Source organism: Paenibacillus piscarius, from assembly GCF_022234545.1.
In the GTDB taxonomy this organism is placed as follows: domain Bacteria; phylum Bacillota; class Bacilli; order Paenibacillales; family Paenibacillaceae; genus Paenibacillus_AQ; species Paenibacillus_AQ piscarius.
In genome coordinates, this window is record NZ_JAIEUI010000014.1 from 1 (window position 1) to 115,343 (window position 115,343).

At 52.1% G+C, this 115,343-nt stretch carries 103 protein-coding genes, 1 pseudogene and 1 riboswitch (1 of these 105 running past the window's edge); of the genes and pseudogenes, 34 read left to right on the forward strand and 70 right to left on the reverse strand.

From position 1 onward, the window contains the following. Nucleotides 1–229: 229 nt before the first annotated feature. From uvrC to K1558_RS20470, 3 genes are all read right to left on the reverse strand, one after another. Entirely contained in the window at nucleotides 230–2,227 is a 1,998-nt protein-coding gene (gene uvrC, locus K1558_RS20460) for an excinuclease ABC subunit UvrC (RefSeq protein WP_238653518.1), read from the reverse strand. A 179-nt stretch (nucleotides 2,228–2,406) separates the two neighbouring features. Continuing rightward, entirely contained in the window at nucleotides 2,407–2,724 is a 318-nt protein-coding gene (trxA, locus tag K1558_RS20465) for a thioredoxin (protein ID WP_036701616.1), read from the reverse strand. Between the two features lie 209 nt (nucleotides 2,725–2,933). Beyond that, complete coding sequence (locus tag K1558_RS20470) at nucleotides 2,934–3,419, reverse strand: GNAT family N-acetyltransferase (protein WP_238653519.1); 486 nt, start codon at nucleotides 3,417–3,419, stop codon at nucleotides 2,934–2,936. Between the two features lie 171 nt (nucleotides 3,420–3,590). Between K1558_RS20470 and K1558_RS20475 the strand changes: the two genes are divergently transcribed. The 3 genes from K1558_RS20475 to K1558_RS20485 all read left to right on the forward strand — a co-directional run bounded on the left by K1558_RS20475 (nucleotide 3,591) and on the right by K1558_RS20485 (nucleotide 5,619). After that, complete coding sequence (locus K1558_RS20475) at nucleotides 3,591–3,746, forward strand: YqzM family protein (RefSeq protein ID WP_238653520.1); 156 nt, start codon at nucleotides 3,591–3,593, stop codon at nucleotides 3,744–3,746. Between the two features lie 54 nt (nucleotides 3,747–3,800). Beyond that, entirely contained in the window at nucleotides 3,801–4,160 is a 360-nt protein-coding gene (locus K1558_RS20480) for a hypothetical protein (protein ID WP_238653521.1), read from the forward strand. Nucleotides 4,161–4,242: 82 nt separating this feature from the next. Then, nucleotides 4,243–5,619 carry a glycoside hydrolase family 43 protein gene (locus tag K1558_RS20485; RefSeq protein WP_238653522.1) on the forward strand — a complete coding sequence of 459 codons (1,377 nt, stop codon included), beginning with the start codon at nucleotides 4,243–4,245 and terminating at the stop codon, nucleotides 5,617–5,619. A 78-nt stretch (nucleotides 5,620–5,697) separates the two neighbouring features. Here the strand turns inward: K1558_RS20485 and dnaI are convergent, their stop codons facing one another. From dnaI to K1558_RS20500, 3 genes are all read right to left on the reverse strand, one after another. After that, entirely contained in the window at nucleotides 5,698–6,657 is a 960-nt protein-coding gene (dnaI, locus tag K1558_RS20490) for a primosomal protein DnaI (protein WP_238653523.1), read from the reverse strand. 18 nt (nucleotides 6,658–6,675) lie between these two features. Further along, nucleotides 6,676–8,223, reverse strand: a complete 1,548-nt coding sequence (locus K1558_RS20495) for a replication initiation and membrane attachment family protein (RefSeq protein ID WP_238653524.1) — start codon at nucleotides 8,221–8,223, stop codon at nucleotides 6,676–6,678. 177 nt (nucleotides 8,224–8,400) lie between these two features. Continuing rightward, a complete protein-coding gene (locus K1558_RS20500) occupies nucleotides 8,401–8,697 on the reverse strand; it encodes a YuiB family protein (RefSeq protein WP_238653525.1) in 297 nt (98 codons plus the stop codon). Between the two features lie 268 nt (nucleotides 8,698–8,965). On the opposite strand from K1558_RS20500, the gene hemQ reads away from it, so the two are divergent. After that, nucleotides 8,966–9,724, forward strand: coding sequence for a hydrogen peroxide-dependent heme synthase (gene hemQ / locus K1558_RS20505; RefSeq protein ID WP_238653526.1), 759 nt, complete (start codon nucleotides 8,966–8,968; stop codon nucleotides 9,722–9,724). Nucleotides 9,725–9,949: 225 nt separating this feature from the next. Here hemQ and K1558_RS20510 read toward each other — a convergent pair whose 3' ends face one another. The 3 genes from K1558_RS20510 to K1558_RS20520 all read right to left on the reverse strand — a co-directional run bounded on the left by K1558_RS20510 (nucleotide 9,950) and on the right by K1558_RS20520 (nucleotide 17,908). Continuing rightward, complete coding sequence (locus tag K1558_RS20510) at nucleotides 9,950–16,168, reverse strand: phosphodiester glycosidase family protein (protein WP_238653527.1); 6,219 nt, start codon at nucleotides 16,166–16,168, stop codon at nucleotides 9,950–9,952. A 296-nt stretch (nucleotides 16,169–16,464) separates the two neighbouring features. Continuing rightward, complete coding sequence (locus K1558_RS20515) at nucleotides 16,465–16,713, reverse strand: hypothetical protein (protein ID WP_238653528.1); 249 nt, start codon at nucleotides 16,711–16,713, stop codon at nucleotides 16,465–16,467. Between the two features lies 1 nt (nucleotide 16,714). Further along, on the reverse strand, nucleotides 16,715–17,908 hold the full coding sequence (locus tag K1558_RS20520) for an NAD(P)/FAD-dependent oxidoreductase (RefSeq protein WP_238653529.1): 1,194 nt from the start codon (nucleotides 17,906–17,908) through the stop codon (nucleotides 16,715–16,717). Nucleotides 17,909–18,232: 324 nt separating this feature from the next. On the opposite strand from K1558_RS20520, the gene K1558_RS20525 reads away from it, so the two are divergent. Beyond that, nucleotides 18,233–19,207 (forward strand): NAD(P)/FAD-dependent oxidoreductase, encoded by a 975-nt coding sequence (locus K1558_RS20525; RefSeq protein ID WP_238653682.1) that lies wholly within the window; start codon nucleotides 18,233–18,235, stop codon nucleotides 19,205–19,207. 231 nt (nucleotides 19,208–19,438) lie between these two features. Here the strand turns inward: K1558_RS20525 and sda are convergent, their stop codons facing one another. Then, complete coding sequence (gene sda / locus K1558_RS20530; RefSeq protein ID WP_238653530.1) at nucleotides 19,439–19,582, reverse strand: sporulation histidine kinase inhibitor Sda; 144 nt, start codon at nucleotides 19,580–19,582, stop codon at nucleotides 19,439–19,441. Nucleotides 19,583–19,908: 326 nt separating this feature from the next. After that, the gene (locus K1558_RS20535; RefSeq protein ID WP_238653531.1) at nucleotides 19,909–20,571 is read right to left on the reverse strand and encodes a YheC/YheD family protein; all 663 of its coding nucleotides are present in this window, start codon (nucleotides 20,569–20,571) and stop codon (nucleotides 19,909–19,911) included. Between the two features lie 210 nt (nucleotides 20,572–20,781). Here K1558_RS20535 and K1558_RS20540 point away from each other — a divergent pair, with 210 nt between their 5' ends. From K1558_RS20540 to K1558_RS20550, 3 genes are all read left to right on the forward strand, one after another. Then, nucleotides 20,782–20,991 carry a hypothetical protein gene (locus K1558_RS20540; RefSeq protein ID WP_238653532.1) on the forward strand — a complete coding sequence of 70 codons (210 nt, stop codon included), beginning with the start codon at nucleotides 20,782–20,784 and terminating at the stop codon, nucleotides 20,989–20,991. Between the two features lie 344 nt (nucleotides 20,992–21,335). After that, a complete protein-coding gene (locus K1558_RS20545; RefSeq protein ID WP_238653533.1) occupies nucleotides 21,336–24,131 on the forward strand; it encodes an O-antigen ligase family protein in 2,796 nt (931 codons plus the stop codon). 255 nt (nucleotides 24,132–24,386) lie between these two features. Further along, entirely contained in the window at nucleotides 24,387–29,573 is a 5,187-nt protein-coding gene (locus tag K1558_RS20550) for a bacterial Ig-like domain-containing protein (RefSeq protein WP_238653534.1), read from the forward strand. A 106-nt stretch (nucleotides 29,574–29,679) separates the two neighbouring features. Here K1558_RS20550 and K1558_RS20555 read toward each other — a convergent pair whose 3' ends face one another. The 14 genes and pseudogenes from K1558_RS20555 to K1558_RS20615 form a co-directional block, all read right to left on the reverse strand. After that, entirely contained in the window at nucleotides 29,680–30,219 is a 540-nt protein-coding gene (locus K1558_RS20555) for a GNAT family N-acetyltransferase (protein ID WP_238653535.1), read from the reverse strand. Nucleotides 30,220–30,251: 32 nt separating this feature from the next. After that, the gene (locus K1558_RS20560) at nucleotides 30,252–30,731 is read right to left on the reverse strand and encodes a DinB family protein (protein WP_238653536.1); all 480 of its coding nucleotides are present in this window, start codon (nucleotides 30,729–30,731) and stop codon (nucleotides 30,252–30,254) included. A 122-nt stretch (nucleotides 30,732–30,853) separates the two neighbouring features. After that, nucleotides 30,854–31,627, reverse strand: coding sequence for a VOC family protein (locus tag K1558_RS20565; protein WP_238653537.1), 774 nt, complete (start codon nucleotides 31,625–31,627; stop codon nucleotides 30,854–30,856). Next, complete coding sequence (proC, locus tag K1558_RS20570; RefSeq protein WP_238653538.1) at nucleotides 31,627–32,436, reverse strand: pyrroline-5-carboxylate reductase; 810 nt, start codon at nucleotides 32,434–32,436, stop codon at nucleotides 31,627–31,629. Before proC ends, K1558_RS20565 begins: the two co-directional genes overlap by 1 nt. Before the next feature lie 21 nt (nucleotides 32,437–32,457). After that, nucleotides 32,458–33,291, reverse strand: a complete 834-nt coding sequence (locus K1558_RS20575; RefSeq protein WP_238653539.1) for a MetQ/NlpA family ABC transporter substrate-binding protein — start codon at nucleotides 33,289–33,291, stop codon at nucleotides 32,458–32,460. Between the two features lie 12 nt (nucleotides 33,292–33,303). Then, a complete protein-coding gene (locus tag K1558_RS20580) occupies nucleotides 33,304–34,323 on the reverse strand; it encodes a uroporphyrinogen decarboxylase family protein (RefSeq protein WP_238653540.1) in 1,020 nt (339 codons plus the stop codon). Between the two features lie 27 nt (nucleotides 34,324–34,350). Next, nucleotides 34,351–35,010 (reverse strand): methionine ABC transporter permease, encoded by a 660-nt coding sequence (locus K1558_RS20585; protein WP_076081622.1) that lies wholly within the window; start codon nucleotides 35,008–35,010, stop codon nucleotides 34,351–34,353. Next, on the reverse strand, nucleotides 34,985–36,028 hold the full coding sequence (locus K1558_RS20590; protein ID WP_238653541.1) for a methionine ABC transporter ATP-binding protein: 1,044 nt from the start codon (nucleotides 36,026–36,028) through the stop codon (nucleotides 34,985–34,987). The genes K1558_RS20585 and K1558_RS20590 overlap by 26 nt, the downstream gene beginning before the upstream one ends. Nucleotides 36,029–36,070: 42 nt before the next feature. Next, entirely contained in the window at nucleotides 36,071–37,231 is a 1,161-nt protein-coding gene (locus K1558_RS20595; protein WP_238653542.1) for an amidohydrolase, read from the reverse strand. A 19-nt stretch (nucleotides 37,232–37,250) separates the two neighbouring features. Further along, nucleotides 37,251–37,913 carry a GntR family transcriptional regulator gene (locus K1558_RS20600; RefSeq protein ID WP_238653543.1) on the reverse strand — a complete coding sequence of 221 codons (663 nt, stop codon included), beginning with the start codon at nucleotides 37,911–37,913 and terminating at the stop codon, nucleotides 37,251–37,253. Between the two features lie 268 nt (nucleotides 37,914–38,181). Further along, complete coding sequence (locus K1558_RS20605) at nucleotides 38,182–38,775, reverse strand: GNAT family N-acetyltransferase (protein WP_238653544.1); 594 nt, start codon at nucleotides 38,773–38,775, stop codon at nucleotides 38,182–38,184. A gap of 4 nt (nucleotides 38,776–38,779) precedes the next feature. Continuing rightward, a complete protein-coding gene (locus K1558_RS20610; protein WP_238653545.1) occupies nucleotides 38,780–38,929 on the reverse strand; it encodes a hypothetical protein in 150 nt (49 codons plus the stop codon). 559 nt (nucleotides 38,930–39,488) lie between these two features. Further along, nucleotides 39,489–39,593 (reverse strand): annotated as a pseudogene (locus K1558_RS33190) (iron-sulfur cluster assembly accessory protein); the annotation flags it as partial. 297 nt (nucleotides 39,594–39,890) lie between these two features. Further along, a complete protein-coding gene (locus K1558_RS20615; RefSeq protein ID WP_238653546.1) occupies nucleotides 39,891–40,634 on the reverse strand; it encodes a zinc-ribbon domain-containing protein in 744 nt (247 codons plus the stop codon). A 202-nt stretch (nucleotides 40,635–40,836) separates the two neighbouring features. Here K1558_RS20615 and K1558_RS20620 point away from each other — a divergent pair, with 202 nt between their 5' ends. From K1558_RS20620 to K1558_RS20630, 3 genes are all read left to right on the forward strand, one after another. Next, nucleotides 40,837–41,175, forward strand: coding sequence for a helix-turn-helix domain-containing protein (locus K1558_RS20620; RefSeq protein WP_238653547.1), 339 nt, complete (start codon nucleotides 40,837–40,839; stop codon nucleotides 41,173–41,175). Between the two features lie 337 nt (nucleotides 41,176–41,512). Continuing rightward, nucleotides 41,513–42,496 (forward strand): MvdC/MvdD family ATP grasp protein, encoded by a 984-nt coding sequence (locus tag K1558_RS20625; RefSeq protein WP_238653548.1) that lies wholly within the window; start codon nucleotides 41,513–41,515, stop codon nucleotides 42,494–42,496. Then, entirely contained in the window at nucleotides 42,493–42,702 is a 210-nt protein-coding gene (locus K1558_RS20630) for a hypothetical protein (protein WP_238653549.1), read from the forward strand. Before K1558_RS20625 ends, K1558_RS20630 begins: the two co-directional genes overlap by 4 nt. A gap of 264 nt (nucleotides 42,703–42,966) precedes the next feature. Here K1558_RS20630 and K1558_RS20635 read toward each other — a convergent pair whose 3' ends face one another. The 3 genes from K1558_RS20635 to K1558_RS20645 form a co-directional block, all read right to left on the reverse strand. Next, complete coding sequence (locus K1558_RS20635; RefSeq protein ID WP_238653550.1) at nucleotides 42,967–43,578, reverse strand: recombinase family protein; 612 nt, start codon at nucleotides 43,576–43,578, stop codon at nucleotides 42,967–42,969. Between the two features lie 146 nt (nucleotides 43,579–43,724). After that, entirely contained in the window at nucleotides 43,725–44,882 is a 1,158-nt protein-coding gene (locus K1558_RS20640) for a hypothetical protein (protein WP_238653551.1), read from the reverse strand. 766 nt (nucleotides 44,883–45,648) lie between these two features. Further along, nucleotides 45,649–45,879 carry a helix-turn-helix domain-containing protein gene (locus tag K1558_RS20645; RefSeq protein ID WP_238653552.1) on the reverse strand — a complete coding sequence of 77 codons (231 nt, stop codon included), beginning with the start codon at nucleotides 45,877–45,879 and terminating at the stop codon, nucleotides 45,649–45,651. Nucleotides 45,880–46,032: 153 nt separating this feature from the next. Between K1558_RS20645 and K1558_RS20650 the strand changes: the two genes are divergently transcribed. Further along, nucleotides 46,033–46,344: a hypothetical protein gene (locus K1558_RS20650; RefSeq protein ID WP_238653553.1), complete on the forward strand. Its 312-nt coding sequence runs from the start codon at nucleotides 46,033–46,035 to the stop codon at nucleotides 46,342–46,344. A 59-nt stretch (nucleotides 46,345–46,403) separates the two neighbouring features. Here K1558_RS20650 and K1558_RS20655 read toward each other — a convergent pair whose 3' ends face one another. Beyond that, nucleotides 46,404–46,940, reverse strand: coding sequence for a type II toxin-antitoxin system PemK/MazF family toxin (locus K1558_RS20655; RefSeq protein WP_238653554.1), 537 nt, complete (start codon nucleotides 46,938–46,940; stop codon nucleotides 46,404–46,406). 50 nt (nucleotides 46,941–46,990) lie between these two features. Further along, on the reverse strand, nucleotides 46,991–47,158 hold the full coding sequence (locus tag K1558_RS20660; RefSeq protein WP_238653555.1) for a Rha family transcriptional regulator: 168 nt from the start codon (nucleotides 47,156–47,158) through the stop codon (nucleotides 46,991–46,993). Between the two features lie 210 nt (nucleotides 47,159–47,368). Between K1558_RS20660 and K1558_RS20665 the strand changes: the two genes are divergently transcribed. Next, on the forward strand, nucleotides 47,369–48,433 hold the full coding sequence (locus K1558_RS20665) for a hypothetical protein (protein ID WP_238653556.1): 1,065 nt from the start codon (nucleotides 47,369–47,371) through the stop codon (nucleotides 48,431–48,433). 177 nt (nucleotides 48,434–48,610) lie between these two features. Here the strand turns inward: K1558_RS20665 and K1558_RS20670 are convergent, their stop codons facing one another. From K1558_RS20670 to K1558_RS20705, 8 genes are all read right to left on the reverse strand, one after another. After that, complete coding sequence (locus tag K1558_RS20670; RefSeq protein WP_238653557.1) at nucleotides 48,611–49,204, reverse strand: hypothetical protein; 594 nt, start codon at nucleotides 49,202–49,204, stop codon at nucleotides 48,611–48,613. A 400-nt stretch (nucleotides 49,205–49,604) separates the two neighbouring features. Next, on the reverse strand, nucleotides 49,605–49,742 hold the full coding sequence (locus K1558_RS20675; RefSeq protein WP_238653558.1) for a hypothetical protein: 138 nt from the start codon (nucleotides 49,740–49,742) through the stop codon (nucleotides 49,605–49,607). Nucleotides 49,743–49,916: 174 nt separating this feature from the next. After that, the gene (locus tag K1558_RS20680; protein WP_238653559.1) at nucleotides 49,917–50,354 is read right to left on the reverse strand and encodes a Rha family transcriptional regulator; all 438 of its coding nucleotides are present in this window, start codon (nucleotides 50,352–50,354) and stop codon (nucleotides 49,917–49,919) included. A 241-nt stretch (nucleotides 50,355–50,595) separates the two neighbouring features. Beyond that, the gene (locus K1558_RS20685; protein ID WP_238653560.1) at nucleotides 50,596–51,102 is read right to left on the reverse strand and encodes a BRO-N domain-containing protein; all 507 of its coding nucleotides are present in this window, start codon (nucleotides 51,100–51,102) and stop codon (nucleotides 50,596–50,598) included. Between the two features lie 120 nt (nucleotides 51,103–51,222). Further along, nucleotides 51,223–52,125, reverse strand: coding sequence for a DUF3991 domain-containing protein (locus K1558_RS20690; RefSeq protein WP_238653561.1), 903 nt, complete (start codon nucleotides 52,123–52,125; stop codon nucleotides 51,223–51,225). 87 nt (nucleotides 52,126–52,212) lie between these two features. After that, a complete protein-coding gene (locus K1558_RS20695; protein ID WP_238653562.1) occupies nucleotides 52,213–54,060 on the reverse strand; it encodes a DEAD/DEAH box helicase family protein in 1,848 nt (615 codons plus the stop codon). Nucleotides 54,061–54,733: 673 nt separating this feature from the next. Further along, a complete protein-coding gene (locus K1558_RS20700) occupies nucleotides 54,734–55,774 on the reverse strand; it encodes a tyrosine-type recombinase/integrase (protein WP_238653563.1) in 1,041 nt (346 codons plus the stop codon). A gap of 211 nt (nucleotides 55,775–55,985) precedes the next feature. Beyond that, nucleotides 55,986–56,345, reverse strand: a complete 360-nt coding sequence (locus K1558_RS20705) for a HesB/IscA family protein (RefSeq protein ID WP_238653564.1) — start codon at nucleotides 56,343–56,345, stop codon at nucleotides 55,986–55,988. Between the two features lie 340 nt (nucleotides 56,346–56,685). Between K1558_RS20705 and mqnE the strand changes: the two genes are divergently transcribed. Together mqnE and K1558_RS20715 are read left to right on the forward strand one after the other, a co-directional pair. Continuing rightward, nucleotides 56,686–57,792 (forward strand): aminofutalosine synthase MqnE, encoded by a 1,107-nt coding sequence (mqnE, locus tag K1558_RS20710; RefSeq protein ID WP_238653565.1) that lies wholly within the window; start codon nucleotides 56,686–56,688, stop codon nucleotides 57,790–57,792. 79 nt (nucleotides 57,793–57,871) lie between these two features. After that, nucleotides 57,872–58,933: an NAD(P)/FAD-dependent oxidoreductase gene (locus K1558_RS20715; RefSeq protein ID WP_238653566.1), complete on the forward strand. Its 1,062-nt coding sequence runs from the start codon at nucleotides 57,872–57,874 to the stop codon at nucleotides 58,931–58,933. A 38-nt stretch (nucleotides 58,934–58,971) separates the two neighbouring features. On the opposite strand, the gene K1558_RS20720 is transcribed toward K1558_RS20715, so the two are convergent. Continuing rightward, a complete protein-coding gene (locus K1558_RS20720; protein ID WP_238653567.1) occupies nucleotides 58,972–59,226 on the reverse strand; it encodes a YuzB family protein in 255 nt (84 codons plus the stop codon). Nucleotides 59,227–59,308: 82 nt separating this feature from the next. On the opposite strand from K1558_RS20720, the gene K1558_RS20725 reads away from it, so the two are divergent. After that, on the forward strand, nucleotides 59,309–59,557 hold the full coding sequence (locus K1558_RS20725) for a NifU family protein (protein WP_238653568.1): 249 nt from the start codon (nucleotides 59,309–59,311) through the stop codon (nucleotides 59,555–59,557). A 168-nt stretch (nucleotides 59,558–59,725) separates the two neighbouring features. On the opposite strand, the gene K1558_RS20730 is transcribed toward K1558_RS20725, so the two are convergent. From K1558_RS20730 to K1558_RS20795, 14 genes are all read right to left on the reverse strand, one after another. After that, nucleotides 59,726–60,604, reverse strand: a complete 879-nt coding sequence (locus K1558_RS20730; RefSeq protein WP_238653569.1) for a MetQ/NlpA family ABC transporter substrate-binding protein — start codon at nucleotides 60,602–60,604, stop codon at nucleotides 59,726–59,728. Nucleotides 60,605–60,662: 58 nt separating this feature from the next. Then, the gene (locus tag K1558_RS20735) at nucleotides 60,663–61,331 is read right to left on the reverse strand and encodes a methionine ABC transporter permease (protein ID WP_238653570.1); all 669 of its coding nucleotides are present in this window, start codon (nucleotides 61,329–61,331) and stop codon (nucleotides 60,663–60,665) included. After that, entirely contained in the window at nucleotides 61,331–62,347 is a 1,017-nt protein-coding gene (locus tag K1558_RS20740; protein ID WP_238653571.1) for a methionine ABC transporter ATP-binding protein, read from the reverse strand. The genes K1558_RS20735 and K1558_RS20740 overlap by 1 nt, the downstream gene beginning before the upstream one ends. 97 nt (nucleotides 62,348–62,444) lie before the next feature. Beyond that, nucleotides 62,445–62,581: riboswitch (SAM riboswitch) on the reverse strand. Nucleotides 62,582–62,673: 92 nt separating this feature from the next. Further along, a complete protein-coding gene (locus K1558_RS20745; protein ID WP_238653572.1) occupies nucleotides 62,674–63,420 on the reverse strand; it encodes a Cthe_2314 family HEPN domain-containing protein in 747 nt (248 codons plus the stop codon). Nucleotides 63,421–63,456: 36 nt separating this feature from the next. Continuing rightward, nucleotides 63,457–65,229, reverse strand: coding sequence for a UbiD family decarboxylase (locus tag K1558_RS20750; protein ID WP_238653573.1), 1,773 nt, complete (start codon nucleotides 65,227–65,229; stop codon nucleotides 63,457–63,459). A 57-nt stretch (nucleotides 65,230–65,286) separates the two neighbouring features. After that, nucleotides 65,287–66,225, reverse strand: a complete 939-nt coding sequence (locus K1558_RS20755) for a COX15/CtaA family protein (RefSeq protein ID WP_238653574.1) — start codon at nucleotides 66,223–66,225, stop codon at nucleotides 65,287–65,289. A 122-nt stretch (nucleotides 66,226–66,347) separates the two neighbouring features. Further along, nucleotides 66,348–66,692: a thioredoxin family protein gene (locus tag K1558_RS20760; protein ID WP_238653575.1), complete on the reverse strand. Its 345-nt coding sequence runs from the start codon at nucleotides 66,690–66,692 to the stop codon at nucleotides 66,348–66,350. A gap of 114 nt (nucleotides 66,693–66,806) precedes the next feature. Beyond that, the gene (locus K1558_RS20765) at nucleotides 66,807–68,435 is read right to left on the reverse strand and encodes a putative polysaccharide biosynthesis protein (RefSeq protein WP_238653576.1); all 1,629 of its coding nucleotides are present in this window, start codon (nucleotides 68,433–68,435) and stop codon (nucleotides 66,807–66,809) included. 26 nt (nucleotides 68,436–68,461) lie between these two features. Continuing rightward, nucleotides 68,462–68,947, reverse strand: coding sequence for a DUF456 domain-containing protein (locus K1558_RS20770; RefSeq protein ID WP_238653577.1), 486 nt, complete (start codon nucleotides 68,945–68,947; stop codon nucleotides 68,462–68,464). A gap of 44 nt (nucleotides 68,948–68,991) precedes the next feature. After that, nucleotides 68,992–69,771 carry a Cof-type HAD-IIB family hydrolase gene (locus tag K1558_RS20775; RefSeq protein WP_238653683.1) on the reverse strand — a complete coding sequence of 260 codons (780 nt, stop codon included), beginning with the start codon at nucleotides 69,769–69,771 and terminating at the stop codon, nucleotides 68,992–68,994. A gap of 93 nt (nucleotides 69,772–69,864) precedes the next feature. After that, nucleotides 69,865–71,979 (reverse strand): peptidoglycan D,D-transpeptidase FtsI family protein, encoded by a 2,115-nt coding sequence (locus tag K1558_RS20780; protein WP_238653578.1) that lies wholly within the window; start codon nucleotides 71,977–71,979, stop codon nucleotides 69,865–69,867. A gap of 14 nt (nucleotides 71,980–71,993) precedes the next feature. Beyond that, nucleotides 71,994–74,030 (reverse strand): peptidoglycan D,D-transpeptidase FtsI family protein, encoded by a 2,037-nt coding sequence (locus K1558_RS20785; RefSeq protein ID WP_238653579.1) that lies wholly within the window; start codon nucleotides 74,028–74,030, stop codon nucleotides 71,994–71,996. Nucleotides 74,031–74,141: 111 nt separating this feature from the next. Next, the gene (locus K1558_RS20790) at nucleotides 74,142–75,284 is read right to left on the reverse strand and encodes a transglutaminase domain-containing protein (RefSeq protein WP_238653580.1); all 1,143 of its coding nucleotides are present in this window, start codon (nucleotides 75,282–75,284) and stop codon (nucleotides 74,142–74,144) included. Between the two features lie 54 nt (nucleotides 75,285–75,338). Then, entirely contained in the window at nucleotides 75,339–75,785 is a 447-nt protein-coding gene (locus K1558_RS20795) for a hypothetical protein (protein ID WP_238653581.1), read from the reverse strand. Between the two features lie 237 nt (nucleotides 75,786–76,022). Between K1558_RS20795 and K1558_RS20800 the strand changes: the two genes are divergently transcribed. Together K1558_RS20800 and K1558_RS20805 are read left to right on the forward strand one after the other, a co-directional pair. Continuing rightward, entirely contained in the window at nucleotides 76,023–77,204 is a 1,182-nt protein-coding gene (locus tag K1558_RS20800; protein WP_238653582.1) for an MFS transporter, read from the forward strand. Nucleotides 77,205–77,388: 184 nt separating this feature from the next. Further along, nucleotides 77,389–77,748 (forward strand): DNA primase, encoded by a 360-nt coding sequence (locus K1558_RS20805; RefSeq protein ID WP_238653583.1) that lies wholly within the window; start codon nucleotides 77,389–77,391, stop codon nucleotides 77,746–77,748. Between the two features lie 698 nt (nucleotides 77,749–78,446). Here the strand turns inward: K1558_RS20805 and K1558_RS20810 are convergent. Both K1558_RS20810 and cyoE read right to left on the reverse strand, forming a co-directional pair. Further along, nucleotides 78,447–79,064, reverse strand: coding sequence for an SCO family protein (locus K1558_RS20810; RefSeq protein ID WP_238653584.1), 618 nt, complete (start codon nucleotides 79,062–79,064; stop codon nucleotides 78,447–78,449). 64 nt (nucleotides 79,065–79,128) lie between these two features. Continuing rightward, a complete protein-coding gene (gene cyoE, locus K1558_RS20815) occupies nucleotides 79,129–80,058 on the reverse strand; it encodes a heme o synthase (RefSeq protein WP_238653585.1) in 930 nt (309 codons plus the stop codon). 256 nt (nucleotides 80,059–80,314) lie between these two features. Here cyoE and K1558_RS20820 point away from each other — a divergent pair, with 256 nt between their 5' ends. Continuing rightward, a complete protein-coding gene (locus K1558_RS20820; protein WP_238653586.1) occupies nucleotides 80,315–81,319 on the forward strand; it encodes a metal-dependent hydrolase in 1,005 nt (334 codons plus the stop codon). A gap of 265 nt (nucleotides 81,320–81,584) precedes the next feature. Beyond that, nucleotides 81,585–81,776 (forward strand): hypothetical protein, encoded by a 192-nt coding sequence (locus K1558_RS20825; RefSeq protein WP_238653587.1) that lies wholly within the window; start codon nucleotides 81,585–81,587, stop codon nucleotides 81,774–81,776. On the opposite strand, the gene trpS is transcribed toward K1558_RS20825, so the two are convergent. Continuing rightward, entirely contained in the window at nucleotides 81,773–82,759 is a 987-nt protein-coding gene (trpS, locus tag K1558_RS20830; RefSeq protein ID WP_238653588.1) for a tryptophan--tRNA ligase, read from the reverse strand. The two genes, K1558_RS20825 and trpS, sit on opposite strands and share 4 nt — an antisense overlap. Nucleotides 82,760–83,201: 442 nt before the next feature. On the opposite strand from trpS, the gene K1558_RS20835 reads away from it, so the two are divergent. After that, nucleotides 83,202–84,170, forward strand: coding sequence for an aldose 1-epimerase (locus tag K1558_RS20835; protein ID WP_238653589.1), 969 nt, complete (start codon nucleotides 83,202–83,204; stop codon nucleotides 84,168–84,170). 111 nt (nucleotides 84,171–84,281) lie between these two features. Continuing rightward, a complete protein-coding gene (locus K1558_RS20840; RefSeq protein WP_238653684.1) occupies nucleotides 84,282–84,512 on the forward strand; it encodes an alpha/beta-type small acid-soluble spore protein in 231 nt (76 codons plus the stop codon). A 123-nt stretch (nucleotides 84,513–84,635) separates the two neighbouring features. On the opposite strand, the gene K1558_RS20845 is transcribed toward K1558_RS20840, so the two are convergent. Continuing rightward, the gene (locus K1558_RS20845; protein ID WP_238653590.1) at nucleotides 84,636–85,046 is read right to left on the reverse strand and encodes an O-methyltransferase; all 411 of its coding nucleotides are present in this window, start codon (nucleotides 85,044–85,046) and stop codon (nucleotides 84,636–84,638) included. 369 nt (nucleotides 85,047–85,415) lie between these two features. Continuing rightward, a complete protein-coding gene (locus K1558_RS20850) occupies nucleotides 85,416–87,215 on the reverse strand; it encodes a M3 family oligoendopeptidase (protein WP_238653591.1) in 1,800 nt (599 codons plus the stop codon). 105 nt (nucleotides 87,216–87,320) lie between these two features. Between K1558_RS20850 and K1558_RS20855 the strand changes: the two genes are divergently transcribed. Together K1558_RS20855 and K1558_RS20860 are read left to right on the forward strand one after the other, a co-directional pair. Then, nucleotides 87,321–87,506, forward strand: coding sequence for a YycC family protein (locus K1558_RS20855; protein WP_238653592.1), 186 nt, complete (start codon nucleotides 87,321–87,323; stop codon nucleotides 87,504–87,506). Then, the gene (locus tag K1558_RS20860; RefSeq protein ID WP_238653594.1) at nucleotides 87,503–87,733 is read left to right on the forward strand and encodes a hypothetical protein; all 231 of its coding nucleotides are present in this window, start codon (nucleotides 87,503–87,505) and stop codon (nucleotides 87,731–87,733) included. Before K1558_RS20855 ends, K1558_RS20860 begins: the two co-directional genes overlap by 4 nt. 72 nt (nucleotides 87,734–87,805) lie before the next feature. Here K1558_RS20860 and K1558_RS20865 read toward each other — a convergent pair whose 3' ends face one another. Then, nucleotides 87,806–88,510 (reverse strand): DUF2225 domain-containing protein, encoded by a 705-nt coding sequence (locus K1558_RS20865; protein ID WP_238653595.1) that lies wholly within the window; start codon nucleotides 88,508–88,510, stop codon nucleotides 87,806–87,808. Between the two features lie 28 nt (nucleotides 88,511–88,538). Beyond that, nucleotides 88,539–88,922 carry a globin domain-containing protein gene (locus K1558_RS20870; RefSeq protein WP_238653597.1) on the reverse strand — a complete coding sequence of 128 codons (384 nt, stop codon included), beginning with the start codon at nucleotides 88,920–88,922 and terminating at the stop codon, nucleotides 88,539–88,541. 415 nt (nucleotides 88,923–89,337) lie between these two features. On the opposite strand from K1558_RS20870, the gene ylbJ reads away from it, so the two are divergent. From ylbJ to K1558_RS20890, 4 genes are all read left to right on the forward strand, one after another. Further along, a complete protein-coding gene (gene ylbJ, locus K1558_RS20875; protein ID WP_238653598.1) occupies nucleotides 89,338–90,600 on the forward strand; it encodes a sporulation integral membrane protein YlbJ in 1,263 nt (420 codons plus the stop codon). 100 nt (nucleotides 90,601–90,700) lie between these two features. Further along, nucleotides 90,701–91,498, forward strand: coding sequence for an NAD kinase (locus tag K1558_RS20880; protein WP_238653599.1), 798 nt, complete (start codon nucleotides 90,701–90,703; stop codon nucleotides 91,496–91,498). A 209-nt stretch (nucleotides 91,499–91,707) separates the two neighbouring features. Then, nucleotides 91,708–92,886, forward strand: coding sequence for a copper amine oxidase N-terminal domain-containing protein (locus tag K1558_RS20885; RefSeq protein WP_238653601.1), 1,179 nt, complete (start codon nucleotides 91,708–91,710; stop codon nucleotides 92,884–92,886). Between the two features lie 31 nt (nucleotides 92,887–92,917). Then, complete coding sequence (locus K1558_RS20890; protein ID WP_238653602.1) at nucleotides 92,918–94,366, forward strand: S41 family peptidase; 1,449 nt, start codon at nucleotides 92,918–92,920, stop codon at nucleotides 94,364–94,366. Nucleotides 94,367–94,833: 467 nt separating this feature from the next. Here the strand turns inward: K1558_RS20890 and K1558_RS20895 are convergent, their stop codons facing one another. Together K1558_RS20895 and lipA are read right to left on the reverse strand one after the other, a co-directional pair. Then, nucleotides 94,834–95,517, reverse strand: coding sequence for a YutD family protein (locus K1558_RS20895; RefSeq protein ID WP_238653603.1), 684 nt, complete (start codon nucleotides 95,515–95,517; stop codon nucleotides 94,834–94,836). A gap of 39 nt (nucleotides 95,518–95,556) precedes the next feature. Then, nucleotides 95,557–96,465, reverse strand: coding sequence for a lipoyl synthase (gene lipA / locus K1558_RS20900; protein ID WP_238653605.1), 909 nt, complete (start codon nucleotides 96,463–96,465; stop codon nucleotides 95,557–95,559). Between the two features lie 229 nt (nucleotides 96,466–96,694). Here lipA and K1558_RS20905 point away from each other — a divergent pair, with 229 nt between their 5' ends. Continuing rightward, the gene (locus K1558_RS20905; RefSeq protein WP_238653607.1) at nucleotides 96,695–97,798 is read left to right on the forward strand and encodes a M23 family metallopeptidase; all 1,104 of its coding nucleotides are present in this window, start codon (nucleotides 96,695–96,697) and stop codon (nucleotides 97,796–97,798) included. Nucleotides 97,799–97,828: 30 nt separating this feature from the next. On the opposite strand, the gene K1558_RS20910 is transcribed toward K1558_RS20905, so the two are convergent. Continuing rightward, nucleotides 97,829–99,529 carry an alpha amylase N-terminal ig-like domain-containing protein gene (locus tag K1558_RS20910; protein ID WP_238653609.1) on the reverse strand — a complete coding sequence of 567 codons (1,701 nt, stop codon included), beginning with the start codon at nucleotides 99,527–99,529 and terminating at the stop codon, nucleotides 97,829–97,831. A gap of 116 nt (nucleotides 99,530–99,645) precedes the next feature. Here K1558_RS20910 and K1558_RS20915 point away from each other — a divergent pair, with 116 nt between their 5' ends. Then, nucleotides 99,646–100,671, forward strand: a complete 1,026-nt coding sequence (locus K1558_RS20915) for a LacI family DNA-binding transcriptional regulator (protein ID WP_238653610.1) — start codon at nucleotides 99,646–99,648, stop codon at nucleotides 100,669–100,671. Nucleotides 100,672–100,811: 140 nt separating this feature from the next. On the opposite strand, the gene K1558_RS20920 is transcribed toward K1558_RS20915, so the two are convergent. The 3 genes from K1558_RS20920 to K1558_RS20930 all read right to left on the reverse strand — a co-directional run bounded on the left by K1558_RS20920 (nucleotide 100,812) and on the right by K1558_RS20930 (nucleotide 102,701). Further along, on the reverse strand, nucleotides 100,812–101,483 hold the full coding sequence (locus K1558_RS20920; RefSeq protein ID WP_238653611.1) for an alpha/beta hydrolase: 672 nt from the start codon (nucleotides 101,481–101,483) through the stop codon (nucleotides 100,812–100,814). Nucleotides 101,484–101,568: 85 nt separating this feature from the next. Beyond that, a complete protein-coding gene (locus K1558_RS20925; RefSeq protein WP_238653612.1) occupies nucleotides 101,569–102,147 on the reverse strand; it encodes a hypothetical protein in 579 nt (192 codons plus the stop codon). A gap of 17 nt (nucleotides 102,148–102,164) precedes the next feature. After that, entirely contained in the window at nucleotides 102,165–102,701 is a 537-nt protein-coding gene (locus tag K1558_RS20930; RefSeq protein ID WP_238653613.1) for a hypothetical protein, read from the reverse strand. Nucleotides 102,702–102,981: 280 nt separating this feature from the next. On the opposite strand from K1558_RS20930, the gene K1558_RS20935 reads away from it, so the two are divergent. From K1558_RS20935 to K1558_RS20950, 4 genes are all read left to right on the forward strand, one after another. After that, entirely contained in the window at nucleotides 102,982–104,160 is a 1,179-nt protein-coding gene (locus tag K1558_RS20935) for a DUF6385 domain-containing protein (RefSeq protein WP_238653614.1), read from the forward strand. Nucleotides 104,161–104,278: 118 nt separating this feature from the next. Further along, nucleotides 104,279–106,360 (forward strand): glycosyltransferase, encoded by a 2,082-nt coding sequence (locus tag K1558_RS20940; protein ID WP_238653615.1) that lies wholly within the window; start codon nucleotides 104,279–104,281, stop codon nucleotides 106,358–106,360. Next, on the forward strand, nucleotides 106,357–108,117 hold the full coding sequence (locus K1558_RS20945) for a tetratricopeptide repeat-containing glycosyltransferase family 2 protein (RefSeq protein WP_238653616.1): 1,761 nt from the start codon (nucleotides 106,357–106,359) through the stop codon (nucleotides 108,115–108,117). The genes K1558_RS20940 and K1558_RS20945 overlap by 4 nt, the downstream gene beginning before the upstream one ends. A 17-nt stretch (nucleotides 108,118–108,134) precedes the next feature. Further along, a complete protein-coding gene (locus K1558_RS20950) occupies nucleotides 108,135–110,201 on the forward strand; it encodes a glycosyltransferase (protein WP_238653617.1) in 2,067 nt (688 codons plus the stop codon). A gap of 610 nt (nucleotides 110,202–110,811) precedes the next feature. Here the strand turns inward: K1558_RS20950 and K1558_RS20955 are convergent. From K1558_RS20955 to K1558_RS20970, 4 genes are all read right to left on the reverse strand, one after another. After that, nucleotides 110,812–111,351: a hypothetical protein gene (locus K1558_RS20955; protein WP_238653618.1), complete on the reverse strand. Its 540-nt coding sequence runs from the start codon at nucleotides 111,349–111,351 to the stop codon at nucleotides 110,812–110,814. A 27-nt stretch (nucleotides 111,352–111,378) separates the two neighbouring features. Then, nucleotides 111,379–112,269, reverse strand: a complete 891-nt coding sequence (locus tag K1558_RS20960; protein WP_238653619.1) for a glycoside hydrolase family 43 protein — start codon at nucleotides 112,267–112,269, stop codon at nucleotides 111,379–111,381. A 621-nt stretch (nucleotides 112,270–112,890) separates the two neighbouring features. Further along, the gene (locus K1558_RS20965; protein WP_238653620.1) at nucleotides 112,891–114,738 is read right to left on the reverse strand and encodes a glycoside hydrolase family 127 protein; all 1,848 of its coding nucleotides are present in this window, start codon (nucleotides 114,736–114,738) and stop codon (nucleotides 112,891–112,893) included. 18 nt (nucleotides 114,739–114,756) lie between these two features. Next, a protein-coding gene (locus K1558_RS20970; protein ID WP_420800457.1) for a carbohydrate ABC transporter permease crosses the window boundary here: on the reverse strand, nucleotides 114,757–115,343 show its 3' portion. Its footprint extends 184 nt past the window's final position; the window shows 587 of its 771 coding nt (coding positions 185–771); its start codon lies beyond the right edge, outside the window — the gene reads right to left on this strand; it ends in the stop codon at nucleotides 114,757–114,759.

A 115,343-nucleotide genomic window follows, 5' to 3' on the forward strand; every position in this document is an offset into this window, starting at 1 on the left:
TTTTTCGATTACATTTGGTCCGCGTGCCTCCGTCATGGCCAATGTAGTCGGTTTTTCGATTACATTTTGGTCCACGCGCCCCCGCAACTCCCATTGTGTTCGGTTTAATACGCATACATTCCTCCACGGCCCCCCTTGGCCTGCCTTCCTGACGTTACCATCCATTCCTAACCAAACCCCAAAAAAGCCGGCCCACACAGGACCGGCTTCCGCTACCGTTCAAGCCTATTTATAATGACGGCTCCTCGTCCTTCAGCGCCTCCAGAATCTGACCGGCCAGCTTCTCGCCGATGGACAGCACCTTGAAATCCTCAATCGAGGCTTCCTTGATCTTCTTCAGCGACCCGAAATGCTTCAGCAGCAGCTTCCGGCGCTTGTCTCCGATACCCGGAATCGAATCCAGCTTCGAGGTGACCATCGACTTGCCGCGCTGCTCCCGGTGGAAGGTGATCGCGAAGCGGTGCACCTCATCCTGAATCCGCTGCAGAAGGTAGAACTCCTGGCTGTCCCGGGCGAGCGGAACCGGCTCGGCGGAGTCACCCACCAGCAGGTGGGCCGTTCTGTGCTTGTCATCCTTCACCAGACCGCAGACGGGGATGTACAGCCCCAGCTCATTCTGCAAAATATCGATCGCAGACGAAATCTGCCCCTTGCCTCCGTCCACAACGATCAAGTCCGGCTGCGGCAGATTCTCCTTCAGCACCCGTTCATACCGCCGGCGGATGACCTCGCGCATCGTCTCATAATCATCCGGGCCCTGAACGGTACGTACCTTGTATTTGCGGTATTCCTTGCGGGCCGGCTTGCCGTCGATGAAAACAACCATCGCCGAGACCGGATTCGCCCCCTGAATGTTCGAGTTATCGAACGCTTCGATCCGGTTCAGCGATTCCAGCCCGAGGCTCTGCCCCAGGCTGCTGGCCGCCCCGGAGGTCCGCTCCTCATCCCGCTCAATCAGGCGGAACTTCTCATCCAGCGCCACCCGGCTGTTCTGGCAGGCCATCCCGACCATCTGCTTCTTCAGCCCGCGCTGCGGCACATGGACCTTGATGCCCAGCCATTCCTGCAGGGCCGCTGCCCCTCCGGCCGCATCCACGGTTCCCTCAGCCGCCGCCTCCTGCTCCTGCTGAGCCTCTGCTGCTCCGCCTTCCGGCTCGGCGGCCTCGGACTCATCCTCCGCACCCAAGGCCGCCATCAGCGCCTGGCCGCTCGGCATGACACCGGTGGCAGGCACACTGCTTCCCTGGCCGGAAGAGCTGCCTGCTTCCGGCGGAAGCATTCCGGCGCTTGCCATATCCGGCAGCAGGATCTCCTGCGGCAAGGCCGGATTATCGCTGTAATACTGAGTGACATAAGACATGAAGTCACTGTACGCCTCTCCGTAGAACGGAAAAGCCGATGAGTGGCGTTGAATCATTTTCCCCTGCCGCATGTACAGAATCTGCACACACATCCAGCCCTTGTCCACCGCATAGCCGAAGACATCGCGGTCCTTGGTATCCGCAGTATTGATCTTCTGCTTCTCCATCACGGCATCAATATGCTGAATCTGGTCGCGCAGCTCCTTGGCCCGCTCGAAATACAGCTCCTCCGCGGCCTCCTGCATCTTCTTCTGCAGATCCTTTTTCACCGCATCATGCCCTCCGCCGAGGAACGAGGAGATGTTCTGGATAATCTCTTCGTAAGCAGACTTCGGAACTTCCTTCTCGCACGGCGCGAGGCACTGGCCCATATGGTAGTATAGGCAGACTTCCTTCGGCATCACCCCGCATTTGCGCAGCGGATACATCCGGTCGAGCAGCTTCTTGGTCTGCTGGGCGGCGTAGCTGTTCGGGTACGGACCGAAATACTTCGCTTTATCCTTCAGCACCCTGCGGGTGACTTCGAGGCGCGGATGGGCTTCATTGGTGATTTTGAGATACGGGAAGGTCTTGTCATCCTTCAGCAGGACGTTGTAACGCGGCATATGCTTCTTGATCAGGTTGCACTCCAGAATGAGCGCCTCCATGTTGCTTGAAGTGACGATATATTCGAAATCCACAATGCTCGCGACGAGCCGCTGCGTCTTCCCGTTATGGCTGCCTGTAAAATAAGAGCGGACACGGTTCTTCAGCACCTTAGCCTTACCGACATAGATGATCGTCCCCTCCTGATTCTTCATCAGATAGCAGCCGGGCAGATCGGGCAGCAGCGCAAGCTTGTTGCGGATATTATCCATATAATCCATAAGTTCTCCCCCACCTGTTACTACAGTGTTATAAGGTAAGTTTAGAATAGAATGCACTAAGGATTCAAGCTTAAATATAGAACATCCGTTTCCATTGGACACACAAAGCGCCTCCGGACATCCGAAGGCGCTTTGTGTGAGGGGGCCGCAAGGCCCCGGCAACAGCAGATTATAATCAATTATTGATGCTTAGCAACGATATTCTTAAGGGAATCCTTGGAATTCAGACCGACAACCTTATCAACCGGCTGGCCGTCCTTGAAGAAGATCAATGTAGGAATACTCATCACACCGAAACGGGAAGCCGTCTCAGGGTTCTCATCGACATTCAGCTTCGCAATCTTCACATCGTCACCCAGCTCGGTGGACAGTTCCTCCAGAATAGGGGCAAGCATCTTGCAAGGGCCACACCAAGGTGCCCAGAAATCTACAACAACAGTACCTTGACCTTCCACTTCATTCACGAAGGACTGGTCCGACACATTCACGATAGCCATGATATTGTTCCTCCTTAAAAGTTGTGAGCATCCGCTTAAGTTGTACGAAATCACTTCTGCTCCTATAGCCTGAGCCAAGCCTGCAGAAATTACTCCGAGAAGTATAGCAGGGTAAAATGCTTCATGTAATATGATAACCAGTTACAGGAACAGTATAACACAATTACTATACATTTGTAATGTGTTTCGGTAAATTATATTGTATAAAATTAATTTGAAATATCTAGTTTCATTGTCCAGGAGGTTCCAGCAATCCCGTAAAACTGAAACCCAAGCTTCTCGTATAACTTGACGGCCCCCTGATTATCCGGATCTACGCTTAAAGAGAGAGCAGAGTGACCATCCGATCTTGCTTGGTCGATAATTTCCTTCATCAGCCTAACGCCTACACCCTGATGTCTGAAGTCTGGCCGGATCGCGATCCCTAGCTCGGGCGTCTGCGCATCCACGAAACCGTATCCCTGGTTTGTCTCATCGAATAACCGGTACCAGGCAGCACCTGCGGGGATATTGCCGATGAGCGCGATTAGCGCACGGTCGCCGGGCCGTCCCCAATTCTCATTATACTTCCGGATCGCAGGGGAATTCAGCAGCTCATCTCTGGGCGGCTTTCCTTCAGCGATATGAATAGACTCATAATGCATCTCCAGCAAAAAATCATAATCCTGCGGCTCCGCAGGTTTTATGTGCAGCATAGAATCACCCTTTGTGTTTGCTGACATACGGTTAAAACGCGGATCTTATCTTTACATCTTCCAGCCATCTTCGTATACTTGAGGAAAGCGCATTAATTGTCAATGACTTCTCTCACATGTATAACTGTAACCCACATTATGCAGTCATGCAACAGCAAGGAGGAAGAAGCGATGGATGTCAACGCGCAGGTCCGTGACCCGCGGGAGCATGTCAATGAGGAACCCCGCAACGATCTTGGTGATCTGATGGCCGGATTCTTCGGAATGGCCGGATTTATGACCGTCGTCTTTTTTGGTATGGTGATTATCAAGTTCTTGTCCGAATAGCCGGGCAGAACATCCGTCAGCACCGCCTCTCCGGGCGGGTTGGCGGTTTTTTGTGTGTACAGAATCCCGACGCCCCGCCCAATTGTGATCGGTTTTCCGATTACATTTGGCCCGCACGCCTTCACGCGGCGCATTGTGGTCGGTTTTCCGATTACATTTGGCACGCACGCCTTTACGCGGCGCATTGTGATCGGTTTTCCGATTACATTTGGCCCGCTCGCCTTCACGCGGCGCATTGTAATCGGTTTTCCGATTACATTTGGCCCGCATGCCTTTACGCGGCGCATTGTGATCGGTTTTCCGATTACATCCCGCCCACGCGCCGATGCACCACCCAATGTGTTCGCTTTTTCGCATACATTCCACCCGCGTCCGGTGAAATCAGCTGTCAAACAAAATATCATACTTTTATAATAAAATATTCCATTTTTGAGCCTCCACATCCATGATAACCTTGATTTGAAAACGTTATCAATCATTCAATAAGGAGGCAAAAATGATGAAAAAGCTTCTAGGCATCGCCCTGGCAGGCTTATTGGCATCGGCACTGTATTCTCCGGTGTCGTTCGCCGATAACCCGGTTGTCCAGACCATCTATACGGCGGACCCCGCTCCGCTGGTGTACAACGACACGGTGTACCTGTACACCGGACATGACGAGGACAATTCGACCTACTACACGATGAATGAATGGAGGGTCTACTCCTCCAAGGACATGGTGAACTGGACGGATCACGGATCGCCGCTGTCTTACAAGGCGTTCAAATGGTCGAGCGGCGAGGCCTGGGCCAGCCAGGTAATCGAGCGCAACGGCAAATTCTACTTCTATGTGACCGCCAAAAGCACCTCGCTCGGCCGTCCCGCCATCGGCGTCGCCGTCTCTGACAGCCCTACCGGACCGTTCGTGGACGCCATCGGCAAGCCGCTGGTCTCCAGCAGCTGGGGCGACATCGACCCCACGGTCTATATAGACAGTGACGGCCAGGCTTACCTCTACTGGGGCAATCCGACGCTGAAATATGTGAAGCTGAATTCCGATATGATCTCCTACAACCAGAGTACCGGGATCATCCAGGTTCCGATGACCACGGAGAGCTTCGGCGTACGTAACGGCAACGCTGACCGGCCGACTCTCTATGAGGAAGGCCCCTGGTTCTACAAGCGCGGCAGCTTGTACTATATGGTCTATGCGGCAAGCGGCATTCCCGAGAATATCGCTTACTCTACCAGTTCTTCGCCGACCGGCCCGTGGAAATACCGGGGAATTATTATGCCTACGCAGGGCGGCAGCTTCACGAATCACCCGGGTATCATTGATTTCAAGGGGCGCTCTTATTTCTTTTATCACAATGGCGCACTTCCCGGAGGCGGCGGCTTCACCCGCTCGGTCGCCGTCGAACAATTCACCTACAACGCAGACGGCACCTTCCCGGTCATCAACATGACCACCGCCGGTCCGCAGGCTGTTGCGACGCTTAATCCCTATGTCAGAACACAGGCCGAGACGAGCGCATGGGCAGCGGGGGTGGAGACTGAGACCACCACAGATACGGATGGCGGATTGAATGTGGGCTATATCGAGAACGGCGATTATCTCAAAATCAAAAACGTCAACTTCGGAGCCGGAGCCTCCGCCTTTGAGGCAAGGGTGGCTTCAGCAGGCAGCGGCGGTAATATTGAGCTGCGGCTGGACAGCCCCACCGGAGCCTTGATCGGCACCTGCGCGGTCCAGAATACCGGGGGCTGGCAGACCTGGGCAACCAAGACCTGCCCGGTCAGCGGAGCAAGCGGCACTCACGACCTCTACCTGAAATTCACGGGCGGCAGCGGGTATCTGTTCAATCTCAACTGGTGGAAATTCAGCGCCAGCTAATCCCAGCTCACTGTAACTAGCAGCTCAGCACAAAGGGGCCCCAGCCATCACATGGACTGGGACCCCTTTTTATATTTTTTACCCTCTGGCCTTCCCGCGCTGGTTCTCCCCATGCAGAGGAATCACCTCTACAAACGGGGCAATCCGGTCCATCAGCCGCTGGCCCTTGTAGACCTCCTCGCCGTCCTTGCTGGTGATGCTGAGATGCTTCTCCAGCCCGTCCAGCGGATAATTCGAGGTATAGAAGGTGGGCTTGCGGTTCATCCGGTAGTTCAGGATCGCTCCCAGCACATGGTCCCGGGCCCAGGGATTCAGGTTCTCGGCACCAATGTCGTCAAAGATCAGCAGATCGCAGTTCTTCAGCGTATCGACCATCTCTTTGAGCTTCTGGTTGTCCATCATGATCAGCTTCAATTCCTCGATGAAATCCGGCATATACACAATCACACCGCTGTATCCCGAGATCGCCAGCTCATGGAGCAGGTAGCACATCAGGAAGGTTTTGCCGGTCCCGAAGCTGCCCTGCAGATAGATCCCCTGGGAAGTAAGCCCCTCTGCCCGTACAGCCGCAATATAGTCAAAAATCTTATTCACGGCCGAGGCCCGCCGGGGGTCCTTGCCCATAATATCCATCTCATCATAACCGCCGTTCAGCACCCGCTCGTCTACATAGAAGCTGCGGATCCGCTTGCGGATATTGTCCTGGTTATCCTGGGCGATCTTCAGCTCGCACGGCGTCTTACGCTCATACAGATCCGGCACACCGTTCACCGTCTCGACCGTAAGCTTGCTGTAATGCCCCTGGAAGTCATTCGGACAATTCGCCAGGCCGGGGCAGTTCTTACAATGCTTGTCCTCCTCGACATACTGGTACAGACGGCTTAAGTGCAGCCGCAGCCGGGACTCGTCCAGCTCGGGGTGCTCCGCCTGAAGCTGCTTGACCAGCGGATGGTTCAGCAGCTTCTGCTCCAGGTCGCGGGAGCGCTGGCGCAGAGCGGGATTATTCATGGAACGCAGCACGTCGCCCGTTGACTCCATCGCTGCACCTCACTTTCTTCAGGGCGTTCTTAGAGCACCCTTCTTCTTGCTGGCCTTAATCTCGGCCGCTTTCTTCATCATCGCCGCGAACTCCTCCTCCGATACCGTTCCGGCGCTGCCGTCATCGAGCACAATCGGAATCTCCGCCTTGCCGGAACGCCCGCCGCTCTTATTATACGAACGCTGGCGGTTCCCTGCTGATCCTGTGCCGGAGGCTGCGGGAGCTGCTCCCTTGCCCTTCACCTTGGACTGGTCGCGGATATAGCGAACGGCCTTCTCGTAGGTATTCACCTGCTTCACCAGCATGTTGGAGGCAATCGCCTCCACGAAGTTGCGGTTCATCCGCTGCTCGCCGCCGGAAGCCACCATCGTCATCAGGTAGTGAATCAGCACGTTGATTACTTCGCCGTTCAGCTTGTAATTCAAATCGATCTTCTCGAAGATATCGATCAGCTGGCCCGGAACTGCCCCGGGAAAAAAGGTCTGCAGCAGCCGGGTATAAGGCTCATTGCGCAGCATCATATTATATTGATGAATGTCGCATTTGGACAGGAATTGCGGCGGAACCTCGACATAATATTCCATCTCGACCGCCTGCTCCACCGGTGCGGCAGAGAGATCATGGCCTTCGGCAGCAGCGCGCAGCGAGACCACCTTGGCAGCGGCGATGTCCCGCTTCTCCTGGCGCTTCAGATCCTGACGGTAATGCTGGCTCGCCTTGTACTGAAGCGTATCCAGAATAACCTCCCCGTCCGCGGTGAAGACGTCGTCCTCATCCAGCAGGCGGCAGACATCCTGAGGTCCCAGCTCATATTTGCGGGCTACATAATTGATAACACCCATCTGATTATGGTCGTAACGCAGCTTCTCCACATGGGCACGGTTCACCGATTCACGCGGAAAGCGCAGAATAATATCACTGTAGTCAATCCCTGGTTCAGCGGCCGGGACCAGGCCCGGTTGGCGCACAGAAGCCACCTCGGCCAGCGCCTGCTCCAGCTCATAGTCAATGACATGGGTATTCAGCTCGAAGATATCATAGAAGGGCAGTGAGATATTCTCCTTGCCGACGGAGCGGCTGCTCCATTCCTCCGGCTCCCGGCTCCAGAACTGCTCGCGCAGCGACAATACGGCGAACTTGCCGATCTTATCCCGGAGAAGCAGGGTCAAATGCTGGGTGGCAAAAAAATCAGCCGGCGACAGCGGCGGCATCAGTTCATACTCATACATATAATCATCGTTCTCCGGGGCATAGATCCGGCTGGTCTGAAGCAGACCGACCGCTTCCAGCCTGGAGGCCTGGTCAACTAAATATTTGCGCCCCTTCTCGTTAGGCTCCACGCCCAGGGTCATGAAGAGCCGGCGCTGCTGCTCCACACCGGAGTAACCGATGGATTCCGCCGGAATATGCGCGGACAGCAGCCGGTACAGGCTGACGGCGAACGCGCCGACCATCGGCTGATAGACCGAGCTGAGCATACGTTCATCCACATGGCTTAGACCGAATTCGCGGGATACGCAGTACCGATGATGTTCAGTGAAATGATGCAGGTTGCTCATACGCATCTGCGGATACCTCCCCCTTTGCTATACCATATACGAATTCATATAGATTTCTATTCTATCACAAAACACCCGGCCGGAAATGTAAAAAAAAGTCCAAAAATGAAGAAAAAACGGCCCCGCCCCAAACATTGCAGGCAGTCAGCCGTTTCTTGACCCTTGCGGTCCGCAGGATATCATTCAGAACATCTTGTATCCGCCAAGCCGCAGCTTCTGAATGGTCCAGCCGCTCAGCACCGCTCCGGCCAGGCCCGCTACGCCGGTCAGATAATCGACGATGTGGAAGGTCGAGAGATGCTCCCACAGCGACATGGCGCTGCGGTCCCAGATGGAGTAGACCACCACCGGAAGAATAACAAGCACGAACAGATAGGCGGGAAACCAGGTAGTCTTCATTAACATATTCAGGATGAAGCCAATGCCGAACATCATGACAAAGAATAACACGGCCAGCACAAATACCGGAATGAATCCCATCGTACCGCTATCCCCTCTCTCTATAAAGAACCGCACACGAAAGATTATTTAATATTAAGTTTACTAGAAAAAATGTAACGAAGCAATGAACATTATCATGCAGCAGGCCGGGAATAGCGTAATCAGCGGCAGCAGCGTTTGCTCTCTGCGGCCGGCTGCGCTACAATGCAAATAGCACCCGACCTATGTTGATACATATTTAAGGTATGCGGACTGGGAAGATTTTACGCGAAGGAAGACCACCGATAATCTATAAGGAGTGAACAACTTGAACGAAGCCGCTTTGACCCTGGAGGGCTGGTACGCCCTGCATGATTTCCGCTCGCTGGACTGGACAGCCTGGACCGCAGCCGATGACGAGGAACGCGCAGTAGCCCTGGAAGAGCTTCATGCGTTCATGCAGGAATGGGGACCTGTCGAGGAAGCGAAGGAAGGCAGCACCGCCGTCTATTCCATCGTCGGCCAGAAGGCTGATTTCGTAATGATGTTTCTGCGCGAGAGCCTGGAGGCGCTGAATGCGCTGGAGACCGCTTTTAACAAGATAGCCTTTGCCCAATATACTACGAAGGCTTATTCCTATGTAAGCATTGTGGAGCTCAGCAACTATGCGGCAGGAGGAAGCGGCGGAGACGGCAGCGATCCGATGCAGAACCCGCATGTGGCTGCCCGGCTGAAGCCTGTGCTGCCGCAGTCGAAGCATATCTGCTTCTATCCGATGAACAAGAAGCGCGAGCTTGCCGACAACTGGTACATGCTCGATATGGAGAAGCGCCGGGAGCTGATGTATTCGCACGGCCTGATCGGCCGCAGCTACACCGGCAAGGTGAAGCAGATCATTACCGGCTCCGTCGGGTTCGATGACTGGGAGTGGGGCGTGACCCTGTTCGCCGAGGATGCGCTGCAGTTCAAGAAGCTCGTCTATGAGATGCGCTTCGATGAAGTCAGTGCCCGCTACGGCGAATTCGGCCCCTTCTATGTCGGCAACCTGCTGACTGAGGAATCGTTCGAGGAGATGCTGAAGCTGTAACAGCTTGTAATCACGGGGACATGGCTCCGACTATCCAAAGAGACCGCAGCGTGAGCGCTGCGGTCTCTTCATGTCTCAGAAGCCATGAAACGGCTGCCTGGGATAGCTCGTTATCGTTGTTCCCATCGATGATATTACCTGCGCATCAGCAAATGTATGCTGTTTTTCGTCCCCACAATAAGGGGCTGTCACTTTTGGGACAGCCCCTTATTGTCTCAAGTCATTCTATTCTGTAAGACGGAGCAGGTTCAGCAGCATCTGTGCACTCTCCGCACGCGTACCGCTCTGCTCCGGCGCAAAGCGTCCGGACGCCTGGCCTTGCAGGAGCTTAAGCTGCACGGCCTGTCCGATGGCTGTCTTCGCCCACTCAGGGGCGTCCTGCGTGTCGGGGAAGCCTGCTGTAGCAGCAGCGTTGCTTGGCGTTCCCGCTGCATAGGCATAGGCACGCACCAGCATGGCTGCCATCTCCTGGCGGGTCACCGCCTGATCCGGGCCGAAGTTACCCGCTGCCAGCCCGTTCACAAGGCCTGCCTGCTTAGCCGCAGACACTGCCCCGGCGTACCATTTGTCCGCTTGGACATCGGCAAAGGCCGTACCGCCTTGCTCTGTAATGCCAAGAGCACGGACCAGCATGGCAGTGAATTCTGCCCGGGTCACCGCCCGCTTCGGTTCAAAGCGGTCCAGGGAGACGCCTTCGACCAGCTGTCTGGCTGCAAGCTGCTTCACAGCGTTGCCTGCCCAGTGTCCTTCCGGCAGGTCGCTGAAGCTCTTGTCATACCGGAGTACTGCGTAAGCGCTGAAATGAGTGATTTCGGCACGGTATGTGCCGTCAGCCTTGGCCTCCCCAGCATACTCTAAGATACCGTTGTCGCCGATATAGTAGACTCCCGTCAAAGTCTTAGGGTCCTGCGGAATTCCGCTGTAGATCAGTGTGATTGGCTGCTTGAATTGCGGCAGGCTGAACACTTCGCCCTGTCTGGTCGTGATCTTCAGCTGCCAGTCCCTGACCCCGCTGGCGGCTTCAAGCTGCACTCCGTACTTTCGTGCGGCCGTTGCAAGCAAGGCTGAAGACCGCCCGCTGCTGACTGTCTCTGCGGACAGCGAGATCAGGCTATCTGAGGCAGCTCCGGCAGGTACCCGGCTGGCCAGCTCAGCCAGCACACCCGCCGGCAGCAGCACCGACAAGCCATTTGACTGAATCCGAACCGGGGCGCCGCCAAGCAGTTCAGCAGCATTCCCCGGCAGCAACAGCTCCTTCCATGCCTGTCCGGCTTCAATCTCTGCCTCACCCTGCGCATTCCGCCCGCCCGATAGCTGGCTGGCAGTAACAGTTACAGTACCTGTTCCCGGTGCAGCCGATGCCGCCGGTGTCTTCGAAGGCACTGGTGACGGTGCTGATCCGGTTCCCGGACCCGGTATGGTTGTCGGAGCCGGTGTTGGAACCGGCGTAGGAGCTGGAGTCGGAACTGGTGACGGCTCTGGTTGCGGCTCTGGTTGCGGCTCCTCCTCTGCCCCGTTCACGGTCAGCTTATGATCAGCTGTCCAGCCGGAATACGCTGCCCGGAGAATAGCCTCCCCGCGTCCGACCGCGCGGATCTCTCCGCCCGCAGTGATGTCAGCAACCTTAGTATTGGAGGTGCTGAACGCTACTCCTTCGTTCAGCCTCACAACACTGCCATCGCTGTATACAGCCTGGACGACAGCCGTCCCTGTCTCCCCTTGCTCCAGTGTGTCCGGGGCGTCGAGCTGGATGGCGGTAATCAGCGGCACCTCCGTTTCCATTACGGTCAGGTTATACGTAGAGGATAAATCCCCATACGTGACCGATATGACGGTCGATCCTTGCGCAAGGGCGTCCACCTGTCCCTGAGCATCCACCGTTGCCACCGCGTGATTACTGCTGGCGTATTCTAACCCCTCGGTTAAAATCACCTGCGCACCCGAAGCATATACGGCCCTTGTAACCGTCTGGTCGCTGGCTCCAACCTGCAATTGAGGCTGGCCTTGAAGCATAATGGAGGTGATAACATCCTCCACCTCTTCTGCTTTGCCGATCACCAGCCGGTCAATCTCCTGCCCGTCCACGGTTCTGGCCGTAACGGTAATCCCATCGTTTCCGATGACAACGCCAGTATAGATCTGCTCATCCTCGTCAAATATTTTTTCCTGCCAGGCCCGCTCCGTGAGGGCATAGAACTTCGGTCCCGAGGAACCGCCGATCACATAACGTGTCCCTTGGCCGTCAGCAGCCTGCTTACCTCCGTTCATCGCATAGGAGCGCATGTAGATGTGGTCATGCCCGTTCATCACCAGATCCACCTTATGCTTGTCGAATACCGGTACCCAGAGCTTCTGCGCCCGTTCATTCGCATAGATGCTGCCATATGGCCCCTGATGGAAGAACAGCACCTTCCATTTCTTGTCTGTGGCCGCCAGATCCTCATCCAGCCACTTCGCCTGCTCCATATAGCCTGCCTCTCCCTGCTCTGAATCCAGCACCACGAAGTGGGTATCCTTAATGTCGAACGAGAAGCTGGTCCCGCGGGCCCCGGCGGCTCCGTTCTGCGGATTATTGAACTGGGCCAGATAGTCCCCTGCTCCATTCGTGCCCATCACCTCATGGTTGCCGATGATTGGAACCAGCGAGGTATTCATGAGCTGCTCCTGCGCCGCCTCAAACCACCAGTTCCACTGCTCCTGCTCAAAGCCTTTGTCGACCATATCTCCGGCATGCACGAGCATTTCCGCGTCCGGCATGAATTCGAAGGCCCTCTGCACGGTATTCTTCCACAACTCAAATCCCTTCTGGGAATCCGCCTGGGAATCCCCGATGAACAGCAGCTTGGTCGCCTCACGGTCACCGCCGCTGGTTACAAAAGTCCCCTGCTCACTTACATTCCCCGCACCATCACCAACGCGGTACACATAAGCGGTTCCCGGCACAAGGCCTGCCGCCTCCGCTTTGTGGACGCGCATTGTTCCATCGTTATTGGTGTTGTAGATTTCACTTGTCCCTGTAAAACGCTGCACCTCACCGCTGCCGAAGCCATCGAAGCCGGTGAAATCCGCCTGCTTCACTACCTCTACCACCGAACCGGTAGTTAGCGGCTCCGTCTGCCACGTGAAGCGGCGGCTGGTATCGGCAGCTTCTCCCATCGTCACATTGACATTGCGCGGCACCGCCGTGCCGTTGTAAGGCGCGACCTTGAAGAGCATGACCGGGCTGTAAGCACCGTCCTTTACCGCCTGCAGTGTGAAGCTTCCTTCCGCTGCCGTTGCGGACATCGTGGACAGCACGCCATCTGCACCTGACACCTCTTGCGCCTCCACGCCGCCGATCAGCAGCTTCGCTCCAGCCAGCGCTGTCCCGTTCTGTATCTCCGTTATGGAGAAGGAGGCCTCCAGCCCTTTGGCAATGCGGTAATGATCCCAGGTCAGCTTCAGCTGCGGCTCCACCTTACTCTCCAGCGGTGCACCGATGAAGCTGACAGCCTGGCCGCTGCCCTCTGTTGAAATGACGCTTCCGGCTGTATTCTCAATCATCAGAGGCTTCGAAATCTGCCCTTCAAGCTGTTCCAGGGTATACGGTCCAAGATAATCATTGCGGACAGTGTATGCGATCCGGGCAATTAAATCACTGTCTGCCAGCTCTGCTTCATTCATATTTCTCAGCGTCAGCTGCACCGTTCCCTTGTCTTGGTCAACCGAGGATTCCAGCTGCCCCTCTGTCAGCTTCCCGCCTGGTGTTACCTTCAGATCACGGACGGCTGCCGGGTCAAAAGCAAAGGCAACTGCCCCCTCCTTCAGCTTAGCCGCCTTCTCTGCCGACAAGTCCACGGTGTACGTGTTCCCCGGGTAGACAACCTCAGACGTAGCATATTTATAGAACGGGGAGCCCAGGTTTACAGTGAAATACCATTCCTTAATGGTCTGGTTGCCGCTAAGGTCACGAATTGCCAGCTTCACCTTATGGCGGCCCTCCGCCAGAGGAAGCTTGGGTTTATACGTAATTTGTCCCTTCGGCGGATAGAAGCCATGCTCCACAAGCTGGTCATCTACATACAGCCGCACCTTATCCGCATCAATCAGCGTCGTTCCCGGATGGGTTACCGGGTCGTATCCGGCATCCTCGCCGGTTGCGGATAGTGTAGGCGTGGCTGTCGTAACCATTTCATTAGCAGCGGGATATTCCTTCATGATTACCGGCGGCGTATGATCTTCCTCCAGCGGGCCGTACAAAGCACGGATATCATCGACATAGATTGCTCCGCTGGTCTTGTTCAGATTGCTCGTCTCCATATACCGGACAGGCATATCCAGACTGAGCGGAGCCGCTTTGCCTTTGGGTACATCCACCTCAACATACTTCCAGCCCGTCCAGTTCACCCCGACTCCCTGCTCTGTGTAATTCAAGGGAACCGCCGCATTGTTGCCGTCGCGCATCTGCCCGCGCAGCCAGTGCTTCTGGCCGTCTCCGTAGATCCACATGCTGAGCTTCTCCGGGTACCCCGGAATCTGGATGCGGGTCGCGGTTGAGGAGGCGGCTACATAAGCGCCTGAAGTTCCTGTTCGGCCGATAAAATCATACTCCAGCTTCAGCGCCCGCTCACCGCTGCGGATATAATCCTGATCCGTAATCTCCTTCAGCGATACGCTATTGGCCGCTGCGCTGGAGGCGATATAGTTGCCGATGCCCGATTCGAAATCCTCCAGCATCACCGGCGGCAGTCCCACATTGACTTCAAAAGAGGCTTCTACGCTGCCGTATTTCACGTAAATCTTGCCGCTCTTGCCATTGTCACTGCTGGCCTGAAACCAGCCATTCTCATCCACCGTACCAATCTCACCCTCCACACGCCACTCGAAGCTGTGGTTATCCGCCTGAATCACCTGCCCGCCGCGAAGCGCCTTCACTGACAACAGGGCCTTCTGACCGGAGGTATAGGTCTTGATCGTATCCGGGAATCTCAGCTCTGTCAGGGTATCAACCACCTCAATTTCCCCAACACCCTGCACACTTCCCGCTATAGCGGTAACTGTACCTTTTCCTGCGGTGGCCCCTGCTGTAAACAGCCCTTGATCATTAACCGTACCAAGAGCGGAATCAACCTGCCATTGCAGTGCACCCGGATACGCGGCCGGATGGCCATTTCCGTCTACCCCCGCAGCGGTAAAAGCAAAGCTTGAGCCCTGAAGAATCCGCTCTGCATTAGGCATTACGGCCAGCTTGGCAGGCTCGGCAAGCTCTGGAGCGGTATTCACGAGCAGCAGTCCGTTGCCGGTCTGCCGTTCAAAGCCGTCTGAGCCGTGATTCATCATCTTGACTCCAGAAGTTCCCGGCATTCTGGCTACGAAGGTGGAGGAACCGCCGCCGTCCAGGTTCATGGCAGTTACGACACCAAGATCCTTGAGCAGCCGGGCCAGCTCATCCGTCTCCACTCCCTCGCTGATCCCCGGTGAACGTCCGTCAATCTCAAACAGCACAATGCTGCCATCCGCTTTGGTCCCGATGGCGGTACGGGGGTGCACTCCTGCCGGTCCGACATTGGTCTGAACTACTCCGTCTTTAATTAACGGCCCCTGACCGCCAATCGCCAGGGTTACGTCCCTCCATTCCCCCTGCAGGGCGATATCAGCCGTAAGCTCATCTCCGGGAGCCAGCCCCTTCAGCACCTGGCGGGCCGCACCGTTGGCCGACAGGACAACCTTGCCAGCGGCAAGCGCAGCGTCGCCCTGGCTGCTGCGGACCTCAGCAACCTTCAGCTTGAGGGTCTGTCCACTCTTCACCTCTCCGCCTACGATATCCAGCACCACCTCATCGCCGTCAGGCGTTGTTTTGGTAGAGGTATTGTAATCCTTCGTATATAGTACAAGCTGATCCGCATTGCGGTAGCGGTTAATACTGTTAAGCGGGGTAACGGTTCCGTTAATCGTCACGGACATGGACAGCTTCGGAGTTCCGTATACTGTGGTGCCGTCTGCCTTCAAGCCGAAGGCATAAGAGCTCCCGCTGTTCAGGATAACGCCTTCATCCATGAACAGGCCATTCGGAATTCCGGTTGCATACCCGGAGATATCGTAGAAGTCACCGTTAATCCCGGCAATGACCCGGTTTCCGGGAGCATCGGCATAAGCGGCCATACCGGTCACACCCTGCATTCCGTATACTTTGCCGTTCTTCGTGCCTGCCCGCAGAGCCAGACCCGATTGCTTCGGATTGAACTCCACGCTGTGCATTTGCTGCTGGCCGCGCGCATCCTTAAGCTCGGTCCAGGTATAGACCGCTCCAGGCCCAAGCTCGGCTTGCCGCCTGTCAATAACCATGCCGTATTCCCCGGCCGGCCCTTCCACAAATGCAGCATTCGCCTGAAACGCTGGCTGAAACATAGATAATAACAGCAGAGCAATAATAATCTGATGAATCCATCGCTGATGCCTTCGCACTTCTTTTACCCTCCCAGTGTTGTCACATTTTGTCTGAATTTGGAGCATAGAACACAGGGATTAGTGTAGTTGCTGAACATCAGTGCAGGATTATCTAAAATTGCTAATAGTGTTAATGCGGCGTAAAAACTTACTCTCACGGGTGAACGATACGGGCAGCTGTACCTTACGTTTCCCTATCCGTCTACATTCGGGCAACTTTTCCGACCACAACGCGAGCCAACTCACCGGCGTATTCCGCAAAAAAAAGAAGCCCGGTCACCCGTGGCTTCTTATATCCTACCGTATTAAGCTATCTAATCCGCCTGCTCCTCTTCCCGCAGGCTCTCCAGATATTCCGCTGTTGCCTGGTCGCGGGCGCGGCTCTTGTCCTTCAGGCGCTCAATGGCCGGGAGGATCAGCAGGTCGATCTCCTTCTGAACCGGGTAGGCGAGATCATACCGGGATTGATCCTCCAGATAAGAGCCCACCTCAATCAGGGCATTGTAGCGGTCCAGCTCCTCACGTGTCAGCAATCCGCGAACCTGTACGCTGCAGTGCCGCATCTTAGAGGAATCTTCCTTTTTTGAGGACCAGCGGAATGCCGCCGATAATGAACAGATAGCGCATGTCCACGACCTTCTTCAGCTGGGCTACGCTCCAGCCTTTGTAGGTCTTGTCGCCTACGACGGCAATTCCCTGGCCTTTGCCCAGTGAAGCTACGGTACCCTTGTTGCTGAAGGCGAACTTCTTCGGCTGCTGGCTGCGGATGGCCGCAACCAGATTATGCGCGCAGCATTCCCCCTGCTGCATAGCAATCTGCGCCGTCGGAGGGTAGGGACGTCCTTCCGGATTAATCATCAGCGAGCCGTCGCCAATAATGAAGATATTCTCATGTCCCGGGGCGCGCAGATATTCATCCACCTTCACCCGGCCGCGCATTGCTTCGAAGCCGGCAGCTTCAATCAGACGGTTGCCGCGTATACCTCCGGTCCAGATGATTGTCGAGGCCTTGATCTCTTCGCCTGTAGCGAGCACAACCCCGCCCGGCAGACATTCCTTGATAGCCACGCCCATCTTGAAGGTGACACCCTTCTTCGTCAGCACCGTCATGGCGTGTTCCACCAGTTCGGGAGCGAAGCCAGGCAATGCGGTAGGCGCTGCTTCTATATTGTAGATATTCACCAGACTCGGATCGACATCGAATTCTTTGCAGAGTGCAGGAATCCGGTCCGCCAGCTCGGCTACGAACTCAATGCCGCTGAAGCCCGCGCCGCCGATGACGAAGTTGATGTGCTCCTGGGCGTTGTTCTCATTCTTGTATTTGGCAAAATGATACTGGATATGCTCGCGGATCATCCGCACCGAATTAATGCTGCGGATGGTCAGCGCATATTTGTCCAGTCCTGGAATCCCGAACGTTTCCGGCTCGCCGCCAAGGGCGATAACGAGATAATCGTACGACAGGGTTCCATCTTCCAGGATAACCTTCTTCTGCTGGGTACGGATTTCCTGTACCGAGGATTTCACCAGGTCGATTTTGAACTCGTCGATTAATTTGGAGATCGACACGCGCGAATGCTCAATGCTGTCTGTGCCCGCTGCCGGCATATGCAGATGGGTTGTGAAATAATGATATTCGTGGCGGTTTACCAGGGTAACGTCCGCTTCATTATAGTTCAAGGCTTTCTGCAGCCGCTGGGCGGTCAAAATACCTCCATATCCCGCGCCTAGGATAACGATTTTGGGAATACTGCTCATGTTCCGGCTCCTTCCAACAGGTGAATCTGTCTATGTGTTATTTTTTGTAAAAAAATCAGGTTTCTTTTGTGAATTTATACACTTAAATTTATGGGAATTTCCAATAAAACTTAAAGGATTTCTAAAATAACCATATCTATTGTAAACCTTAGTATCGTTTTAATCAAATACAATCATACAACAAAATGTCACAGTTTTCTTTGAAATCAAAGCCTTTGCAGGCGGGTGCGACTATGTTTATAATGAGTAGGTACGCTTGTATGGCAAAATGAAACTATCAACTCGGAGGTGTAATATTACGTGACACTTGAGCAATCCGTTCCTATGAGCGATCTGCTTATTATAGGCGGAGGACCAGCCGGTATGTTTGCCGCTTTCTACGGCGGTATGCGCCAGGCTTCAGTAACCCTTATTGAAAGTATGCCCCAGCTCGGAGGGCAGCTTGCTGCTCTGTATCCCGAGAAATATATTTACGATGTAGCCGGCTTCCCTAAGGTTACCGGACAGGAGCTGGTCGATAACCTCACCCGGCAGATGGAGCTGTTCCAGTCGGACATCCGTCTGGAGGAGAAGGTCGTCTCTGTGGTGAAGGAGGATGAACGGCACTTCATCGTCACTACCGACAAAGCAGAATATCACAGCAAGGCAATCATCATCACCGCAGGCGTAGGCGCATTCGAGCCGCGTCGTCTGGAGGTTCCTGATGCCCAGCGCTTCGAGAAGGCCAATCTGCATTATTTCGTCAGCGACCTGAATGCTTATAAGGGCAAGAAGGTGCTGATCAGCGGCGGCGGCGATTCCGCTGTAGACTGGGCGCTGATGCTTGAGCCGATCGCTGAACAGGTCACCCTGATTCACCGCCGGGACAAATTCCGTGCGCATGAGCACAGTGTGGAGAATCTGATGGCCTCCAAGGTCAATGTGATTACGCCATCCGAGATTACCGAGCTGCACGGGGAAGAGTTCATCACCAAGGTGACCCTCTCCAATATCAAGACCAAAGAAACCCAGGAGATCGAAGTCGACAGCGTCATTGTCAATTTCGGCTTTGTCTCTTCCCTCGGACCGATTGCGGAATGGGGAATTGATATCGAGGGCAACTCTATTGTGGTAGATTCCCGTATGGAGACAAGCATTCCCGGTATCTTCGCCGCCGGCGACATCACCACTTATCCGGGCAAGCTCAAGCTGATTGCTGTCGGATTCGGAGAAGCGCCTACGGCTGTGAATAACGCCAAGGTCTATATTGACCCGGATGCGAAGCTGTCCCCTGGACACAGCAGTAACCTCAAACTCTAACATCAACAACCTCATTAACCACAAGTGGAAACGGCTTTGCCGTCCTTTTGAAGGACGGTTCCGTTTCAGCGAGAAATAGAAGGATAAGTTATCGTGTGAAACATATAAATTCTTATATTTTAATAAAAGGGTATCCTTTCAGGTTGATTCCACCTCAACTTGAAAAGATACCCTATTTGTGGCTTGTTGCGGTTTCATGAAGGTCATTGCTGCAACATACTGCTCAGATCGCTAATGCAGAACCGCATCGACTGGAGAGTGTAAGTTCCGTTTGCGAATTTCAGCGAGTAAGAGAGCGATGAAATCATGCTCCAAATGCAGCTCTATTGCTCTGTGATAGGAATCCAGCAGCATCTCATCCGACAATTCAACCATAACGTTCACCTACCTTTCCTTTATTTGGATCTAAATCTATCATAGCAAACTATCATTTTTCGAACAAGCGTTCTCATTATCCACAACCTGCTGTGGAGATCCTGTGCATAATATGTGAGTAAGGGGTACAAAGTCAGGAAATACACAGTGGACTATGGGGATAACAGTTATACACAGGGCCAAAACCTGACATCGCCATACTAAAAATTTTTTAGAATGTTCATATTTGGCTGGGATATTCATTTGATATTACCACTTGAATGACACAACTAAACGCAATATTAGCGCATTACTCTATTTATCGTCAATTACAAAAATTTTATTAATCATTTCGGCCTAGTATTTACTTCGAGAATCCAAATTTTTCCCCGCTGATCGACAGCATAGTCAAACCCAAGCTCACCGATTCCCGGAAAATGCCGCTCCAGCAGCTCAATGCAGACCAGCGTCAGATTGCGCATCTCCGCTTTTTTGGCAGAGGTATTGACCCTTGGCAGCGATCTCCGCAGCCCGTGGCGGCAGCTGAGCATCGTTCCCCCTTTGCAGAGATTCGTTACAAACAGGCCCGGCCGGGCCACTCTTCCCACCATCGAGCGGAACTCCCAGTGGTCTCCGTTCTTCACAACCTTAACCCGGTAATCAATCGGCCGCCCGGAGATCCGGGCCAGAGATATCCCCTGCTGGATCAGATACTTCCGCTTCACCTTGAACCGGTCCAGCGCCTGCCGCATCGTCGTGAAATCCCTATAGACACGAGTGTTATGCATATAGGTGAAGCCATACCCTCTCTGGTCCCGGAATACCTTAATGACCCCGTAGCCCCCGCCGCCGACTACCGGCTTGATCACAACATTACCGTATCTTGCCAGCATTGCGGATAATCCGGCTGCACTATATTCCCGCGTGCTCGGAATGTAACCGGCAACCCGTGAATCGCTAAGCAGCGCTGCTGTTTTGATCAGCTTGCTTGCCAGTTCTCTCCCCGCCATATGTTAGCCCTCTCCTTTCGCATTCCCAGCCTACCCTATAGAGTACTCACGCATGCCTGTGCCCTCCTGTATGATTGTCCGTGGTATAGCAGGCCACAGCAAAAAAGGGCATATGGCCGCAGGGGCCTTATGTCCCGGTATTCCGTGAATGCCAAAGCTGGAAACTTCTTAAAATTCGTTGTATTATAGCCTGAAAGGGAGGGTTACCTGATGGCACAGTTTTTTGAGATTCTGTATTGGCTGGCGATGATCGGCATGTCTGTCGTACTGGCAGGAACAACGATACTGATCTGTGCGATTGGCTTCAAGTTCATCAAGGACCGCCGGAGATGGCTGGGTGCCGGCTGCATTGCCTTTTCCCTGGGAGCCGCTGCCCTGATTGTCTTCATGATTAACCTGAAATTTATTATCGCCGCCTGAAGCGAATATCCCGGCAGCTGTGATTAAGGAGGCTCTTCACGCCTTCCCGTCATTGCTGCCTTCAGGCCGGTTACTTATCCCTCTGAAGTTACGTTATTCATAGATTCGCTCCGTTACCTTATTCTATGAAACTGCGGCAGACTGGCCTGTGCAGATAGACTGCTTCATCCGCTGAACAGGTTCTTGGCCCAGGCCCGCTTCCCTTTCATCCCCACCCCCTTCTCCTTGCTGCAAGATATTCCAGCCCATCTATTTCCCCATCACACAACAACTTTTTTACTCCATATCCGTAATATGTATGTACAATAATTTGGAAATACCTATTCAAGAAGGGAGTTTATGTTGTGTCTAAACCTGTATACGGCAAACAGGCAGCCCCGGTCAGAGCTGTGGAGAAGCTTCCGGGAGCAGCCTGGGCGCTCTGTGCTGCATTCCTCCTGTTCCTGGGCTGGTCCGCTTTTCAGATCGGCTTGTTCAACGGAATGACGGCGGATTTCGAGAAGCCGATTTATGTTGCCGCATTATTAAGCTGTCTGCTCCTGCTGGCCGCTGCCGTCCTGTATTTCAGAGCCTTCCGGCTGGAGAGTCAGCGTGACTTGCTCACCGTAGCAGCCATTCTGCTTCCCTTAACCTATGCACTGTCGCTATTCGGTGCCGCTTCCCGGTATATGGCGATGAACATGCTGTTCACCCAATTCACGTATGCGGCTGTATTCATCACCAGCATACTTCTGCTCCGGCACAAGCGGCTGAATACCGCCTTCCAGCATAGCGTGCTTGCCCTCGCTTACCTGATCGTCGGCTTTGGACTGCTCAACTGGCTCGGCAGCTGGAAGCTGGCCGGCAGTCTGGTCGGCTGGTTCTCAGAGACCGTAATTAACGGCAGGTATAACGATGCAGTTATGACTGATTCGAACGGCCTGCGCCTGACTTCCATCTTTCAGTATGCCAATACATATGCAGCGTTCCTGATGGCGTTTCTGTTCGTGGCCGTCTTCGCGCTGATCCGCTCCCGCAAATGGGCCGGACAGCTGCTGCACGGCTTCATGCTGGTGCCGATCATCGTCTCGCTGCTGCTTACCTTATCCCGTGGCGGACTCGTGCTGCTGCCGGTAGTATTCATCCTCCTGCTGCTGTTCCTGAAGCCGGTGCAGCAGATTCTATGGATTGTCCATCTCGCTATTGCCGGTCTGTGCTCTCTGCTGATTACAAGTCCGGTCACGCGGCTGGGCCTAGAGCTGAATGCAGAGTTCAACTCGTCTGCTGCCCTTAAGGGCTGGGGCTACCTGCTCGGAGCATCAGCCATTGCGGGTGCGCTGAGCCTGGTGGTCCAGCGTTATCTGGCGCCTTGGCTGAGCCGCAGGCTGGTCAGACTGGAGTCCCGCCGCCTGAGCGGACTATGGATTCCTGCCGTGTCTGTGGCTGGCGTCGCGATCGTCGCCTTCCTGTTCATCGGAACCAGTGCGCGCAATATTCTGCCGGCGAATATCGGAACACGGCTTGCGAATATCAACTTCAGGCAGCATAGTGTCCTGGAGCGTTTTACCTTTTACAAGGATGCCATGAAGGTTGTCAAGGATTATCCGGTACTGGGTACGGGCGGCGGGGGCTGGGCCACACTCTATGAGCACTATCAGAACAATCCTTATCTGAGCCGCCAGGTGCATAACTTCTTCCTGCAATATCTGATTGAAGTCGGCATTGCCGGCTTCCTGGTGTTCATGGGCTTCATCCTGTTCATCTTCTACAAATTCAGCAGAGGATACCTGAAACGGGAGACCGACGATTATAACAACGGATTCTTCTATCTTATTATTGCCTTGTCGATTCTCGTTCACAGCCTGCTGGATTTCAACCTCAGTTATGCGTTCATGGGTATGCTCGTATTCCTATCTCTGGGAGGTATGGCTGTGGCGATGGAGAGCAAGCCGCTCCGGCTTCAGTGGAACAAGCTGTGGGCTAGAGCGGGCTATTTCACAGTGCTCGGAATCGGCACGGGCTACCTGCTCTTCCTGTCTCTGGGGTACATCCGGTCAAGCTCTGAGGCTTATGATGCCAAGAAGCTAATCCAAGTGAGCCAGTCCTATGAGGAGATCAAGGCCCCTTTGGTACAAGCGCTCAACATCCGCCCATACCACCCGGAATCGGCTGTATATCTGGCCATGCTGGATCAGAAGGTGTATGAGCAGACGAAGAATGAGCAGTTCCTGGACGAAGCCTATGCGGTATTGACCCGTGCGTTGAAGGATGAGCCGTCCAACAAAGAGCTGCTGACCCGGCTCGCCGGCTACTATGACCTGAAGGGCGAGAGTGATGCCGCTTATCATGTCTATCTGGACAATGCGGACAAGTTCATGTGGGATATCAACTGGTACGCCGGACTGATCAGCCGGGCTTCACTCCTGGGACAGGAAGCTTACTCCAAGCAGGACGAAGCCGGGCAACAGACGTATTTCGCTGCCGCACTCTCCGCCTACAGACATGTAACGGACGGCATTGCCCATTTGAAAAGCCTCCCTCCCGAGCAGCTTCAGGGCCGTGAATTCTTCGTTACGCCTGCGATTGGTCTGAATGCAGGGAGAGCACACTACCTGTCAGGGGGCAAGGAGGCGGCGGCTGATGCTGTGAAGCAGGGCTTCGCGGGCGGTTATGAGGATCTGACCGACAGCGGGAGCCTGTGGACAACCGCCTGGTACAGCGGGGTTATAACCCGGTCGCAGGAGCTGGGAGCCGCAGCCCTGAAGCGTTCGCAGGAAGCGGCGGCCGAGGGCAAGCTGGAGCTCAAGGACCAGGAGACGCTTAATAAGCAGCGGTATTTCAAGACCGGACTGGATGCTTATACCTATGCTATTGCAGACCGGGATGCGCAGCAGCAGGATGTTGCCATCACACCGGAACTGCTGCTGAACACGGGCAAGATCCAGTATCTGTCTCAGGACATGCAGGCCGCAGAAGCCACACTGAAGCAAGGCTTAAGTGACGACTACAGCAATCCTGTCAACCGGGAGGTTGCCCGGTGGCTGCTTGCCGTGCAGCAGCGGATGCAGAGCGCCCAGGATCAGGAGGTCTATCAGAGGCTGACCGCCGCCGATCCGGAAGAGGCGGCAAGAATCAATGAGATAGCGGGGATGCCGCTGTAACCCGCCACTCGAAGAACAGCGAAGAGCGCCTGGCCCGTTTATGGCAGGCGCTTTTTGCTGTACCCGGAGCTGCACCGCCGCCAATGCTTCATAAACCGGGTGTCATTAACTCATGTCCTCTCTCTTCCGGCCGGTAAACGGCAGGTTGTGAAGGATTGATTATAGCTGTACTTTCCCGGGACAACGTATACTGTCAGAGATCAGACTCCAGGTGCTGATCCAAAACGGTTCCCTAAAGGAGAGGTTGTACTCATTGTGAAGAAACTACAACGGTTGTTAGCCATGTTTGTAATCGTTACCCTCCTGTTCCCGTCCCTTCCCATATCCTTATCTGCAGAAGCAGCAGAGAATTCCGGACTAGCAGAGCCGGGGCCTTGGACCTTCAGCGCGTTCGGAGGCAATACATCTCCGGGCAAAAACCCCGAGCCTGTTATAGAGAATCCTGCCACCGTAACGCTGACTACTTATGGCGGCAAGATTTCGGGCACCGATGAGGGCCTTTCTTTTTATTACCGGGAGCTTCCGGCCGGCACGAACTTTGAGCTTAGAGCCAGGGCTACAGTTATTGCCTTTAACAGCAACTCCAGCGTCAGTACACCTAATCAGAAGTCCTTTGGCCTGATGCTAAGGGATACTGTTAATCCTCATGGAAGTTCAAGCACCACCACCTCCAACTACGCTGCGGCCGGAGCGTTAGATTTGGCGATGAAAGGTTTCTATAAAAAAACGGCGCAAGTGAAGCTCAATCCGTTCGCCGGGCTGAGCGCCCCCGCAGCGGGTGAAATCTACGATCTCAGCCTCCGCAGTTCAGGTGATACCTATCTGCTGAGTGTTAACGGCCAGACCGAAGTTGTGAACTTGGAGGATACCTTTACGGATACGGTCTTTGCCGGGATTTACGTCGCCAGAGATGCAACCGTAACCTTCAGTGAGCTGGAGCTTCAGATCGATAGCAAACAGGTAACAAGCTTGTCTGCCGACACGGCCGGGATGACGAAGACCTCTTATCTGGTGGGTGAACCGCTGGATCTGACCGGGCTTATCGTGAAGGCTGTATTCTCCGATCACAGTGAGGCTGCTCTGTCTTCTGAGGAGTACATTGTCACCGGATTTGACAGCAGTAAGCCCGGGGAGAATAGCATCCAGATTCATTATAACGGCGCTTCTGTAAGCATTCCGCTGCACATCATCCCGCTGACACTCAGCTCATTATCCGTCAAATACGAGCCCGTCCAAACTGTCTATTATCCAGGCGATTCCTTTGATCCGCAGGGGCTTGTTGTTGCTGCCCATTATAATAACGGTTACCTGATCAAGGAGCTGGCTGATGACCTGTACACCCTCTCCATTAACGGACAACCGGTAACAGATCAGCTTCCGTATACTTTTGCCGAGCCGGGTGCCTATGAAGTATTGATCGCTTCCACAGAGACTCCGTCTGTCACCACAGCCTTGCAGCTTGAAGTCATTGATGCTGCCCTGACCGAATTGGAAATAAGACATATGCCTAAGCACACCGTCTATTACATCGGTGATACCCTGCAACTGGAGGGACTCTCCCTCTACGCCCATTATTCTGATCATACTGAGGTCAGGCTGGCCAAGAACGAATACACCGTCTCCCCCCTTGACACCCTGACTCCAGGCGAGAAGGATATCAAGCTAACCCACAAGGGGTTAACGGCAAGCTTCACGGTTAAGGTCCGAATCAAAGAGCTGACCGGCATCGAGGTAACCGGCTATCCCAGAACTACCTTTTTTGTGAACGAGCCCTTTGACAGCAGCGGTCTGGTCGTATCGAAGGTGTATGACAACGCTGACCGGGAAGTGCTAGGCGGGTTCACGCTCGACCACTCTGCATTCGATAACCGGATGGCCGGAGTATATCCTGTTCAGATCATCCCGGATGATTCTTCGATACAGCCCATTTCGTATACTGTCACGGTAAAAGAAAAGACCACGCCCGTCTGGCATAGTATCACCTTCGGCCAGTCTACATCCGCTGCGAATAACAAAGTCGTCTCCCAGGATGACGGAACGCTCCGGGTGATCGCCTTGGAAGGCGGCGGTAAGGTTACTGAAGACCACGATGGCATCACGTTCTACTACACAGAGCTTAACGCCCTGGAAGATAACTTCGTTCTATCTGCGGATATCGGGGTGCTGGATTATGCCAAAAACCCGTATGACGGGCAGGAATCCTTCGGAATCATGGCGCGGGACTCAATCGGGACACCCGGAACTTCGAGTGTATTCGCTTCGAATATCGCGGCCATCGGCGGCTACAGCGGCGGAACAAGAAGCGCTCTGGGGACCCAGCTGTTCGTCCGTTCCGGTATCGAGAAGCCGGATGGAACCGGAAGCAAGGGCATTCAGACCATTATGCTCAAAAATGAACGGCCTGCCCCCGCCAACACGGCCCCTGCAGCACCCTACCGCTTAACGTTGTCCAAGACGAACAGCGGCTTCGCAGGCCGGCTCAATGCGGAAGGGGAGGCTATCCATTTCACGCCGGATATTCTTAGCGTACAAGACTCCACTATGTATGTCGGCTTCTATGCAGCCCGTCTCGCTACGATAGATATCCGCAATATCGAGTTAACAGTGACAAGTGCTGCTACTGATGCGCCTAAGGTGGAGCCCCCGGCGGCTCCGGTAACGCCAGACCTCAGCATATTGTCCCGCAGCAAGACCTCTACACCCGGATATGAAGTGATGCTCCGCCCGAACGTGAACGGAACCGTAACGGTGAAGCAGGGCTCCAGGATTATCGCACAGGATATCGCGGCAACAGCCGATACACGTCTTGCGATTCCGGCGGTACTCAGCGGACAGGGGGATACGAACTTCAGTGTTGTTTTTTGGCCGGAGGATACCCAGTACTTGACCTCTTACGATACAATCGTCCGCAACTTCACTGTAAATATGAACAGCTACGGCGACGGGGAAGAGATCTATGTATCGCCTGCCGGAACAAGCGCCGGGGACGGGACGATGGCCCTCCCTCTGGATCTTGATACCGCGATTGATTATGTGAAGCCGGGACAGCATATCATCATGCTTGACGGGCATTACGTGCGGAAATCGCCGCTGGTCATTCAGAAGTATAACAATGGGACTGAGGCTGCCCGAAAGGTTCTGGAGGCGGCACCCGGTGCGAGGCCTGTTATCGATTTTGACAAAAAGACAGAAGGGGTGCTGCTAAGCGGAGATTATTGGCATGTAAAGGGGCTCGATTTCACCCGCTCAGCTGCCAATACGAAGGGATTCACGGTTGGCGGTAACCACAACATTGTTGAGAACAGCCGCTTCTATGCTAACGGCGACACCGGCCTGCAAATCAGCCGCACCGACGGAACCGCCAGGGATATCTCAGAATGGCCGTCCTACAATCTAATTCTGAACAGCACCTCCTTCGATAACCGCGATCCGTCTGACAATAATGCAGATGGCTTTGCAGCCAAGCTAACCGCCGGCACCGGGAATATCTTCAGAGGATGTCTGGCGCATAATAACATTGACGATGGCTGGGATCTGTATACCAAAGCAGGCTCGGGTGCAATCGGACCGGTGTTAATTGAGAACAGTGCCGCCTTCAACAACGGGTATTTAACAGACGGAACCGTAGGGGCCGGCGACAAAAACGGATTCAAGCTCGGCGGAGAAGGCATTCACGTCGCGCATACCATCCGTAATTCGGTCGCCTTCGGCAACGGTGCCTACGGGTTCACCAGCAACAGTAATCCCGGAGTCATTGCGGTGAACAATATCGGCTATAACAACACCCGCGGCAACCTGAGCTTCACCACATATGGTCAGATTACTCCAGACTTCAAGATTGACGGCTTTGTATCCTACCAGTCGGGCAGTATCGGCAAGGATCAATATCCGGCTTCCTTGGCTGCTGACAATAACTTCATGTACAATGGGATCGCCTCCGTTAACAAGTCAGGCAAGCAGCTGACCGATGCTAACTTCGCAAGCCTGCAGCCGGTGACCTCTTATCTGCGGGATGAAGAAGGGAATATCCTCTGGGGGGACTTTCTGAAGTTTATTCCATTTGAGGATCACGGACAGGAGCCGGAACCAGAACCGGAGACCCAGCCAGAGCCGCAACCAGAGCCGGAGCCGGAGACCCGGCCGTCACCAAGTCCTTCCGCTGTACCTGTTCCTTCTGCCACACCTAGACCAACAGCTGTACCTGATACTAGCAATACTAGCAGTTCTGGCACTGGTTCAGCGACCAACGATTCTATTACAACGGTTCTTTTGCTGGACGGCAGTGTAAGCATTGAGTTACCCGTAAGCCTGAGCACAGGAAAAGCAATAGCCCGGTTAAGCGAATCCGCTCTGCGCCAGATTGTTGCCGGAGCCAAAGCCGATTCTACGGGTACCAAAGCCCTGCGGATTCAACTCACTGCTGATCCGGCCCAGGCTATGAAGGAAGTAGAATTAAGCCTTCCTGCTGAGGCATTTCGTTCAGGGGACGCTCCTCTCAGGCTTGAGATCCGTTCTTCCTTAGCGGCTCTCAGATTACCTGACAGGATCTTCACAGCGGAGGCGCTTGACGGTGTAAAGACTGTCACTATATCGCTAAGAAGCATTACTCCCGGCGGGCAGCTGCAAGCCAAGCTGGGAGACCGTCCGCTTATCGGGTACGGGCTTCAACTGGATGGGGCAGCACTGCAGCCTGACCGGCTGCAATCGGCTATCGAGATCGGAATTCCCCATCCGCCAGCTGTTCCTGCAACAGATAATGCCTATATTGTTGTGTGGGGTATTCAGGAACAGGGAATCATTCAGCCAGTGATACACGGGAAATACAACGCAGAGAAGCAGCAGGCCATTTTCTCAACAACAGCGGCCTCCGGCCAGTATGCAGCGGTCTTTCATCACAAGACATTCCAGGATATCGGCTCCGCCCATTGGGCCAAGTCCGCAATCGAAGCACTCGCCTCCAAAGGGATAATTCAAGGCCTCTCAGCAACAGAATTCAAACCGGAACAATCCGTTACCCGCGCAGAATTTGCAATACTCTTAGTCCGGGGAATGGAGCATACGGCGTCAGAGGGGCCCGGCTTCACGGATGTGTCACCAGGGGATTATTATTACAAGGAGCTTATGACTGCCCGGAAGCTCGGCCTCATTACAGGTCTGCCGGGGGGCCTCTTCCAGCCGAATGTACCGGTATCCAGGCAAGAAATGTTCGTTATGACAGCTAGAGCATTGCGGGCAGCAGGGGGCGTGAATCCGGGGCAGAATACTTCTTCTGTATTAAAAGGCTTTGCGGATCACAGCCAAGTTTCCGGTTATGCTGCAGATGATATCGCCGTTATGGCGGCGGCAGGTCTGATTAAGGGGAATGGGCAGCAGCTCATGCCCGCTGCATCCGCGACACGGGCCGAAGCAGCTATGCTGATCTATCGGATGCTTCAACTATAATTCGGAGCTGAATATATTCAGCCCTTTCGGGCAAAAGGGCGGCTGTCCCAAAATCCAAAAAATGGTTGCTTGGGACAGCCCCCGCCCGAATCTATGAAAGCCCTGTCTACAAATGCAGTGCCTTATACTCATCCTCCAGAATCGAATATTGGTAGGAGTCCATCCACTTCTCTTTATGGTACATATGTCCCCGCAGATGACCTTCGTAGATCATGCCAAGCTTCTGCATTACCCGGGCCGAACCGATATTCTCCGGGCGGCAGGTGGCATAGATCCGGTGCAGCCCAAGCGTATGGAAGCCCAAGTCCAGCAGCACAGCGGCAGCCTCACTCGCATAGCCCTGCCCCCAGTACAACCGATTGAAGCAGTAGCCGATCTCCCCCTGCCCTGTTCCGGTGATGTGCAGACCGCAGCCGCCGATCAGCCGCTCGCTATCTTTCAGAACCACCGCGTACTCGAAGCCCTGGCGCGGCTCCTCCTGCTGCAAATCCAGTGTATGGCGGATATATTCACGGGTATCCTCCAGTGAATTCGGCCCCCATATCGAATGTGTCACTACAGCCGGATCGGACGCATACTCATGTACCTGCTCTACATCCTCTGGAGTGAACTCTCTAATCACCAGTCGTGCGGTTTCAAATTCCATGTCCATTCCCCTCTCTGCCTCTATCTCTATCTCTATTTCTCAAACAATCCTCTGCCGATCAGGTTCGCCGTCACCGGCCGCTGGCCAATCTCCCGTGCCCATACCGAGAGCTGGCCGACATGGTGGATCTCATGAGCGATCACATGCCGCATCACTTCCCCGTAGGGGTGGGGCTCGCGCTCCCCTTCATCTGTAATATCAACCATAATCCGGTCCTCCAGCTCCTCCGACCAGCCATATACAAACGGGGCTAGCTCTGCATGACAACGGGCAGAGAAATCCTGCACCAGCTCCAGGCTGGCTACTTCCTCGAACGCTGGAATGTCAATGTCCCTCTCCTGAATGCCGCCGCAGATCCAACCGTATTCAACCGCTACAATGTGATACAACGTGGGCAGGATATAGCCTAAGCCCCCGGTGCGCTGCTTCACCAGCTCTTCCTTATCCACCCTGCTGCACCAGTCGAACCAGTCCTTGCGCACTTGCCAGTTATACTCGAATAGCTTCTGCATCCGCGGTCTCCATTCTCCATATATTCCCTTACATCATGCTTGTGTCACACTTTAACACAAACCGAACAGGCCCGCTACCGCTAATTGCGGCAACGAGCCTGTCCCCTATGCTTGTCCGGCATTTATTCAAACACGTACTCGCCTTCGCCAACCGTCAGCGTCTGTCCCTTCAGCTGAGGGGAATCCGTACCGAACACGATCCGGCTGAGCCGGTTCTCTCCGCCTGGCGTGAAGTCAAACATCTGGTCTCCGGCCTTAAGGCTGTAGCTGCCGTCCAAACCATTCGCAGGCCCGCTCACTGGAAGACCGAACAGCTGACTCCAGTGGCTGGCGGCAGCCGCCGGATCACTGACCCGGAACACTGCACTTGCCATCTCCACCTTCCCTGCAGGGTGGGGGCGGTTGATCCCGGCACTGTTCAGACTGTCCAGCCGCTGCTCATCCCGCTCGTTCCACTGAATAATGAACGGATAAGGCAGTCCCTGGAAGTCACCGTCAATCGTCATCATCCGCCACTCAATCAACCGGCCCAGGTTATCCAGACGGCGGCCGTCAATAATCGGGGACAATAACAAGCCCGCCTGTCTCAGCTGTGCTTCCACGGCTTCAATATCATCCGTCCGCAGCACCACCCGGCTAAGCACCTCATGCTCCGGCAAAAGCGTCACGGCATCTCTCACCACCACATTGTGCTTGGTTGCCCGTGCCAGCTCCAGATTCTCGATACCCAGGAATTCGAGATACGTCAGTCCGAAATAGCTAAGTGCGTTATAAGTTCCCCATTCCTTATGCGACCCGCCCCGGAAGGCCGTCAGGCCGTGCTCCGCGAAGAGCTTCACTGGCTGGTCCAGATCATTGACATAATGCACCAGATGATCCCATTTAAGCAGGCTCATTATTTCTTCACTCCCAGCTCTGTCGTCCGCTTCACAGCCGCCAGTACGCTCCGCTGCAATCCGGCCGCGAAATCACTGTTGTTCAGCTCGTATAGCCCGTGCATTCCAACCCCGCCCGGGGAGTTGTTGATGTCCAGCAGCTGCCGCGGATGCAGTCCGGTCTGCTCCAGCATCGCCACAGCCCCCCGCATATTCTCTAGCGCCACCTTCCAGGCCTGCTCACGCGGCAGTCCGGCCAGGACCCCGGCATCCGTGAACGACTCAATGAAATAATAGATATAGTTCGGTCCGGCTACCCCGAAGCCGGTGAAGATATCAATATAGGACTCTTCCAGCACCTGTACCTTGCCGAAGCCCAGCAGGAACGGTTCCACCTGCTCCAGAGAGGCGGCTGCATTCAGCGCTACACCGCTGTATCCGTAGCCGGTATCCGTCAGGGTATTCGGAATCACCCGGACAATCGGGCGCCCCGCTCCGAAATAATCCCCCAGCTGGGCAATGGTAACCCCGGCGACAATAGATATAATGACAGCAGCCGGTGCAGCATATTCCCGGACCTGTGCTCCAAGCGCAGCCAGATCATCCTGCGGCCGGACAGCAATCACAATCAGTTCTGCGGCGGAGAGAGCTTCTTGCTGCTCGCTCTCCGTATCTACATTGTATTTGGTCTTTAGCAGTTCAAGCCGTCCCTGATGAATATCGGCTACACTGATCTGACCGGCAGCCAGCGTACCGCCTGCCAGGCAGGCCCGGATGATCGCTTCCGCCATCTGCCCGCCGCCGATGAAATGAATTTTGCCTTTTGACACGTCCGTCACTCCCTGATTAGATTAGTTATTGGCCCAGGCTTCCGGCATAATGAACCCGGCGTATTTCTCCTGTCCCAGGATGTATTCCTCGAACTCTTTCGATTCATAAGCAGCCTTCAGATCCTTGGCCCACTGGGTATCCTGGTCCTTCTTGTTCACCGATACGATGATTCTGTGCTGCATCGGCGTATTCTCAATCTTCAGCGCATCCGTAATCTTGCGGTCAGGGGCATTCGCGATATAATTCCCGTTCACCACACCGTAGTCCACGTCCTGCAGTGAGACCAGAATCTGCGCCGGATCGAGCACCTTAAGGTCAATCTTGAACTTGTCCGGCTCCACGCTGTTCACATTGAAGTCCGCTACTCCGGCACCCTCTTTGATCTTGACCCAGCCCAGCTCCTCCAGAATCCGCAGCGCGCGCTCCTGATTGACCGGGTCGTTCGGAATGGCCACGGTAGTGCCGTCCTTCACATCGTCAAGCGTCGTATGATTAACCGAGTACAATCCCTGCGGCGCGCCCGGCACGTAAGCAATCCCCACCATATCGCCGCCGATCTCCTTATTGATCGCTTCCATGTAGGCTGTACTCTGGAAGATACTCGCGTCAATCGAGCCTTCCTTCATGGCCGGGTTGACCTGCATATTCTGCGAGAAGGTTTTGATATCTACAGTATAACCCTTTCCTTCCAGAATCGGGAGGATCGATTGCCGGAACTGCTCCTCATACGTGCCCACACCGAATCCTACGGTAATCTCTTTCTTATCCCCGGAGCTTGCCGCCTCCTTGTTATTGCCGCAGGCTGCCAGCACCGCCATCGAACTAATCAGTAGAATTGCCAGTAATTTTTTCATCAATCTCATCCCCTATCCTAATACTGTGTTTTTAAAATGTAATAGTGCCTCGTCTGTAACCGTCAGCGGAATAGCGCAGTTGGGTGACAGAATAAACGGCTGATTCTTCATCTGGTCCAGAGCTGCCTTTGCCTGCTGTTCAATCTGCTCCACATGATTGCCCGCGAACAGTCCGTGATCCACTCCGCCCACCTTCGTGGCCTTGAGCTCTGCGTCCAGCCCGGGGTTCCCCTCGGCCTCTGTATCCCAGCTGATCCCGTCAATGCGGTAATCATTGAACTTCTCAGGCTGGGCATGGGCCCCGCAGGTATGTAGAATATTCTTGCCGTAGCTTGCCGCCTCCAGGACGATAGAGTCATAGGGTCTGGACAGCTCATCGAACTTCGCGGCATCGAACAAGCCCGGGTGGGCGGTGCCGGTCACGGCGTAGAACAAGCCATCGGCTCCTGCCTGCTTCAGCTCCTGCACATAGTCAGCCAAGGTCAAGGCGATCACATGCAGCGCATGATGGGCTGCCGCCCGGTGTTCCGTGAACAGCGATTCCAGTGTCACCGGCTGCTCAATCCCGAAGACGGTCTTGGTCACATAAGCGGAGCGCCCCACGATGAACAGCAGCACAGTCAGCGGTGAGAACACGGTCTGGATCAGCGGCGTATCCGGCAGGCCCTGGCGGATTTTCTTTACCGCGTCCAGATGCTCCAGCAGCGAAGCAGTCTGGCCCGCTTTTTTCACCTCAAGGTCCCAGAGATTCGCGGCGGCCGGAACTGCCGTAGTCAGTTGTCTCGGAAACACCGTCTGATAATCCGCGAAGTCGTACTGATTCCCCCAGGCCTCCGCGAGATAGGTCGCTCTCGGGTTGATTTTGACCCAGTCCCAGTCATAGGTCTTCGTGAACGAAATGGTTGATTCCGCAAGATCGTCCGCGTTCTGCTCCTTGTCTATAAAGTGACGCCATCCGCTAATGATCGGCCGGTCTGCGAGCTCCCCGGATAATATCGCCTGAAAACGGTCCTGCTTGCTCCATATACTCATCTGCCTATCTCCTTTGTCTCGTAATCTCTAGTAACGGCGGATCTTGCGCGCCAATGTGTTACCCAGGGACTGAATGCCCTGCACCAGAATAATCAGAATAATGACTGTCGCGAACATGACCACCTCGTCAAAACGCTGATACCCGTATACGATTGCCAAGTCGCCGACCCCTCCGCCGCCTACTGCCCCGGCCATGGCCGTAGCCCCGATCAGCCCGATCGTTGCTGTAGTCAGCGAGAGAATTAACGAGCCCACCGCCTCCGGCAGCAGAAAATACCAGATCACCTGCAACGGAGTTGCACCCATCGCTTCCGCAGCTTCGAGAATGCCCGGATTCACTTCCAGCAGCGAATTCTCAACCAGCCGTGCGATATAAGGTGCAATATAGATAATCAGCGGAACAATGGCCGCACTGGTCCCAATCGATGTATGGACAATCGCCCTTGTTAGCGGAATAATTGCAAACAGCAGAATAATGAACGGAACCGAACGGATGACGTTAATTAATGGATTCAGTAAAGTGTACAGCCACTTGCTCTCCAGGACGCCGCCCGGACGGGTGATGACCAGCAGGATGCCCAGCGGAATCCCCAGCAGCGAGCCGATGAACAGCGACACCCCGACCATCTGAATTGTTTCAATAATTGCCTTCAGGAATTGCTCACTTGTGATTGATGTCGAGAACATAGGACTTCACCTCCTCTATGCGGACCTCATGCTGCTTCATATACTCCAGCGCCTCAGCAATCCGGGCCGGTTCACCCTGCAATTGAACGATAATTGTGCCAAGCGTTGTCTCCTGAATCTCGGTCGTATTCGCGAATAGTATGTTGACCTTAATCCCGTAGGTTCGGATAATCTCATACAGCACAGGCTCTGATGCGCTCTCTCCGGCAAAATTCAGTCTGTAGAGCTTGCTGCCATGCTCCTCTTTAAGCGTCTTGTGGACGCTGGCGGTCATGCTGTTCTGAATAACCGTCTTCACGAAATTCTGCGTCGTCTCATGCCGGGGCTGCCCGAACACCTCCAGCACGCTGCCCTGCTCGATAATCCGCCCTTCTTCCATCACGGCTACCTTGTTGCAGATCTCCTGAATGACCGACATCTCATGCGTAATAATCATGATCGTAATGTTATATTCCGCATTGATCCGTTTCAGCAGTTGGAGAATCGAGCTCGTGGTCTGCGGATCAAGCGCCGAAGTCGCTTCGTCACATAACAGGATGGATGGGTTGGACGCCAGCGCCCTGGCAATCCCGACCCGCTGCTTCTGCCCGCCGGACAGCTCACTTGGATAACTTCCGGCCTTGTCGCTTAATCCGACGAATGCGAGCAGCTCCTCCACCCGCTTGCGGATTTCCGCCTTGCTCTTCTTCAGCAGCACAAGCGGAATCGCTACATTGTCGAACACCTTTTTAGATTCGAGCAGGTTAAAATGCTGAAAAATCATGCCGATGTTTTTCTTGGCTGCCCGCAGCTCCTTGTCGCTGTACGCTCCCAGATCATGCCCGTCAACCAGTACCTGGCCCTCTGTCGGCCGTTCCAGGTAATTGACCAGGCGGATCAGCGTGCTTTTGCCTGCTCCGCTGTAGCCGATGACACCGAAGATATCGCCTTTGTCCACCTTCAGGCTGATGCCCTTGAGCGCTTCAATCTTCACCTCTTTGCGGGTGAAGGTCTTGTACACATCCCGTAATTCGATCATGGTCGTTCCCCTCAATCATCTGGTAAATTTGGGATTCAGGATTCAAGCCTGCGGCTTCAGCTTCGCCAGGGCTTGTTCTGCAAGTGCTGCAAAGTACTTCGCCGCCGGCAAGAGCGCCGTCTCATCGACATCAAACTGCGGATGATGCAGCGCATGGTTCGGACCGGTCCCGATATTCACAAAAGCTCCGGGAATCTGCTGCAAATAATAAGCGAAATCCTCGCCGCCCATCTGCGGCGGAATATCATGGACCTCATACCCTGCCCGGGCTGCGGCTGCTTTGGTGAAGTCTGCCCATTCCCCGTGGTTCACGGTTGCCGGCGGACCGGGATACCAGTGCAGCTTCGCCTCGGCCCCGGCAGCGGCGGCAATGCCTTCAATGATCCGGGTCATCTGGGCAGGAATGCTCCGCCGGATCGCTTCATTGTAGGTGCGCACTGTTCCTTCCAGCTCCACCTTCTCCGGCAGAACGTTCCAGGTGAAGCCTCCGTTGATCCGGGTCACACTCAGCACCACCGGCTCCTGCGTGCTATTGAGACGGCTGACCACGGTCTGGAGCATGGTGATGATCTGCGCGGCCGTGACGATGGTGTCTACCCCGTTCTCGGGGTAAGCAGCATGGGCGCCTACGCCTTTTACTGTAATCTCGAACCGGTCTACCCCTGCCGTCAAAGCCCCCGTTCTGGTTCCGAACGTGCCGGTTGGCAGCTCCGGTGAATTATGTAATCCGAAGATCGCCTGAACCCCGTCCAGCCCGCCGGAGGCCAGCACCTCTTCCGCACCATGTCCCGTCTCTTCTGCGGGCTGGAACAGGATCCGCACCTTGCCCGGCAGCTCATGCTCACGCTTCTTGAGCAGCAGCGCCGCACCCAGGATCACCGCTGAGTGGAAGTCGTGGCCGCAGGCGTGCATTTTCCCGGGAATTGCAGATGCGTAAGGCAGTCCTGTCTGCTCCTCGATCGGCAGGGCATCAATATCACAGCGGATCGCCACGATGCTTCCGTTACCTTGGCCCACCTCTGCGATCAGCCCCGTCTTCAGCGGAAGGTCCAGTACCCGTATCCCCGCTTCATTCAGCCACCCGCGCAGCTTCTCTGTCGTTCTGAATTCTTCATTGCTCAGCTCCGGCTCGCGGTGCAGGCTCCTCCGCACTTCAACCAGCCGGGAGGCCAGCGCATCTTCTGTCTCATGCTGTAGACTCATGTCTGCTCTTCCCCCTTCGTTACGCCTGTCCGATATGTCTGATTTGCTCAAGTGCAGTGGCCAGGCTGGTTAAGATATGCTCCCGCATCACTTGCTCTGCACCCTCCTCATCTCCGGCAGCAATCCTGCGCAGAATCGCCAGATGCTCTTCATCCGCCTGTGTGTTCCAGTCTCCATGGAGGGAGACGTAACGGCAATAGCGCAGCGAACGGTCCCTTAACTGCCCCAGTACCTTCCCGAAGGTCTTCAGTCCGCTGATATCCGACAAATAATCATGGAATTCAAAGCCATACGATACAAAATCCTGCCGCTCACCCGTCTGAAAAGAATGCTTCAGTCTGTCCAGAATCTGCGTCAGCCGTTGAATGTCCCCGGGCGTCGCATTCCGCGCTGCACTTCTGGCGATGTGGCCTTCAAGCATACTGCGGATCTGGAAGATTTCTTCTACCTCCGTTAGGCTTAGCGGGGCTACCCGCAGCCGGCCGTTAGGCTGGCGGACCAGGAAATCCTCCTGCTCCAGCCGCTGGATCGCTTCCCGGAGCGGCGTTCTGCTGACTCCGAGCAGTGCAGCCAACCCTTCTTCGTTCACCGGCTGATCCGGCTCCAGCTCGCTGTCTATAATCTTTTGCTTCAGAACGTTGTAGGTATTATCCTTGGACAATCTTCGTGAATGCATTTCCATAGAGTTCATTGCTCCTCGCTATTATTTTGCGGGTCGCTTCAGTAACTGTATAATTGTATACAATTTTAAGTTGATGGTATTTGCTATGTATTTCAGCTTTTTTTCATACTATAATCCTATTAATCCAACTAGTCAAGTGTGAATTATAGGGGAATGAAAATCTTTATTAATTAAGGAGGCAAATTGCAAGCGAAAGCAACTATTCGGATTACAGGAAGGGGCGTTATTCATCAATAAACATCAAAAAGCCACTCCGGGAAGGGAGTGACTATTCCAATTTATCTAGATATTCGTCAATATTTAATCTTAGACTAATGAGTTCATCAGAACCATTAGGGTGTTGTGATTCCTGGTTTTTGACAAATCCAATAGTGTCTGTGTAGTAAGCTAATCTATGTGGAAAACAATCAAGAGTAAGAAACTTAACGCCACAGAAATCTTCACGCATTTGTAAAGATTTATGTACGGCGTATTTTATCATATTTTTCCCGAGACCAATTTTCTGATAATCTTTATGTACGGCAAGCCTTGCTATCTTTAGACTCGGAAACGTTTCGTATCCTATTTGACCATTATTTCTCTCTTGATAATTAAGCCTTATTGCATCTGTGCAGAGAGACATATACGCTAATATTAAGCCATTATCATTTTTGACTAGAAATGTTGTGTTATAACCGTCAGTCTGTTCATCTAAAGACTCGTTTAATAAAAATAAATTCATATCAAGTGAATGACGTTCTAGTACTCTTCGCTTTCTTTTGACAATATGGGTATATTCAGATGTATTCACACAATCAAAATTAGTCAGGTCATCCAAATCATCTTCGGATAGCCTGACTATATAATATCCACTAAATGTCATAAGATTAGTTCCTTTTCTCTTTATCCTCAAAATACTGGGCAAGTTTTTTTGCATTTGCCTTAGATCTTGCAGTAGGTTTAATCTTTAAAGATTCCAGCAATCTTTCGGCATCACGACCATCCAACGTTGGAGTTGCAGCCATTTGCGTAGCCATTGTTCTTCCTCCTTTGCGCTTTCCCACTCACAACACCTCCCAGTTTTATACTAGGGAAAGTGATGTGCAGATACCTTCGAAAATTGTACCCAATAATTAAATAGTTTTCTTCATATTATTATGCTTTCGACAAGAATAAATAATAGAGTGTCGGCATGAATATAGATTCTATCGAATATTAAGATAATTTGATTATAGCCTACAGCAATATTCTTAGCAATAATTAACAGGATATTATTGGTGAGAATATTCAGGGTGATTTTAATTATAAGTAGATTTTTGATGTGAAAATACTACCAAAATATATAGTCATTCAGTGGGTACGCAACACTTTCTACAGTGTTAACTGATAATTTGGCGCTACGTTAAGGTCCTATCAGCGAATATATTCGTATCTTCTTATTCAACGCCAACAAAAAGAGCCTCCAGTACGTAATAGTCATGTGACTATCTCGCAGTAGAGGCCGTAATCCACAACCCTGAAACGTGTATTCTAGGGTTGTTAACGTTCAGTAATCGGGGTTGTTAACGCTCAATTTCAGCGCTTATCTGACGCGACTCAGCAAGGCTCCGCCGCCGGATTCCCCGCCTCTTCCTTCGTACGGAAGGAAGAACCACACCCACACGTAACGGTCGCGTTCGGATTGTGAATGGTGAAGCCGCCAAGACCGAGACCAAAATCAATAACGTTGATTTATCAAGGTTTTTAAGCACTTTTAGGTATTGTTGATTGTAAAGTGGATTATGGATTGCATCTCACTTAAATTGTGGATGATGCTAATCGGATTATACCCAAAGTATGGGTCGGTGTAAACTGATTCTTCATCTTTTTACATTTAAATCCACATCACTTCCACTTGGAGTGGGGCGTTATTTCCCTATATTATGAACAACTCATCTCACTTCAGTATGAAGAACTCTATGATAAAAATTCATGACTCTTTATGCATCAGTAAAAATATCAATAGTTTATTTCAGTGATTTCCATATTTTTACCATAATCATCATTTTCTAAAGTGAAATAAGTTCGCTTCATTACAGATTCACCAAGCCCATTAACTGCTTGTAGATCATATAGCAACATTAACTTATCATGCTGCAATCCAGTTTTAATGGTCATTGTATCATCATCCTCTGCAATAACTTTTCCTCCTACTCCCTTTGCTTCATATATAGCTCTATAATATTCCTTTTCTTTTTCATAAGTTTTTTCAAAAGTACGTCCAACGAAAAAATCATTATCCCAATCACTTCTATCAACATGAATAATTGTATCAACTTTTGTTTTTGAAGCTTTTATAAATTTATAGTCAGTAACGTTGTAAAAATCATCTACATCAATTGACTTGAAATCAGATGTGGAATCTCCATTTTGAATAGCCTTGATATAACTTGCCACTACTGACTTAGCTTCTCCCTCAAGCGTAAAGTATCTATTGTAAGTGTATAGAGCGGCAAAGCCCAAGATAACCAGTGCAATAAAAGAAATTGTCCACTTAGACTTGATCAATCTTATTAGTTTCTTGTCAGAAACCTTCAAGGATGGAGTAGCGGACACATTCTTTCGATTAACATGTGTTGAGGTATTTCCTGGTGTCTTTTTATGTATCGCCGAACCACATGAGTTGCAAAATTTACTCCCTGCGATTACTTCATTCCCACATTCATTACAATATTCCATTGTTATTACCTCCACAGTATTCATTGTATTCCCCTGAAGATCATTAATGATAATTTCTGATCCGATTTATCAACAATTTGACTTTTCATCCCTCCCTAGAGCTTAAGCTAGCCAAATAGTACCACAAATAGACTAATATATGTATCATTTTTATGTTTTTTTAACCGATAAATCTATATGTTTTGCCCTCCTGTTCTTGTCTACACTTTTAGTTGAGGTGTAGCAGATGGTAACCGCTTTGGACAAGTTAGGAAAACGTATAAGGGAAATACGTAAAGCTCGTGGACTTTCACAAGAAGCATTAGGTGAAAAATGCAGCTTTTCTTTCTCATATATTGGTGGAATTGAAAGAGGAGAGAACAACGTATCTATTAAGAATCTTGAGAAAATAGCTAACGCTTTAAATGTAGAATTATATGAATTTTTCGTTGATCACAAGGCTGAAAGGCAAATCTCCAAAAAACTAGATGAATTTGATGATGTTTTGGACCTGTTGCTGTCTTTGGACAGTAAAGAATTGAAAAGGGCTAGGACTATATTGAATGAGGTTTTTAAAAGCAAATAAGGAACGCAATAATCAAAGTGGTATGAAACTTCCCTATTATGAGGAAAGATTCATCCACTTTTTTCTTTGCGTTCGTTTGCTGTTCCCAAGTTCAGTGAGTAAGTAGATACGTTTTTCGTTAATATATTCAAAATAAAAATTTCTATTCTACCCATAGAAAACAAAAAATATATACTGATGAACGCTTCACGCTCTACAAGTTCACATTTTGTTCTATAATTCAATTCGATTCAACAAATCCCGTGAATAATCTGCTGAAATCATTTGTAGATTTATGGTAATATAGTCGCATATATCTAAAATAACAGTCGAACAAATAAGAATAGGGGTCATTATATTGATACTTATACTGACAGATAGATTTGACAAACACGCTGATCGAGTAATAGAAATTTTACGTGATCAAAAACGTAGATATGTTAGGTTCAACCTAGATGTCGAGTCTTTAAAGAAGACTTATCTTCATCACTATAATTCGAATTGGCAGATCAGAACAGAAGATGACAGCTTCAATTCAACTGAAGTATCGACTGTATGGGCAAGAAGACCTTTTGTAGAATTGACATTAGAGGAACAAAGCAATAATTCAAATGACTTTAAGCTTTGGAAAGCGGAATGGAACAAAACATTGTTAGGTTTGTATCTTGATCTAAATGATATCCCTTGGTTAAACCCAGTAAGAAAAGCATATAAAGCAGAAAATAAGTATCTTCAACGCAAGCTTGCGTTAAGTACTGGTTTTAAAGTACCTGATTTAATTGTTTCAAACAACAAACAAGAAATCCTCAACTTTAGTAACAAACATGAAAAAGTCGTTCTTAAACTGATGTCTCAAGAATTTTATACGATGGACGATGGCACATTTAAAGGCATATATGTTAATCAAGTTTCTAATCAGGAATTATTAGAGTTTAATGATACTGCTGAAAATCCAATAGTATTGCAGGAGTATATTGATAAATCCTATGAAGTTCGCTATACAATTGTAGGAAAAGAACACCTCGCATGTAGAATTGAATCTCAAAAATCCGAAAAAACCGCTATAGATTGGCGTAGGTATGATATCCCTAATACGCCTCATTTTCCATTTGACCCTCCAATAGAAATAAAAGACAAAATAAATGATTTTATGAGCACCTTAGAATTAGAGTACGGGGCAATGGACTTTATTGTCACCCCCGAAAATGAGTGGTATTTTCTTGAAATAAATTGCATGGGACAGTGGTTATGGATAGAGGACTTAACAGGGCTTTCCATTTCTACTTCAATTGCGAATTGGCTTATTTCCAATTCTTCTTGCAAAGGAGGTGAGGAAAAATGAAAGTTTTCGCAACTAGGTATTTAGAAGCTCCTTCTAAGGAAGAGGTACTGAAACAAGATGATTGGTCTTGGGAACCAGATAATAAAGAGGCATATCACATTTATGCATCTGGTAATTCAACTTCTTCCAGGGAATCTACATATGCAGCTGAGAAGGATGATCGAGCTGATAGTGATAGACCAAATGAAGGAATGTTTGTAGCTTAATATCGCAAGAAAGGTGGTATTCTCTTCTTAGCGAACACCACCTTTCTCCTATTCAAATTCATAACATTGGTGTATTTCAATTTTATTCCATCTAACTGGTAAGAGTGCTGCAACTGCTGCTTCAAAAGTCTTGAGCAACCCTCGTTCAAGAAATACCAAAAAACTGCTGCTCTGTAGCTAACTACCGATGAAAATTTTGGTGGTTTTTATTTTGACATCTCACAACATAAAAAGCCTTCACATGGAAGGCAACAACTATCAACTCTATACACTTATACTCTTTTCGTATTCACTTACTCTTCGATAAAAGGTATTTGGCTTCATGTCCACTCTTCTCATTGCTTCAACCGCCGTGATCTTACCAGATTTCCACTCATTGTATGTCTTGATAAAATCATCGTTGATTTCTTTCTTCGGTCTTCCAAACTTAACTCCTTGGCTCAAGGCTACTTCTATTCCTTCTGCCTGTCTTTGTTTCGATCTCTTCCGTTCTTGCTCCGCAACATAGCTGAGTAGACTCAAAAATTGATCTTCCATCAATCGTCCCAAATCACCCATGGTTTTAAACTTGCGACTGTCGAATAGTGTTTCGTTCTCAAGCACAACAATATCAGCATTAACTTCACGTGTGATGTATTTCCATTCCCGAATTATTCCTTCATAGTCTCTTCCAAGCCTATCCAATGTGTCTATGTATATTAGATCGCCCTCACGGATCACAAGCCGCAACGCTTGATATTGAGGTCGGTTAAAATCTTTACCACTTGCCTTATCTATGAACGTATACCGCTCCTCAATACCCAACTCCTTCATCTTTATAATTTGCCGTTGGGTATTTTGATCCTTCGTGGAGACTCGAACGTAGCCAATCTTCATTTCATCAACCTCCTTGACATAATAGATGTGTCAAAAAGTATATCATATATATGAAATGTTTCAAATATCAAAATTACATGTTTTGAAATGATCCTGTAATTCAATATAAGCCCGTTCAAAAAGTATGAGTTTTGACATACATTATATTATTTTGATAAAAGCATTGTAAGCAAAGCACCGAAGCTACCACCCGCAATTGCTGAAACTATCAGTGCAACAATTTCATTTAGATTTAATCTCCTTGTTTCGAATAGGTTTATTAATTGCACAAATTGTTGTGTGGGAAGATCCAGCGTCTCTTTCTGTTGCTTCTCAATTAAATCCTTATAAAAATAAACATTTCTGTTTGTAAATGTATCATCCATGCGTTTTTTTATAATTTGTTTAAATAAAAGTTCATCCTTCTCAAAATCAGCAATTGTGATATATAAAAAATTTAGTAGGCTTGATGTTTTAGTAATTTTCCTAAAATAATTTTTAAAATTACTTCTTTGCAAGTTTATTAAACTATCAACTTGATTCTCTATATAGTTCCAATTCCAAAATCGGCGATTATCTACTTGGTTTAAGAAATAAAAAAATCCGAGTTCCTCTGTTAATATAGAATAAACTGCTTCTTTGGCTTCTTCTATAGAAGAATAAACTAATTGATTTCCATAAAAGAATTCCTTAGAATATCCTCGTGATTCTTCATTGGTATAATTTATTTCCCACTCCTCTTCAGTCTGTTCCAAAGAAACAAAAAAATTACTATGAAAAGGCGAAGGTCCCATACATGAGAACTTGATTAACTCAGACCTATTTTTCAATTCTTTTTTTAAATATTCTCTTACAATAATCACTGAACTACTGGGATTGAACTCAATTTCAGAATTTTGTGGTTCTATAAAAGTTACTGGAAAGTTTCTACCATATCTAATATCAATTTTAAATTTTTCTGTTCCGCTTAATGAAGAAAATTTCTTAGAAACTTCTTCTTGAATTCTAAATGGAATATATAAATCAAATTTAATACTTAAATTACTTGGATGAGGACTAAGTCCATTATTATTGTTATAAATTTCACTATCTATATAAATCTGGTTAGGTACTGAAAAAAACTCTTTGGTTTCCATCATCAAGCTAACATTTTCATCATCAATAATAATATTATTTATGTTTGAAATTTTCCCAAGTGTATTTCTAACTTCCTCAATGTAATCATCTATATCAAAACCATCATAATTTTCAAGTTCATTTATTGTGAGGAAATGAAAAGCCCCTACTCCAAATGCTATTCTTTTGATATTCGCATTACTCTCCATAAATTCTCCTCAATTCGCATTTATTTTACATAGTATTTCTACATTCGATAGCATTCACCCTTTTTCGCATGTTCAGTAATTTAAAAGATAGATAAAACTCGAATTTTATCTATGCAGCCGTACTTCCTAATCCCTTATACTTTACGGGATTAATTTTTAGGAGAATTGCCTCATCCCATGTGTTCAACCCTATACAATAGTTGCCAATGCACATTTTTGTCGATTTGACCTAGAGCATAATAAACATAAGCATTCTGGATGTCATAATTTTTTTAACGTTAAATAATTCGTCTGAGCGTATGGTTGAAATGTGAACGAATAGGGGATGTTTATCGTTAAACGAAAAACGCGGTTTCGTTAAAAATAAATCGTTTGAAAATGGACCGAGAGTAAATTTGAGATCGAATACTTAGTTTAAATGTGTTTTTTGATTAGGTGAAACGCGAATGAAAATAAAGTAACTGCGCGGAGTTGCAGTGCCCAGGGGGTATTGGAAAAAGAAATCGTTTTTACGTGTTATAACCTACCCCCGGCATGTCGTAGAATTAGCGTTCCGCGACATGCTAGGGCGATAACACGAAAAACCACTTATTTACGGTATTTTCGCATATTTTATGAATATTCAATTTTACATGCTATGTAATTTTTTTTAAAAAATTTAGTAGTTATCAAGTTATAATGCATTTGCTTTTTTTGACGAGAGCCATAACACATCCCCGGCTCTTGAACACATCATTTAGCACTTAGCCTTTTTTATGTCTTCACCTTACTTAAGTCCCTCCTCGTCAACATCCTCAAATTGCATTAATACCGAAATATCATCTATCTCTAACGCTACCGCTAAGCGCTCCAATATTCCTATATTCAATTCCTTTAACTTATTATTACATAAATTAGATATTTTAGCCTGTGTTACATTAGACAACCCCGATAGCTGCATCTGAGTCATCTTTCTCTCTCTAAGTATCTTTTTGAGCTTAATATTTATTCTTTTCATCTGATATACCTCCATAAAATAATCATTGACAATATACTTTTCTCGGTATAAGCTGCTGCCCAGCCCCCAGTATACATACATCAATATTACTAAGCAAACCACAACATTTTGTGTACACCGGGGAATTTCAATAATTTAATTTGGAGGGTAATCATGCTAAAAACCGAAGAAGTTTTTGATATCTCTTATATTCCATCCTGTGCAATAGTCTACGCTTACGAAGGACAAAACGATACTAAGCCTCACGATACTAACTGGATAAAGATTAAGAACCTGACTCTCATATTTGATCAAAACGGCGAGTTTGAAAATGAAGGATACAGATTGGCTATGAGTGATGAAGTATTATGGTGGGCAGGAGCAAGCGATTGTGAAATGCCGGAGTTTATTGTATGCGAAGACGGTGTATTTAATTGGATTGAACCTGGATTTGACATTGAGGAGAGCGGATTGTTTAAAATTTAGTGCAAACGAAAAATAGCCCTCCTACACGTTAAGCTGGTGTGGAGGGCTATTCCGACTTTTTAAGACTTATCCCTTTGTTTCGCTAAGTAATCAGGATGAAAAACGAGACGTAAGTATCCATCTAAAATAGCAATCTCACGATTAAACTTATCACGTACTTCAAGGGGAGCATTATCTATTTTATAATTTGATTTCTTTATTATGTTATATGCTTTTAACCAGTGTCTAAACGCTCGATTGTATTCACTTTCCTTATCTCTTATCAATATTGTTCCACATTTTTCAAGAATATCATTAAGTTTTTCTTCTTCTATACTCCCAAAATATTTACTACATTCCTCTTTGGATAAACTGTCAAATTTATTTGATCTTATTATTGATTTTTGATCAAGACCAACCTTTCTCCAGTTAAAATCAATATCGTAGTTTGTTCTTTTGTTTTTAGAGGTGATTTTTAAGACTACATAATCTGAATCCCCTTGAATTGCAGCCCTATCATTTGAAATAATCAAAAAAGGGCGTCTCTTACCTGACTTGCTATCTTTTGCCTCAATGACATCCCCTGCATCGTATCTATCAATTATTTTAACCTCCATCTCGATATCCTCCTTAAATTATCAGTCTTTAAACTTATTGTTTAACCTATCTAATTTAACTCTCCTTGAACATAGCATCTTTTTTTATATCCCATGACCAAGAATGTAAATCCATCATGTGTGATGAAGTATTTCGTGTAAGTTCTTCCTCTTTCGTTGATGTAATTTGACTCCTTAAAATTTAGGAGTGAGAATTCTTCGCTACATCCAAGGGGCATAGCGTAAAAATTTCATTGATTTTTCATTAGCACCCTATCTTTAGCTCTGTTAGTATATTTCACTTTGTGTATTCCATAACTTAATACATGTAGTTATAATGAATTATACAAATACTTCCACAACATAGCTGTAAAAAGTTTTAAAATTATTTCAATAGGGGAAACTGAAATTTCAATTTAAAATTTCAAATACTAATTTGGAGGAAGCTAATGATTACTACAATAAATGAAATTGACTTCAACATCGAAACTCAGATCAATAATGAAAACGAAACAAAGAATCTTTTCATTACTCCGAACCCGTCAGGCGTTGAAAAGTTTCAAGCAGCTTCTCAAATTCTAGATACAATAAGCTTAGAAATTCTATGGAGTAAACATTCTTATGGCATTGCACAGCGTACAGATTTATTTACTGATGTTTACAAAAAATTTGAAGAAATTTCTTCTAATTGTAGCGGAATTGATGATTACATAAAAATGAATGCATTGTTTTGCGACATGTTTCTCAAATTCGGAACAATAATTGAAGACTTTGCTGGCATGTGTTCAGCATTTCGTGAATTCAGTATACACGGAACTTCTATCTCAGAGTATTTCTTAGCTTACTCTGATCCAATAGGATTCTATAATTCAATTGTCTCTGGTAACTCTCGTAATATAAAGCAAATTTTCAGACTTCCTCAGGCAAAATTAAACTTAAATAAAATCTTTGTAAATATTAGTGATGAAGAAAGAGATGTTATTTGGAAGGGCATTCAAAATTCTTCTCAAATGATTTTCGAATTATACACTATAATTTCCCAGTCTATCGTAAGAAAAACTCCAGACAGTGTTACATACTATGATTTCTATAACAAAGTAAAACATGGTTTTGCTCCAATCTTTCCTTTTGCATTACCAATTGAAATAAGTCTTGAAGGAGTTCCTTTAGAAAGATCAAATGAAGATATTTTACAAAAATATTTTTTCGAAACAGTAATGATTGTTCATGATAAGCTTAAAGGACAAAGAACACCAAATGAACAAATTAAGTACGATTCATTAAAATTGGCATCGCCTGCCCATACTTGGGAGAGCATCAATCTCGAACAAGCAACCACAATGCTTGATATTGTGAAAGATATTGATTTGTTATATAAACACTTAGTTAAAACATACCTATCATTTTCACAAGGAAATAAAAAGTTGAGTATTCTAATCAGACCTGATTTATTAACAAAAGAAGAAGAAGAATTAATATATAGAATTATTACAAATGATTCTTTTTATAGATAATTATAGTCTGATGTAAAAGGTATGTAACTCATAATTTTTTTTAAAAAAAGAAGGAGATGCGAAGAAACAATATTTCAAAGAAGATGATCTGAAAAGAAAACCGCCCATCATTAGGGCGGTGAAATGATTGCGTATTCCGCAAAAGGAACATCTACCTCTCAGTCACTTACTAATAATTCAAATAAATTTTGTTAGTAACGGAATAAATGGAGCTATAACTTTCATATGATCAGCTGCAGCGTCTATGAATCGTTTATACTTTGAAACATATTCAGTGTTGCCTTGATCTGCTTCAAGTTCACCTACCAATGTAATAAGTTCACTTTGAACTTGTACTGGCTCAATTTGTGCTTTGATTGTTTCTTTGAGGTCAGAGAATACATTGGATACTTGGTTTACCGTATTTGAAGAGCTGTCAGTAGAATTATTATTCACCCTAGAATTAGGTCCATGAAGATTATAAGTGGTATTGTGAATTGTACTATTGACAGGATTCCGAGGAATAGATGTGACTTTTCGGACTTTGCATTGATACCCTTCAGGAATATCATGGAATGATTCATGATAGCCTCTATCTAAAACCAAATAAGTTTCTGATAGTCCATTTTTTAGTTTTCGAATCAAATGATCGCCTTCTTCAATTGGCAATGAACCATCATGAATAAAGATCTTATCAGTTTGGACACTGGATTTGATACCTTCATATTCTTCCCCATTTTCTTTTACCAGTTTAACGATATCTCTCATCATTTCACTAAATGGATTACGCATATAACCCCTCCTCATTTCTATTATATCCCATAATATATTGATGTCTAACAATTTTTAAGCTTGCCACAACTCCTTGTGATTTTGTTTCCATCAACATCATCTTTATGTTAATTATAGGTGTTAACGGATAGGTTAGTTGGTTGTTTCCCCCTTAAAGTGTAGGAGGACACCAAAAATGACAGTGCAACTATTTCTTATTTTAATACTGTTATTGTATTTACTTAAAAGCACTTTTACCATGAATTTTGAACTTAAACTCAAAATGAAAACACGCATCAAACCAAAGAAATAACTAAATACCCAACCACTATTCTTTAACTCTATCCGAAATCATCTCTTTAAGGGGGATGAGGATTTAAGAAGTAAAGATATAGTGGTAGAATAAAAAAGCCATAACCTTTTAAGGGTTATGGCTTAACTTTTTAGTAAGTTTGATATATTTTGTTACAAATCCCCCATATCCTCTACTGTTTTCTTGGATGACACCACGAAGCCTCAAAAAAGCAAACATCTTCTCTTGTGCGATGTTATACTTCATGAAGTCTTTCCTCTTTCTATGATCTTAATTTGAATCCCCAAAATTGGCGAGTGAGAGTCCTAGCTACAACCAAGAAACGCACTTTTGGGACAAACTTTACACTGATCTGGGTGTTCAACAATTCAACTGTAGTTTAAAAAGGGAACTTCGTGAAGATATTAGGTATTTCTTCTATCACTTTGGAAGCTTGTTTTGTTTAGCATGTAGCAAAAGCTCCTTCTCAGCCTTCAACTTTGTGAAATATGCAATCGCTCTATCCTCTTCGGACATATTTAAATTAACATTAGCATGATTTTGAAGCTGATCACGCATGTGGTTGAATTCTCTAATGTAACTTTCTTTGAACACAGCAGCATCCTTACCTGTATATCCCATGACTAAGAGATAGCATCCGTTTTGTGTGATGTAGTATTTTGGTCTAAGTTCGCCTTTTGCATCAGTATAATCAACCAACGCAAAATTGAGTTCTCTAAATTCCTCGCTACATTTTAGGGAGTTAATACTACGCAATACATCTGCATGTCTCTTCCCAAAAGTCTCCGCTATCTTTAAGCTATCTGTCACTACTTTGCCTTCTTGCTCGAAAACTAGTTGTAAACTATTACTATTCATTATTAAAACATCCTTTTCATATTGAAGGCGTTTCACCCTTTAAAGTCAATTCACTGTCCTGCATCATAAAATAAAACTTTTCTAATCCACTATACCTTCTAAATTTTCAAGTTTTGTTTAACATCACTTTTGGTATCACCTACGCACTCCCCCTTTTCAAAAAGGGAAAGTTTTGGAGTTTATAGAATAAATAATACTATTTCGGCAAGGTCCCATTGATAATACAATATTGGAGTACTCTTCAATCATTTTGTAGCTTATTTTGTTCAGCGAGTCTAAGCAACTCCTTATCAGCCTTTACCTTAGTAAAATACGCAATAATTCTATCTTCTTCGGACATAGACAAATATTCATTTGTTTGAGCATTATAACTTCCGCTTTTACGAATAGAAGGTATAACTTCTTTGGTAATCCACTTACGAAATGTCCTAGCCACTGTTTTTTTTGACTCCAATATCACATCGTATAATCCATTTTCATTAATTATAGTCATTTTCTGCATTCCACCTGCAGTTTGAAGGGTCTCGATTGAATATACTTCATCGTCTAGTCTAGTTTTTACATCGCTTGGATTTCCAATTCCTAACACTTTGCATACGTCACTCAATACAAACCATGGTTCATTATCAACCAAAATGGCTCTTACGTTATACTCTTCATTCGAAAAAATATTAGCCTGGGCATTTGTCAGCGGATTTTGAATTTGGTTATTTTTTATATTTATTTTTACATTCGCACTATTTATCACAATTTATCATCCTTTATATATTTACAAGCTTCTCACCTTGTTTTATTGCATTGCTGTCTTCAAATCCTTTTCCTATCCTTCGCCTGCCTAACGGCAGGCTGGCGGGACTGAAAAGAAGGTTCAGGCACCTTGCCGCACCAATTGTTCATTCCAATCCTTTATATCACCTGTAGGGTAAAATTCATGAACGGAGTAACCTACAACCTTTGTCTCAATAAAACCAGCTATAGCTTTTCTTGCGGGTTCATCATTGTCCAAAGCCATCCATATTTCTGTGACCTCTCTGTTCTCCTCCAAGAAAGCCTCTAAGGTTTCCATACCCAACCCACCTAATGCAATGATGTAATGTGATCTGGCTTTCGGATAGAGGTGCAGGAAGGACATAGCATCAATCGGCGCTTCAAAAACAATCACTTTGCTTGAGGAATTGACCGGACGTATGACCCAACCGAATTTCCCATCGCTACCTTCTGCCTTGCCTTTGTAAATCTTGTCTTTATTGGTGCCTCGAATGATTGCTCCTCTTGCCTCACCGATCTTGTCGTAACAAGGAAATACACAATTCGCATGTTCATCCTGGTAGAGAAGCTTACGATCAATCATCTCTCTTACAATTTTCATGGGGATTTTTCGATGCTTAGTCAGGTAGACAACGATTGCACCTATTGTAGCCTCGCTAGGCAGCTCAACCTTTTTTTCCTGTTTCGCCTTCACACGCCTTTGGCGGGTGACATATTGTTGATCAGCGTTAATTTCCGAACACTTGAGCAACGCTTCCATAGCATCGACAAAAGGCATCCCCAATATCTTCATACAAAAGTCTATGGCACTACCTTGTTCACCCGTTGCATTCCAGTAATAAAAATTGTCTTTGATTATCAATCCACCATAGTTCGGCACTCTATAGTTGTCATTACCTTCAGTTTGAAGTGTTATCCCTTGTCTTTCACATAATTCTACTAAATTTGACTGCCTTGCTCGTTTCTTCTGTTCCTTTGTATAAATTCTAATTTCTCCTCTCATAATAGTTCAATATCAAAGTGGGGTGTTTTTTCCCTGTAATAGTAATCCAACACCTCACTTCTACACTACATCTGATAAAAATCCATATTATTCATTATATTCAATCTTTTTGTGTCCTGCGCTAGTTACTCTTATCGCTACTCCTACCTTTTCAAATACCTCAGTGATATTCCCTCTCTTAATCTCATCTTTCCAGTGACGCTTCAACCATTCCTTAAATTTATCTCCACCGATTGCGGTAGAGAAGACACTAACACCAAATGGACTTTTATTTACTTTCAATTCAGCTTTACAATATTCAAGGCTTTTTACAGCCCATTTTTCACAATCAATAATAAATTTTTCTTGTCCTTTACTTTTAAGTTGAACCTTTGTCACATTACGATTTGGTAATCCAAAATGCTCTTGTAATCGTTCAACCCATCTTTTTTGATTGGTGTACAAGAAGATGTGAACTGGCGTAGCCTCATTTATATTACGCAATGCACATCGATGAATGAGTTGTACAATATCTGCCATGAATACTTCCTCGTATAGCCTTTGAACCGCATCATCTTCAAACCAATTCGAAAAGTTTCCATCATTGATTCTAATGTTGGTTTCGGTTCCGAACAAAGCTATTGCATATTTCTTATAAGAAGACGGGTATCTTATAGGCAAGTTCAATAAAGCAAGCGAATCAAAGTCACTCAATACATTTTTGCCTACCGTATTAAAAATATTTAATGGCATTTCACCGTGAGATTCCGCAAAATCACGAATCGTCTTTGTCTCAAAGAGTGATATTTGATTCCCAGCAATGACCTTCATATCAATGTATCTTTGGACATCACGTTTAGCCATCAAAGGAAGAATCTCACCATACTTCGTACGTAGCTTAAACATGTCTTCAGCAATCAATTCTACAGTCTCAGGAGTTCTGCTTGAAGCCGATGTACTTACTGCTCTATGATGAAGATTGAGTCTACCCTTGTAATTATGATAATTCTTAACCTCTTTCATAATGTAGCCGCTGTAGAAGCTAGGCATGAGATCACTCGTACCATCTAAAATAAGAACATTACCCATTGGTTTATAGTCGATAGCCTCTGCACACATAATCTTAGTACCATACTTCGATCTGTCGAGTACTCCCACATTATCTTGTCGCAATAACTTCAGAAACCAATTGTACTTATCAACATGCTCCCGCTTTGCTGTATCCAATTTAAGCTTACTCAATATCTCATTCAGCCTAACTCCAGACTCTCCACCCTCAATATATCTAAATAAATTTTTCGTGATTTGCCCTCCGACCTCCATTTCTCTTGCAATAAGTTTGTTAATAAGAATTCTCCCGAATTGCACATCTTCTTCGTCCAAAGAACTAACTTCTCCCAAGTGGTCAAACCAATCAACAGCATTATCTTTACTTGAGATATCAAAGTCGACATCGTTCACGAAAACAGGTATCTCATCAATGATAATCAATCGTTCTCTAGCTCGTTGTCCTTCTTTAGCCTCATACATAATCTTAAAAGAATCACCGTGACCAAGGCGAAGATCACGTAGTCGCTGCTGAGTGATGCAGAGAACTTGGTATTGATCAATCTCATCATAGACCTTAGTAAAGTTGTCCTCGTTCAAGTATTGAACCAGGAACGGTCTGTGATGTCCAAGTGCAAACTCATTAATCTCCTCGTAATAGCTATTCATGGTGTCCTTGTTGTTGAAAACGATGAGTAGCGGAATTGCAGCTCGCTTTAATGCTAATTCCTTTGTTAGTGCCTTTAATGCAGTCGTTTTTCCTTGTCCGGGCGCAGAATTGCATACCCAATGAACATCTTTTTGCTTGTTACATGTACTCACATAATTCTTGAGTACATCTAATGTGTCCTCGTAAGCCTGTGGATGCAGATTACTTTCAACATCATAAATCAAATTTCTAATACTCATTTGCATTCTCCTCTGTATTTTGATATACAGGGAGATAAAAAAATCCTTCCACAAATGGGAAGGATGAAACAAACCTATACCAGCTGAATATAGACGTTTATTTATCTCCCCTACAACAAATACAATTAACACGTCTGTTAAAGCATTTGCTATTTTATGAATTTGTGTATGTATGTAGTGGAGAAAATTAAAAACAAGGCTCAATTCCAGAGCCTTGTTCGGTATGTCAACTAAAAGCTTCCGTTCAATTAATATACGAGTATTATAGCATTTCTTCTGTCATTTGTCAAGATAAACCTATTGACTTATGTGCGGAACTGTGATTCAAACACTTAAAATAGACATCGAAAGCCTAAAGATTCATTGGGTTTTCTCGCCCTCTTTCCTTCTCCATTTCCATTAGTATATCAATGAACTCAATCGTAGCTTCAACCACCTCTGGGTGCAACGCTTCATCCAGCAACACTTGCTCATCCTTAATCATTCTTATGATATGTTGACATGTCTTCCATTTCCATTCCTGATCGTCTAAGCCCAGTTTACCCCTCCACTCCATGTTATACGCCTCGATTCATTTAAATGCCCCTCTTACGCAACCAGATGCACCTATTAGAGCCTTTTGGTGTTCTCGGCACTAATTCTCTTATCTTTGCTGATCGGGCTTGTTATAGCCCTATACTCGCCCCTTTGACCCTACCAGCTTATTTATTGGTGAATGATCATCATGGCTCTTCCTGATATCGCTAGTATCCATTTGAATGTAGCGCCGCACAGTACGAATATCCGACCAGCCACCCATCTTTTGAAGTGAAAACGGATCTGCACCCGATAACGTCATATTTTTAGCCCAAGTATGTCTGTAAACATGAGCTGTCATCTTCTTCCCACTCACACCAGCCTTTTCACCATAGTATTTCAATCGTTTATTGAATTGATTTGCCCCCAAAGGTTGACCATAGCATGATAGGAAGACACGATCTGTGCTGAAGTGTTGTTTGTTTTCCGAAATCAATTGAAGCAGTAACTTAGAGGTGTAACTGGAGAAAGGGATTAAGCGTGGCTTTCTATTCTTGCTTACTTCCCCAACTATTGTGAAGAACCTTGCCTGGAAATCAATATCTCCCGCCCTTAAACTCAATAATTCCTGAATCCGTAATCCAGAATCAAGCATAGTCACCATTCCAACATAATCCCTGAACCCTACGAAATCACGCTGGTTAGGTTGATTCAATATGTCTTTAATCTCATCATCAGTAAGACAGTTTGTTAAATCAATGTCCTGACGAAGCAAGTTCACGGATTCAAAGGGGTTGATTTCAATAAGCTTGTCTCTACGAAGTTGGTTGAATATTGCCTTTAATGTTCTTAGACGAATGTTGACGGTTGTATCCGCTAAGCCAATTGTTTGTTTTTCGGAATTGATATACTTATGTTTTGCGTACCGCTTGGCATCATATCTCATATAGTTGATATGGTCACGGATAATGGTGGGTGTAAGTTCATCAATAAATTGCATTTCGGGATAATTCTCAGTTAACCATGTAAAAAAATAACCAAAGTGCTTATTGTAATCTTTTAAGGTTCGATCTCTAAGCCCTTCTGCCCGTTTGGCATTAACCGCAAATTCAAGTCCTTGAATGAAACTGATTCTTGGAAATTCATCTTGGTCTGGTCGTCTTCCAATGGGCGCTCTCCTTTGTTTCTTGGTCAACATAAAAAAACCTCCTAATAAGTACAGTTTGCACCATACACAATTAAGAGGTCTCGGAAACCGCAATCCTCGCAACATCATTTTAGGGTTGTTACCACACAAAATGATGATTGCGGTCTGCTTATTTTCGATTACAATCCACAATCTACGCTTACTTTATCACAATCCAATTCATACCCAAAACCTAATAACAGCTATTCCCCTATCCTCTTACTCAGCAAGGCTCCGCCGCCGGATTCCCCGCCTCTTCCTTCGTACGGAAGGAAGAACCACACCCACACGTAACGGTCGCGTTCGGATTATGAATGGTGAACCCGCCGGTCATGCCGGACTCCTCGAAGTCGATCTCGAGGCCGTTGAGGTAACGGATATCGTCTTTGCTGACGACCACCTTCAGACCTTGAACATCCATATACACATCCTGGTCGGTCTCGTTATCATCGAAGCCCATGGCGTAGGAGAAGCCGCTGCATCCGCCAGCCGTAACGCCAAGACGGAGGAACATATCGGGTACTTCCTGTTCAGCAAGCATCGTGCGCAATTGGCCTGCTGCTGTTTCGCTTATAGTAATCATCAGAATGACCTCCTAAAGAGTCAAATAAAGATTGAAAGAATATGATGAAAATCATTTGCCGGCATTTCTAAATTCAGTATACTCCACTATTCTTCAGCCCTCAAGTGTCCCCGCGGCGGCAAACAGGCAATATTCACCGCCGGAACTGCGGTTTGAGGCGGTTGCTCCCCCTACGGCAGAGGTTTATAATAGGAAAAGCGATGTAAACAAGTTTTGAAAATTCGGAAATTTGTCACGGGGTTACAGCAGACCTCTATTTGGACTGCCGGTGAGCCTGGTTCATTTTAAGCACACGATTATAGCGAAGCAGCTGCCTCGCCAACCTTCAGGAGGAAATCATATGTCTACTCTTATAACACCCCACACAGATGCCCGGATGGCGAACATTATTGAGAAGGTCCGCGGCGGAGAACGATTGAATTTGGAAGACGGCGTTTATTTATATGAGAGCAACGATTTATTGACCATCGGCCAGCTTGCCAATGAGGTTAATCAACGGAAGAATGGAAATAAAGTGTATTTCATCGAGAACATGAGCCTCTATTTCACCAATGTCTGCGAATCACGCTGCGCCTTCTGCAATTTCCGCAAGGATCAGGGCGAGGAAGGCTCGTACACCCTGTCCGGTCCGGAAATGGTGCAATATGTCGAGCAGCATATTCACCCCGGGGTACGCGAATTCCATATTGTCGGCGGGCATAATGATAATGTGCCCTTCCAATACTATGTTGATTCACTCCAAGCCTTGAACGACGCCTTCCCGGAAGTCACACTTAAGGCATACACTGCAGCAGAGATCGACTTCTTCACCCGCATCAGCGGACTCAGCATCCGCGAGGTGCTGGAGCAGCTGCGCGCAGCCGGCCTGAAGACCTTAACCGGAGGCGGGGCAGAGATTCTGTCCGACCAGTACCGCAAAAAAATGCGCGTAGACAAAGCAAACGTCGAGGAATACCTCAATGTGCACCGGACCGCGCACCAGCTCGGCATGAAGACGCATACGACCATGTTATACGGCTCCATCGAGTCCCGTGAGGACCGCATCCGCCATATGATGCAGATCCGGGATCTGCAGGACGAGACCGGCGGCTTCATGGTCTTCATTCCGCTGTCGATGCAGCCTAAGAACAAGAATGCCGGCATTATGCGCCGCAATTCCGCCAATGAGGACCTGAAGACCATTGCCGTCAGCCGCCTGATGCTGGACAATTTCGATCATATCAAGGCTTACTTCATTAATATCGGGCCTCAGCTGACCCAGGTTGCCCTGAACTTCGGCGCTTCCGATGTGCACGGCACGATTCTGAAGGAACGGATCAGCCACGCAGCCGGAGCGTTGACACCGGAAGGCCTGACCCGGGAAGAGCTGATCTGGCTGGTGAAGGGCGCCGGACGGATTCCGGTGGAACGCGATACCTTCTATAACGAGATCAAAGTATACGAATAATCCGGCCACAGGCCGAACTTGCAGAACTGCCTTACCCGTAAAAGTTCTTGTATCTTACCCGAAAGGAAGATCAGTTCGCATGAGAACCTTACTTGTCCTGGGCGGCGGCTACGGCGGTCTTGCCCTCATTCAGCAATTGCTTAATCATCACCTCCCCTCTGATGTGGAGATCATCCTGGTGGACCGGATGCCGTATCAGGGAATCAAGACAGAATATTATGCACTCGCCGCAGGCACAGTAACGGATTATCATTTGCGGATTCAATTCCCGGTTCATCCCCGCCTAACCGTGCGCTATGGACAGGTCAGCAGGATTGATCTGGAGAGCCGGACGGTAATGCTCGATTCCGGCGAGCCGATCGCCTATGAGCTGCTGGCAATCGCCCTCGGCTGCACGGATAATTTCCACAATATCCCGGGCGCGGAGCAATATGCCTGCAGCATCCAGAGCTTCTCTGGAACCCGCGAGACTTACCGCAGACTGAACGATGTGAAGCCATACGGCACAGTGAATGTGGTCGGCGGAGGCTTAAGCGGAGTAGAGATTGCCTCGGAGCTGCGGGAGAGCCGGCCGGATCTGAATATCTCCATACTGGACCGGGGAGACCGCATTCTCTCCTCCTTCCCGGCCAAGCTGTCCGGCTATGTGGAGGAATGGTTCAGCGAGCATCAGGTGGAGACGATCCGGCAGGTATCGGTCTCCCATGTAGAGAAGGATGCGGTCTTCAATGGCACACAGGCGATTCCGGCGGATGTCACCGTATGGACGGCCGGAATACAGCCGGTTCAGGTGGTTCAGGATCTGGAGCTGCCGAAGGACCGCGGGGGACGGATCATTGTCGGGGAGTATTATAATGTAGCTGAGTACCCTGAGGTGTATGTGATCGGGGATTGCGCCAGCCTGCCCTTCGCCCCCAGCGCACAGGCAGCAGGGGCTCAAGGGGAGCAGGTAGGCCAGGTGATTCAGGCGCTCTGGAGAGGCGAGACCCCGAAGCTGCATAAGATCAAGCTGAAGGGAACCTTGGGTTCACTGGGCAAGAATGCCGGCTTCGGCCTGATGGGCCGCCGCTCGGTCATGGGCCGGGTGCCGCGCCTGCTGAAGAGTGGTGTCCTCTGGATGTCCAAACGCCATTTCGGTTAGACTAGCCCTTAGGCCGGACTGTGCCGGGGCGGTCCGGCCTAATCAATATCCAGGCTGTCCCAGGCGGAGGCAGTCTGAATGAAGGCTTCAATAGCCTTCTCCAGCTCTTCAGGGGAATCGGCTTCAATGATCTCGCCGTCTACCATGGCGAAGGGCTGTAGATAACATTGGCCGCAGTTGTTCAGACAGCCGTATTCGACGACATCGTATTCCGGGTTCTGTTCCAGCTTAAGTTTTAGCGGTTCCGTGCCATGTCCGATGTTACTGGCACAGAATTCAATGATTGGTCGCATGATGATCTCCCTATTCTGTCCTAACCATTTTATTTTTTAACTTTTTGTACTATAATAAACATACGAAAGGAGTGATTGAGAAATGAGTGAGAATGTACAAAGCGCAACCATGTACGATGAAGTACTGGAAGTACTCGATAAACTTCGTCCGTTCCTGCAGCGCGATGGCGGTGACGTGGAATTGATTGATGTCGAAGACGGCATCGTTAAGCTGAAGCTTATGGGTGCTTGCGGCAGCTGCCCAAGCTCCACGATCACGCTTAAGGCCGGGATCGAACGCGCCCTGATTGAAGAAGTGGAAGGCGTAGAAGAAGTTATCCAAGTATTCTAATCCCGTTTCATAAACCATCCCGGCCTCCGCGAAGAGGCCGGGATTTTTTTTATTATAGAGGATTTCACAGACCGGGGCAACCGGCAAGAAGACCAGAGGGTTTCCGGCAGACTTGCTGCTGCCGGAATCATCCTCTGGTCTTCTTCTGTGCTTACAGGTTATTGAAGCTTAGAATGCCGGAACAATGGCACCCTGGTATTCCTTCTCGATGAAGTCTTTGGCTTCCGGTGAAGTCAGCGCTTTGGCCAGCTTCTGGATCGCATCGGAATCCTTATTGTCGGGACGGGCTACCAGCAGGTTCGCATACGGGGAATCGCCGCCTTCGATGAACAGCGCATCCTTCGTTGGAGACAGCTTGGCATCCAGCGCGAAGTTCGTATTGATCAGGGCCAGATCGACTTCATCCAGCTGGCGCGGCAGCATCGCTGCATCCAGCTCAATGATATCCAGCTTCTTAGGGTTCTCAGTAATGTCTGCTTTGGTGGAGGAGATGTTAGTATCATCCTTCAGTTTTATCAGGCCGTTCTTGGCCAGCAGAATCAAAGCACGTCCGCCGTTGGTGGCATCATTAGGGATGGCAACCTTAGCGCCTTCAGGCAGCTCTTCAATGGATTTGATCTTCTTGGAGTAAGCGCCAAACGGCTCGACATGAACAGCAGTTACAGCTACGAGATCAGTGCCGTTCTTGGTATTCTGGTCATCCAGATAAGGCTTGTGCTGGAAGAAGTTCGCATCAAGCTGCTTCTCTGCAAGCTGTGTATTCGGCAGGATATAGTCCGAGAATTCCTTAATCTCAAGCTTGACGCCCTCAGCTTCAAGCAGAGGAGCAATCGCTTTGAGGATTTCCGCATGTGGCACAGAAGAAGCTCCAACCACCAGGGTTACCGGATCTGCCGCAGGCTCTGTTGTTGCATCTGCCGCAGTTGCTTCTGTTGGTGCTGCAGTTGCTGCTGAGCCGGCTGCGTTATTCGCCGTCTTGTTGTTTCCGCAGGCGGCTAGCACCATAATCAAGGTCAAGCTGAATAATGTGAGCAGTATTTTTTTCATCTGTAAATCCCCCTCTATCCGTATAATTTGTATGAATAAGGCTCTATGTGGATGTACCTTATTTCCGGGTAAAATGTCTAACCAGCCGGTCGCCGGCCATTTGCAGCAGCTGTACCAGAATAACCATCAGCACGATGGAGATAATCATGACTTCCTTCTGATAACGGTAGTAGCCGTAGCGGATCGCCAGGTCTCCCAGCCCGCCGCCGCCGATCATACCTGACATCGCGGTGTATGAGACCAGGGTAACAACCGTTATAGTGATACCGGCTAACAGGCCTGGACGGGCCTCCGGCAGCAGCACACGCATGACGATCTGTCCCGTGGAGGCTCCCATCCCCTGTGCCGCTTCAATAACTCCGCGGTCCACTTCTCGCAGTGCTGTCTCTACCAGCCGGGCAAAAAAGGGTGCTGCGCCGATCACAAGCGCGGGAATCGTTCCAAAGACCCCGATAGAAGTGCCCATAATGGTCTTACTTAACGGAATCAGGGCGATCATCAGAATGATGAACGGGACGGAACGAAGGATATTTACGATAAACGATAATACCGAGTAAACAACTCTGATTATTATGTTATCAGCTCTGCCCCATAAATACAATACAATTCCGAGCGGTAAACCAAGAATAATTGTGAATATTCCGGAAATTGCCATCATTTTGAGGGTCGCCACAGTAGCCTCAAGCATCTCCGACCAATCTATCGTGCTGAAATCGAGTCCGACCATTACTGAATCACCTCCACATCAAGCCCTTGCGCCGACAGCTCAGCGAGTGTGGCTTCTACAGCCCCGGACGGTCCCTCGAACCGGACAATCAGCTGGCCGTAAGGAACATCCTTAATCGTTGAGATGGTGCCGTGGAGGATCGCGAATTGGACGCCGGTCCCCTGAACGACTTGGGAGAGGGTGGACTCGTATGTCTTTTGCCCGAAAAATGTAATCTTAACCGCCTTGTTGCTGCCCGCATTCACGGCATCAAGCGCCTGCCGGAGCGGCCCGTCCGACTGGGTCTCGCTGCGGATGAACTCCCTCGTCACCTCATGCTGCGGCTTCAGGAAGACCTGGGCCACCTCGCCCTGCTCCACAATGCCGCCGCCATGGATCACGGCTACCCGGTCGCAAATGCTCTGAATTACATGCATCTCATGGGTAATCAGCACGATGGTCAGGTGAAACTTGCGGTTGATGTCCAGCAGCAGGCGCAGGATAGAGTCGGTCGTCTGCGGATCAAGCGCTGAGGTCGCTTCGTCACATAACAGAACGTCAGGATCACTGGCCAGCGCCCGGGCAATCCCCACCCGCTGCTTCTGGCCCCCGGATAACTGGGCAGGATACTTGCTGCTGTGCTCCTCCAGCCCGACCAGAGCGAGCAGCTCCTTCACCTTCGCATCGATCTGCGCTTTGGGGGCCTTGGCCAGCCGGAGCGGGAACGCGATATTGTCATAGACCGTAGCCGAAGAGAGCAGATTGAAATGCTGATAGATCATTCCGATCTTGCGCCGCTGCTCCTGCAGCTGGCCTTGACTGAGCGACGTCAGTTCCACACCGTCCACCCATACCTCGCCCTGCGTCGGACGCTCCAGCAGATTAATGCAGCGGATCAGCGTGCTTTTGCCTGCACCGGAATGCCCGATGACCCCGAAGATTTCCCCCTTCCTAATTGACAGGCTCAGCCCGGAGAGGGCAACCGCCTGCTTGCTTCCCTTGCCGTATACCTTGGTCAAATCCTTCAACTCTATCAATCTTTCCGTCCCCCTTCTACCCTTCACTTCATGCAAAAAGAAAACCCCTTACGATCATGCAGATCGCAAGAGGCCCTGTGTGTATAATGACAATGCCTTCTCATCTGCCAAATACCGCACCATCCGCGGCATTGTAGGAATTAGCACCATGACATTTGGAGAAACAGCGCTGCTGTCTGCCAAACCGGTTGCCGGGCTTCATTGGGCCTATCCCTCCGCCGCTCTCGATAAGATATCAAATATAAGGTTATTTATTCCGTGTCATGTCAGAAGTTAATGTATGCCTAAGTATATTCCAGTTCCCGGTTTGTTGTCAAAGGTAAGTTTTAACGGCGGACGTGTCCCTCTTTGCGGCTTCGGGCCGCTGTATGCTTATGCCACTCTTCATTGCTGTACCTGAATACGGCAGTCAGCGATTTGCAGACCATCTCCAGGCTCTGCTTCAGATCCTCCAGATGGCTGTCCAGATCCTCCAGGCGGATTTTGTCGTGCAATCCCTGATGACGCTGCCAGAGATCATCCGTCATCTCGGCATTCATATAGTGAATCTCGGCGTTACGCCGCTTGCGCAGATTATCCAGCGGTTCACGGTAGGAGATCCTGATCTGCTCAAGCTCCCCGGCCAGCGGAATCTCCGGCTTCAGCAGCGCGAATTGCCGCAGCACCGTGAAGTAGGAGAAATGCGCTTTGACCTTAGCGGTATCAAGGGCATATTGGCTGTTCAGCACCGTGCCCAGCTTGTCCAGCAGCGAGAAGACCCGGATGAAGCCGTCCTTATAGAAATACACGTACCTGGCATACTCTCCCTGCTCCACGGATGACATATCGTCCATATAACCGGCCACCACCGACTTCCGGAAAAAGGCAGCCGCAAACCAGCTCTGCTCCAGCTCGTCCAGGGAAGAGATCAGGCCCCGCGTCCAGATCTCCTGCTTGCGGTATTCATGGTCATGGTCCTCATGCGTATTCATCTCCCTGCGCAGCATGGAGGCAGCCTTCGCCATGTGCTCCATGGCTTCGGCGAGTACCCCGCTGTTCACCCGGGGCGGTTCTCCCAGTAATGTCCGCAGCATGTTTGGCCTCCTTGAAGCTTTGATTTAGACTGTCTGTTACACCAGAGGGAAATAGCGGCTCCAGTTACGGTCCACCTGCCTTGCAATGTCTTCGTCCGGCGTGAGCTCCTCCGGGTAGCCCGGCTTCATGCGGGCATCAATAATGATTGGCAATGATTGAACGATTGCCCCGCGCTGAACCTTGGCGTCTGAATAGATATCATCCGCCGGATTGAAGCGGGTGAATACGGTCCACAGGAACCGGGTCTGGGTGCTGACAGCGTCCCTGGCATGGTCCACCAGCACCACCAGCGGCCAGGCGGTCCCGTTCTCCGCGAAGTGGGACACCAGCCGCTCCGGCAGCTCAGGGTCCTCTTCATAGGATGCACCGGAAACGGCTAAACATCCTCCGCAATAAGGTATAGCGGCGGTGATTGATGGAAGCAGCCCCTCCGTATAGTCATGCGGAAGCTGCCGCACCGGACTTCCGGTTCCGATCAGCACTGCTTTGCTGCCATGGTTAAGCCTGCCTCCGGTGTAATCCAGCGTATCCATAGACGTATGGGGTACAATAACCAGATCCGTCTGCGGGTTGAACCGCTCCAGCACGGTCTCCAGCAGCTTGGGGAAGTCCGTTAGCTCGACGGCTGCATTCGTCAGCAGCAGGCATTTGGTTAAGGAGAGCTGGCCTTCGCCCAGGATACGGAAGGCGGCCGCCATAGACTCACGCGGGTAGCTCTCCCTGACGACAGCCGCAGCCAGTGAATGTGAGCCAGATTCCGAATAGGACCATAACGCTTTGACCGAAGGGATCAGCAGGGGATATACCGGAGACAGCAGCCGCTGCAGATAATCCTTGAGGTAATAATCCTCCTGGCGCGGCTTGCCGTTAATGGTCGCCGGATAGATGGCATCCTTGCGGTGCCACATCCGCTGGACATGCATCACCGGGAATTCATGCTGCAGGGAATAATAGCCGGACTGGCTGCCGTAGGGGCCTTCCGTTCTACGTTCATGCGGAGAGACCCGGCCGCGGATAGAGAATTCGGCCTCCGCCGGGATCTTATGGCCGCCCAGCGGGTCCTGCACCATCGGCAGCTTGCCGCCCAGCATCAGCGAGGCCAGCAGCAACTCGGGAATCCGCTCCGGGACCGGGGCTACAGCAGCAGCGATCAGGGCTGGCGGCCCGCCGATGAACACAGACACCGGCAGCGTCTCTCCGAGCAGCTCGGCCTGGGAGTGATGGAATCCGCCCCCTTTATGAATCTGCCAGTGAAGCCCGGCGGTGCTGTCATCATAGAGCTGAATCCGGTACATGCCGAGATTATGGTCATTCGGATTGGTAATATTCTCTGTGTAGACCAGAGGCAGTGTGAGGAATGGCCCGCCATCCTTAGGCCAGGCTGTAATGCGGGGAAGCTCCTTGAGCGGGTCCGCGCTGCAACAGACCCCAAGCACCGGGGCTTCGCCCTGCGGGATGTTCTTCGCGCCGGCCCGCAGCAGCTCCAGCAGCAGCTTCTTCTCCCGCCACAGCCCGGCCGGCGAAGGCGGAAGCAGGACTTCCATAGCGGCCGTCAGTGATTTCACCAGCTGCTCCGGCCGGGTCCCGAAGGCCTTGTTCACTCTGCGGACAGAGCCGAACAGATTGGTCGCCACCGGGAACGGCGTTCCCCGGACATTCGTGAACAGCAGCGCCGGCCCTTCCTCCTGGGCCACCCGGCGGTGAATTTCAGCAAGCTCCAGATGCGGATCGACCGGAGTATCAATCACGGCAAGATCCTTGTCCCTGCGGAGTTGTTCAATCCATTGTCGTAAATTTGCGTATGCCATATAGGGTTCCTCCTCAAACAGGAACTTATGCTTGTCCCATTCCCCGTATCTGTATGATTATCGTCTGCTGGCTCCTCCGCTTAACTGCCAGACGCGGACACTCATGTAACAGAGCACCCCGAACAGGCCGGAGATCAGCACAATATGGGACATCGCAGCGAATATGTAGAGCCGTTCATTATTTAACGTGAACACTACAGCCGCACCGCTGAACACCTGCATCAGGCAGAACAGCACGGCAGCCACTCCAAGCGTCCGGATCTCCCGCAACTCCTTGTATTTCCAGAAGGCCAGATGCCCGAGAAGAGCCGTAAGCAGGAACAGAACCGCAGCCGCAATCCGGTGCACGAAGACGACACCTACACCGCCGCTCATCTCCGGAATCCATTGCCCGTTACACAGCGGCCAGCCTGAACACCCGCCCTGTGAGCTGGTGTGACTGACATACGCCCCGATATATACAACGATATATGAATATACTGTAATTGCCCAGGTTAAGTTGCGGAAGCCTCTGCTGACCCGATGCCCTTCTCCTCTGTCCGCTTCCGGCGCGCGGGTGCCGTAGATCCGTCTGGCCCCGAGCGCCAGCATCAGCGAGCCGGCAAAGGCAATCAGCGAGAACCCCATATGCAGAGCCATAACGGCAGCCGACTGCGAGTTGACCACGGCAAGCGCTCCCATAGCACCTTGAATGATAACGAAGACAAGCGTCAGCATGGCATAGGCAAGCATATCCTTGCGCTGCCGGGCATACCGCCAGCAGGCGTACATGGAGGCTACGGACAGCAGTCCGGCCAGTCCGCTGAACAGGCGGTGGGTATATTCAATCATGGAGCCTATGGTATAGGCCGGAATGAGCTTGCCATGGCATAGCGGCCACTGGTTGCCGCATTCCAGACCCGATCCGGTCTTGGTCACCACCACCCCGCCGAACAACGCCAGAAACATAATGAGACAGGTCATATAACTGAGCCATTTCAATTGAAGTGTCGTCAAGATTATCCCCCGCATTATATAGGAATGAGTGCGTACAACTGCTTGGGACCGCTAACATATATCTTTGTAGCAAAAAACACCGCTTCTGCTCAGGTAGGGCGAAAGCGGTGCTGCCTGCTTCGTTACTTGTGGATACTGAGATATACCTCCAGCGCCCGGTTCAGGAAACTCTCAATTTCCTCCCGGGACTTGCGGAGCTTGTTCACAAACCGGACCAGTTCCCGTCCGTCGGTATACGCGACAAAGCTTGGAATGCCCAGAATATTCTGTTCCTGGCTGACATCGCCTACGGCATCGACATCCACTTCAACCAGAGTAAGGCGGTCTGCATACTGCTGCTCCACCTCCGGCATGAACGGGTCAATGAATTTGCAGTCCGAGCACCAGTCAGCCTTGAATACAGCCACAGTCAGACGAGGCGACTGAATAGCGACCTGGAACTGGGCGGGTGAGCTGATTTTGTCCATCTGTTACCCCTTCCCTTCTCTAAGACGGTTACACACGAGGCTTGCTCTTTAAGTGAAGCAAAATGTTCCGAATAAGTCAAATAAAAAAGACAAATTAAGACAATTATCACATCATTATTCTCCGGAACGTACACGGGCAGGCTGCAGCTTCATCAGTGGAGCCAGCACCTTACGCAGCGGACGGGGATACCCGGCGATTTCCTGGCTGCTGAGCACACCCAGAATAATCAGCAGAACCAGATAGATCAGCACTACGGCCGCGCCGACTACCAGACAGGTAATCAGGAAGGCCAGGCGGGCAGGTATCAGGTGAGTCATCATGATTCCCGCTTCATTCAGCCCATACCCGATCCCTGCCGAGGCGAGAACCGCAACCGCGAAGCCGCCCCAGCGCTTGCCGAGAATGGTGAAGGGAACAATTCGCTTCAGCATCCGCAGATTCAGCAGTGTGATGACAATGAAGCACAAGGCTGTAGAGCCGATTATGCCATAGATACCAAACAGCTGGCTGAACAGAAAGTTCGCTCCGAACTTCACAATAAGCCCGGCCAGCACGTAGTACATCGATATGCGCGATTTGCCCATACCGAGCAGAATCGAGTTGGTGGTCATCATCGTAATCTGAAAAATCGTCCCCAGCGTCAGCATCGCCACGATGCCGCTGCCGTCCAGCGATTTGAACAGCAGGCCGTTAACCGAGTAGGCAGCCACCACAAGAGAGACTACAACCGGTGTTCCCGTCAGAATGGAGACCCGCATGGCCAATGTGACCTGACGCTGCAGATGCTGCTCATCTTTACGCGCATAGGCGGCAGAGATAATAGGAATCAGCGAGGCACTAAGGGCAATCGATAATACCGGAGGAATCCCGGCAACACTCTGGGCACGGCTGCCAAAAATACCGAGTGCATTGGTCGCCTCCTTAAGGCCGATCTGTCCGCTAAGCAGCGGAACTATGAAGGTAGTATCAATAAAGTTCACCACCGGCACCGTTACAGAGGACAATACAATCGGGATGGACAGCTTGAAAATATCTTTGTAGATGCCCAGCAGGGGCAGCCGGGCCTCACTCGACTCGTAGAGCGCGATCTTCTCCTCATTCCGCCGCAGCTTTCTTGCATAATACAGCATCACACCAAAGGCGGCGATGCTGCCCAGCACACTGCCGAAGGAAGCGCCTGCCGCCATCCAGGTATTGCTGTACCCCTGGCGCAGCAGAATGAAGGCCAGTAGAATCGCTGTAGATACACGGGCGATTTGCTCCACGATCTGTGAGATGCCGCCGGCCATCATATTGTTGCGCCCCTGGAAGTAGCCGCGCATCATCGCAATGGCAGGGAACAGGAGCAGCGCCGGGGCAATCGCCCGGATCGCCAGTGTGCTCTCGGGGACCTTGCTGGACGCTGCATAATACGGAGCGGCTATGTAGAGGGTTACACTCATAAGCACACCTACAACCGCAGCAAAAATCAGGGCCGCCCGGTACACCTGCTGCGCTTCATGCGGGCGGTTGAGCGCATAACGTTCCGATACCATCTTGCTGAGCGTGCTGGGAATGCCGGCTGTTGCCAGCGGCAGCAGCAGCAGATATACATTGTTGGCCTGAGAGAACGCTGCGTTCCCGACATCATTGAATAAGTGCTCCAGCGGCACCCGCTGGGCAAGCCCGAGTACGCGTGCTACAAGCGCGGCGGCAGCCAGAATAAGCGTGCCTTTGACAAAAGACTCTTTCTTGGTGGACAAGCTATTTCGCCTTCTTCACAATAAATTTAATACCGTCCGATCCAGATAAAGAAGAGGACGACCATAGCAATCTGCAGAATAATCTTGACAACCGTGCTGCTGAACAGCCCGAGCAGGGAGCCGAAGCTGACCTTAACCGCCTTGTTCAAGGCCGAGCCGGCTATCAGCTCCCCGATCAGGGCGCCCAGGAACGGGCCAAGAATCAGACCGAACGCCGGAATCAGAAACGGGCCGGCAATGATCCCGATGGTGCTGCCGATCACTGAGGCGCGGGAGCCGCCGAACTTCTTGACTCCCCACGCCCCGACCACATAATCGGCAACGAACAGCACAACCACAATCAGGGTCTGGGCAATCCAGAACCACGGACCGAAGGGGTCGAAGGAGAAGAACCAGCCGTATACGAAGAACGCCAGGTAAATCGCGAGCGCGCCGGGCAGGATCGGATATACCGCTCCGGCCAGCCCGATTGCAAACAAAGCAATAATCAGAATCCAACCCAGGATCGTCAATGCCTCCAACTCCTTACGTTCGGAATAAATAACTTAATGAACGATTAAGCCCGCTTGGATACCCGTCCAGCCGGTGCCTCAGCTTCAGTCAGAATGAACCTCTGGATCACTTCTGCAATCCCGTCATTATTGTTCGTCGCGACAACCGCATCCGCTTCCTGCTTCACGACCTCCTGGGCATTGCCCATGGCCACGCCGAAGCCGGACTGCTGAATCGCCGCCAGATCGTTCAGGCTGTCGCCGACGGCCACGACCTCTGACATCTTAATGCCCAGCAGCTTGCAGACCTCCAGAATACCTGATGCCTTGTTCACGCCAAGCGGATTAATCTCCAGGTTGAACGGCGAGGAGTTGGTAATTTCCAGCCCGCCCAGCTCCTGCAGCCGCATCAGCAGCTCATGGCGGATGTCATCATCCTCTGTAGAATAACCGAACTTCAGCCATTCCCGGCTGTCGATCTCTCCGTCCCAGGTATCCCGGTTGTACACTTCGTCCACCGAATACGCCCAGAACCAGATATCGAATTCTTCGGCGATCCGGTGCATCTGCTTCACCAGCTCCACATCCATCAGCGACCGGCGGTACAGCTCGCCCGGCGCACGCCAGACCTCACTTCCGTTCACCATGATCATCGGAGTCTTCAGGCCAAGCTGCTCTGCATAAGGCATCGCACTGCGCGACGAGCGTCCGGTAGACAGGCAGACATGGACGCCGGCCTCCATCGCTTTGGTAATCCACTTCACTGTTAACGGGGTAATCTTCTGTTCATCATTCAGCAGGGTTCCATCCATATCCAATGCAAGCAGGCGGTATTTGGCAGTCATCTGCCACCCCTCCATTCTTGTATGCTCTCCTTAGAGGGAGCATCTGTATATTTTGGTGTTACTGAGAATCCGTCAGACGTCCAGGTTATTATATCAGTTATTTGTTGCGGCAGTATTATCTTGGCCCTTCCCTACGTCAGCGCCGTCATTTGCGGGCTTCAGGCTCTTCTTGGGCACGCCGTCCAGCCCGTATTCCCAGTCATATGCGTCGAAGATCTTACGTGCAACCGGTGCGGCACTGTTGGAGCCGAAGCCCCCTTCGGGGATGACCACAGCAACAGCCAGCTTCGGATTATTACGCGGAGCAAAAGCAATAAACACCCCGTTATCGCGAAGCTGTCCTTTACCCTGCTGCTGAGACGTTCCTGTCTTGCGGGCGAAATCATAAGGGAAGTCATCAAAGCTGCTGACCTTACTCTTCATTCCCCTAATAACCTCGTTCCAATAGGATTTATCATAATCCACCTTGCTCAACACTTCACGTCCAAAAGATTTAACGACGTTATTGGAGGAATCCGTGATTTTGCTGACCAGCTGCGGCTTAATGCGCTCTCCCTGATTCGCAATCGTAGAGGCATATTGGGCGAGCTGCAATGCGGTATAGCTTCCTTGCTGTCCGAAAGACGCGTAGACAAGGGCAGATTGGACGCTGCCGCTCTCTGCTTCTTTGAAGTAGTTCAGGAACCCTTTGTATTCATTTGGCAAGCCGCTTCCTGTGGCCACACCAAGTCCAAAGTCCTTCATATACCTATCCCAGACATCTACGCCCTTGCCGCCGTACTTTTCGTACAGCTTCTTCCCAATTTTATCAATCATGAATACGTTGGACGATTTCTCAATTGCATCTGCTGGTGTTCTAAAATAACCGTAGCTGTGTCCACCCGCATTTCTAACGGTAGTTTCATGTCCCGCTTTACCGAACTTCGTGCTGCCTGTATCCGTATAGGAGGTATGTGTAGTGATGAAGCCTTCCTCCAGCCCGATCAATACAGTGAGCGGCTTGATGGTTGAACCCAAGAAAACGGATGAGCTGAAACCATGTCCCGACAGTCCTGAAGAATACGGGGTAATCGTCCCGTTCTGGTAATTATTCATAATCTTGTTCCAGACATCGGCTTCAAGCTTAGGCGCTGTCCACACATTGGTGTCATAGTCAGGCATGCTGGCCATGGCCACAATATTACCGGTATCCACCTCCATCGCTACGGCATATCCCGTTAAGGCATCCGGGTGAGTTTTTCCCTGAACGGTATTCGAATGAAGCCAGCGGATCTGGTCTAAAATAGCCTGTTCCGTCTTAAGCTGGACATTTTTATTGATCGTCGTCCAGATATCATTACCCTTTTCGGGCGGAACTACCTTCTCAATCTTCTCAGCCATATTCTGCGGATTGACGGATATGACCTGATAGCCGTTTTTGCCGCGCAGCTCACGCTGATACTGCAGCTCCAGACCATCGAAGCCGACAAACTCATCATCCTTGTAATTGAGGCCGGGGTCTGCGCCGATTTTCTTCATGGCGCTGAGAACGTTCTTGTAGATGTTGAGCGTGTTCGAGGATTTGAAGGGCTTGATATACCCCACAGTCTGCACCGCGACGGTATCCTTGTCATAATTACGGATGCCTTCCTCCACAATCTCAAGTCCAGGGAATTCGTTCTTATGCTCCATGAAATAAGCGACTTCCTTGGTTGTGAGGCCGGACTTGATTTTGCGGGCCACATAACCCGAGGATTTCTTGAAGTACAGGTCAAAGGAGCTGATCACCTCATTGACCGTCAGCTTCTCGCCGTTCGGATCGCCAAGTTCGTTGAATTTCGCAACCAGGCTGTTCGCCAGGGCATACGCATTGGCTCTTGATTCCGGCTTCAGGGAGCTGACCCCTGTCTCCTTGTCGACCGCCTTGGCGGTATATTCCTGCGTAAGCGTAACATATAGCGTCTGCACGGAGGTGGAATATGCTAATTTCTCCCCGTCATCTGATATAATCGATCCCCGGATGGAGGCAAGCGGCACGCTTTTGGTATCCCGGCTCGTCTCTACCTCAGTCAGTGTGGGTCCTTCGACGAACTGGATCACAGCCAGACGGATAATAATAACGCAGAAAATAACAAACGTGCTGAAGAAAAACACGTTAAGCCGCAGGCCCAGCGTGCTCTTGCTGTCCTTCTCGTCCGGGGGGGAGGCCTGCTTTCGGAAAACACCCACAGTTTGTCACTCCTTTACTTCTCTATATTCTTCTTGGGAATGCCGTCCAGCCCGTATTCAGCGTCATAAGCTTCAAAAATTCGGCGGGCTACCGGCGCTGCACTGAGCGCTCCAAAACCGCCCTCCGGAATGACCACGGCTACGGCAAGCTTGGGATTCTCCCGCGGAGCATAGGCAATGAATACCCCGTTGTCACGAATCGCGCCAGCCGCATCCATCTCTGAGGTTCCCGTCTTGCGGGCAAAATCATACGGAAATCCGTCGAACGCCTTCACCTTTGTATTCATCCCCCGCTTGATCTCCTTCCAATATGAAGGGTCAAACGAGACTGTATTCAGCACTTCCCGGCCAAACTCTGTGACCGTGTTGCCTTCGGCATCTGTAATTCTGCTAACCAGCTGCGGCTTGAGCCGCTGCCCTTCATTGGCCAGCATAGCTGTGTACTGGGCAAGCTGCAGTGCGGTATATTTCCCCTTCTGGCCGAAGGAGGCGTAGACCATTGACGATTGCACAGAGTCCTCTTTATTCAGGTAGTCGGCAACCCCGGCGCTTTCACCGGGAAGCCCGCTCTGCGTGGACACGCCGAGGCCGAAGGCTTTCAGATATCTGTCCCATACGTTGACAGATTCACCTTGATACTTCTTATACAGGGGGTTACCAATCATATCGATCATAAAAGCATTGGAGGATTCCTGAATGGCCTCCGCAGGAGTAAGTTTGCCCAGCACATGGCCGGAGGAATTCCTCACGGAAGAGCTGTCATTTTTGCCGAAATAAGCAATCCCTTTGTCTTGATAGGTGTCACCGGTAGTGAATAAACCTTCATTCAGGCCAATTAATACGCTTAACGGTTTAACCGTTGAACCAAGATAGATCAGTGACTTCAGGCCGTGGCCGGAGACACCGGAGGTATTCTGGGTAATGGTACCGTTCAGATAATTCTCCTTAATGCTCTTAAACACTTCCGGCTGATTCCAGACATTCGGATCATAGTCCGGCATATGGGCCATGGTGATAACCTTGCCCGTATCCACTTCCATGGCTACCGCATATCCGATAAGAGCGGCAGTATGGGTTGTCCCCTGCACAGGATTGTGATGCAGCCAGTTGAGCTGATCCTTAATGGCCTGTTCTGTCTGCATCTGGACCTTCTTATTGATCGTCGTCCAGATATCGTAGCCCTTAACGGGCGGAACGGTAGCCATGACCTCCTTGGCCATATTCTGCGCATTCACCGAGAGGGTCAGATAACCGTTCTTCCCTCTAAGCTCGCGTTGATACTGCTGCTCCAGCCCGTAGATGCCGACGAATTCGTCTTCCCTGTAGCCCAGTCCGGGGTCAGCCCCCGTCTGCTTCATGGCATGGCGGATATTCTTATATAAGTTATAGCTCTCTGTATACCTGAACTGCTGCATAAATCCTACGGTTTGAACAGCTACAGTATCCTTGTCATAATGGCGCGAGCTCTCCTCCACCACCGATATTCCCGGATATTGCTCCTTGTTCTCCATCAGATGGGCGACTTCTTCCACCGTAAGGCCCGTCTTGATCTTACGAGGCATATACCCCGGCGATACCCTGAAGTCAAGGTCCAGCGAAGCCAGGATGTCCTCCCTGGTAAGCTTCTTGGCCGCAGCGGGATCTCCATACTGTTCAAAAACCGAGACCAGCCGGTCGGCCAGCGAAGCGGTCAGCGCCCTGGCTTCCGCCGTATATTCCAGTAAGCCGGTGTCCTTATTCTTGGCCCTGGCCGTATATTCCTGAGTTAAAGTTACATATAACGACTGAACCGGGGTAGAGTAGGCCAGCTTCTCGCCTCCCTCTGCAAGGATGTTTCCCCGGATCGCCGCAAGCGGAACATCCTTAGTCTCGCGGCTGGCCTCCGTCTCGGTAAGCTCATCCGCTTCCACAAACTGAAGTCCTGCCAGACGAACCATGATGATTACAAAAATAAAAAAAGTGCCGAAGAAAAACAGATTAATACGCAAGCTCACCGAGCTTCGGGGCGTCTGATCATCCGGGCGGAAGCCCGGCCTGCCGAACCATTTCACAGCAAAGTCCTCTCCTTAGTTCATTTGCATACAATTATTCTTAACCAAACCGGCAAAGACCCCTTATGCCCGCTGCTATTGTACCATAGATGAAAGAGCCCCTGCTTCTCCTCAGAGAATATTCTCCTTAATATGTGTAGTGTCAAAATCCTGCGGATTAAACCAGTTGCCGCTGCTGGCCCAGGTTGAATCGAGCGGAATCCAGGTCTTGCTGCTGCTGAGGTAGACCTCATTCCAGGCATGGGGGCCATAGCCGCCCTGGCCGTCATAGCCTTTGCCGGTGACGACACGGACCTGCAGCCCTTGCGAGCGGGCCATCATCGCATAGAGACGGGCGTAATCAATGCATACCCCCAGCTTCGTATCAAAAGTATCCTGAGGGGTCTGCTCCTTCCAGATCCGCCGCTGCTCATAATTCTCGGCCTTGGTGTAGTCATAGGCAATGCGCGAGCCGATCCAGTCATACAGCAGTCTGGCCTTCTCTTCATCCCCGGCGGCCTGTCCGGCAATCTTCCCGGCTGCACCGGCAATATCGGCCGGGATATCATGGTCAATCACTTCATACTTGCGCCGCAGAATATCGCTCATCTCTGCGGCTACCGCCTTGGTCAGCACCGGCAGCTTCCCTCTGACCTGTTCACCGGCCAGCGGCTCAAATACCGCCTGCGCACTCTGGCTGTAGATCGGCGAGGACTGCACATAGCGGCTGAAGGTGCTGTCTGGACTTAGAGCAACGCTGATATAGAGGACAAAAACCACCACCAGTGCCCGGGCAATCCCGGCTGCAGTCCCCAAGACCGCACCGCTGAGCCTGCTGGCACCTGTAATTCTGCCGGGTGACCCTCCAGAGAAGCGCGGCAGGCGGCCGGGCAGCAGGAGGAACAGGAGTGACAGCAGCAGCCGGATCAGGCTGTAGCACAGCAGAAGCAGCAGCAGAAACCGGACAACCGGCGAGTTCGACAGCACCGATACGCCGGTGTAGTAGAGCTGCTGCCATTGGTTCAGCTTGGCATCCGGCTGCGTTATCCCCGCTGCCCAAGCCCCTGCGGCAGGCGAGAGATAGACCGCAGCCGGAATCGCCATCACCAGAGCGGCTGCGGTCAGCAGTCCTGATCCGAGCAGCCCGAACAGCCCCCCGGCGGCCCGCCGGAAGCCGCGGCCCCAGCCCTGCAGGGCGGAGAAGAAGACCACCAGCAGCAGAATAATAGAGATGATATTGGCCTCACTAAGACTATCGATCCAGCTATTTAGCACCTCTATCCCTCCTTCTGCTGCGGATGGTGCAGCTTACACTTGTACACCACACGTTTATTTGCCGCTCTGATGCTTCCGGGCTTCATCAATAAAGCTCTGGGTAGTTTCATTCACACTCCATTTGCCCAGACTGACACCGCGGAAGATCACTTCCACTTTGTCTTCTGCGGCGGAGCCCTTCACTTCCAGATTCGGCGTAGTAATCGTGAAGGTTCCGTCACCGCCTGAGGTATACACAGCATCCTGCGCTTCCTTGAGCATAACCTCCTGCGCCTCTTTCTTGAGTGTGCTGACCGTTCCGTCCGCCACCTGATTGACGGCATTGCCGATCTGATCCATAGTCACTCCGCTATAAATGAACAGCCCGGCAACAATAACGATAACAATGGCCCATTTCAGCACGGTCTTCACCAGATTAATGACAGCAAACAGCAGGACGAGCGCAATAACGATAACCAGCCAATTCTCTCTAATAAACTGTGACCATACTTCAGGATTCATCAATTTCACAACACCCCAATCGCAAATTTCGCCACTCATTACACAAATAATAATTATTATACATGAATACCTCTTATAATTCATGGTTACCGGATTGCGGAGACGCATACAGGCCTGAGCCAAGAAAATGGTATAAGCCCCCTCCCGCGCACGTAAAGTACAAGTAGGCCGTGTCTTCCCTGCCGGGCCCGCCCGCAGGGGACCAGCCGGCCGGCTACAAACTGGAGGTGTTACCCTGTGAAAACTGCACTGTGGCTGTATCTGTTCCTCTTCCTGGCCTTCTTCGATCTACATGCCCAGTATCCGATTCTGACGCCATTTGCCATCTCCCTGGGAGCGGGCCCAGCCTTCATCGGCTGGATGATGGGCATGTATTCGCTGACCCACCTCCCCGGCAATCTCCTGGCAGGGGTCCTCGTTGACCGCAATGGAAGCCGCCGCTACATCGTCTTTGCACTTACCGCAGCAGGAGTTATCCTGCTGCTCCAGGCACACGCCCAACTGCCGTGGCATCTGCTGCTGCTCCGGGCAGCGAGCGGCTTCGCCCTGGCCTTTCTTTCGCCCGCCTGCATGACCCTGCTGGCTTCACTCTCTTCCAATCCGGTCACCCAGGGCAAATACATGTCAGGCCATGGCATCATTCACACGCTGGCCTCCGTAGTCTCACCGGCTGCCGGTGCCTTCATCGTAGCCAAAGCCGGATATTCCGGCACCTTCAGCACCTTGGGCTGGCTGCTGATCTTCACCGGTGTGATGGCTTTCTTCAGTGTGCCTAAGCATACTCCTGCACTGGCTGTACAGAAGCCTGCTCTGGCGGCGCAGCAGAAGCAGGCTGCATCACCAGATGGCTCCCTCGTCCCGGCTCCTGTGTCGAAGCGCTACTATTTGCTGCCCTTCTTTGTCTCCTGCTCACAGGGCGTGCTCTTCTTCGAGCTTCCCCTGTCCCAAGGAGCGGACGGTATCATGTCAACGGGCATCCTGCTCTCGCTGCTCAGTCTGGGAGCGCTCGTAACCCTCAGCCTGTTCTTCCTGAACCGGCTTTCGCCCGGTATCCGCATTGCTGCCGCCCTCTTAGGTATGGCCATCTGCTTCTTCAGTCTGGCCGCCTTCCGCAGCATTCCGGCCGGAGCCGTGCTGTTCATGCTCGGTGCAGCCAAAGGGGTTTTATTCCCCGCCATGGCCTCGCTGTTCATTAGTCTGGGCGGAGGCGGGCGGCTGGGCCGCACCTTCTCGCTGCAATCCATCGCCATGTCTCTCGGCGCCTTCGCCGGGCCGGTAGCCGCCGGTCAGCTGAGAGGGTATGTCTCCCCTTATTTCATCGCCTTCCTGCTGCTGATGACTGCAATACTGCTCCTGCCGCCGGGCCGGTCGGGCAAGCTAGCCTCCTATGCCCCGGAATGGAACGGTAATGCAGCCTGAATCAGCCCCGTTTCGCCAGCAATCACCCGCATTTATCCTAGCGGGTGATTGTTTGCTGTGCGGAGATATTTTAATACGACATTTCCCGGGGAATGAATACATAATGTAGTACAGCTTGCTGTTAAAAATAGCGAAGCTTAGGTACAATAAGCTCATACCAACCAGATCCGGGAGCTGAATGTTGATGTCCATCACGATTATTGTAGAAGGCAAGAATGACCGGAGCCGGCTGCGGCGCCTGCTTCGTCCGGAAGTTGACATATTGTGCACCTTCGGCACCCTGAGCACCCTTAAGCTGGAAGCGCTGCGGAATACGATCCGCGACGGGGAAGTCTACCTCTATATGGACAATGACAGCTCAGGCAAAAAAATCCGCGGCGTGCTGCGCGACGCTTTTCCCGATGCGGTGCATATGTATACCCGTAAGGGGTATGCCGGAGTTGAAGGAACCCCTGATGAATACAACATCACCCAGCTGGAGAAGGCCGGGCTTGAGGAATACATTATCTATCCCGAGCCATACAGTCCGGTGTACGAAGGATAGTTAATGATATGAACAGCACCCACAGAGCGCCGATGTAATCGGTTTTTCGATTACTTTTGGTCCACGTGCCCACAGAGCGCAGAATGTAATCGGTTTTTCGATTACTTTTGGTCCACGCGCCCACGCAAAGCTGAATGTGGTCGGTTTTTCGATTACATTTGGACCACGTACCCACGCAGCGCTGAATGTGGTCGGTTTTTCGATTACATTTGGTCCACGAGTCCACGCAGCGCCGAATGTAGTCGGTTTTTCGATTACATTTGGACCACGGGTCCACCAAGCGCCGAATGTAATCGGTTTTTCGATTACATTTGGACCACGTGCCCACGCAAAGCTGAATGTAGTCGGTTTTTCGATTACATTTGGTCCACGTGCCCACGCAGCGCCGAATGTAGTCGGTTTTTCGATTACATTTGGTCCACGGGTCCACCAAGCGCCGAATGTAATCGGTTTTTCGATTACATTTGGACCACGCGCCCACGCAAAGCTGAATGTAGTCGGTTTTTCAATTACATTTGGTCCACGCGCCCACCCAGCGCCGAATGTAATCGATTTTTCGATTTCGATTACATTTAGCCCAAGCGCCCACGCAGCGCACAATGTGGTCGGTTATCCGCATATAGTCGGCCCATCCTTAAAAAAAGGGCGTCCCGGGCAGCCATTTCACGGCTGCAGGGACGCCCTTTCTGTGCAGTGCATTATTCACGCGCCAGCTTCTTCACAGCCTTAGCCAGGAATTCCGGGGTCACATTCTCCGTGTCCCCGGCATCGTACAGGCCCCGGAGCTGATTCTTCTTATCGACCAGCCCGATCAGGTTGGCATGGGCGAAATCATCCTTGCTGGTCCCGTAGATCAGCACCTTGAAGGATTCGGCCGCCAGCTTGCGCACCTGCTCCTGGTCTCCCCGCAGGAAATACCATCCATTATAATCTGCATGGAACTTATCGGCGAAGGCCTTAATCGCTTCCCGGGTGTCATTCTGCGGATCGAAGGAAATCGAGACGAACTTGACATCCTTGCCGAAGCTGCCGTCCTTCACCAGCAGATCCTGCGTCTCGGACAGCATGTAAGTGGTAATCGGACACACATCCGGGCACACGGTGAAGAAGAAATAGACCAGCCTTGCCGTGCCTTCCGTATCTGCGAGCGCGATCTGCTTGCCGTCCACATTCTCCAGGGAGAAGTCCTGCACCTGGCCGATTACGGGCAGCTTCTTCTCACCGAAGCCAAAGGATTGCACAGCCAGAAAGACCGCCATAATCACTGCAATCAGCAGCAGAAGCCAGGTCCATTTGTAGCGTTTCAGGGTCTGCACAGGACAACCTCCCATAATTTAAAGAATGAGTACACTTATTTATGCTGCCGGGCCGCAGGGAGCCTTACACGTGGATCGTATTCAGCACCAGGGCGATCAGGCTGAGTGTCAAATAATTAATGGAGAACAGGAAGTTTTTCTTGGCCCAGGCATCATCATCCTTCGCCTTGAGTCCGATTAAGGTTAAGTAGAGCCAAGCGACTGACAAGGCCAGCGATATTATGAGATAATAAATGCCTGCATAATTGTAGGCGTACATTAGCACCGGCACCGGAAGCAGCAGCGCCACATAAGGAATCATCTGGAACTTGGTGCGGCGTGTTCCCTTCACTACCGGAAGCAGCGGGAAGCCTGCAGCCCTGTACTCCTCCTTGCGGCGGATACCAAGCGCCCAGAAGTGGGGCGGCTGCCATAGAAACAGCATGGCGAACAGCAGCCAGGCTCCAAGATCTACCGTACCCGTAACCGCCACGTAGCCGATGACCGGAGGCATCGCCCCGGAGATCGCACCTACCGAGGTGCTCCAGGTGGAGGTTCTTTTGAGCCAGAGGGTGTACACTACAACATAGACGAACATACCCAGTATGCCGAACCATCCGGCCAGCATTCCGCAGAAGATGAACAACACCGCCAGCCCGGCAATGCCTAGGCATATGCCATAGACCAGTACGGTTCCCGGCTTCAGCCGGCCTGTCGGCAGTCCGCGCTCCCGGGTTCTTTCCATCTTCATATCCAGATCGCGGTCAAAATAGTTATTGAAGACACACGCCGAGGCCATCACCAGCATGGTTCCCAGCAGTGTCAGAATCAGGCGGCCGTACTGTACGTCCCAGCCCGATGCCACCCAGTAGCCTGCGAATGCGGCAATCAGATTGGAGCGGATGATCCCCGGTTTCGTTACGGTAATAAAGTCGCGCCAGCTTGCGCCTTCCGGCGATTTGGCAGACATAGATGCGGAATCAGAAGAAGCTTGAATTCTTAATTGATTGTCCACGTGTATGGGTTCCTCCTTCTTGGGAACTTCTTACCTTCCGCCGGAGCTTGAGTGGCCATCCTTGGATTGGATAATTTTACTCGCTCCGCTGTTAACTTTATCATAGCAAACTAGGAAAGACTTTGACAATCATTGACCATGATGTTCATTAATTCGACAATTACGTGACAACATTTAATTTCCCTGCCCCTAAATAACTAAGCACCAAATTGGGTAGTTATTAATAGGGAACTTCCGTACAAAGGAGATCTGACCAATGGATACCGCTACACATTTTGTTATGGGACTTGGGCTCGCCGGTCTGTCCTTCGTCGATCCTGCCGTCGCTTCCAGCGGAACACTCGCCGGAGCGGTCATGGTAGCCACTGTACTGGCTTCTCAGGCACCGGATGCCGATACCGCCCTTCGTCTGAAGGACAATGCGGTATATATCCGCAACCACAGGGGAATTACCCATTCCCTGCCCTTTCTGCTGCTGTGGCCCGCACTGATTACTGTGGTCATCGGACCCCTCTTCGGGCTGACAGACCTCCGTAGCCTGAGCCATATTGCGCTCTGGAGCTTCATAGGCGTGGCTGTGCATGTCTTCTCTGACCTGTTCAACACCTACGGGACACAGGCCGCAAGGCCGTTCACCGAGAAATGGATCGCCTGGAATATCATCCACATCTTCGATCCGTTCATCTTCGGCAGCCATACGGCAGCGATTATTCTCTGGATCAGCGGGATTGTGCCGCCTGCCCCCTTGTTCATCACGCTGTATGCCAGCATCGTCTTGTATTATCTCTGGCGGACGATGGTCCATGCACGCATTACCCGCAGCATCAAGAACAAAGATGTCCATCATGATACCGGAGACCGGTATATGCTGATTCCGACCATCTCACCTGCGCGCTGGAATGTGGTCAAAGCCAAGCCTGATGGCAGCTACAATGTCGGGTCGCTGAATAACGGGCGGCTGGAATGGTTCAAGCATGCGGTGTGCTCCACTCACCCCGCAGTTGAGCGTTCCAAGTCTCACCCTGATATTCAGGCCTTCCTGTACTTCACCTCTTACGCGGTTGCCGAGGTTGAAGAACTGCCCTCCGGTTATATTGTACGCTGGGGCGATGTCCGTTATTTACACCGTAAGCAATTCCCGTTCGTTGCCGTACTGGTCATGGACCATGAATACCGTCCGCTGAATACGTACGTCGGCTGGCTCAGCAGTGAGAAGCTTGACGAACGGTTCGCCATTGATCCCGGAACGGTGAAGCTGTAGCATGAATTAACTTCGCACCCCATTTCGCAACCAAATATCGAACACCCAATGAGGAGCTGTCCTGCAAGCCGTTAGCAACGGCCGCCGCGGGCGGCTCCTTGTGTTGTGATTCCTCCCTTGACGGCAGGAAGCGCATAAGGCACAATCTACAATAAAAGTGAATTCCTTTGATGGACATACAAATGAACATACAAAAATCCCGGCATGCCAAGCAGCACACCGGGATTCATTCAATTGCTATTGCAGCAGAAAGGAAGGCTGGACAATGGGTAAAGGTCTGTCATTGTGGTTCGCCTGCTCTTCAATTCTTATACTTACAGCCGCTTCCATCTCCATCAGCTATAACATCTGGCTCGCGCTGCTGCTCGGGTTCCTCTGCGTGCTGAACATCGGCTGGGGATTCATTGTGAAGGCCCGTCTGAGACGCAAGGCGGAGAGCAAGCAGCCTTCTTCTTAGCGGGCGGGCAGGAAGCCCATCCGCTCCTTCACCGCTGCCAGCGTACGGGCAGCGTTATCGCGCGCGCTCTCGGCGCCCTGCGCCAGAATATCGGCCAGCATGCCGGAGCTGCGGATCTCCTGGTACCGCTGCTGCAGCGGCTCCAGCAGTGCAACCACCACTTCACCAAGCTCCTTCTTGAAGCCGCCGTACATCTGCCCCTCATACTTATCAGCAATCTGCTGTAGGCTCATCCCGGAGCACTCGGCGTAAATGCTCATCAGGTTGCTGATCTCCGGCTTATTGGCCGGATCGAAGATGATCTCGCGTCCCGAGTCCGTGGTGGCCCGGCTGATCTTCTTGCGGATGACATCCGGCGGGTCCAAGAGGCCGATTCTGCTGCCGGCATTCGGATCGCTTTTGCTCATCTTCTTGGTTCCGTCGTCCAGGGACATAATCCGCGCCCCGACCTCAGGGATGTACGGCTCCGGAATCGTGAAGAAGTCACCGAACCGGTGATTGAAGCGTCCCGCCAGGTCGCGGGTCAGCTCCAGATGCTGCTTCTGGTCTTCACCCACCGGCACAAGGTCGGCATTGTAGATCAGGATATCTGCAGCCATCAGCGCCGGATATACGAACAGGCCTGCCCCTACGGATTCCTTGCCCGCTGATTTATCCTTGAACTGGGTCATCCGTTCCAGCTCGCCCATGGCGGTCAGCGTGGTCAGAATCCATCCCAGCTCCGCATGCTGCGGTACATGGGACTGCATATAGACATGCGCCATTGAAGGATCAATCCCTGCAGCCAGATACAACGCAGCTACCGATTCCGATTGCTCACGGAGAGCTTCCGGGTCCTGAGCCACTGTAATCGCATGGAGATCGACCACCATGAAGAAGCACTCATATTCTTTTTGAAGCTTGACGAAATTCTTGATCGCCCCGATGTAATTCCCAAGGGTAAGCGAGCCGCTGGGCTGAATGCCTGATAATACTTTTTTCATCCTCTTGTCCTCCATCTTCTTAATCTGGATCAATACCTTGCGCAGTACGCAAAAAAGCCCCACATCCGCAAGGGACGTGAGACCGTGGTACCACCCTTATTCGCTGCTGACTGCCCCCGCAGGGTACAGACTAACCGCCTTGGCTTCCGTTAACGGGGAAGAGCCGGCCGGTCTACTTGAGGCATGCAGCCTGTTCGAGCGCGGCGCTCAAGGGTCCATTCAGTCAGAGGTGCACCGCCGGTTCACATCAGCCACCGGCTTTCTGGAGGATACAATCCCTGCTTACTTGTCCCTGTCATCACGTTGTTACCGTTATAGATGCATCCATCATAGAGCGAACCGGAGAAGTTGTCAATTCCCTAACCACCGCGGGATAAATCTGGTATGATATAGGTATTCGTGTTGTGATCCGATTACAGCTTATCAAAGGAGCATATCTCTCATGAAACAGGTGACCAAAGGGCAGTGGAACGGTTATGATACGTATATTTTGCATAGCCGGGAACTCGAAGTTACGCTTCTGCCCCGGCTGGGCAACAACGTGATCTCTTTATGGGACCGCATCAAGGAGCGGCAGATTGTCCGCCAGCCGGATGAGAGCGATCTGAACTCTTATCTGCAGAAGCCTTATCATTTCGGCATCCCCCTCCTGGTACCGCCTGGACGCATACGCGGCGGGCAGTTCCAGTTCGGAGGCACAAGCTACCGGTTCGACCGCAATGCAGGTGAGCATCATATTCACGGGCTGCACCGCACCCAGGCCTGGTGTGTCAGCGATATTGAAGAAGACGAGGACGGCTGTGCGGTAACAACGGAATTCATCACCTCCGATGATCCCGACTGGATCAGGCAGTTCCCCGAGCCGTTGAAGCTTGAGATGACCTTCCGCCTTCAGGATGCCCGGCTCCGGCAGACTCTGAAGGTCACCCACCTCGGCAGTACTCCCGTTCCGTTCGCCGCAGGTTATCATACCTGGTTCATGCTTGACGGCACCCCCGGAAGCTGGGAAGTAACACTTCCTGCCGAGTCGGTCTGCGAGCTGAACGAAGAGCTGCTCTCCAGCGGACGGATGCTCCCTCTCGGCGAACTGAAGAGCCTGCACAGCGGCTTGAATCTGCAAGGCATGAATCTGGACACTGTCCTGCATCTGGCAGAGCAGCAGCCTGCCGAAGCTGTGCTGATGCGTGACGACGGCTACGGGCTGCGGTACTCGGCTGACGGGAAGCTGTTCCGCCACTGGATTCTATATACCAAGGGAGAGGCAGACCAGTATCTGTGCATAGAGCCGCTGACCTGGCTGCCGGATGCACCTAACCTCCCGCAGGAGGCTTCCCTTACCGGACTTCTCACGCTGGAGCCGGGCCAGACGCTTGCGCTGGACAGCTCGCTGCAGCTCATTTATCCGGAATAGCCCAATTTCATATAATTACCATCCTATAAACCTTCGTAACCCGTGCATGAATTCTTCTCCTAGCGCTCATACTATCTTCACAACGGGCGAAGGAGGTGAACACACATGGGTATGGGTCAAGGTCAACAAGGTCGTGGTAGCCGTTCCAACAACCTGGTCGTTCCTCAGGCAAATGCAGCGCTGCAGCAGTTGAAATATGAAGCAGCACAGGAGCTTGGAGTAACGATCCCGGCAGACGGTTATTATGGTAACTATACTTCCCGCGAAACTGGTTCTTTGGGAGGATATATCACCAAACGTCTGGTACAACTGGCAGAGCAACAGCTCTCCGGTCGTTCGTAGTAGCAGTCTTATCTTTAAGATCCGGTTAAGCCGCGAGGCATAGACCGAGCAGCTTCACAGCCCCCCTGCGCTTCTCGTCGAAGCACAGGGGGGCTTTTGTCTATGTAGGAATCAGCATAGAGATCAGCCAAAGGACTGGTCCGGAACATCCCCCCTGCTGCGCGTGTTGCGGATCAGCAGATTGGCCATATTGTAGTTCGATTCCAGTGTGGCATCCACCACGATCATGCCCTGACATACGCAAAATTCGTAGCTGATCTCACCATGTGTCCACCGCTTCTTGTACTTCAGGCTCTCCAGCGCCATAGCCCGGAATGAGGCCTGCTGGACGGAGGTCAGCCCTCCCTGCTCGGCAGAGAAGCTGCCGCTGCGTCCCGCAAGCGGATGATGGCGGATGCCAAATTTGCCGATAATGTTGTTCCTGATCTGTACAAACACGGTCCCTGAATTCAGTCCTGACAATTCCTCCTGCAGCTCGTGAAACACGAGATCGATCTGTCTGGCCAGCGATAAATGTTCCGTCTTCACAACCATTTCCTCCTAAAAAACGTCTTGTGGGTGATGCAGCCTAGCGGCTCTGCTTCTCACAAAACTTGCTGTCCTAAGCAGTTGCTTAATGTTTGTGGGCAGAAGATCAGCTTAGCAGCGCTTATATAAGGCTTTAGGCTCATTATAGGGTACTAATTAAGCATGCACAACATTATTCAACATAATTGGGTTATAATCCCTATAAATGCGCAATCTTCTTAAACATATGGGCAAAATCCAAACTTTTATCGTCCTTATTCGACAAAAATCTGATAGCAAAAGACCCCGTTTCCGGGGTCCTTGCGCATTAACACATAATTTTCGCATGATAAGTAATCGAGAATTTGCCTGATTCGCCTTATTTCCGACAAACTCTTAGCCGCGCTGCTCTGTCATCTTAAGGAATTCATGAATATCCTCCACGATCAGGTCTGCGGCCCCCTGCCAGAAATCCGGCCGGGTCAGATCAACTCCCAGGTGCTTCGCGACCAGCTGCTCCAGTGTCATCACCCCGGTATCCTGCAGCAGGCTGTCATACTTGTCCGCGAAGGAGGCGCCTTCCTGCAGAGCAAGCCGGTACAGGCCGGTGCTGAACATATATCCGACAGTGTACGGGAAGTTATAGAACGGTACATCCGTGATATAGAAATGCAGCTTGGAGGCCCAGAAATGCGGGTGATATTCCGAGAGAACCCCGCAGAACGCTTCCTTCTGTGCTTCCACCATCAGCTGTGACAACTCATCACTGCTGACCAGTCCTTCCTTGCGCTTCTCATAGAAGCGGGTCTCGAACAGGAAACGGGCATGAATATTCATGAAGAAGGCCACACTGTTCTGAATCTTCGCTTCCAGCAAGGCCAGCTTCTCTTCATTGCTGTCTGCCGCCTTCACCTGCGCATCCGCTACAATGACCTCGGCGAACGTGGAAGCCGTCTCGGCCACATTCATCGCATAGTTCTGATTGAAGAACGGCTGATCCTCCAGCAGGAAGGAGTGATACGCATGGCCCAGCTCATGCGCAAGCGTGGACACATTGGACGGAGTGCCGCTGTAAGTCATGAAGATACGTGATTCCCTGCTCTCCGGGAACGACACGCAGAAGCCTCCCGGGCGCTTGGCCGGACGGTCTTCGACCTCAATCCAGTTATTGTCGAAGGCGCGTTCAGCGAAATCCGCCAGCTTCGGACTGAATTTGCGGAACTGGGTCACGATGTCGGCTGCTGCCTGATCATAAGGGATTTTGCCGGAGGATTTGCCTACAGGCGCTTCGACATCGGTCCAGGCCAGGGACTCCAGGCCCAGCAGCTCCGCCTTGCGCTTCAGATAGGAGACCAGAGCCGGCTTGCTCTTCGTAATGACATCCCACATCACATCAAGCGTCTCCCGCGACATCCGGTTGATGCTGAGCGGCTCCTTCAGCACATCCTCCCAGCCCCGGCCCTTGTACAGCTTCAGGCGGAAGCCGGCCAGATGGTTCAGGGTGTCCGCACAGTAGTCGGCAGCGCCGCCCCAGGCCTCTTCCCATTTGCGGAACATCGTGCGGCGGACCTCAGGGTCCTCATCGGAGAGCTTGTTGAAGGCCTGCCCGGCGGACAGCAGCTTCTCACCTTCTTCATCCGCAAAAGGAATCTTGATCTCGCCGACAATCGTCTCGTAATGCTCGCTCCAGCCATGGTAGCCGTCGACAGCCAGCTCAAGCGCCAGGCTCTCCAGCTCCGGGCTCATCTTCTCACGGGCCAGGTCCCGGCTCTCACCGAGCACGAAGCTAAGCTGCGCAATCTCCGGCCGCGCCATCCATCCGGCCCATACATCATCCGGCGTCTCCCGCAGCACGTTGTCGAAGGCAGAGCTGATTCCCTCATACCCTGCACGCAGCCCCATCACCTTGGACGACAGCCGGACCGCTCCCTTGTCGAGCTGATTCTGGGCACCCAGGCAGCCGGTGAATTCCGCCGCTTGGGTAAGGCGTCCCGCACAGCTCTGCAGCAGCTCGATCACGCCGTCCAGCTGACGGGTGCCGTCCACATCCGCAGGTGCGGCAGCCGCAGCCACCTGTCCGCGCAGCTTCTCAATATCGGATTCCAGCTGGCTCAGGAAGCTCTCGAACTGCGGCGAGGCGGAGCCCCCCGCAAAAATCGAATCCAGCTCCCATGTCAGCGATAACGGTTGTTTCATTGATGCTCACCATTCCTTTGCTCTTATTGGTTTTCTTTTTGTGTTTGCGGTGCAGCCATGGTAAAGTGAAGATCAATACTCCACCACAGCAAGGAGGGCCTTCTTGTGAAGCCACTGCAAATCTCGCCGGAGACGGCGGTTACCTTATCGAAGCAACTCGGCGTTCCGCTGGAGCACCTGATGCATATGCCCCAGCATATTCTGCTGCAAAAAATTGCCGAGCTATCCAAAAAGACCGGCAGCGGGCCAGACGAAAGCTCCGGTTCCTCTGACGGGCAGGATAAGCAATGATTCCTTTCAGCCACGCCTGGCCTTATGAGATCATTCTGGGGGACATGTACGTCCAGTACTGCCCGTTCTGCGGCCGGGAGAATGTCCTGCTGCCGATGCGGCCGAAGGAGCTTCAGCGTGTGCGCGAAGGCAAAAAAAGACTGCTCGTCTTCCCCTGCTGCAGCGCCAGCCCCACCGTCGTCGACAACGACAATGACTATCTGCTGTTCGACCGGGCGGTCCGCTGATACCGGATGCCCGGCACCTTATAACCGGACAGAGGCACAGGAGCATCACTCTTCTGTGCCTCTTCCTGCTGCCTATGTAACAGAATGCAGCCCGTCCGGATCAGCATCCTCCCCGCGCATCTGCTCCCGCAGAATTGCCCACTGCTCGCGCGAGGCGCGGATCATCGCCGCATCCACAATCCGCTGGTCATTGACTACCCGGGAGAACCAGCGCACCGCGGCAGGAAAGTCGCCCACCCGCCGGTTCAATTCTCCGATCAGATACATCAGGCGGGCATCGTTGCCGCCGGAAGAATCGTTCTCGAACACCTTGACGTATTCATCCAGCGAATAGCGGAGGAACCGCTGCTCCTGCTCTGTATTCCCCTGATAGCGGTACAGCCAGGCAATATGATGCAGCAGACTGGCGATGATCCGTTCCTTGTCGTTAATGCTCTGCGCGCAGATCAGGGCCAGCTTATAGGTCTCCAGGGCTTCCTCCCAGGTGCGCTTTTCCCCGAAATCGCGGGCCTGCCAGCGTCTGCCGACCTGGGAGTCGAAGGACTTGCGCTGCCAGTCCGCCAGCTTGTCCGCCGAATTCTCTGTAGAGGCGAAGCCGCATTTGGGGCAGACCCGGACGACATAGTAATCGGGATTCTCCGCCTTATAATAGGAGCAGAAGTCCGCATCGCGGCGGATGGCTTTTTTGAGACTGGGACGGACTCTTGAGGTGGAGAATTCTTGTTCACAATTGCAGCAGGTTACCTTAATTGAGTAGAGCGGGATTAATTCCGGCACGGGTGCCCTCATCCTTTCACAACAACGCTTATTCTTGGGGCATATTGACAAAATGATGTGCAGGACCCGCCAGCCGGCTGAGCACGAACGAGCGCAAAGGCTCTTCCACGCCGGTCTCTTCAAGTGCTTCCTTCATACAGCCGAACCAATCATCTGCCCGGTCCGGTGTAATAGGGACATGCATATGCCTTGCGCGCATCATCGGGTGGCCGTGCTGCTCCGAATAGAGTGCAGGGCCGCCGAAGAACTGGCTCAGGAACTGATATTGCTTCTCCAGCACAGGAGTGATATCTTCCGGAAATAACGGGCCGAGCTGCGGATGAAGCTGCACCTTATCGTAGAACACGGTAACCAGGCGGTGAAGACCCTCAGCACCTCCCAGATTATCATACAGGCTTGCATTCGGATTCATTGGAGGCTTCGCCTTCTTCCATATTAAACTAACCAGCGGTCGTTAATCATTATAACAAAAAATACGTCCTGCGGTTATCCCTGCCTAAAGACCCGCATCGTCTACAAAAAAAGGCGCCGGACCGGAGTCCAGCGCTCTTGAGCTATTCAATAGGTTCTAAATTCTTCATCACCAGGCGGGACAAGAGAGACCCGGATCACATATACAAAAGCACAAACGAGAACTCCGGCAACTACACTCATCACCATCACTCCATCCCTCGAAAATCATCTCAAAACGATGTGCATTAATTAAGTTTATATTATCATAATTTCAACGAAAAAGCACCGGTAAATGTAACCGTTTTCCACGTTTTTTTGTGCTGTTTGTCCAGCTTCCGGCATACATCTAAGCATAGAACTGGAGGCGACAACCGATGATTCTGAACAAACATGCCGGTCTGCTGCTGGGGAGTGTGCTGGCAGGCTGTATGCTGCTGATGCTGATTCACCCCGGGGGCTCGCTGGACGCGGCGCTGCGCGGGCTTGCCGTCTGGTGGGACGTGCTGTTCCCCTCGCTGTTTCCGTTCTTCGTCATCTCGGAAATGCTGCTCGGCTTCGGCATTGTCCATCTGTTCGGCGCACTGCTGGATCCGCTCATGCGTCCGCTCTTCAATATCCCCGGCAGCGGCGGATTCGTGGCCGCCATGGGATATGTATCAGGATACCCCGTCGGCGCCAAATTAACCGCCAAGCTGCGCGAGCAGAATATGCTCAGCAGGGTGGAGGGTGAGCGTCTGGTGGCGTTCACGACCTCTTCAGATCCGATTTTTCTGCTGGGCGCTGTGTCGGTCGGCTTCTTTCATGACGCTTCGCTGGGGCTCGTGCTTGCGCTTGCGCATTACGGAAGCGGGCTGATTGTCGGCCTGCTGATGGCTTTCCATGGCCGGAGCGGATCTGGGAACCCGGGCGGGGACGCCGCTCCTCCGGCTGCTTCCGCTTCCCCTGGCCCGGCCGAGCGTCCGGGGTACGGAAGGCTGCGCACCGCGCTGAATGCGATGGCTGAGGCCCGCCGCAATGACGGCCGGACCCTGGGAGAGCTGCTGAAGAGTGCCGTAGCCTCCTCCCTTCAGCTTATTATTGTAGTCGGAGGCCTGGTGGTCTTCTTCAATGTATTGATGGAGCTGCTCGCCCGCGCGGGTATCATGTCCGCGCTGTTCAGTGTGACCGGACGGCTGCTCTCGCTTGCCGGCTTCCCGCACGAGCTCTCTGCCGCTCTGGTCAGCGGGCTGTTCGAGGTCACCCTCGGCGCCCGTTCGGCAGGTGAAGCCGCCGGAGGCATTCCCCTGCAGTTCAAGGCTGCAGCGGCAGCCTTCATTCTCTCCTGGGGCGGGTTATCCGTCCACGCCCAGGTCGCCAGCATTCTGAATGGTACCGGCCTGCGGTACCTTCCGTTCATGCTGGCCCGCCTCGTCCATGCCCTGCTCGCTGCTGGACTGCTTCTGCTGCTGTGGGAGCCTGTCACCGGCTCCGGCTTCGCCGCTGCGTGGAGCACGCTTCCCGCTGCTTACGGGCTGGCCGCGCCTCAGGGAGCCTGGATTAGCCTCCGCCTCTTCGCCTTGCTGCTGGCCGTGCTGCTTGTCCTGTCCGGCCTGGTCCTCGCGCTCAGCAGGCTGCGGCGTCTGCTGGTGCGCCGGTAATTCGTCTCCACCGTTCAGAATCAGGCGCTGATATTGTGTTCCGGGTCAAGATTGATTATGATCGGTGTATGACTGAAATAGATAAAGGAGCCTGTACATCTTGAGATACTATGTTCTGGACCGCGGAGATGAATTGTCCATCCAACTAGCGGAGCAATTTCACAAGCTGGCGGCCGGCCGGAATCTGGAGCTGGATGCCAAGTCTCCCGAAATCGTGATCTCGATCGGCGGCGACGGCACCATGCTGCACGCCTTTCACACGTTTATTGACCAGATCCCGAACCTGGCTTTTGTCGGCGTGCATACCGGCCATCTGGGCTTCTACGCGGATTGGCAGGCCGAAGAGCTGCCCAAGCTGATTGATTATATGTGCGGTGAAGCTGGCCCTAATCAGCCGCGTATCGTGAAGTATCCGCTGCTGGAGCTGGAGATTCACAAGCAGTCGGGCTCAAGCTCGCATATTGCCCTGAATGAGTTTACCTTGAAGGGCGTTGACGGAACGGTTGTCATTCAGGTGGATATCAACGATGTCACCTTCGAGATGTTCCGCGGGGACGGGCTGTGTGTCTCCACCCCTTCCGGCAGCACCGCCTATAACAAAAGTCTGGGAGGCGCCATGGTGCACCCCTCCATCGAAGCGCTGCAGATTGCCGAAATTGCCTCGATTAATAACCGGGTATTCCGGACGATGGGCTCTCCGCTGCTGCTGCCGAAGCATCATCACTGCGATATTTTCTCGCGCAAGGAGCAGCGTCTGCTGCTGACCATTGACCATAACAATATTCCTGTGGATGATCTGATCTCTGTCCGCGCCCAGGTCTCCACCAAGAAAATCAGCTTCGCCCGCTACCGCCCCTTCCCCTTCTGGAACCGGGTGCGCGAGGCCTTTCTGGTCTGACGTTGCCTGAGAGAAGAGCGGCAGCGCCATCCGGGCGGCGCCTCGATTTGTAGTATGGTTACAGCCGGAGATGCCCTGCTTCTCCGGCTTTCTCATGCCGCCTCAGCCGCTTCTGCGGATCCCTTACAGAATGAATAGACAGAGTGAAATTTCAGGTGGTATAATGATTCTATTTTACAAAGTTTTCTAATTGACGAGGAGAGAATCTATTGAAGAAATTGTTGTCCCTGCTCAGCATCAGCCTGCTGGCCCTGGTCTTGGCCGTTCCGGCTGTTGCAGCAGATAAGCCCATTCAAGTCTATATTAACGGCAGCAGCCTTACCTTCGCGGCCGGAGCTCCCTATCTGAAGAATAACACGGTGCTTGTGCCGTTCCGCGCTATTTTTGAGCGGCTTGGACTTCAGGTGCTGTGGGAGGCCCAGACGGGGACGGTAACCGGCACCGGGCCGGATCTGAATATCCGCCTGAAGGTCGGCAGCAAGCGGGCCAGCATCAACGGGACGGTCAAGCAGCTCACGGTCGCGCCTGTCTCGGCAGCAGGTACCACTTACATACCCCTGCGCTTCATCGCAGAAGCCACCGGCGGCACAGCCGTCTGGGAAGCCTCCAGCCGGAGCGTGAAGATTACCGTGCCGCAGTCCTCATCCGCTATGGAGCAGGAGGTCAGAGCACTCATCCAGTTATCCAACAAGTATTACAATGAAGAACAGGCCCAGAGCTTCTATTCGCTCACTGACGAAGCGGACCCTGCAGAAGCTGTAGAGCATATGAAATCCCAGTTCGAGCTGTATGATCTCCGCAATACGATCGACAGCCTCAAGATCCTTAGTCTTACCGGCAATTCAGCTACCGTTCACACAGTGGAGCGGTCCGTGCGGACTGGCGGTCTCTACATGCCGGACGAGCAGTACGAGTATTTGTACACCCTGGTGTACAAGAACGGCGTCTGGAGAATCTCCGGCATGGATCTGCAGGATTCCTCAGTGCTCCTGACCCGTGAACAAGGGATGAAGCCCGCGGTGGTTCCCCAGAGTGACGCGGCAGCGATTAAGAATACGGTGAGCGGGTACTATCAGAACATGACAGCCAAGAATGTCGCAGGCACCATGGCCGTTATGACCTCGTTCGGCGAGGAATATGATACGGCCAGCAAGGAAGAGCTGGAGGACTTTTTTGCAAATTACAGCCTTGGCTATTCCCCGGTTTCAACGAATATCTACTACTATGCAGCCGGCGAAGCGGCAGTCTATGCTGAGGTCACCATTAATGACAGTGAGTCGAAGGAGACCTACACCCAGTCCCTGATCTTCCTGTTGTCCCAGTCCGGCAGCGGGTCCTGGACGATTGATGATACGTATCATATCAGCTTCAAAGCGGAGCAATCCTGAACTTCAAATTTCATCTAAAGGATGTTGACACATGAAATCAGCCAAAATCATCAGCGCAGTCCTCAGCGGCTGTATGGCCTTATCCATCGTCTGGGCTCCTTCCGCTTCAGCGGCAGAAGCGGCAGAAGCAACCAAAGCGGAAGCCTCCAAAACCGAAATTATCAATGAAATTATGCAGTATCTTGAGTATTACAATGTGGAGGGCGTTGACCAGAGTACACTGATCCGCGGTGCGATTGACGGCATGGTGAACACGCTGGACGATCCGTACAGCCAATACTTTGACCGTGAAGAAGCCGCTGCCTTCGGCCATCAGGTGGACCTTGAATATGTCGGAATAGGCGTCCGGCTCATGTCAACGGCGAAAGAGCTCTACATCGAAGAGGTGATGAGCGGCTCACCGGCCGAGAAGGCAGGGCTGAAGCGCGGCGACTCCATCCTCAAGATCAATGGCGTGCGGGTGGCCGATCTGCAAGGCGATGAGCTGAGCGGCCAGGCGGGCACCAAGGTGTCCCTGCTGGTCCAGCGCAACGGAGCTAACAAGTCTTATACCGTTACCCGCAGCGAAATTGCCACCACGTCAGTAACGAGCAAAATCATCGGTCCCAAGATTGCCTATATTGCCATCAACGGCTTCACCCAAACGGCCGACGAGGAATTCGCTGCAGCACTGGACAAGATGCGTTCTGCCGGAATGAAATCCCTGGTGCTGGATCTGCGCGACAATACGGGCGGCTACATGGACAGCGCCCAGAATATCGTCTCCAAGTTCATGGATGCCGGAATCATGATGTACACCTCCGATCAGACCGGCGCCCTGAAGCCAGTAACGATCACGAACGGCAGCAAAATCGGCGTTCCGGTGGTCGTCCTGACCAACGAATATACCGCCAGCGCCTCGGAAGCCCTGACCGGTGCCCTGCGGGACAACAAGCTGGCGACCATTGTCGGCACACGCTCTTACGGCAAGGCGCGGATTCAGAGCCTGATTCCGATGTCAGACGGCGGCGAGCTGAAGCTGACTACGATGAAGTACCTGACTCCGAACAAGGAAGATTTCAACCATATCGGCCTTGCGCCGGACATCGAGGTCAAGGGTAAAACAGCTCAGCTGATTACCGCCCTGCAGATTGCCGGCATGAGCAACATCACCCTCTCGGGTGACCACCATATTCTTGATATCAACGGCTCTGCTTTTGCCGGGAATGTCGGCCTGATCAAGCAGGGGGATAAGGTGTACGCCGCCTCCCGCGTGCTGGCTGCCCTTGTCGAGAACGACGTCTCCTGGGATGCCAAGAACAAGAAGGTGCTGCTCACCGCAGGAACCGGCACTGTAGCCGGGTTCTCGCTGGCCTCCAAGGATGCGCTCTACCAGGACGGGGAGACGTTCATCGAGCTGAACGCCTTCAAGAAGAAGTTCCCGCAGCTCGTGTGGAGCTACAACGGCGCGCAGAAGCAGGTGCAGTTATCGGTAAAATAAGCGGCTAAGCGGAATGGGGCTTCGGCGGCAGGGCGGTGGTCGATTGGGTCGCGCGCCCACTCCGCGCCGAATGTAATCGGTTTTTCGATTACATTTGGCCCGTGTGCCCATACAGCGCCGAATGTGATCGGTTTTTCGATGACATTTGGCCCGCGCGCCCAGGCACCGCCGAATGTAATCGGTTTTTCGATTACATTTGGGTCGCGCGCCCAGGCACCGCCGAATGTAATCGGTTTTTCGATGACATTCGGCCCGCGGCCCAGGCACCGCCGAATGTAATCGGTTTTTCGATTACATTTGGCTCACGCGCCCAGGCAGCGCCGAATGTAATCGGTTTTTCGATTACATTTGAGCCACTCGCACACTCCGCGCCGAATGTAATCGGTTTTTCGATTACATTTAGTGCAATCAAAAAAGGGCGTTCCCAAGCCATAATAGCTTGGACCGCCCTTTTTGATTGCGCAGGCCTATCCCTGGTTGTTATTCTTACCCGGATGCTCCTGCTTGCCGGAGTGGTTCGGGTTATCCTGCTGCCTGCCGCCCCGGCCCGGATGATTCTCCCGGTTCGGTCTGGCATTGGCATTGCCCTGATTGCCGCCCTGGCCTCTGCCCTGATACTCTTTGTGGTTCTTCTTGCCCTGGCCATCCCTGTTGCGGTGATTGCGGCTCTGGTGCTCACGCACCTGGCGCTCCTTACCTGCGGATTCCCGCCCGGAGCCGCCTGCCGCATCTCTGTCCCGGCCAGTCCCCTTCGTCTGAGGCTCCCGGTGCTCCTTCACCTGCACTGAAGGTGCAGCGGCCTGCTCCAGTTCTTCGTCCGCTCCGCGCTCCGGAACCTCCTTCGTCAGGACGTCTTTGTAGCTTCCCTCCTGGGGAGCTTCCTTCAGCTTATGCAGCACGAAATAGGCGCAGCCGAAGTTGCAGTATTCGTTGATGTAATCCACCATGCCGGAGATTGCGGTATCGCGGTTCACCTTGGGGTGATTATCACGGTAAAAGCCTTTGAGGCGCAACTGGCTGTAGCCCCAATCCCCGACGATATAATCGTAGCGGTCGAGCACCTCGCTGTATCTTCCGCGAAATGCCTCCGGATTCCAGCCGTCCTTATGATCGAGCATCAGCTCGTAACCTTTTCCACCTATAACGATCAAGCGTGTGTCGCCTGCCTTTCAAAATAAAGTACTCCGGACCTACTCCGCCTGCTGCAAAGAACGCGCCTCGCGGGCCACAGCGGCCGACTTCACCTGCTCATGGGCACGATACGAGCTGCGCACCAGCGGACCGGCCTCGACATGGCTGAAGCCGCGCTTCAGTCCCTCTTCCTTCAGCCTCGCGAATTCCTCTGGCGGATAATATTTCTCCACGTTCAGGTGCTTCGGGGAAGGCTGGAGATATTGCCCTAATGTCAATATATCACAATCTACAGCTCTAAGGTCATCCATCGCCTGAAGAATCTCGTCCCATTCCTCGCCGACACCAAGCATAATGCTGGATTTGGTCGGAATCTCCGGCTTCATCTCCTTGGCCCGGCGCAGCAGCTCCAGGGAACGTCGGTATTTGGCTCTCGCCCGCACACGGTCTGACATCCGCTCCACAGTCTCAATATTGTGGTTGAGAATATCCGGCTTACTGTCCATCACAATCGCCAGGCTCTCGCGGCCGCCCAGGAAATCCGGGATCAGCACCTCGATGGTGCACAGCGGAAGGCGCTTACGGATAGCGGCTACCGTACCGGCAAAAATCGACGCCCCGCCGTCCTTCAGATCATCGCGGGCTACGCTGGTCACCACGCAATGCTTCAGCTGCATCCCTTCTGCCGCTTCGGCGACACGTTCGGGCTCCTGCAGGTCAAGCTCGGTAGGCAAGCCTGTATTGACGGCACAGAACCGGCAAGCCCGGGTGCAAATGTCTCCCAGAATCATAAAAGTGGCTGTCCGGCTGGCCCAGCATTCATAAATATTCGGGCAGCGCGCTTCCTCGCATACGGTGTGCAGCGTCTTGGAACGCATCATGCCCTTGATTTCCTGATACTCTTCTCCGGTGGTTAACTTGATTTTGATCCAGTCTGGCTTGGGCTGTTTGGCTGTTCGATTAGTCAAAGTGATGAGACCCCGCTTTCGCTTTCGCTGAAGTACTGTTTCATTGTCAAAAGTTTGCTGCCTCATATTATAGCATGTGGAGTAGGCAATTGCCTGTTTTTGTGAACCTGAAGACACGGGGATAAAAATGGCGCGTTTGCTTCAATCTATAGAAAAGCACCCGGCACGGTGCCGTCTTCGCAAGCAGAAACGTAACGAATTGCCCAAACGCACGCAGGAGGTTGAGAACATGCTGGCCTTGTTAACGAATTCTTATACCCGCAGAACGCTGCTCTGCCTATCGGCCGCCGCCTTGCTATGGAGCGGCAGTCCTGCCGAGAACGCCAGGGCAGCCCGTTCCTCCGCAGCGTCTGGCGTTAAAGCTCCTGCAGCGGCAACTGCCCCGAAAGATGCGGCGGCCGCAGCACGTATGGAGCTCTATGAGCAGATGAGCGCCGCCACCGGAATCCCCTGGTACCGGTTCGCGGCTATCGATCAATATGAACGGTCCATTGGCAGAATCAAAAAAAGCCCGGCAGCCGCACAAGCAGATGCTGCGGCCGCCAAGGCGAGGATTACAGGGATTCAAATTCCTGCTCCGGTATGGTCCGGGCCGCTCAATCCCGATCAGGAGGATAAGCAGCCGGATTCGATCCGCTTCTTCGGCGGCTTCGGATGGGACGGATCTGGAGACGGCCTCGCTGACCCGGAGAATGACGCCGATGTGTTATACAGCATGGCCAGACATCTGCTGAAGTACGGGAATTCCCCCAGCGACTTCAGTATAGCGGTCTGGGAATATTACCATAACGGGCGGGCCTCCCAGCGGGTAGCCCAGTTCTCTAAGCTATACGAGCATTTCGGACGATTGGACCTGGCAGGCAGCGCCTTCCCGCTGCCGATCGGCACCAACTATGCATACCGCAGCACCTGGGGAACCGCCCGGGGCTGGGGGGGCGTGCGTATCCATGAAGGAACCGATCTGTTCGCCCCCCATGGCCTGACTGTCCGCAGCACCTGCTTCGGGGTCGTGGAGACCAAGGGCTGGAACCGGTATGGCGGATGGCGGATCGGTATCCGTGACATTGAGAACCGCTACCACTATTATGCCCATCTGATGGGCTATGAGAAGTCGCTGCTGCGGGGGGACATTGTAGTCCCAGGCCAGACCATCGGCTGGGTGGGCAGTTCAGGCTACGGCAATCCGGGCACCCAGGGCAAATTCCCGCCCCATCTGCACTATGGTATCTACCGCGACCGCGGAATTACAGAATGGGCCTTCGATCCCTACCCGCTGCTCAAGCAATGGGAGAACCAGGAATTCCGGCAGCTGCGGTCGAACAAGAAAAAATAATCTCGGGACACCCGCGGCCCGGGGGCCTGCTTAAAACAGCATCAGACACCCAAAAGGCTCTACCTCAACCAGAAGCTGTCCCTCAGAACGGATCGTACGTCCGCTTAACAGATCAACGAGTACCTTGGCACAGGAGCGGAAAGGAGCCAGTTCGAGCTGGTACGTATTCGGGGAATTATTAATAATCAGACCCATGCTCTCTTCTCCGCTGCGCCGCACATACCCGAGAACATTTCGGGCCTCATCCGTGAACCAGGGGCGGAAAGCCCCCTGGCGCAGCACCTCATATTGTTGTCTTAGCCCAATCAGCCGCCGGTACCATTCCTGAAGGCCGGTATGCTGTTCCTCCACGTTCCAGAGCATGGGCTTACGGCAATGCGGGTCGGTAGCACCCTCCATGCCGACTTCATCCCCGTAATAAATCATAGGTATCCCTATGTAGGTCATCTGGAAAAAGACAGCCAGCCGCAGCCGCGGCATTGCGGTGGCTTCGCGGTCCCAGCCCCGTCCGCCCTCCTTGCAGGCGGTCAGGAAACGCAGCGTATCATGGCTGCCCAGCAGCTGGAACATGGCGGAATTCGCCTGATCGTTATACAGCGCCTCCTGGTGCAGCAGCTGCTCCATGAAGCGGACCGGTCCCGCCGTCTGTGCTGCAAAAAACTCAAGCACCGCATCCCGCAGCACATAGTTCATCCCGCCGTCAAACTGGTCTCCCCGGAGCCATGGCCCGGAGGCGTGCATGATCTCGCCGATCAGCAGCAAATGTGGAAATTCACTCTTCAGCTCGCGCCGGAACCGGGTCCAGAAGGCCGGGTTCACCTCATTGGCGACATCCAGTCTCCAGCCGTCAATTCCCGCCTCACGCACCCAATATTTGGCGACCTCCAGCATATAATCAGCCACCTCGGGGTGATCCATGTTCAGCTTAGGCATGGTAGCTTCCGCCTTAGCGAAGGTCTCATAGCTTGGAGCCGGCGAGGTGCTCACCGGGTAAGCATGAATGAAGAACCAGTCTTTATAGGGGGAGGCCTCTCCCCGCTCCAATACATCCCGGAAAGCAAAGAAGGTATCGCCGGAATGATTAAATACAGCATCGAGCAGGACCCTGATTCCCAGCCTGTGGGCTGTGCCTACCAGCAGCTTCAGATCGTCAAGCGTGCCGAAGCCGGGGTCCACTTTATAGTAGTCGGTCGTATTATACTTGTGCCCGGAGGGCGACTCAAAGATAGGTGTCATATAAATAACCGTTACGCCGAGCTGCTGCAGGTAGGGAAGCTTATCGGTGATGCCCTGCAGTGTCCCCCGGTTATAGCTCTCGGGATAAATCTGATAGACCACGGCGCCTGGGCTCCAGGCGGGCAGTTCAATGGCTTGCGGACGGTGGAGATAGGCATATTGGAAAGCTCCTGCCTGCTCCCTGTTCTCCGAGCTGCCCCGTTCCCCGTACCATACATATTCACCTGCGGGAGTCCCGATGTGGAACAGATAGCGGCATTTCCCGGACTCCGCAGGTATCAGGGCTTCATGGATATCATAAGCGCCGGCACAGCCGATCCGCTCCATCTCCTGCGGAAGCTCATGGCCGGGTGAATCATAACGGTCCGCATAGACCACCGTACAGGACAAGGACAGTCCGCTCTGGACGAACAACCGGAGCTTCAGCATACGGGGGCCTGCGGGGAAGGCGAAGGGATCCTCCGCCGTGTGATATGCAAACAAACGTTTAGACATACTGTCTGGTCTCCTTTGGAGGCAGCATAGAGCAGCCTCAACAACTGTGTTATTATGACAGGTAGAACAAGGTTCGCCATTCAGGCGAAGGAATACGGCCAGGACCGGGAGGGATCATGATGAAAGTAACCATTAAAGATATTGCTAAGGCAGCGGGTGTTGCCAAATCGACTGTATCCAAGGTAATGAACGACTCTCCCAAAATATCGGAGGAAACAAAGTCCCGGGTCAGAGAAATTATCAAGCAAATGAATTATACCCCGAGCAGTATTGCTACCGGGCTGGCCCGGCAGAGCAGCAATACCATCGCCATCCTGATTGATATGTCGAAGGAGAGCGAATTCCTGAATCAGTTCTTCTACAATATTATAGGCGGGGTGGAAAGCGTTATCGGGCCTTTGAAATATGAGCTGACCATCGCCAATATCCAGCACGACCATGAGGAAGGGCATTTCTTGCACCGGCTGGTATTGAACAAGCGCGTGGACGGCATTATCGCCAACACCTCTGTGTTGACGCCCGAGCTGTGCGCAGAGCTGAATAAGCTGCAGTTCCCCTATATCTCCATCGGGGAGATTGATTCGCCGGGGATCTGGGTCGATTGCGATAACGAGCTGGGGGGGTACCTGCTGACCCGGCATCTGCTGGAGCAGGGATACTCCTCAGCGGCATTCATTGGCGGCCAGAAGGATGAACCGCTGTTCCTGCGCCGCGCCGCCGGATATAAACGGGCGCTTGAAGAAGCAGGAATCGGGGTGAACGCTGACTGGATCAGGAACGGACGGGCTGTGGAGGAGGACGGCTATACGGCGGCCAAGCTGCTGCTGCAGAGCAGCGAAGCCCCCGCCTCCATCGTCTGCATGAGTAACTTCTCCGCTTACGGCGTACTGCAGGCCGCCCGGGAACTGCATATTCCGGTTCCGTCACAGCTGGGCATCGCCACATTCGATGAATACCCGTTATCGCCCTATACCTCACCGCCGCTGACCTCACTGAACATGGATACCTTCCAGCTTGGGGCCCGCGCAGGGCGGCTGTTAATGGACAAGCTGGACAACACAACCTCGGCGGCAAGCGGCCAGCTGCTGGAGCCGGAGCTGATTCCCCGCTTGTCCTCCCGCCGGAGCAGCTCTGCGGAGTAATGCACTGCTTAGCACGCCGCAATAAGGAAACCGGTTTCTCTAACTTGAAAATACCACGCTGCCCCGGCTAATGTCAACGCACCAGCAGGAGTCGCTACAGCATGAAGACCCCTTTTCAATGCCGAAAAAGGGGTCTTGACTTACCCGGAGGCTCCCGGGCTGCGGATAAACCGGAGCACCTCGTCCATCATGGCCGGGCTCTCGTCGCTGTGGCAGACCATATGTCCGCTCTTCTCCATTATCAGCACCTGCTTGCATCCGGCGGGGATAGTCTGATTCAGGTACCCTGCGCTCTTAAGCTTCACCAGATGATCCCGTCTGCCCTGTACAATCAGGGTCGGCAGTTCCACCTGCGGATAGATCCCGAAGCTCTCCCGGACCAGCCGCTGAAACTCCAGGGTGGCCTTCATCGGGGTGGAGCCCCATTTACGCAGATAATTCCGGATCATCTCCGGGCGGACCAGCGTCCGCAGAATCTCACCCGGATTCAGCGGGAACACCGGGGTCGACAACAGCGTCAGGGACTTGATCCGCGGACTGTACTCAACCGACAGCCGGGAAGCAATGAGCGCTCCCGTCGAGAAGCCGATCAGGTGCACCTCTGCGTCCCTGTCCAATAACCGGACCAGCTCATCCTCGGCGCTCTGCATCCAGTCGCTGCGGCTGGAATGAAGCAGGTCCCTCTTGCTGCCCCCGTGCCCGCTGAGAGTGAAGGTTCTGGACGGATAACCGTTCCGCTCCAGAAACAGGGCCAGAGGTGCGACTTCATACTCCCCTCCGGTGAAGCCGTGAATTAATAAGCAGTGTTCCATGATTGTCCTCGTCTCTCCCACTTCTATTTCATCCATTTATAGAAAAATAACCCTTATCACCAGTAAAGTCAAATGCTGCCCGCTGCTAACTCTCCCACCAGGTCAGGCTTAACGCTGAAATAATCGTCCCTACTGCCGCGCTGGAGGAGCTTACACTGGCGCTGAGGGCATTGCCGGGGGGAACAATAATGCTGCCCGTGAACGCCGGACTGAACACCCCGGGTGCGATCTGATAAGAAGCCAGCACGCTGCCTCCGGAGATTGCCGCTGTAGAGGATTGAACGGTCATGACGCTGACTGCTGTGCCCGCCAGATTGTTATTCACCGGAGTCAGGGCGGACGGCGAAGTAAGTGTGCCTCCTTTGACAAGAGTGAAGCTCCCGGAGATAGAGGTCAGAACCGAGGTTCCGCCAATGCTGCCGCTAACCCGGGAGAGGTACAAGGTTCTGCCGCTGCCCGCAGGGTTGTTGATGCGTACAGAGATGGTTGCCGAGAGAAGCGACAGGACAATTGTCGCCGAATTGGAGGCATTGGCCGAGAAGAGCACGGCGGATTGCGAGGCGCTGATCTCGGGCGGAGCGCTGATATCCGGCGAGCGGAACGTATTGGTCATCTCCACATAGACCGGCTGGTCATTATCGTTAATTATATAGTGATTAGGCATGGTTCACTCCTCCCGTTCTAGTATTCCCACCAGCTGATATTTCCTGTTGCCGCCGTACTCCCTGAGGCAATCGTTATTGTCAATGTAATGGAGTTGCCCGGCGGCAGAATCATTCTTCCGTCCATATCGAGGATGACGGGCCCAATGGCCAGCAGCATCGACATCAACGTTGCCGGAGACCCGGTCGGTGCTGCCGTTGCTGTCCGGGTAACCGCCACACTGGCGGCCGCGCTGCCGAAGTTATAGTTGAGCGGTGTAATGACTGAACCGCCCACCGTTGCATTGCGCAGCAGGGTTAAGGTTACCGAGGCTGTGCCGGTGCTGCCGATGACACGGGAGAGATATAACGTACGCCCGCTGCCGGCCGGATTCGATACCTGCATCACCAGCGGAGCTGAAGTTGTTACCGTGGAAGCAAACGGCATTCCAAACAGCAAGCCGGACATGGCAGCCCCTGCTTCAGGCGAGGAATCAATTCCGGGAGCAACATAGGTATTGACCTGTTCGGTATACAGCGGCTGATTATTCTGATTAAATACTGCCTCATTCGGCATAGGCCTGCTCCTCCTGTCGGTCTAGCATATTCTCATAGTATGCTCAGCGGTCCGGCAGGTTGTTCGGCGATTTGCGTATTTTTACAGGGCTAACCCAGTCATTCTCTTATGAGCTCCATATAGTATTATCACACCACTCGCGAATGGTTCCTGCCTTATTGCAGGCTCTTCCCACTGATCACCGGCAGCTTATACATGCGTCAAGACCCAGACGACGGTTTGGGTCTTAGTCATGAGGAAGCTGCAGTTAAGCGAATCTACCAGGAAAGGATGAAGCATTGTGCCGAATTTCAGTTCATTCCAGGCTAACCCGGATAATTTGCGCACTCTCATTTTCGGCCGGGACCCCGCAACCCTGATCGACCGGCCGTTGACAACGGACACCAGCGGTAATCTGACCACTGTTATCCTGAACGGAACCATCTCCAGCGTCCTGGGGGCCACCATCACAGCAGGTACGCTGACCTCCGCCGGTACGGTCACCAACCTGTTAAACGGTACCATCACCAGCGTCCTGGGGGCCACCATCACAGCCGGTACGCTGACTTCAGCAGGTACGGTCACCAATCTGTTAGACGGTACCATTACCAGCGTCCTCGGGGCTACCATCACAGCCGGTACGCTGACCTCCGCCGGTACGGTCACCAACCTGTTAAACGGTACCATCACCAGCGTCCTGGGGGCCACCATCACAGCCGGTACGCTGACTTCAGCAGGTACGGTCACCAATCTGTTAGACGGTACCATTACCAGCGTCCTCGGGGCTACCATTACAGCCGGTACGCTGACCTCCGCCGGTACAGTCACCAACCTGTTAGACGGTACCATTACCAGCGTCCTGGGGGCTACCATCACCGCCGGTACGCTGACCTCCGCCGGTACGGTCACCAACCTGTTAAACGGTACCATCACCAGCGTCCTGGGGGCCACCATCACAGCCGGTACGCTGACCTCCGCCGGTACAGTCACCAATCTGTTAGACGGTACCATTACCAGTGTGCTTGGCGCTACCATCACCGCCGGTACGCTGACCTCCGCCGGTACGGTCACCAACCTGTTAAACGGTACCATCACCAGCGTCCTGGGGGCCACCATCACAGCCGGTACGCTGAGCAGCGTCACCTCGATCTCCCAGCGCAGCTTCATCGAGCTGCCTACAACCGGAATCACAACCTCGGATACGTATACACCTCTGCCGGCTAACAATACCAGTGTGCTTGGCACCTATTCTTATTTCATCTTCAACTCAGGGGCCAATCCGGTAAATACCCGGGTCGAGATCAGCGCAGACGGCACCAACTACTTCGTGGATACGGCCGGAGACAATCCGTTGCCTGCGGGTTCTGTGGATGTCATTGTGCCTGCGCGGTTCCTGAAGTACACCCGGCTCTCCTATCAATCGGCCACACCGGGTGCGGCTTCTACGATTAATGTTATTTTTGACGCCCAAGGAACGTAACTCTGGGCTCCGTCATAGGATGCAGAAGCGAAGAGTGCATGGGCAACCATGTACTCTTTCCTATGTACTTAGGCTGCTTATATTAAGGGACCTACAGATCTCCCAAGGAGGAACGATTGTGAATACAACTGTCAGACCTACACTCGGAGTACAGCTTATTGTCAAAAATGAAGCCGAACTGCTCCCCCGCTGCCTCGCCACACTGCAGGGTGCCGACGAGATCATCGTGGTCGATACGGGCTCAACGGATCAATCCATAGCCATTGCTGCGAAATATGGGGCAACGGTCGTTGAAGAACCGTGGGCTGACGATTTCTCAGCGGCACGAAATACCGGACTCGCCCAGGCCGCCAGTGACTGGGTACTGGTGCTGGATGCAGATGAGACGCTTCAGCATTCCATCGAGTCAATCAAGGACAGACTCCGTGACAGTGCTGCTGAAGCATATACGGTGCGCATAGAAAACCTGCTGGGGAGCCGCCCGGAGGACCGGCTGTTTCACAGCAATGTGCGCTTGTTCCGCAATGGGCAGGGCTATCAGTTCCACGGGAGAATTCATGAGCGTATAGATGACTCTATCATCAGCAGACATGGAGCCGCCGCCATCGAAGCCAGCGATATCGGGATTCTTCATTATGGCTACCTGCCCGGAATCATGAGCGCCAAAAACAAAATCAGCCGCAATGAACAGATCCTCCGCCTTGCGCTTGCGGAGAAGCCGGATGATCCCTTTTACACCTACAATCTCGCAGTCACCTGCTGTCAGGACGGGCGGCTGCAGGAAGCCGGGGAGCTGCTGCGCCGTACTCTGGATACTGCTTCACTTCAGGTCTCTTACCGTCCCTCTGCCATTCGTGATCTGTGTACCATCTATCAGGCGACCGGTCAGCTGCAAGCGTTAGACAGCCTTCTCTCCTGTGAGCTGGCCCGTTACCCGGACTACCCGGACCTGCAATATATTCAAGGCCAGTCCTGGGAGAGCCAGGGACATTTTGAACGGGCGGTCCAGTCTTACCAGCACGCATTGGACTCCGCTTCCTCCCCTGCTCCGCAGAGAGCATATGTGACCGAACAAGGCATGAACAGCTTCCGCCCGCTGCACCGTATGGGCGTAATTGCACAGCAGCTCGGGAATCAGGAGGAGGCCGCACGGCTGTTCCACCGTGCCCTGCAGCATCACAATCTGTACCTTCCCGCACTGGAGGGAATTGCTTCGGCTTTCCAGGCGCTTGCGGTCAAGGACGAGGAGATTGCCGGATTGCTGATCCGGCTGGCCGGTACAGAGCAACGGGCGTCACGTAGCGCAATTATCGGCACGTTATACAAGCTGGGCGCTTATCAGGCGATTGCCAAGCTGCCGCCCGGGCAGTTCCCGCTGGAGGAGGATACGCTGCTGTGCATCCTGTCTTCCTGGATCATCTCCGGCAAATATCACGCCTATATGCAGGCGGCTGCCAGACTGCGGGCCGGCACCCTTCAGCTCTCAGCTGCCGGATTGGATGCTGAAACGGTAAGGCAGCTCTGGCTGCTTGAAGCCGTCTCTGCCTGGGAGCTGGGCGAGAAGCTGCCGGAGGACGTCTGGCAGCAGGCGCCCGCCGAGCTTCGCTCCGGCCTGTGCAGGATTGATGAACAGCTGGTGCCGTCCGGACAAGGAGCCGGGATTGCCGGTCTGCAAGCCCCAGCTGCTCCCCCTGTTGACGCTGCGCTCCTTGGCGAAGTGATCCGGCTGGCCGTTAAGCTTGAGTACACGACGCTTGGCAACACACTGGCTGAACGGTTTCCCTCCCACACCAGCGTTCTGGCAGAGGCGCTCTATGAGGAAGGCTGGCGGGCTGAGGCGGGAGAGCTGTTCATCCGCCTTGTAGACCGCAAGGAGGCGTCAGGGCCATCGCTGCGCTATCTCGCCGAGCTGCTGGCCGATCAGGGGCATTATACTGAAGCCGCCGGGTGGTACCGGCTTGCCCTGGAGGAGGCTCCCGGCAGCGAGGTACTTCACGCCGGTCTTGCGCTCTGTTATCTGCGCCTTGCAGAGCTAGGGCTCAAGGAAGTAACCGGCAGCCTCGGGCAGGAGCAGGTTCAAGGACCGCTTCAGGAGGACCTGGCAGCGGTAACCCGCTCCATCACTGTGCTCAGCCGTACGCCCTGGCATACGCAGTGGACCTGCAAGCAGCAGCAGAGAGGAGCAGAGTTAAGCATATGAACATAACAACTCAGAAACCGCTGATCACCCTGTGCATGATCGTCAGGAATGAAGCCGACACTTTGGCCCGCTGTCTGCGCAGTATCCAGGGAGCCGCAGATGAGATCATCGTGGTCGACACCGGCTCCACGGACTCCACCTGCTCCATCGCCCGCAGCTTCGGCGCCCGGATCATCCGCTTCCCCTGGAAAGGGAATTTTGCGGCTGCACGCAATGCCGGTCTGGACGCGGCCCGGGGCACCTGGATTCTCGTGCTCGACGCGGATGAAGAGCTGGACCCCGGAAGCATCAATGAGCTGCTGGTGTGCGCGAAGCATTTGGAGTATGAGGCTTTTTTTGTGCGGATTCATAATCATCAAGGGACCGACCGCAATTCGCAGACACTGACTGTTAATCCGATCCTGCGCATGTTCAAGAACAACAAGGACTACCGTTTCAACGGAATCGTTCACGAGCAGATTGCCGCCGGCATTGTGCAGGCCACCCCGAACGCTGCGATGCATATGAGCCCCGTGATCGTCCATCATTACGGCTATGCCGAAGGGGTTGTGCAGAAGAAGGATAAAATCAGCCGTAATCTGGAGCTGCTCAAGACGCAGCTGGAGCGGAGCCCGGAGGATGCTTTTAACCAGTTCAATCTGGCGGTGGAGTACATGCGGCTTGGCGATTACGGGCAGGCCCTGAAGCATATCCGGACTTCGCTGGACTGCGTGGACCCGAATACGAGTTACATCCACCTGCTCTATAAGTATGAACTTCGCTGCCTCGCTGTCACTGGCAATATCCCAGGTGCGCTGGAGGCTTGTGACCGGGGCATCTCGCATTTCCCGGATTATCCGGACCTGCATCACCTCAAAGGCGCGCTGCTGCTCCAGGTCTCCGCCTTCATTGAGGCCAAGGCTGCGCTGTCCCGGGCACTGGCCATCGGAGCCTCGCCGCCGCTCTATCATACCGAAGCCGGAATCGGCACCTATCACACTCATACCCTTATGGGCCAGGTGTGCCAGCAGATCGGCCAGGAGACGGAAGCCCTCGCCTGCTTCACCAGGGCGGCCCAGCTCCACCCGGAGCCATGGCCGGTGATCGTGCGGCTCGTGCGGCTGCTCAAGTGCACAGGCCGCGGGCAAGGCATCTACGGCTGGATGTCCGAGCATCTGCCCGCCATCCTGGCAGAGCAGCGCCGGAAGCTGGCTCGTCTGCTGGTGATGGACGGCTGTTATGCCGCAGCGGCTGAGGTGCTGGAGAGCGGTGCAGCGCAGGATGAGGGTGAGGATGAACTAGGTGCGGCGGCGCGTGAGGTGAGCGAACCGGATGGGGGGAGCACACATAATGAGGGTGGGTTAAATAGTGCAGTGATTGGTGCGGGTGAGTCCAAACCCAACACACATGGCGCGGTTGTAAAGGACTTGGTGGAGTATGAATTGGATGACCATGATACTGGGGCGCAGGAAGTGAATGAGCTGCTTCATCCCGCTGGGAAGGATCGGTCGTCTGCTGCTTGGCTTAAGCAACTACAGCGCGTGGATGCAGCTTCAGCCGTTCAACTGGAGTTCAGCGACATCAAGACGCTGCTGGAGCATCCTGTGATTGCCGGGGCAGATGCCCGCCCAGCCGCAGCAGAAGCTGGAGCCGCTGCGGTCCAGCCCTGGATATGCCTGGCCGACAAAGCTCTGGCTGCACTAGCAACTTCATCTGTCTTTTCGCCGGCGGCTGCAGCCGTTCGTCTTGCCCTCCCGCTTCCCAGACTAGCCGATTAGGAAGGAGCTGCCAGACTATGCACACTCCCGTGATCTCTCTCTGCATGATCGTTAAGAATGAAGCACAGCATCTGGAGCAATGCCTGCAGTCCGTCCAAGGCATCGTGAGCGAAATCATCATTGCCGATACCGGCTCGGCAGATAACAGCATAGACATCGCCCGCAGGTTCGGAGCCCGGATCACCTCTGTGCCTTGGGAGCATGACTTCTCCCGGGCGCGCAACCGTACGCTGGACCTGGCCACCTGTGCCTGGATTCTGGTGCTGGATGCAGATGAAGCCCTGGCCGGATGGGAGCCGGAAAGGTTACAACCTCTGCTGGAGTCAGAGTCTGCGGACGGGTATTTCCTGCCTTTTATGCATTATGTGGGAGAGGCTGCGGGACGGGAATACGTAACGGATAATGTATGCCGGCTGTTCCGCAATGATGAACGCATCCGGTTCTGCGGGAGCATTCATGAAGAAGTGGCCTCCAGCATCTGGAGCCTGCCAGGGGGAAATATTGCCTATGCCGACCTGCCGGTCCATCACTACGGCTATCTGGACGGGGAGCTGCGCCGCAAGGATAAGGCCAGCCGTAATCTGGAGCTGATTCACGCTGCACTCCAGCTTGAGCCGGACAGCATTCCTCTGCGGTACGCACTGGGTACGGAGTATTATCAGCAGGGAAACTATAACGCGGCGGCAGAGCAGTTGCTGCCGCTGCTGAACGAAGCACCGGCGGACTCCGGGTATACCGCTGACCTGTATCTCAAGAGTGCCTTTGCCCTCCAGGAGGGCGGGCGGCCTGCGGAAGCGGAGCCGGTCTATGAAGCCGGAAGCCAGCTCTATCCTGATTTCACCGATCTCCTGGAGAGCTACGCAGGGCTCCTCCTGGAGCAGGGGCAGGTACGGGAGGCATACCTGCTGCTTCAGCGGGCACTGGACAGCGGGAACACTGCGCATAAGTATCCCTCTTCCTCCGGAAGCGGCACCAGCCGCACCCGTCTGGCCGCCGGACGGGTATGCGAGCAGCTCTTCCGCTACGGCGAAGCACTGGAGCATTACAGCCAGGCCGTCGCCTACGCCCCGGGCGACCCTGCCGTCTGGGAGCAGCTGGCCACGCTGTGCCTGCTGTCCGGCCAAGAGGAGGAGCTGACGGTCCTCACCCGTCAGCTCCTCCCGGCCTTGCCCCGGCGAGTGCTGACCCGGCTGGTGCCGGCCGCACTCAATGCCCGCGCCGCCCGCTGGCTGGCGGCGCTTCTCGCAGCACCGCAGCTGCCGGAGAATATCCGGCAGGTGCTTCAGGTGCTGCTGCGGGCGCTGTTCCGGGACGCGGAACAGCCGGGGGCCGCATCCGCCGAGCTTGCGCGGATGCAGCAGGAAGCGCCGGATGACCCGTGGGTATCCGGCTATCTGTGGGCCTTGTCCTGCCGCAGCGGCGGGAACGCTGAGGCAGGACAAGGGCGGGGGCGGCTGCCTGCGCTGCCGCCCGGCCTCGCGGCCGCGCATCGCTGGCTCGCGCAGCAGAGCGGTTCAGCGGAGCATGATGCCAATAAGCAATCATTCTCTTCATTTCCGTTAGGATGCTCCTACTCCACTCATCCCCCCGCTATCAACAGCTTGAGCGATTCGGAGCACCGTGCAGACAAAACGCCTAGCTTTGCAGATTTTTCCCGCGCGGCCCAGCTGCTGGTCCAGGCAGGCGCCGGGGAGGCACTGCTCCAGCTGGGCAGCCACTCGAACGCTGCCCGCTTCAGCTGGAGCAGACTGCCCTTGCCGCTCCTGCAAGGGCTGCTGGATGCACCAGCACCGTTTAAGATACAATGGTGCGCCATGTATACCGGGCGGGCCGAGCACCACCCGCCCGCTGATGCTGCCGAATGGCTGCTCTATGCAGCCATCGCCCAGTCCTGCGGGCAGGTTCCGCAGCTTACGCCCGCCGAGGAGCAGGCGCTGCGCCAATCCGGCAGCACTGCCGCAGCCATCGGCCTCAGCTACCACAGGCTGCTGCTCGCAGCAGAGGCGCACCCGCAAGGCAACCTCCCGGCTACAGGCAGCATTCCTTGGCTGCTGCTGGTGAGGTCGGCACTTCAGAGTGGATGAGGACATGTATAGCCTGACACTTTTTGGCTAAATGCTCTCCCGGTAAACACTATATTCTTTAGCAACTACCCACCCATTAAGACCATATGAAGCGTAGACCACATAATATTTGTAGTTTTCATGTAGTAAACGTTCAAGCAAATCCTCTGTTTTTTCATAATACATCGGCCAAGCGGAGTCCTTTTGGTTATCTAGCAACTTCTTATTATCTTTGACAAATGTACTAATTTCGCTTTGGCTAATATCAAGAAGAATACTCCCTTGCAACTGTGTTTCAAAGCTGTGCGCCAGGACATCAATGAACTCAATTTTGACGGGAACCTCATTGTCTTTATATGTATATCATTTCTTTCTTTAATGCCAGGAAGAACACGGCTTAGGAGATCAGTTTCATTGGTAAACCCTAAATAATAGTCATACTCCTCATCAACTGGAGAATAATATTCCTGATGAAAAAGAACATTTGAATACTGCTTAAACTCTTCACCTTGCTCTATGACTACACATCTAAAGAGATTATCAATTTTAATGGCTTGCATTATATCTATTTTTTCCGTAACTGCAAACCATATTATTATTGGCGGCGTAACCCAAGGTCAAAAGCTTTATTTTAAACTTCGATTATCATTAGTCCGTCTATATACGATTCTATTGAGGAAGGTTCAAGCCAAGGCGATTCATTTTCCCTCACTGTATAGAAGCGTAAGACAACTTCTTCCCCATCAAAGGATAGGACGAGAATAAACCTCTTATTGTGATTGAACTGCTTGTAAAGGATAGCCGCCCAAACTTCTATTATCTTTGTTGTAAGGATAAATACTAGAAATGGATTAACATTCTCAGGGAAGAAATCATTCAAATGAACATGGTTGTAATCTGCTTCAAATGCAGTTCTATCAGGGATAAATTGATTTGATGAGAACTGACTTGGCAAGACATCATTCCTATCTTGCCTTAGCAAAACACATCCTTCCCATTCGAGAAATTCAGCGAAAATAACGTTATTAGCCATGTTGAAGTCAACTTTGATTTCTGTTTGTTTTTGTTTATGCGCTATTTCATCGAGAAACTTTTGCATCTTGGAATTTATCTTCAAGCATTTTATCATACCCAGTCTCCCTCCTTCACCACGCCAAAAAGGCCTCAGCATAAGCCAAGGCCTCCCCCTTGCCACTCCCTACCACCCATCCGTCATCCGTACCGGCAGGATAGCACCGTCTGCAAACTCCAGCCGGTCGATGCATAACATGCGGTTGCCCGGCTCGGGATCGCCGATGATCCGGCGGTGGTAGACGATCAGCCATTCATCGCGATCCGGCAGATGCAGATATCCGTGATGGCCCGGGCCTTCCGCCACCGGCTCCTGTCTTTCCAGAATCGTCCCGTGGTTCGCAAACGGTCCCAGCGGACTGGTGCTTACACCGTATGCGACCCGGTAGGTCCCGTTCGTCCATCCGCCCATCGACCACATCAGGTAATACAGACCGTCCTTTTTGATCATACACGGCCCTTCCACGTACCCGGGCGGGGTTACTGAACGGAGGAGCTGCCCGTCTGCGAACGGAACAAACCCCGTCATGTCATCATTCATCCGGCCCACATTACAGTGTCCCCACCCTCCGTAATACAGATAGACCGCGCCGTCTTCATCCTTGAACAGATGGGCGTCAATCGGCTGGGCGCCATGGATGAACCGGTCAATCAGCGGCCGGTGGAGATACCCCCGGTAAGGGCCTTCCGGGGTATCCGCCACGGCAATCTCCAGTCCTCCGGCTTCGCCGTCCTGCTGAATATCATTCGAGGCAAAGACCAGATAATGGCGGCCGTTATGCTCAAGCTGGGTCGGGGCCCAGACCGCTCTCCAGATCCATGGGAAATCCTCCATGGCGATAATGCTCTCATTCTTCTGCCAGTGAATCAGGTCCTCCGAACTGAAGGCATCCAGATTCATCTGCCAGGTATATTCTGAGAATGATCTGGTGGCATAAATATAATGCCTGCCCCCGTAAGTTCTGGCCTCCGGGTCAGCATACCAGCCCGGGATCACCGGGTTCGTAATTCCGCGCAAGCGGATCTCCTCCTTGCTCTGCACTCTTACATACAAGCAGCTGATTGTATTTCCTGCAATAGAAATCGCATAACTGACCGTAAAATGTGATTCTGTTGTATTTCATACATTGGAATGCTGGGTTTTGGGTGAAAAATGGCCATTTTTCAATATTCATTTGTACCGAATACAACAGATTCTATTTTGAAGCCTTTTTTGCAGCATTCTAATGTACATAATGCAGTTGTTATCGTTCCAGCGGCTACAATACCCGATGACTGCTGCGGAAGGAGGCACTGAGTAGCTGCGTTCATAGCGAATAATCAGAGATAAATGTATTCTGTGCAACTAAAAACAGTGAAACCGGAGGCTTTCCTCTTCTAACTGTATTCTGTACAACTATATTTACCCGGATGAGCGAAAATCCACATATAGAGACATTTAATTGCACGGAATACAGCTAAACAGAGATTCGGCAGCACATCCAGCGATTTAGTTGTACAGATTGCAAGTAAGCCCAATTAAGCCTACCCCTCGCATCTTAATCGGGCACGTGCACCTTAATCAAGCACAACAACCCTCAGCAAGCGATGAGTTAAAAGTAACTTTCACACGTTTAAAGCTGATGACGTACCAGCGAACTCACAACCTGTACAGTCCGCCATCCTCCTGCTCCTGCACCCAGACCTGCATGAAGCCGGGCTCCCGGTTGTCCCAGGCATAATAGGGGATGAACGTCAGCGGCCTGCCGGCTTCATCCATACTCTGCAGCACCGTCACTCCGCCCAGCAGCTCCGGCCGGTGCCCCACCTGGAACTTAGCCCCGGCCGGCAGGGAGAAGGCATCATAGGAGCGCCCGGGATGATCGGTCTGCTCCAGGCAATAGACCACCGGGCCCCGCTGAACGGCGACCCGTCCCCGGTCGGCCTCCACTTCCGGCGTGGCCCGCACCCGGCTCACGGGCATCTCCAGCTCAAGCACGACCATATCTCCCGGCGACCATGTGCGGCTCAGCACAAGATACCCCTGGTCGATGCGCTCTTCCACCCCGGCGCTACCCTCGCCTTCTGCCTTCACCTCCACCCGGTAACCGCTGCACCACTCCGGCACCCGCAGCCGGAGACTGAACCCGGCAGCTGCAGCGGGATTCACCTCCAGCTCGATCCGGCCATTCCAGGGATACTGCGTGCTCTGCTTCAGGCTGACGCCCAGCCCGCTGTCCAGCACCAGCTCCGCTTCGCTGCTCATATATTGATTCACCGCCAGGCCCTCTGCGGTAACAGCATACACATATTGGCCGATCGCGGGCAGGTAGCGGGCGAGATTGGTCGGGCAGCAGGAGGTCTCGAACCAGGGCACCCGGTGATGGCCGCCCTGTGAAGCCAGCGGATTCTCGTAGAAATACTTGTCCCCGGACAGCGAGATGCCGGACAAGGTACCGTTATACAGCTCACGCTCCACCACATCGGCGTACCGGCTGTCTCCGAACGCCAGATTCATCCGGTGATTCCAGAAGACCATCGCTATGGCCGCGCAAGTCTCGCAATAGGCTGTTTCATTGGGCAGGTCATAATCGGTGGTGAAGCCTTCATTATGCCTTGATGGGCCAATGCCGCCCGTCAAGTACATATTGCGTTCCACCGTATGGTTCCAGACCCGGTGCAGCGCAGCCGCATAAGCGGAATCGCCTGTAGTATGGACCACATCGGCCATCGCCGTATACAGATACATCGCGCGGACGGCATGCCCGGTGACCTGCCTGATCTCGCGGACAGGAACATCATCCTGGCAATAAGCCGGGCCCCAATCCGGGTTATCCCAGATCGTACCTGAGCCGTAGCCATGGCCGCGCTCCTCCAGCAGCCACAGCGCCAGATTCAGGTAGCGGCTGTTCTGCGTCACGCGGAACAGCTTCACCAGCGCCAGCTCGATCTCCTCATGCCCTTCCACCCAGTGGCGCTTGCCGGGGCCGAACACGCTGTCGTAATGATCGGCCAGGCGGCAGGCCACCTCCAGCAGCTCGCGCTTGCCGGTGGCTTCATAATAGGCGACCGCCGCCTCAATCAGGTGGCCGCCGTTATACATCTCATGCTTCTCCATGTCCGTCCATTTGCCCTCTGGATGCTCCAGGGTAAAGTAAGCACACAGATAGCCGTCTTCTTCCTGCGCCGCCGAGATCAGCCCGATGATCCGGTCAGCCTCAGCCTCCAGCGCCGCATCCCGTTCCGACATCAGCGCATAGGCAATGCCTTCAAGCACCTTATAGACATCGGAGTCGTTATAATATTTGCCTTCGTAATGCCCTTCCAGCAGTCCTGCGGCCTTGGCAAAGTTATCGATGCGGCCGGTCTCCTCACATTTGGTCAAGCAATCCGGCAGGGTGGTCTGCCGGAGCACCTTCAGGCGCGGCTTCCAGAACTCGTCATTGATAGTTACACGGGTGAAGGACACCCCTTGCCAGGCTTGAAGCCTCGCTTGCTGCTCTGCCATTTCTGTTCCCCGCCTCCTTTATCCTTTTAATCCTGTTAAGGTGATGCCCTCCAGGAAATAACGCTGGCCGGCCAGAAACACGATGACGCAGGGCAGAACGACCACCGCTGAGGCCGCCATCAGCAGATCCCACTGCGCATTGTAGGTTCCCTGGAACATCTGCAGGCCCAGCGCGAGGGTGAACCATTTGTCGCTTTTCAGATAGATCAGCGGACCCATGAAGTCATTCCACGATGCCAGGAAGCTGAACAGGGCAACCACGATAATCGCCGAACGGCTTAACGGAAAAATAATCCGGGTATAAATCTGCCAATAATTCGCCCCGTCCACGAAGGCCGCTTCATCGAAATCGCGCGGAATCGTCAGATAGAACTGCCGGAGCAGGAAGATATTGAAGATCCCGCCGCCGAAATAGGCCGGCACAATCAGCGGATACAGCGTATCGTAGAACCCCATGAGCTGCCAGCCCAGAAAGCTTGGGATCATCGTCACCGCCGCCGGCAGCATCATGCTGGTCATCAGCAGGGCGAACACCGCATCCCGGCCCTTCCACTGAATCCGCGAGAATCCGAAGGCTGCGATGCTGCTCGTGATTACGGTCCCTA

Excerpts from the sequence above, each read along its gene's own strand:
- uvrC (WP_238653518.1), bottom strand. The coding sequence starts at position 2,227 with ATGGATTATATGGATAATATCCGCAACAAGCTTGCGCTGCTGCCCGAT.
- trxA (WP_036701616.1), bottom strand. The coding sequence starts at position 2,724 with ATGGCTATCGTGAATGTGTCGGACCAGTCCTTCGTGAATGAAGTGGAA.
- K1558_RS20470 (WP_238653519.1), bottom strand. The coding sequence starts at position 3,419 with ATGCTGCACATAAAACCTGCGGAGCCGCAGGATTATGATTTTTTGCTG.
- K1558_RS20475 (WP_238653520.1), top strand. The coding sequence starts at position 3,591 with ATGGATGTCAACGCGCAGGTCCGTGACCCGCGGGAGCATGTCAATGAG.
- K1558_RS20485 (WP_238653522.1), top strand. The coding sequence starts at position 4,243 with ATGATGAAAAAGCTTCTAGGCATCGCCCTGGCAGGCTTATTGGCATCG.
- dnaI (WP_238653523.1), bottom strand. The coding sequence starts at position 6,657 with ATGGAGTCAACGGGCGACGTGCTGCGTTCCATGAATAATCCCGCTCTG.
- K1558_RS20495 (WP_238653524.1), bottom strand. The coding sequence starts at position 8,223 with ATGCGTATGAGCAACCTGCATCATTTCACTGAACATCATCGGTACTGC.
- K1558_RS20500 (WP_238653525.1), bottom strand. The coding sequence starts at position 8,697 with ATGGGATTCATTCCGGTATTTGTGCTGGCCGTGTTATTCTTTGTCATG.
- K1558_RS20515 (WP_238653528.1), bottom strand. The coding sequence starts at position 16,713 with ATGCGGCACTGCAGCGTACAGGTTCGCGGATTGCTGACACGTGAGGAG.
- K1558_RS20520 (WP_238653529.1), bottom strand. The coding sequence starts at position 17,908 with ATGAGCAGTATTCCCAAAATCGTTATCCTAGGCGCGGGATATGGAGGT.
- K1558_RS20525 (WP_238653682.1), top strand. The coding sequence starts at position 18,233 with ATGAGCGATCTGCTTATTATAGGCGGAGGACCAGCCGGTATGTTTGCC.
- sda (WP_238653530.1), bottom strand. The coding sequence starts at position 19,582 with ATGGTTGAATTGTCGGATGAGATGCTGCTGGATTCCTATCACAGAGCA.
- K1558_RS20535 (WP_238653531.1), bottom strand. The coding sequence starts at position 20,571 with ATGGCGGGGAGAGAACTGGCAAGCAAGCTGATCAAAACAGCAGCGCTG.
- K1558_RS20540 (WP_238653532.1), top strand. The coding sequence starts at position 20,782 with ATGGCACAGTTTTTTGAGATTCTGTATTGGCTGGCGATGATCGGCATG.
- K1558_RS20555 (WP_238653535.1), bottom strand. The coding sequence starts at position 30,219 with ATGGAATTTGAAACCGCACGACTGGTGATTAGAGAGTTCACTCCAGAG.
- K1558_RS20560 (WP_238653536.1), bottom strand. The coding sequence starts at position 30,731 with ATGCAGAAGCTATTCGAGTATAACTGGCAAGTGCGCAAGGACTGGTTC.
- K1558_RS20565 (WP_238653537.1), bottom strand. The coding sequence starts at position 31,627 with ATGAGCCTGCTTAAATGGGATCATCTGGTGCATTATGTCAATGATCTG.
- K1558_RS20575 (WP_238653539.1), bottom strand. The coding sequence starts at position 33,291 with ATGAAAAAATTACTGGCAATTCTACTGATTAGTTCGATGGCGGTGCTG.
- K1558_RS20580 (WP_238653540.1), bottom strand. The coding sequence starts at position 34,323 with ATGAGTATATGGAGCAAGCAGGACCGTTTTCAGGCGATATTATCCGGG.
- K1558_RS20585 (WP_076081622.1), bottom strand. The coding sequence starts at position 35,010 with ATGTTCTCGACATCAATCACAAGTGAGCAATTCCTGAAGGCAATTATT.
- K1558_RS20590 (WP_238653541.1), bottom strand. The coding sequence starts at position 36,028 with ATGATCGAATTACGGGATGTGTACAAGACCTTCACCCGCAAAGAGGTG.
- K1558_RS20595 (WP_238653542.1), bottom strand. The coding sequence starts at position 37,231 with ATGAGTCTACAGCATGAGACAGAAGATGCGCTGGCCTCCCGGCTGGTT.
- K1558_RS20600 (WP_238653543.1), bottom strand. The coding sequence starts at position 37,913 with ATGGAAATGCATTCACGAAGATTGTCCAAGGATAATACCTACAACGTT.
- K1558_RS20605 (WP_238653544.1), bottom strand. The coding sequence starts at position 38,775 with ATGACATTTAGTGGATATTATATAGTCAGGCTATCCGAAGATGATTTG.
- K1558_RS20610 (WP_238653545.1), bottom strand. The coding sequence starts at position 38,929 with ATGGCTACGCAAATGGCTGCAACTCCAACGTTGGATGGTCGTGATGCC.
- K1558_RS20615 (WP_238653546.1), bottom strand. The coding sequence starts at position 40,634 with ATGAATACTGTGGAGGTAATAACAATGGAATATTGTAATGAATGTGGG.
- K1558_RS20620 (WP_238653547.1), top strand. The coding sequence starts at position 40,837 with ATGGTAACCGCTTTGGACAAGTTAGGAAAACGTATAAGGGAAATACGT.
- K1558_RS20630 (WP_238653549.1), top strand. The coding sequence starts at position 42,493 with ATGAAAGTTTTCGCAACTAGGTATTTAGAAGCTCCTTCTAAGGAAGAG.
- K1558_RS20635 (WP_238653550.1), bottom strand. The coding sequence starts at position 43,578 with ATGAAGATTGGCTACGTTCGAGTCTCCACGAAGGATCAAAATACCCAA.
- K1558_RS20640 (WP_238653551.1), bottom strand. The coding sequence starts at position 44,882 with ATGGAGAGTAATGCGAATATCAAAAGAATAGCATTTGGAGTAGGGGCT.
- K1558_RS20645 (WP_238653552.1), bottom strand. The coding sequence starts at position 45,879 with ATGAAAAGAATAAATATTAAGCTCAAAAAGATACTTAGAGAGAGAAAG.
- K1558_RS20650 (WP_238653553.1), top strand. The coding sequence starts at position 46,033 with ATGCTAAAAACCGAAGAAGTTTTTGATATCTCTTATATTCCATCCTGT.
- K1558_RS20655 (WP_238653554.1), bottom strand. The coding sequence starts at position 46,940 with ATGGAGGTTAAAATAATTGATAGATACGATGCAGGGGATGTCATTGAG.
- K1558_RS20660 (WP_238653555.1), bottom strand. The coding sequence starts at position 47,158 with ATGCCCCTTGGATGTAGCGAAGAATTCTCACTCCTAAATTTTAAGGAG.
- K1558_RS20665 (WP_238653556.1), top strand. The coding sequence starts at position 47,369 with ATGATTACTACAATAAATGAAATTGACTTCAACATCGAAACTCAGATC.
- K1558_RS20670 (WP_238653557.1), bottom strand. The coding sequence starts at position 49,204 with ATGCGTAATCCATTTAGTGAAATGATGAGAGATATCGTTAAACTGGTA.
- K1558_RS20675 (WP_238653558.1), bottom strand. The coding sequence starts at position 49,742 with ATGAAGTATAACATCGCACAAGAGAAGATGTTTGCTTTTTTGAGGCTT.
- K1558_RS20680 (WP_238653559.1), bottom strand. The coding sequence starts at position 50,354 with ATGAATAGTAATAGTTTACAACTAGTTTTCGAGCAAGAAGGCAAAGTA.
- K1558_RS20690 (WP_238653561.1), bottom strand. The coding sequence starts at position 52,125 with ATGAGAGGAGAAATTAGAATTTATACAAAGGAACAGAAGAAACGAGCA.
- K1558_RS20695 (WP_238653562.1), bottom strand. The coding sequence starts at position 54,060 with ATGAGTATTAGAAATTTGATTTATGATGTTGAAAGTAATCTGCATCCA.
- K1558_RS20700 (WP_238653563.1), bottom strand. The coding sequence starts at position 55,774 with ATGTTGACCAAGAAACAAAGGAGAGCGCCCATTGGAAGACGACCAGAC.
- K1558_RS20705 (WP_238653564.1), bottom strand. The coding sequence starts at position 56,345 with ATGATTACTATAAGCGAAACAGCAGCAGGCCAATTGCGCACGATGCTT.
- mqnE (WP_238653565.1), top strand. The coding sequence starts at position 56,686 with ATGTCTACTCTTATAACACCCCACACAGATGCCCGGATGGCGAACATT.
- K1558_RS20715 (WP_238653566.1), top strand. The coding sequence starts at position 57,872 with ATGAGAACCTTACTTGTCCTGGGCGGCGGCTACGGCGGTCTTGCCCTC.
- K1558_RS20720 (WP_238653567.1), bottom strand. The coding sequence starts at position 59,226 with ATGCGACCAATCATTGAATTCTGTGCCAGTAACATCGGACATGGCACG.
- K1558_RS20725 (WP_238653568.1), top strand. The coding sequence starts at position 59,309 with ATGAGTGAGAATGTACAAAGCGCAACCATGTACGATGAAGTACTGGAA.
- K1558_RS20730 (WP_238653569.1), bottom strand. The coding sequence starts at position 60,604 with ATGAAAAAAATACTGCTCACATTATTCAGCTTGACCTTGATTATGGTG.
- K1558_RS20735 (WP_238653570.1), bottom strand. The coding sequence starts at position 61,331 with ATGGTCGGACTCGATTTCAGCACGATAGATTGGTCGGAGATGCTTGAG.
- K1558_RS20745 (WP_238653572.1), bottom strand. The coding sequence starts at position 63,420 with ATGCTGCGGACATTACTGGGAGAACCGCCCCGGGTGAACAGCGGGGTA.
- K1558_RS20750 (WP_238653573.1), bottom strand. The coding sequence starts at position 65,229 with ATGGCATACGCAAATTTACGACAATGGATTGAACAACTCCGCAGGGAC.
- K1558_RS20760 (WP_238653575.1), bottom strand. The coding sequence starts at position 66,692 with ATGGACAAAATCAGCTCACCCGCCCAGTTCCAGGTCGCTATTCAGTCG.
- K1558_RS20775 (WP_238653683.1), bottom strand. The coding sequence starts at position 69,771 with ATGACTGCCAAATACCGCCTGCTTGCATTGGATATGGATGGAACCCTG.
- K1558_RS20795 (WP_238653581.1), bottom strand. The coding sequence starts at position 75,785 with ATGAATCCTGAAGTATGGTCACAGTTTATTAGAGAGAATTGGCTGGTT.
- K1558_RS20805 (WP_238653583.1), top strand. The coding sequence starts at position 77,389 with ATGTCCATCACGATTATTGTAGAAGGCAAGAATGACCGGAGCCGGCTG.
- K1558_RS20820 (WP_238653586.1), top strand. The coding sequence starts at position 80,315 with ATGGATACCGCTACACATTTTGTTATGGGACTTGGGCTCGCCGGTCTG.
- K1558_RS20825 (WP_238653587.1), top strand. The coding sequence starts at position 81,585 with ATGGGTAAAGGTCTGTCATTGTGGTTCGCCTGCTCTTCAATTCTTATA.
- trpS (WP_238653588.1), bottom strand. The coding sequence starts at position 82,759 with ATGAAAAAAGTATTATCAGGCATTCAGCCCAGCGGCTCGCTTACCCTT.
- K1558_RS20835 (WP_238653589.1), top strand. The coding sequence starts at position 83,202 with ATGAAACAGGTGACCAAAGGGCAGTGGAACGGTTATGATACGTATATT.
- K1558_RS20840 (WP_238653684.1), top strand. The coding sequence starts at position 84,282 with ATGGGTCAAGGTCAACAAGGTCGTGGTAGCCGTTCCAACAACCTGGTC.
- K1558_RS20845 (WP_238653590.1), bottom strand. The coding sequence starts at position 85,046 with ATGGTTGTGAAGACGGAACATTTATCGCTGGCCAGACAGATCGATCTC.
- K1558_RS20850 (WP_238653591.1), bottom strand. The coding sequence starts at position 87,215 with ATGAAACAACCGTTATCGCTGACATGGGAGCTGGATTCGATTTTTGCG.
- K1558_RS20860 (WP_238653594.1), top strand. The coding sequence starts at position 87,503 with ATGATTCCTTTCAGCCACGCCTGGCCTTATGAGATCATTCTGGGGGAC.
- K1558_RS20870 (WP_238653597.1), bottom strand. The coding sequence starts at position 88,922 with ATGAATCCGAATGCAAGCCTGTATGATAATCTGGGAGGTGCTGAGGGT.
- ylbJ (WP_238653598.1), top strand. The coding sequence starts at position 89,338 with ATGATTCTGAACAAACATGCCGGTCTGCTGCTGGGGAGTGTGCTGGCA.
- K1558_RS20890 (WP_238653602.1), top strand. The coding sequence starts at position 92,918 with ATGAAATCAGCCAAAATCATCAGCGCAGTCCTCAGCGGCTGTATGGCC.
- K1558_RS20905 (WP_238653607.1), top strand. The coding sequence starts at position 96,695 with ATGCTGGCCTTGTTAACGAATTCTTATACCCGCAGAACGCTGCTCTGC.
- K1558_RS20910 (WP_238653609.1), bottom strand. The coding sequence starts at position 99,529 with ATGTCTAAACGTTTGTTTGCATATCACACGGCGGAGGATCCCTTCGCC.
- K1558_RS20915 (WP_238653610.1), top strand. The coding sequence starts at position 99,646 with ATGATGAAAGTAACCATTAAAGATATTGCTAAGGCAGCGGGTGTTGCC.
- K1558_RS20920 (WP_238653611.1), bottom strand. The coding sequence starts at position 101,483 with ATGGAACACTGCTTATTAATTCACGGCTTCACCGGAGGGGAGTATGAA.
- K1558_RS20925 (WP_238653612.1), bottom strand. The coding sequence starts at position 102,147 with ATGCCTAATCACTATATAATTAACGATAATGACCAGCCGGTCTATGTG.
- K1558_RS20930 (WP_238653613.1), bottom strand. The coding sequence starts at position 102,701 with ATGCCGAATGAGGCAGTATTTAATCAGAATAATCAGCCGCTGTATACC.
- K1558_RS20945 (WP_238653616.1), top strand. The coding sequence starts at position 106,357 with ATGAACATAACAACTCAGAAACCGCTGATCACCCTGTGCATGATCGTC.
- K1558_RS20950 (WP_238653617.1), top strand. The coding sequence starts at position 108,135 with ATGCACACTCCCGTGATCTCTCTCTGCATGATCGTTAAGAATGAAGCA.
- K1558_RS20955 (WP_238653618.1), bottom strand. The coding sequence starts at position 111,351 with ATGCTGAGGCCTTTTTGGCGTGGTGAAGGAGGGAGACTGGGTATGATA.
- K1558_RS20965 (WP_238653620.1), bottom strand. The coding sequence starts at position 114,738 with ATGGCAGAGCAGCAAGCGAGGCTTCAAGCCTGGCAAGGGGTGTCCTTC.